This is a genomic window from Armatimonadota bacterium, assembly GCA_031459855.1.
GTDB lineage: Bacteria > Sysuimicrobiota > Sysuimicrobiia > Sysuimicrobiales > Humicultoraceae > Fervidifonticultor > Fervidifonticultor primus.
Genome location: JAVKHP010000001.1, coordinates 287,730 through 403,072 on the forward strand (window position 1 = coordinate 287,730; position 115,343 = coordinate 403,072).

The following is a 115,343-nucleotide window of genomic DNA, read 5'->3' on the forward strand; positions in this document are numbered from 1 at the left end:
GCGCATGCGGCTGGTCCCCGGGTCCGGCGATCCGCGGTGGGATGGCGTCCGGCACGTCCTCGGCGGCGGCCCGCGGCTGCTGGCCGCCGGGCAGTATGCGGGCGGCGAGGGCTTCCGCGCGTCGTTCACCGATCGCCGCCACCCGCGCACCGCCCTGGGCCGGCTCGAGGACGGCCGCGTGCTCCTGGTGGTGGTGGGCGGGCGGCAGCCCTACCACAGCCTGGGCATGACGCTCCCCGAACTGGCGGCCATGCTCCGCCTGCTGGGCGTCACCGACGCCCTCAACCTGGACGGCGGAGGGTCGTCCACCCTGGTCGTGCGCGGCGTGGTCGTCAACCTGCCGGCGGACGGGACGGGAGAGCGGCCGGTCGGTGACGTGCTCCTGGTGATGCCCCCGACACCCCAGGAGCAGCCGTAGCGGGAACAGTCCACAAACAGCTGCCACTTGCCTCTTGCACGCGTCGCTCTTCTATGCTATTATCATAAACAATCATGATAAAAGGCAAATCGAGCCCCACGCGCATTCCCCTGGCGGTGGACAACCGCTTGCCGGAGCCGATCCACGCCCAGCTGGCAGAGCAACTCCGGTGGCTGGTGGCCCTGGGGGAGTTGCGGCCCGGCGACCGGTTGCCCACCGTGCAGGAACTCGCCGATCACCTGCGGGTCCACCGGAACACGGTGGCCGCGGTGTACGCGGCCCTCCAGGAGGAAGGCTACCTGACCTCGCGACGGGGCGCGGGCACCTTCGTGGCGGACAGCGAGACCACGCGGGCGGCGGTGCAACGTGTGGCCCTGCGGGACGTGGTGGAGCAGGCGCTGGCGAGGGCCGTGGAGATGGGTTTCACGCCGGCGGAGTTCGCGGAGGCCGCGGCGGCCCGAGCACGCATGCACGAGGCCCAGCGGTCCTGGCGGCGAGTGCTGTTCGTCGAGTGCAACGTCCCCGAGATCGAGCAGCATGGCCGCACGCTGACCCGGGAGCTCGGCGTGACCGTGGAGGGCGTGCACCTCAACGACGTCCGGGCGGATCCCGCAGGGTTCCGCCAGCGCGCGGCCGCGGTGGGGACCGTGGCGACCACGTTCTTCCACTTCGAAGAGGTGCAGCACGTTGTGGGCCGTGCCGCGCAGGTGGTGGGGATCGGGGCCGGGCTGGAGATCCGGTTCTTGCGGGCCCTGGGCCAGATGCCTGCGGGTACGCGGGTGGCCATCTGCTGCCTGGACCGCGAGCGCGCTGCCAGAGTGCGCACGCTGGTGGTGCACGCGGGGGTCCGGCACGTGAGCATGGCCGCCGTGGGCGTGGACGACCCCGAGCGGTTCCGTCGGGCACTGAACGAGGCAGACGAGGTGTACGTGTCGACCGCGGCCTACCCGGTGGCCCGGCGGTTGGTGGGCGAGCATGTGCGGCTCCGCACGTACCAGATGGAGCTGGACCGCGCGAGCCTTGAGATGGTGCGGGCGCGGTTGATGGACCCATCCGTGCAGCCACGGACGGGGCAACGGGGCGCGTGAGCGACGAGCCTGATGGGAGGTGGAGCGCACATGAGTGGCGAGATGGACGGGAAGTCGGTGGAGACGTCGGGCGGAGCGAGCGTCGGGCCTGTCGGGCCGTGGGTCGCAGCGGCACCGGTGGTGCTGCCGACCACGTCCGTGGCCATGGCGTTGCGGCTCATGCGGGACGCGGGCCTTCCCGCGCTGCCCGTCATGCAGGATGGACAGTTCGCGGGCCTTGTGCACGAGCGGGACCTCCTCCGCCTGACACCGTCGGAAGCGTCCACGCTCGACCGCCACGAGCTCCACGCGGTCCTGGCCGGGTTGACGGTGGCGCGGGCAGTCCGGCCCGGTGCCGCGGTCTCGCCGGAGTGCCCGGTCGAGGAGGCGGCGCGGCGCATGACCAGGGCGGGCGCGCCGGTGGTCCCCGTGGTGTCCGGCGGCATGCCCGTGGGCGTGCTGCTGTGGACCGCCGTGCTGGAGGTGCTGTTGACGCGTGCTGCGAGGCTCGCCGGCGCGGAGGAATCGAGACAGGCCGTACAGACCACAGGTGGAGGAGGGGGTCATGCTGCACAGCTCGTGGTTGCTGGGTGAGCTCGCCAAGCAGCGTCTGTCCCAGGACCTCCAGGACGCGGACGTCAGGCGACGCGTGCGCCGTGCTGAGCAGGCGCAGGGCTCGCTGCCATCGGACGGTGGACGTGCAAGACGAACCCTCGTGGGGGTCTGGGGCGTAGCGCGCGCCACCGCCTCCGTCCTCGCGCGGGCGGTCCGGTGAAGGCCCGGGAGTCTGGCGACAGGCGAGCCAGCTCCCCGCTCCATGCACGTCCGCGGGCACGGCACGCGCGGGTGCGACGACGGGAGGCGCGAATGCGAATGGGCGACGGCCTGCAGGTGGAGGTGCGCCCCGTCACGCAGGGCACGTGGAGAGCGCTCGAGGCGCTGTTCCGAGCCGAGCGAGGCCTGCCGCGAGGGTGCTGGTGCATGTGGTGGCGGACGAGCCGGGACGAGTTCCAGCGTCTGGGCCCTCGAGGACGGCGGCTGGCGTTGCGGCGTCTGGTGGTGTCCGGAACCCCCATCGGCGTCGTGGCGTTCGTAGGTGGCACGCCGGTCGGTTGGTGCTCGGTCGCCCCCCGCGAGCGCTATCCGGCGCTCGAACGCTCGCCGACGCTTCGGCGGGTCGACGACGAGCCGGTGTGGTCGGTGGTGTGTCTCTACGTGGCCAAGACCTGGCGCGGCCTCGGGGTGGTCGAGCAGCTCCTGCAGGGCGCCATCGCGTACGTGCGGGCGCAGGGTGGGACCGCGCTGGAAGCGTACCCCCACGTGCGTGCTCCGGCCGGTGGGCCAGGCGCCGCGTACATGGGGCTCCTGTCGACCTTCCTCCGCACGGGCTTCGTGGAGGTCGCGCGGCCGACCCCACAGCGGCGCATCGTCCGGTACAGCTGGGGATCGCGTGCCGCGCTCGGGGGGCCTGCTACACCACGTGGGGAGAGTCGTGCCACGTCCCACTCAAGGCTCCGCACCGGTGGCGGGTAGGTCCTCGGGCACGTCGACGTCGACTGCCGCCTCCTCCGGCAGCGGCAGGGCCACCCCCTGCTGAGGGTACCGCTCGATGACGCTGCGCGCGCCGCGATCGCCCTCCAGGGTGAGGAGTTCGAGGAAGAGGGCCCGGTCGAAGTACGCGGGCGGACCGACGACGCCACGGTACGCCGAAGCCACGATGCGGTGGCCGCCCGCAACCGCGGTCTCGACCAGCTGGTCGATGATGGCGGCCGTGACCAGGGGCTGGTCGGCGAGCAGGATCACCACCCCGGTGGCCTCGGGAGAGATCGCCGCCACGCCGACACGGATCGACGAGCCCATGCCCTCGCCAGGATCGGGGTTCTCGACCACGCGCACCGGGAGCCCGTCCAGCAGCGGCCGGTAGGCCGCCGCGTGGGCGCCGCCCAGCACGACCACCACCTCGCCGCAGCGCGAGGCTGCCGCGGCCTCGGCGACACGCCGCAGCATCGGCACGCCGCCCACGGGCAGGGCGAGCTTCGGGCGCCCCATGCGCGTGCTGGCCCCCGCGGCCAGCACCACGGCGGCCGGCCCGGGCTGGCGGTCGGTCATCCGGCCGGGACGGACGCGTGAATGGGCGCCCGCCGGTCGCGCAGGAACCCGGCCCGGCGTCGGCGGGCCACGGCCAGGATCTCGCCGATGGCGGCGATGGCGATCTCGTCGGGTGTCTCGCTGCCGATGTCCAGGCCGACCGGCCCGTAGATGCGCGCGCGCTGCGCGTCGTCGAGCGTCACGCCCTCCCGCGCCAGGTCGGCCAGGATCTTCTCGGTGCGGGCACGGGGGCCGAGCATCCCCAGGTAGGCCACGGGCGTGGGCAGGAACGCGCGCAGCAGGTCGCGGTCGTGCATGTAGTTGTGGGTCATGATCAGCACGTAGGTGTGCGGGTCCGTGGGCACCGCCTGGCCGGCCTCCGGAAACTCGGTCTTCACGAACCCCGCAGCGCCGGGGAACCGCTCGGGGGTGAGGAACACCTCGCGACGGTCGACGACCAGGACCCGCCACCCCAGCTGCGCCGCAAACCGCACCACCGGGATCGCGTCGTGCCCCGCGCCACAGACCACCAGGCGCAGCGGCGGGTGCAGCACCTCGACGAAGAGCCGCACCGGCGCGCCGCCGGCCTGCGCCTGCCGGACCTCGGTGCGCAGCTCGGCCCGCGCCGCCTCGGCCCACCGCGTGGCCTCGGCCTCCAGCGCGGGATCGCCCAGCCCGCCTCCGGTGCGGCCATCGGCCCAGACCACCAGGCGCCGACCCGCGGGGAGGGCCGGCGTCCCCTCCACCACCGTCACGACCACGACCGGCTCGTCGGCGGCCAGCGCCGCGCGCACCGCCTCCCACAGGACGTCGTCTGGGGCCGTCGGCTCCACGAAGACGTCGATGGCGCCGTTGCAGCCCAGCCCCAGCCCCCAGACCATGTCGTCGTCGGCGGTCAGGTCGTAGGTCACCAGGCGCGGCACGCCGCTCGCCAGGACCTCCTCGGCGACCACGGCCACGTCGCCTTCCAGGCACCCGCCGCTGATGTTGCCCACCTGCCGGCCGGTGGCCGTGGTCAGCAGGCGCGCGCCCGCACGCCGGTAGGTGGACCCGCGCACGCCGACGATGGTGGCCAGCGCGGTCGCCTCGCCCCGCGCCCGGGCGTCGTCCACTGCCGCAAGGATCTCCTGTAGCTCCTTCATCGCCTCGTCCCCAGGTACCGCTCCAGCCGGCGCAGGCTCTCCAGGTTGTGCGCCGGCGCGAACACGTCCACGTAGGGCAGCGCCACCCGCATCCCCTGGCAGATCGGCTCGTACCCCGGGCTCGCCAGCAGCGGGTTGAGCCAGATCACCTTGGCGGCCCGGCGGTGGAGCTCGTCCATGGCGGCCTCGAGCACGTCCACGTCGCCCGTGTCCCACCCGTCGCTGATGATGATGACCACCGTGCGCCGGTCGAGCAGGGCGCCGTAGTGGTCCAGGAAGTCCCGCAGGCTCCGGCCGATCTTCGTGCCCCCGGACCAGTCCGGCACCTGACGCGCCACCGCGTCGAGGGCGGCCCGCAGGTCCTCGTGGGCCAGCTGGCCGGTGATGCGGCTGAGGCTCGTGCTGAACACGAAGGTCTCGACGCGGCCGGTGGCGTGCTGCAGGGCGTAGACGAACTGGATCAGGAAGCGGCTGTAGAGGTCCATCGAGCCGCTCACGTCGCACAGCAGCACGATACGGCTCTTCTGCACCTTGCGTTCGCGCCGCAGGATCTCCAGGATCTCGCCGCCGCGGCGCAGGCTGTGCCGCATGGTGCGGCGCAGGTCGACCAGGTGTCCCCGGGCGCTGCGGCGCGTGCGCCGTGACAACCGCGTGGCCACCCGCCGGGCGATGGCCGCCACGATCCGCGCCATCTCGTTGAGCTCGTCGGGGGTGAACGTGCTGAAGTCCTTGCGCGTGAGGGCCTCGACGGGGCTGTAGGCGGGCAGGCGCTCGCCCTCGCCGTCGTCCTCGGCCTCTGTGGCGTCCTGCCACTCGAGCAGGACGCGGTCGAGGGCCTGCCGAGCGTCCAGCACCAGGGTACCCTCCTGCGCGGGGGCCGGCAGCAGGTCGGGCTCCGGGCGCGGGCCCCAGTACTGCCAGAACGCCTCGTCGAAGATCTGCTGGGCGTCCTGCCCCGAGGCGAGCACCGCCCGCAGCGCCAGGTAGACCTCGCGCCGGTCGCCGACGTCCACGCTGACCAGCGCCCGGAGGGCGTCGGCCGCTTCCTGCGGGCCCACCGCCAGCCCACGGGCCCGCAGCAGCCGGCAGAAGCCCACCACGTTGGCGGCCAGGTTCGCCCAGCGGGCGTGGGCTACCGCCGGGCCTCCAGCCGCTGCGCGACCTGCGCGATACGCTCCTGGGTCCACGGGCGTCCGTCCCTCTCCAGCGTGGCGACCCCGTCCAGCAGACGGTCCAGCCACTGGGTGCGGATCAACGCGGCGTCGTCCTGGTGCTTGAACAGCACCCCCAGGGTCTCCTCCACGGTGTCGCGGTCGAGGTGCTCGCGGTGCAGCGCGAGCAGGGCCGCGGTCCAGTCCAGCGTCTCGGCCACCCCGGGCGTCTTCTCGAGCTTGACGCGCCGCACCAGCTGCATGAACGCCGCGATCTGCTCGGCCAGCCGGGTGTCGACGTCGGGCACCTTGCGCCGGACGATCTCCAGCTCCTTCTCGAAGCTGGGGTAGTCGATCCACAGGTACAGGCAGCGACGGCGCAGGGCGTCGCCGAGTTCCCGGGTGCGGTTGCTGGTCAGCACCACGTAGGGCGTGGCGCTGGCGCGAATGGTGCCGATCTCGGGGATCGTCACCTGGAAGTCGGACAGCACCTCCAGCAGGAACGCCTCGAACTCGATGTCCGCCCGGTCGATCTCGTCGACCAGCAGCACGGGCGCCACGTCACGGGTGATGGCGTCCAGCAACGGGCGCTTCAGCAGGAACGGTTCGCTGAAGATCTCGGCCTCGCGTTCCTCGATGGTGCGGTCGCTGTTCTCCGACAACCGGATGTGGAGGAGCTGGCGCTGGTAGTTCCACTCGTAGAGGGCGGTGGTGGCGTCCAGCCCCTCGTAGCACTGGAGCCGGATCAGGTCGGTGCCCAGCGACCGGGCCATGACCTTGGCGACCTCGGTCTTGCCCACGCCCGCCGCGCCCTCGATGAGCAGCGGCTTGCGCAGGGCGATGGAGAGGTAGACGCTGGTGGCGATGGCGCGGTCGGCGACGTAGCCCTGGCCGGCCAGCAGCTCCTGGATGCGCTTGATCTCGGAATGCATCGATCACTCCGTCTTTGCCGATGATGGCGGTCCCACACAAACAAACGAAGAGGGATGGCCGCGCCATCCCACTGCGTATCATAGCGGCTCGTCACCGAGACGTCCACCCCGCGGCGCCCGCGGTGGTGGTCGGCGGCCTTCCCCCAAGACGCCTACGTCGTCACCGCCGCGTAGCGCGCAGGCTCGCGGAGGAACGCCTGCCGGCAGTGCGCGCAGCAAAAGTAGTACTGGTGACCGCCGTACTCCGCCACAAGGGCGGCTGCGCGCGCCACGGTCATGCCGCACACCGGATCGACCGCCTCGCCGCCGGCAGGGACGTGCGCACCAGCGTCCAGCGCGCCGGCTGCCAGGGCGCCGCTCGCCACGTCGGGCGCGCGCGCAGCCTCAGGCCGCGCGTGCGGTGCAGGCGCGTGTGGCCCCTCGGCCTCGGCGCGCACACCCGGCGTTGCTGGCGTACCGACGGCCGGGGCGACCATCTCCGGCGCCGCCGCCGGCGTCGCCGCCGCCCGTCGGACCTGGACGAGCTCGGCGACGATGCTGACGGCGATCTCCTCGGGGGTCCGCGCGCCGATGTCGAGGCCGGCGGGCGCCTTGACAGCGCGCAACCGTACGTCGTCGACGCCCCGCCGTGCCAGCTCGGCCCGCACCGCCGCCGCCCGCGTCCGGCTGGCCACCAGCCCCACGTAGGCCGGGGCGGCCTGCAGCACGTGCGCGAGCGCGTCCTCGTCGTACTGGCCCATGGTGGCCACGACCACGTACGCGCCGGCCATCTGCGGGGCGGCCAGGGCCGCACGCGGCCCCTCCGGCCCGGCCTCCGCTGCGCCCGCGCGCACCACGGCGAATCCGGCCAGCGCCCCCAGGTGCGCCAGCGCATCGGCCAGCGGGGCATCGCCCACCACGACGAGGCGCGGCGCCGGCAGCACCGGCTCGAGATAGATCTCCAGCGCACCGCCGCTGTGACAGGGCATCGGCTGCTCGACCACCCCCTCGTCCTCCGCGGGCACCGCGGTGGGGAGCAGGCGCAGCAAGCGCGGCTGCCCGGCGCGCAGCGCTCGCAACCCTTCCCGCACCACCGCGCCGTGGGCACAGCTGCCGCCGACCCAGCCGTCCAGTGTCCCATCGGCGGTGAGGATCGCCTTCATGCCGGCCCGCGCCGATGCGGGACGCGCGACCCGCACCACCGTGGCCAGCACGAACGGCACCCCCTGCGCCCGGAGCGCCTGCGCGCGGTCGAGGACGTCATCCATGGCTCCCGCCACCCCGATCGCCGGCGGCGCGGAGGCCGGCCCGCGGCCGCAGCCGCGCCCGCACCTACTCGGTCACCCCCCGCTCGCGCAGCACCTTCCACACCTTCCACGGCGTGATGGGGATGTCGATGTGCCGCACGCCCAGGTGCCACAGCGCGTCGATCACCGCGTTGGCGATGGCCGCCGGCGCGCCCACCGTCGCCGACTCGCCCACGCCCTTGGCACCCAGCGGGTGGTGGGGCGAGGGCGTCACCGTCTTGTCGGTCTCCCACCGCGGCGTCTCCACCGCGGTGGGCAGCAGGTAGTCCATGAAGCTGCCCCCGAGCATGTTGCCGTGCTCGTCGTAGGTGATCTCCTCGTACAGCGCCGGCGCCAGGCCCATGGTGAGCCCGCCGTGGATCTGCCCTTCGACGATCATGGGGTTGATGATGTTGCCGCAGTCGTCGACGGCCACGAACCGGCGGATCTTGACCTCGCCCGTGCCCTTGTCGATGTCGACGACGCAGATGTAGCTGCCGAAGGGGAACGTGAGGTTCGGCGGATCGTAGTAGGCCACGGCCTCCAGCCCCGCTTCCAGCCCCGGCGGGTGGTTGGTGTACGCCGCGAAGGCGATCTCCTGGATGGTCTTGGCGCGCTCGGGCGAGCCCTTCACGTGGAACCGGCCCCGCTCCCACACCAGGTCGTCCTCGCGCGCCTCCAACAGGTAGGCGGCGATCTTCCGCGCCTTGTCCAGGATCTTGCGGGCCGCCACGGCCCCTGCCGCCCCCGCGGTCGGTGTGCTCCGGCTGGCGTAGGTGCCGAGCCCGTAGGGCGCGGTGTCGGTGTCGCCCTCCTCGACGACGATGTCGTCTTCGGGGATCCCCAGCTCGTGGGCGATGATCTGCGCGTAGGTGGTCTCGTGCCCCTGCCCCTGGGACTTGGTGCCAAAGCGCGCCACGACCTTGCCCGTGGGGTGGATGCGGATCTCGGCGCTGTCGAACATCTTCAGGCCCAGGATGTCGAAGGTATGGGAGGGGCCGGCCCCGACGATCTCGGTGAAGCTGGAGATGCCGATCCCCATGAGCTCGCCGCGGCGCCGCCGCTCGGCCTGCTCGCGGCGCAGGTCCCAGTACCCGATGCGCTCCATGGCCTTCCGCAGCGCCGCCTCGTAGTTGCCGCTGTCGTAGGTCCAGCCCAGCGCCGACCGGTACGGGAACTGGTCGAGCCGGATGAAGTTCCGCAGGCGGAACTCGGCGGGGTCGATGCCCAGCTCGTGGGCCAGGATGTCCACCATGCGCTCGATGGTGTAGGAGGCCTCGGTGACGCGGAACGAGCAGCGGTAGGCGATCCCGCCCGGCGGCTTGTTGGTGTAGACGCCGTCGACCTCGGCGAAGGCCGTGCGGAAATCGTAGGACCCGGTGCAGATGGAGAACAGCCCGGCGGGGAACTTGGACGGGTTGGCTGCCGCGTCGAAGGCGCCGTGGTCGGCGATGGTCTTCACCCGCAGCGCCTGCAGCCGGCCGTCCTTGGTGGCCGCCAGCTCGGCGGTGATGTGGTAGTCGCGGGCGAAGGAGTCGGCCTGCAGGTTCTCCATGCGGTCCTCGATCCACTTCACGGGCCGGCCGGTCAGCACCGAGGCCGCCACCGCCAGCACGTAGCCAGGGTAGACCGGGACCTTGCCGCCAAAACCGCCGCCGATGTCGGGAGCGATCACGCGGATCTTGTGCTCGGCCAGCCCCAGGTGCCCGGCCACCAGCGCCACCACGGTCCGGATGGCGTGCGGGGCCTGCGTGGTCATCCACAGCGTCAGCTTGCCCTCCACGGGGTCCCACCGGGCGATGCAGCCGCAGGTCTCGATGGACGACACGTGGATGCGCGGGATGTACAGGTCCTGGGCCACCGTGACCTCGGCCTCGCGGAACGCCCGGTCGGTGGCCTCCCGGTCGCCCACCTCCCAGTGCCAGATGTGGTTGGTCTTCTGGGCGCGGTCCTGGCGCAGGACCGGCGCATCGGGCCGCAGCGCCGCCCGCGGGTCGACGACGGCCGGCAGCGGCTCGTAGTCGACCTCGACCGCCGCGACGCCGTCGGCCGCGGTGTACCGGTCGGTGGCCACGACGGCGGCCACCTCCTGGGCCTGGTAGAGGACCGTGTCGATGGGCAGGACCATCTGCCGGTCGCTCATCAGGGTTGGCATCCAGGCCAGGCCGTACCGGTCGAGATCCCGGCCCATGATGACCGCCAGCACGCCCGGAATGGCCAGGGCCTTCTCGGTGTGGATGGCGGTGATGCGGGCGTGGGCGTACGGGCTGCGGACGATGTCCAGGTAGAGCATGCCCGGCAGCGTGATGTCGTCGATGTACGTGCCCTTGCCGCGCAGGAAACGGGCGTCCTCCTTGCGCTTGACCGCATGCCCCATGCCGTGCGCCTGGGTGGCCATGGTCCTAGCTCCCCCTTCCCGTGGTGACCGGCGCGCCGCGCAGCTTCTCGGCCGCGTACCTGATCGCCTCGACGATGTTCACGTAGCCCGTGCACCGGCAGAGGTTGCCCGCGATGGCCCAGCGAATCTCCTCCTCGGTGGGCGCCGGGGTGCGCTGGAGCAGGGCATAGGCCGTCATCATCATCCCGGGCGTGCAGAACCCGCACTGCAGGCCGTGCCGCTCGTGGAAGCCCTCCTGGATCGGGTGCAGCTCGCCGTCGCGGGCCAGGCCTTCCACCGTCATGAGGTCCCGGCCGTCGGCCTGCACCGCGAACACGGTGCACGACTTGACCGGTCGCCCGTCCAGCAGGACGGTGCACGCGCCGCAGTTCGTGGTGTCGCACCCGATGTGGGTCCCCGTGAGGCCCAGCACCTCCCGGATGAAGTGCACCAGGAGCAGCCGCGCCTCCACCTCGGCCTCGCGCGGGGTGCCGTTGACCGTCACGTGCACGCGGTAACCCATGTTCACTCCCTCCCCGACGCCCGTGCCAGGGCCCGTCTGAGCGCCCGGGCCGCCAGCACCCGGACGACGTCGCGCTTGTACTCGGCCGGACCGCGCAGGTCGCTGGACGGATCGGCCTCGCGCGCGGCGGCCTCGGCTGCCCGCGCGATGGTGGCCTCGTCGGGCACGCGGCCCAGCAGCGCCTCCTCGGCGTCCCGGGCCCGCAGCGAGCGCGGGCCCGCGTTGCACAGCCCGATGCCCACGGCCGTGCAGACCCCGCGCGCATCCAGGGTCACCTGCGCGCCCACCGCGGCGATGGCGAAGTCCCCCACCTTGCGCTCGAGCTTCAGGTAGGCACCCCCGGTGCGCGGCGCCGGCTGCGGCACGCGGATCTCGGTGAGCACGTCGTCGGGCTCCAGCGCCGTGGCGAACGTGTCGAGGAAGAACTCGTCGATGGCCACGACCCGCTCGCCCCGGGGCCCGGTGGCCACCACGGTGGCGCGGGCGGCGAGCATTGCGGCGCCCCAGTCGCCCGCGGGGTCTGCGTGGGCCAGCGCGCCGCCGACCGTGCCCATGTTGCGCACCAGGGGATCGGCGATCACCCGGGCGGCGTCCGCGAGCAGCGGGTAGCGGCGCCGCACCACGTCGGCGTGCTCCATGTCGGCGTGACGGGTCATGGCGCCGATGCGCAGGACGCCGTCGGCCTCCTCGACGTAGGCGAGCCCCGGCACGCGGTTCAGGTCGATCACGTACCGCGGCATCGCGAGCCGGAGCTTCATGAGGGGGATCAGGCTGTGGCCGCCGGCCAGGAGCCTGGCGTCGCCGCCGTGCGCGCGGAGGAGCTCCACGGCCTCGGCGACGCTGGTCGGCGCGAGGTACTCGAACCGCTCCGGGATCATGGCTCCCCACCCCCTGTGTCGTCGCTTGCGCGGCGCGATGGATCGGCCGCCCGAGATGGTGTGCAGGCTGCGGTCGATCGGCCGGCCGACCGCGAAGAGCGCCGGCCCCAGCTGGTAGCGGCGCGAGCGCGGCAGGAACTCCACCAGTCTCAACGCCGCGAGGGTCTTGAGCAGGTTGTGGCAGGTGCTCTTGTTGAGGTCGAGGACGCGGTGGATCTGCGCGAGGGTCGCACCCCGGCTGCCCCGGCGCTCGAGGTACCTGATGATCCTGACGGCGCGGACGACAGCAGGTACCACCGGCCCCCCCTGCCGGAGCACGCGGACTCCGCGGATCGTTTCTAAAGTCGTTCTCTAGAGAGAACGACGCCTCCTGGGACTGTCGTGCCAATAATCAGCGTGAAAAGGCGCCCTGTCAACGCCTAAACGCGGCGAGAAAAGCAGGCGTTACAGGCAAATTACCGCGCGAGCGCCCCTCTTTGGCAGTTCTGCGCAGGCTTGCGAAAGGGCGAACGGCGTCAGGCGCGGTCTGCGCGCCGGGCCACCTCGCGCTCGAGGGCCTTGAAGAACTCGCCTGCCAGCTGCTTGGCCACGCCGCCGAACAGCCGATGGCCCACGCTCATGAGCACGCCGGTGACCTGGGCGTCGCCCACGTACGTGACCAGGGTCTGATCGCCCTGCGCCTGCAGGGTCAGGTTGCCGGTGGCCTTGATCGTGCCGGCGCGGCCGCCGCCCTCGACCACCAGCGTCATCTTCTCGGGCGCGACCTGGTCGGTGATGCGCACCCTGCCGTCGTAGGAGCCCTTGACGGGCCCCACAGCCAGCTCGATGGTGGCCGCGTACTCGTTGGGCCCCGCGGGCCGCAGGGCCTTGAGCCCCGGCGTGGCCCTGGTGAGCACCTCGGGGTCGTTCAGGGCCTCCCACACCCGCTCGCGACGGGCAGGCAGCACGTACTGCCCTTCGATCTTCATCAACACACCCTCCGGGACGGTCAGCCGGCGTGCAGGCCCACTATAGCCATGGCGCATTCCGCGTGTCAAACCTGCGGCGGCCACGGCGCCGGCGTCGTGGAACAGACGCGCGACACCCGCGGTCTGTCCACGGAGAGCGCGTCGCGCGTGGGGTCGGGACGATCCCACGCGCGACGCCGCCACGCCCCGGGCGATCTACCGGCCCAGGCTCAGCGGCCAGGGCTGCGGGATGGCCAGCAGCGCCAGGGCCGCGCCCAGCAGCGCCATGTTCTTGGCGAACTGGACCATCTCCATCGTCTTCTGCATCGGGTCCTGCACGGCCCAGAAGTTGTGCATCCAGAACGTCACCGGGACGAAGAACACCACCAGGGCCAGGACGCCGACCGTGGGGTAGACGCCGAAGAGGATGCTCAACCCGCCGATCAGGAGCAAGACCCCGGTGACCAGCACCATGGCCTTGGGCGCCGGCACACCCTTGCTCCCCGCGTACCCGGCCATCATGTCGGCCTTCGTGAAGTGGTTGAGGGCGTTGAACAGGTAGAACCCGCCCAGCAGGATCCGACCGATGATGAAGAGCGTTTCCATCGTGCGTCCCTCCTTCCGTATGCCCCGTAGTACCCACACCGTACTACGAAAAACGATGCTTCCAGAATTCCAAAATAATCGAATTGTCTTGCACACCGCAAGAGACCAGCGCAGGACCTGCTCAGGACTTTCGCGCGGTCCAGGCGTGCAGGACGCGCTCCACCAGGTGCCGGTCCACCCGGAAGAAGTGGTAGGCGCCCTCCTTGCGCATCTGCATCAGGCCGCACTCCTGGAGCACCCGGAAGTGGTGCGACAGCGCCGGTGCGCTCAGCGGGAACAGCCTGGCGAGGTCCCGGCAGGCCACCTCGCCCCGATCCATCAGGACGCGGACGATCCGGTAGCGCGTGGGATCGCCCAGCGCCTTGAAGATGCGCACCATGCGCTGCTCCTGCACCCTCGCTGCCTTTGGCATTTCCAAAATCCTCGAATTCCACTATGCCCGCCCCCGCGCGGGCCGTCAAGGGCGCCGCCGGACGATCGGCCGCGCCGGCAGCGGGTGCACGGCACCGGGGCCGGATCGGCCTGGTCAGCGCCGACCCCACGGGCTACGATAGCCCGTGAGCGCGTCGACGCCGGTGCCGACGGCAGCGCTGGGCGACGCGCCAACGTGCGGGCGCGATCTGTCGGCCTGTCGGGCAATGCGCATGCACCCAGCTGTCCGACGATGCGCGTACACCATCTGCCCGGCGCACGGGCCGGGCGCCCGTGGAGGGAAGATGATGCGACTGCCCGTGCCCATGGCGATCCTCCTCGTGACCGTGCTCGCGGCCTCCGCCGTGCGCGCGCAACCGGAGGGCCCGGGCGGCGAGGGCTCCCGCCCCGAGGTGTCGCGCCCCGGCAGCCAGGTCGTCGGCGACGGGCTGATCGTCCCGGGCGAGCGCGTGGGGCCCGCGCGGCTCACCATGACCATCGAGCAGATCGTCGCGGCCGTCGGCACCAAGCCCCGGCGCGACGAGTTCCCCCGGGAAGGGATCGTGCTGTACGAGTGGCGCGCCGAGGGGCTGTGGGTCTCGCTGGCGATGGCCACGGGGCGGATCCGCCTGATCAGCGCGTTTGGCACCAACGACCGGTACCGCACCGACCGCGGCGTGTCGCTCATGATGCGGCGCGGCAGGATCGAGGAGGTCTACGGCAAGACCTACAAGGAATACCGCTACCCCGAGGACCGCGTGGCGCGGCTCCACTACGACGACCTGGGCCTGCAGTTCGGGCTCGTCCACCAGCCCGGCAACCCCGCACTGCACGACCGGATCTTCCAGATCGGGGTGTACCGGCCCGGCCACCTGGCCCCGGTGAAGCAGCCGGCGCGATAGTCCGGCGGCTCGGGGGGGTGCCGCTTGCGCGGCGCCGCGGGCGGCTCCTCTCCCCCGGCGGCGCCCTTCCCGCTAGTCGCTCGGGTAGGGCCGCCCCAGCGCCTCGGGCTTCGCCAGGCCCCAGCGGGCCCGGAACCATGGGGTCGAGATGACCGCCAGGATCACGATGGTCGTGACGAAGGGCACCGTGCGCCAGATGTAGCGCGAGAGCACGCCCGGCAGCAGGAGCTCCGGACTGAGCGAGAGCTGCCACATCAGGCCAAAGAGGAGCGCGCCGCCGAGCAAGATCACGGGATGCCACAACGAGAAGAAGACCAGGGCCAGGCTGACGAACCCCCACCCCATCAGGAAGTTGTAGTTCCACACGGGGTTGTAGGACAGGGTGTAGACTGCGCCGGACAGGCCCGCCAGCATGCCCCCGCCGATCACGCACAGGTACCGGACCGCGGCCACGTCGATGCCCGACGCTTCGGCCGCCGCCGGATTCTCGCCCACGGCGCGGATCGCGAGCCCCGGGCCGGTCCGGGCCAGCAGCCCCCATACCGCGAGCACCAGCACGACGCCCAGCAGCACGAACGGCGAGAGGCCCCACAGCGTCGGGAGACGGCCCAGCCCCAGCGGACCGGTGTGCGGGTTGCCGATGTAGGTCGTGAGCCCGAAGCTGAGGATCCACAGCCCCATGCCGCTCACGACCTGGTCACCGCGCAAGGTGATGGCGAAGAAGCCGTGGGCGCCGCCCAGCACGGCGCCGATGGCCAGCGCTGCCGCGAATCCCAGGGCATGGCTGGCGGCGGCCTGCGCTGCCAGGAACCCCAGCGTCCCGCCAAAGAGCATGACGCCCTCGAGCCCCACGTTGAGGACCCCGCCGCGCTGGTTCACGAGCTCGCCCAGGGCCGCGAAGAGGAAGACGGTGGAGGCCTCCAGGCTGCGCACGAGGAGTTCCGTCACGCGCCGCCCTCCGCTACCGCCGTCCACCTCCCGACGGCCCCACCGTGTCGTCGACGGGGCCACGGTCTGCCCGTCCGGGCACGGTCCGCCCAGGGCCGCTCCGCGCGCGGTGGTGGCCAGCGCCGCATCCGCCTGACCCGCATGGCCGTCCCCCCGCGGTCAGGGCCACCTGGGCGAGGGCGCCGGCGTGACCGCCAGCGCCACCGGCCGCCAGGCGATGCGGTAGTGGTACAGCACGTGCGAGCCGACGAACGTCATCATGAGCAGGCCCAGCATGGCGTAGTCGACGCCGAACGGCAGGCGCAGCGCGCCCTGCGCGAAGCGGGCGCCCAGCGAGAGCCCGGCGAACAGCACCGCGATGGGCACGGCGCCCAGCGAGCTGCCGCGGGCGATCAGGGCGCAGATGATCCCGTAGAACGCCAGGTCGCCGTAGAAGCCGTAGTTCCCCGGAATCTTGTAGAGCCCCGGGACGGCCCCGAAGTAGTGGTAGCCGGCCAGCCCCGCCAGCGCGCCGCCGACCACGAAGACGAGCACCGTGAGCCGCACCGGGGAGACACCGGCGTACCGTGCGGCCGCGGGGTTCTCGCCCAACGCCCGCACGCGGTAGCCGGCCGCGGTGCGGGCGAAGAAGAGATCGAGCAGCACGGCGGCGCCGAGCGCCACCGCGGCCGTGAGCGGGACGTCGAGCACCAGCGGCGCCCGCAGCGCCACCGGGAGGGTGAAGCTCTCGCCCTCGGCTGTGGCGCTCATGAACGGGCCGCCCTCCTTGATGAAGTTCGCGACGAGCCAGAACAGGATCGAGTTCAGCATCATGGTCACCAGGATCTCGTTCACCTGGAATCGGGCCCGCAGGAGGCCCACCGCCCCGGCGACTGCCGCGCCTGCGACGGCGGCGGCCGCCGCCATCAGCGCGACGAGCAGCACCGGGGGCAGCGGCAGGGCCTGCGGGTCGGCGCCCAGCGCAAACGGCACGGCGAACGCTGCCAGCGCGCCCGCGTAGACCTGGCCGGGCAACCCGATGTTCCACAGGCCCGCGCGCAGCGGGACCACGAACGCCACGGTGCACAGCAGCAGGTAGATGGCCCGGTGCACGGTGGCGACGAAACCCCGGGGGTTGAGGAACGCGTACGAGAAGATGGCCCGGTAGGCGGCGAGCACACCGGCCTCGCTGGAGAGGAACAGCACGCTGGACCCTGCCAGGGCCAGGGCGATGGCCAGGACCGCGGTCAGGACCGCGTGGGCGGCGGGACGCGTCGGCCGCCGCTCGAGCACCAGCGCGTAGCGCCCGAGCCTCACGCCAGGCCCGCCTCCTCCGGCCGCAGCCCCGCCATCATGGCGCCCACGGTCTCGGCGGAGGCAGCCTCGCGCGGCAGGATCGCCACGAACCGGCCCTCGTACATGGCCGCCACGCGGTCGGCGAGCGCCAGGATCTCGTCCAGGTCCTCGGAGATGAGCAGGACGGCCGCCCCGCCAGCCCGCGCCTCCAGGAGCTTGCCGCGCACGAACGCAGCCGCCTCGACGTCCAGCCCCTGCGTGGGCAGGTGGGCGATGAGCACGCGCGGCGCGCGGGCGAGGACCCGGCCCAGGATGAGCTTTTGGAGGTTGCCACCCGAGAGGTGCTGCGCCGGGACCCGCGGGCCGGGCGCCTGGACCCGATAGCTTGCGAGGATGCGCGCCGTCAGGGCCTCGAGCCCCGCGTAGTCGAACAGACCGCGCCGGGTGTACGCCGGGTCGAAGTGGAAGTTCATCGCGGTGTTCTCGACCAGCGAGAACGTCGCGATGGAGGCCACCGTGGTGCGCTCTGCGGGGATGTACCCGATGCCCAGCCGCCACCGCTCCAGGGGCGAGGCCGCGGTGATGTCGCGGCCGTCCAGACGCACGGTCCCGCTGGCCGCGGGCCGCAACCCCGCCAGGACCTGGGCGAGTTCCTCCTGGCCATTGCCCGTGACGCCGGCCACGCCCAGGATCTCGCCCGCGTGGAGCGCAAACGAGAGGCCGCGCAGTGCCAACAGGTTCTTGTCGTTGTAGGCCGCCAGGTGGTCCGCCTCCAGCACGGGCCGCCCGGCCGTCGTCGGGGCGTCGACCGTCGGGGCGGCGACCTCCTGGCCGATCATGTGCTGCACCAGCGTCGCTTCCGTTGCCGCAGCGGTCGGCAGGCGCGCGACGACCCGCCCCGCCCGGAGCACCGTCACGCGGTGGCTGATCGCCATCACGATCGGCAGCTTGTGGGTGACGAGCAGCACCGTGAGCCCCTGCTCTGCCACCATGGCCCGGAGCACGTCCAGCAGGGTCTTCACCTCGGGCGGCGTCAGGGCGGAGGTGGGCTCGTCGAGGATCAGAATCCTGGCGCCGCCGTAGAGCGCTTTGAGAATCTCGACCCACTGCTTCTCGCCCTCGGAGAGCTGCCAGACCTTCGCCCCCAGGTCGATGGCGAGGCCATAGCGGGCGCAGTAGGCTTCGAGGTCCCGGCGGGCCCGGCGCAGATCGAGCACGCCGCGGGCCCGCGGATGGCCCAGGATGACGTTCTCGACCACCGTGTGGGCCGCTACGAGCCTGCGGGTCTGGTGCACCATGCCGATCCCCGCGGCAAGCGCGTCGTGGGGGGACCGGAACGCCACCGGCCGGCCACGCAGGACGAGCTGGCCCTCGTCCGGGTGCACCAGGCCGAAGAGGACGTTCATCAGGGTGGTCTTGCCGGCGCCGTTCTGGCCGAGGATCGCCTGCACCTCGCCGGCACGCACGTCGAGGTCGACGCGGTCCAGCGCCAGCACCCCGGGGAACCGCTTGGTGATGCCCCGGGCCTCCAGGATGACCTCGCCGGCCGGTGTGTCGTGGTGCACTAGTGCCGACCCCGGGACGCGCACGGTGCGAGGCGGGCGCGGCAGCACGGCGTGTCGCCTGTCGGGCCGATGGCCGGGCGCCACTGACCATCACCGTGCGGGCCACGGGGAGCGCGCGAGGGACGCGACCGGTCGCTTGTCGGCCCGGTAGGCCCAGGACGCCTCCTCCCGGCGCTGGCAGCCCCGGGAGGAGACGTCCACGTCACGACCCTGCGCGCCGCGGCCACGTCACCGGCGCGGGAGCGGCCCCCGCCGTCTACGCCCCGCGCAGCCCCGGCGCCCGCGTGGGGCCTCACCGAAGGATGGTCATGCCCTCCAGCGCGAAGTTGAACTTCGACAGCAGCCACTCGTCCGAGGGCATCTCCCCGGCTTTCTTGACGACGGTCCCCCGGGCCGGAATCGGCAGGTCCTTGAGCGCCAGGCCGGTGCCGTTGCTCACCAGGGCGTGGGCCTGGAAGGGATCCCACTCGCCCTTCATCATCTGCTCGCGGCGCTGCGCGACGAGCCGCACGATCGTCTCGGGCAGCGCCCGGCGTGCCTTGGGGCTGATGGCCTCCACACCGATCTTCTTGTTGTTCATGATGTCCACCGCGCTGACCACGGTCCCGTCGGCCAGGGTCATGGTGTCCCGCATGCCCAGGTACAGCAACGTGCGCGGCGACAGGCTGCCGGCCAGCTTGGCTCGCACCATGCGGTCGTAGAGAACCTCCCAGCGCGTATCGAACGAGATGGCCACGGTGTCGGTGTTCGACCACCCGTAGAAGCCCACGATGTCCATGTCCTTGCCCACGAACCAGATGCCCCGCTCCTGCGCCACGTCCAGCGGCGAGCCCGAGTCGGTCTGCTGGGTGAGCACGTCGACCCGGTGCTGGCTCACCAGGGTCCGGGCCACCTCGCGTTCCTCGGTGGGCTTGTACCAGTCGCCCACGTACTTGATGTAGACGTTCACGCGCTTGCCCAGCGCCCGGGCTGCGTCCTGCACGCCCAGGTGGAAGCCCGCCGTACGGCGCAGCACCTGGATGTTGGGGAACGCCGAGACGACCCCGATGTTGCCGGTCTTGGTCAGGGCGCCGGCGACGAGCCCTTCCAGGTAGAGCGCCTGGTACTGGCGCGGGAAGAACCGGATGAAGTTGGGCTTCTGGGAGATGTCGCTGGCGACTACCGAGCCGAAGTAGACGTTGGGGTAGCGGTCGGCGATCTCCCGCAGCGGCAACCCCATGAACTCCGCGTTGCCCACCACGATGCTCGCGCCCTGGCGGATCAGCTCCTCGGCGAACGGCACCGTGGCGTCGGGGCCCACTTCCTCGCGGTAGACGTACTTCACGTTGGGGTACTTGGCCGCGATGCGCTGCCCGGCGCGGTGGTGCGCGCCGGACCACGTGGTGCCCTTGATCACGCTGAAGTGCAGGATAGCCAGGGTCACCGTGGGCCCGGCCGCCGCCGACGTCGGCGCGGGCTGCCACGCCGCGGCGCCCGCCAGCAACGCGACCAGCACCGCCGCGACGGCGACCAGGCGGCCTGCCGCGATCCCCCTGCGCACACGAGCCTCTCCAGCCATAGGCGCTCCTCCCTCAAGGGTGTTGTGCTTCTCATTCCGCAGCCGCCGCCCGGCCCCCTGCCCGCCGCGCATCCGAGGGGCTGCCCCTGCATCCCCGCCGCCACGACGTGAGGCTTGTGCGGGAGATCCCCAGGCGGCCGCTCACGCCGCCTGCAACGCGGACCCGGTGGTCGCGGCATTCACGCTTGATCATCAGCCTGGTTGCCGTGGCCGGCATTCAGGTCTGGTCTGCAACGCGGACCCGGTGGCGGCGCATTCACGCACGAGACTGCCCGCAGGCGCCCCGCGGCGGCGCGCCGCCCGGCACGCACGGACGACCACGTGCGCCACCATCGGCGGCCGCGCCTTCCGGCGGCTCAGAAGAACGTCGCCGTGCGCTTGGCGCCGGTGTAGTCGAGGTAGACGACCTTGAGCTCGCTGTAGAAGTCGATGGCCACGCTCCCCTGCTCCCGCGGGCCCACGCCGGTGGCCTTGGTGCCGCCGAAGGGCAGGTGCGCTTCGCCGCCCACCGTGGGGTTGTTGATGTGGACGATCCCCACTTCGCTGCGGTCGACGAACCGCATCGCCTTCGCCAGGTCCTGCGTGTAGATGGATGAGGCGAGCCCGTAGGGCACCGCGTTGGCGGCCTCGACCGCCGCGTCGAAGTCGGGCACGCGACAGACCGCCAGCACGGGGCCGAAGATCTCTTCCTGGAAGATGCGCATCCGGGGCGTGACGTGGTCGAAGATGGTGGGCTCGACGAAGTACCCCCGGCCGTAGGCGCCCTCGGTCAGGCGCCGGCCACCGGTGACCAGCCGGGCGCCCTCCTCCTGCCCGATGGCGATGTAGCGCAGCACCGTCTTCATCTGGGACTCGTCCACCGAGGGCCCCATCTGGGTGCGGGGGTCGAGCCCGTCGCCGACCACCAGGGCCCGCGCCCGCGCCGCCAGTTCCTCCACGAACCGGTCGGCGATGCGCTCGACGACGATGACCCGGCTGGTGGCGGTGCAGCGCTGGCCCGTCGACCCATAGGCACCCTGGATCGTGCCCGCCAGCGCCAGCTCCAGGTCGGCGTCCTCCAGGACGACGACCGGGTTCTTGCCGCCCATCTCGGCCTGCACGCGTCGACCGCCGGCGGCCGCCCGTTCGTAGAGCTTGATCCCCACCTCGTTGGAGCCGGTGAAGGACACGGCGCGCACCGCAGGGTGCGTGATCAGCTCGTCGCCGACGGTGCTGCCCGGCCCGATGACCATGTTCAGCACCCCGTCGGGCAGGCCGGCCTCCTGGAAGAGCTCCACGAGCGCCGAGGCGGTCCACGGCGTCAGCGTGGCGGGTTTGAAGACCACGGTGTTGCCGCAGACCAGCGCGGGCGCCAGCTTCCAGATGGGGATGGCCGCCGGGAAGTTCCACGGGGTGATCACCGCCACGACGCCCAGCGGCTCGCGCACGGTGTAGGTGAAGGTGTTGGGCAGCTCGCTGGGCAGCGTCTCCCCCCGCAGGCGCCGCCCCTCGCCGGCGATGTACTCGAGGATGTTGCGGCTGCGCACGAGCTCGCCCGTGGACTCGGCGAGGGTCTTGCCCTCCTCGCGGGTGAGGATCTCCGCCAGCTGCGGCATCTTCCGCTCGAAGAGCTCCAGCACCTTGAACAGGATGCGGCCGCGCACGGGGCCCGGCGTGGCGCGCCACCGGGGGAACGCGTCGACCGCGGCCTGGATCGCGGCGCGCGCCTCCTCGCGCGTCGACAGTGGCACCTGGCCCAGCACCTCGCCCGTGGCGGGGTTGCGGTTGGCGACCAGGCGGTCGGAGGACGAGGCGACCCAGCGGCCGCCGATGAAGTTCTTGTAGGTCTGCTCGCTCGCCGCGATGGCCATGGTCCACCCTCCCCGGCACAGTGTCGGCGGGGAATGCCTTCTGCGGCGCCGCACAGCAGTCCTGGCGCCGGCCCGGCACCGTTCCCACGCCGGCCTCACCGCACGAGCGCCAGCACCCCGAGCCCCAGGTACGTGAGCACGCCGGCGGTCGAGATGCTCACCAGCCAGCCCGCCGGCGCGAGCCAGAAGATGCGCCGGTTCACCGCCACGATGCCCTTGGTGAGCCCGACCCCTACCACCGCGCCCACCATGGCCTGGGACGTGGAGACCGGCACGCCGACCTGGGTGAAGAGGTGGGTGGTCAGCGCGGTGGCCGCGGCGGCCACCAGCGCGGAGGCGGGGTCGAGCGCGGTGATCTGGTTGCCCACCAGCAGGATCACACGGCGGCTGAAGGTCAGGACGCCCGCGGCGATCGCCGCACCGCCCAGCGCCGCACCGGCCGCCGGGGTCAGCACGCCCGCGGCGACGGCTGGCGCCATGGCGTTGCCCACGTTGTTGGACCCCAGGGCGTAGGCGGCGTAGCAGCCCACCAGCACGGCCGCGACGCGGACGAGCCGGTCGAAGCGCCGCGCGTCCAGCCCGCGTATCCCCTGCAGGACGGCCAGCAGACGGTAGAGCAGGTAGGCGATGCCGCCGGCACCCACAGGCGCCGTCACCATCGACGCCAGCATCTTGGCCAGGATCCCCCGGTGGATCCCGGTGGGCTCCGTCGTCCCCACCGCCACCAGCGCCCCGACGATCGCGTGCGACGTCGAGATGGGCATCCCCAGCGCAGTCATCAGGTGGACGCTCATCCCGGCCCCCAGCGTGGCCACGGCGGCGGTGTGCGGGCGCAGGCGCGTCAGGCCCCCCACGGTGCCGAACACCTTCTGGCCTTCGACCACGGCGCCCAGGAAGGCGAACACCGCGGCGAGGACCACCGCGCGGCGGAACGCGATCACACCGGCCCCGATCTGCGGGCCAAACGTGTTGGCGGCGTCGTTGGCGCCGACGCCCCACCCGAGGTAGAGGGCCGGCAGGAGCGCCAGCATCTACAGCTTGAGGCCGATCAGCAGGATCTCCAGCCGGTCGCCGGCGTCTTCCACGTCGTCGGAGATCTCGGTGAGCGCCTCCAGGAACGCCTTGACGTGCATGCGCGCGGCCAGCGGCAGGGTCGAGGTGAAGATCTGGCGCGTGAGCTTCCACTCGTGGTCGTCGATGGTGGACTCGGTGATCCCCACCTGCTTGAGCCGCTCGCGGATGGCACCCTGGTCACCGCCGGTCAGGTACAGCGTGACCGCCTCGTGCAGCGCCGCAAACGTCTCGCGGGTGAGGCGGACGATCTCGCGCAGGCTCTCGGCGTACTCGGCGGGGATCTCGGGGCGCTGGCCGAGCAGGAAGTCGCAGGTGACCTCGGCCGCGTCGGCGATCATGTCCACCCGTTCGGCGAAGTCGTGGATGTCGGGCCGGGCCACGGGCAGGAACGCCCCACGGTAGAGCAGGTCGATCACCGCCCGCCGCAGGTGGTCGGCTTCGGTCTCCAGGTGGTCGACCTCGATGGCGCCGGCCTTGGCTTCGTCGAGGCGTCCGGCCAGGTAGTCGTCGAGCACTTCGCCTGCCCGCGCCACGCACTCGCCGACCTTGTCGAGGTGCCGGCGCATCAACGCCCGGACCTCGGCTTCGCGGCCCTGCCCGAAGAGGAACTCGACGACCCTGCTCACCCTCGCACCTCCAGCGCCGTGCGGCGCTGCGCCCGCCGATCCCGGCGCGGAGCCGCCGGCCATCCGCACGCCGTGCCCGCGCCTGTGCCCTGGGCCCGCGCGAACGACCGCCGGCGATGACGCCCTCCGTGCCGGCCGGCGTCGTCGGGCGCTGGCCCGTGCTCCGTGACTTCGGTGTCGGACGCAGGGCGCCCTCCGCTGCGCCCGCCGTGCGGCGCACGGCGCACCAGGCGCCGCGCAGGGGGCCACGCGTGCGGTCTGCGCCGGCACGGCTGCAGGCTCCCGGCCGCATCGGCTCTGGCCCATCTGCGGGCGCACCCGCGGGCAGCGTGCGTGCGGGACGCGTACGCCCGGCGGTCGTGGGACGGGCTGCCATGCGGCGGCGGGGCTGCGGGCGCACCGACGGACAGCGTGCGCGCGACACCGCGCGGCATCCGCCGGACGGCCGCGCGGAGCTCCGCGCTCGGGAGGAGCCGGTTGGCACGGTCCCGAAACAACACTTCTCTTCCGCCCGGCGAGACCGGCCGGGTGGCGCCCTGGAGGGTCCGGATGGCGACCCGCTGGTTCGGCGCGCGGATCCCGCGCAACGAGGACCCGCGCCTGCTGACAGGACACGGCACGTACATCGACGACCTCCAGCTCCCGGGCCTGCTGCACGCGGCCTTCTACCGGAGCCCCCACGCCCACGCGCGCGTGGTGCGTCTGGACGTCAGCCGGGCGCGGGCGCATCCGGGCGTGGTGGCGGTCTTCACCGCCGCGGACCTCCCGCCGGGGATCCGCGGGCCGCTGCCCAAACTCATCCCCCACCCGGCCCTGGTCCACCACAAGACCCAGGTGGCGCTGGCCGGCGACGTGGTCCGTCACGTCGGCGAGCCCGTGGCGATGGTGGTGGCGACCAGCCGGTACGTGGCCGAGGACGCCGCGGACCTGATCGCAGTGGAGTTCGACCCGCTGCCCGCCGTGGTGGACCTGGAGGCGGCGGTCCGACCGGGCAGCCCGCGCGTGCACGACGACGTGCCCGACAACGTCGCCGCCCACTACACCCAGCGCGTGGGCGACGTGGAGGCGGCGTTCGCGCGGGCCGCCCATGTGTTCCGCGAGCGGTTCGTGATCGACCGGGGTGCCTCGTCGCCCATCGAGACCCGCGGGGTCGTGGCCCAGTGGGAGGCCAGGACCCGGCAACTCGTGGTGTGGGACACGACGCAGGCGCCCATCCGAATCCGGAACTTCCTCGCCCAGCTCTTCGGGCTGTCGCTGAACGACGTGCGGGTGGTGGCCCCCGACATCGGCGGCGGATTCGGTCCCAAGATCATGATGTGCTACCCGGAGGAGATCCTGGTCCCCCACGCCGCCATGGTCCTGGGGCGCCCCGTGAAGTGGATCGAGGACCGGCGCGAGCACTTCGTGGCCACCAACCACGAGCGCGTGCAAATCTACGACGCGGCCATCGCCGTCGACCGGGACGGGCGCATCGAGGGCGTGCGGGTCGAGTTCCTGCACGACACCGGCGCCTACATCGCCTACGGCCTGATCGTGCCCATCGTGGCCAGCACCACGCTGCCAGGGCCGTACCGCATCCCCAACTACCATGCGGAGTTCAAGGCGGTGTTCACCAACAAGACCCAGGTGAGCCCCTACCGGGGGGCCGGCCGCCCGCACGGCGTCTTCGTCATGGAACGGCTGCTGGACCGCGTGGCGCGAGAGCTGGGGCTGGACCGCGCCGAGGTGCGGCGGCGCAACCTGGTGCAGCCCGACGACTTCCCCTACGACGTCGGGCTGATCTACCAGGACAACGCGCCCCTGATCTACGACAGTGGCAACTACCCTGCGGTGCTCGAGACCGCGCTGGAGGCCATCGGCTACCGCGACTGGCCGACGGCGAAGGCCCGGGCCGCGCGCGAGGGCCGCCGGGTGGGGCTGGGGCTGGCGATGTACGTGGAAGGGACAGGGATCGGCCCGTACGAGGGCTGCCGCATCACGGTGGAGCCCTCGGGCAAGGTGTTCGCGGCCACCAGCGTGGGCACCCAGGGCCAGGGCCACTACACGGCCTTCGCGCAGATCATCGCCGACGCCCTGGGCGTGGACGTGCGGGACGTCACCGTCACCACCGGCGACACCGCCGCCTTCCAGTGGGGCACGGGCACCTTCGCCAGCCGCGCCGCCGTGGTGGCCGGCAACGCCGTGGCGCTGGCCGCGCAGGCCGTCCGCGAGAAGACGTTGACCGTGGCCGCCACCCTGCTGGAAGCCCGTCGGGAGGACCTGGAGCTCTCGGGGGGCAAAGTCTTCGTACGGGGCGCGCCGGGACGCGCCGTGACGCTGGGCGAGGTGGCCGCTGCGGCCAACCCGCTGCGCGGCGTCATCCCCCGCGAGTGGGAAGGGCCCGGGCTGGAGGCCACGCGCTACTTCGCGCCCCCGCGCGGGACGTTCGCGGCGGGGTGTCACGCGGCGGTGCTGGAGGTCGATCCCGACACCGGCCTGGTGCGCATCCTGCGCTACGTCGTGGTGCACGACTGCGGTCCGGTCATCAACCCGTTGATCCTCGAGGGGCAGATCCGGGGCGGCGTCGCGCAGGGCATTGGTGGCGCGTTCTACGAGCGCCTGGTGTACGACGACACGGGGCAGCTGCTGACCCAGACGTTCATGGACTACCTGCTGCCCACGATCGCGGAGGTGGCCCCCATCGAGATCCGACACCTCGAGACGCCCTCGCCCCTGAACCCGCTGGGGCTCAAGGGCGCCGGCGAAGCCGGCGTGATCCCCGTGCCGGCGGTGTTCGCGTCGGCGCTGGACGACGCCCTGGGAACCTGGATCACCGAGATGCCGCTGTCGCCCGCGCGCGTGCGTGAGCTCGCCGCGCAGGCGGCGCTGCCCGCAGGAGGCCGGCGGTGAAACCCGCACCGTTCCAGTACCTGGCACCCCGCACGCGCGACGAGGCCCTGGAGGCGCTGCGCCAGTTCGGCCCCGACGCCAAGGTGCTGGCGGGCGGGCAGAGCCTGGTGCCGCTGCTGGCGATGCGCCTGGCGCGGCCCGCGGTGCTCGTCGACATCAACCGCGTGCCCGACCTGGCGTTCGTCCGGGCCGCCCGCGGGGCGATCGTGATCGGGGCCATGACGCGTCAGCGCACGGTCGAGACCCACCCACTGGTGGCCACGCAGTTGCCCCTGCTGCGCGAGGCCCTGCGGTGGGTCGGGCACCCGCAGATCCGTACCCGCGGTACCATCGGCGGCAGCCTGGCCCACGCCGATCCCGCAGCCGAGCTGCCGGCGGTCGCCTCGGTGCTGGGGGCGACGTTCAAGGTGGTCAGCCGGCGCCGCCAGCGGACGCTTGGCTGTGAGGAGTTCTTCACCGGCTACCTGACCACAGCGCTGGAGCCCGACGAGCTGCTCACCGAGATCCGCTTCCCGGTGCCGCCGCCCAGGACGGGCTGGGCGTTCCAGGAAGTGGCGCGGCGCCACGGCGACTTCGCCCTGGTGGGTGTGGCCGCGCTGGTGCGGCTCGACGGTGACCGGCGGTGCATCGAGGCGCGGCTGGCGTTCACCGGTGTCGGACCCGGACCGGTGCGGGTGGCCGACGCCGAGGCGCTGCTCGTCGGACGCGCGCTCACGCGCGAGGCGGCCGACGAGGCCGGACGCGCGGTGACGGCCGCGCTCGAGCCCGAGGGCGACATCCACGCCAGCGCCGAGTACCGCAAGCACGTGGCCGGCGTGCTGGCGGCGCGGGCGCTCCTGCAGGCGGCAGAGAGGGTGCAGACATGAGGCGATCGGGGAAGCGGATGCTGCAGCCGGTCACCCACGCCGAGGTGCGCATGCGCATCAACGGCGCGGAGGTCGTGCGCACCGTAGAGGTGCGCCGGACCCTGGCCGACTTCATCCGCGAGGACGCAGGGCTCACGGGCACCCACCTGGGGTGCGAGCACGGAGTCTGCGGCGCGTGCACGGTGCTGCTGGACGGCGAGCCGGTGCGCTCGTGCCTGCTGTTCGCGGTGCAGGCCGACGGGCACGAGATCACGACGGTCGAGGCCCTGGGCACGCCCGAGCACCTGTCGCCGCTGCAGCAGGCGTTCCGCGACTACCACGCGCTGCAGTGCGGCTTCTGCACACCGGGCTTCCTGATGAGCGCCCATGCCCTGTTGCGGGACAACCCGCAGGCCTCCGACGAGGAGATCCTGGAGGTGCTCGCCGGCCACCTGTGTCGGTGCACCGGCTACACGTCGATCTTCGACGCCGTGCGGGCGGCGGCCGGGCGGCCGCCCGGGCCGCCGCCCGCAGAGCCCTGGCCCACGCCGACCGGTGCCGGCGCGTCGTCGGCAGCGCCGGACGCCGCCGGGGGGACCGCGCCGACTACGCCCGAGCCGCATGCAGGGTGAGGCGGCGGCCGATGTGCCGTTCGCCCTGCCCGTAGCGGTCGTGCATCGCAGCCAAGCCCTCTGGACGACGACGCGCGCGGCGCCGCGCCTGCGGCTACCGGCAGTCCGGGTGGCCACCCCGCTGGCGGCGCTCGCGCACACCCGGGGCACCGCGCGGGTGCTGGCGACCTTCCAGCGGAGCGCCTACCTCGAGCTGGTCGACATCGAGCACGAGCTCGCGGCCATCGAGAACGCTGCTCCCGTAGAGGCTCTCGAGGCGGGGGCTGGCGCCAACCGGGCTTCCCCTGGGAGCCCTACCCGGGGCGCCGGTGCTCGGGTCACCCTCCAGGAAGCCGGATTGCCTGATACACGCAGCGCCGCACCCGGGGCCGATGGAGCCCACGAGGACCGTTCGGGGCGGACGCGCGCGCACGCCGGGGACGTCCCGCGCCTGGTCGCGCTCACCTCGCCGCACCTGGAACCAGGCCCGTTCGACGCCGCAGTCGCCGGCTTCGAGCACCTGCGCGCTGCGCTGTACGCCACTGCAGGACCGGTGCGGCTGGACCGGGGTGTGCTGACGGTCGGTGACGTCGAGGTGAACCTCCGCGCGGGCGCGCGCTGGGACCCCGAGGTGCCCCGGCCCTGGGGCGACGGGGATGCCCCTCATACGTCTGCCGCACGCCGGGCGGTCGAGCAGGTGCTGCGCGAGGCTGCGCCTCCCGAGAGCCTGGCCGGGCTGCTGTGGAGAGGCGGGCTCCCCGCGGACCACACGCTCGCGCATCGTGGGCATCCCGAGCGTCTGGGGGGGCTGCCCTCGACAGGCGCAGACCTCCCCGACCGTCTCGCGCCCTTCGCCCGGGCCCTGGAGATCCTTGCGTCGCTCTTCTACCAGCCCGCGCGCGCGGGACTTCCTGCCGCGCGCGGATCGGGTGAGGCGCTGCTCGACCGCACCCTGCCCAATGTGCGGCAGCCTGACGATGCGTGCGCGCAGGCCGCCGCGCTCGTTGCCGGGCTGGGGCCCGGGCTGACGCCCTCGGGTGACGACCTGCTGTGTGGCGTCATGCTGGCCACGTGGGTCTGGCCCACGCTCGCGGGCGCAGAGCATGCGGCCGAGGTGCGCGCGCGGATCGCAACGGCGGCCCGCCCGCGCACGACGCGGGTGGGCGCCGCGTACCTGCTGGCGGCACAGCGCGGGTGGGCGCCCAGGCCCTGGCACCGGCTGGCCCGGGCGCTGGACAACGCCCCGGCCGCGCGCGCAGCCGCCCTGCAGGTGGTGGCCATCGGCGAGACCTCGGGCGCTGACGGGCTCACCGGCTTCTGCTGGGCCTGGCGGGTGGTGTCGGGCCCGCAGGAGTCGTGAGGGCGGCGTGCCGGTCGTTCCATCCCGCGCGGCGACGCGGTCGGCCAGCCCACGCTGGACACGCGACGGCTGGCTGCTGACGGTCTGTGCCTCCCGCGCCGCCACCCAGCTCGTCTTCCTCATCTACCCGGCGGCGGTGACCGTGCTGCGGCCGGCCTGGCAGATGTCGGCCGCGGCGGCCGGCTCGATCTCCACCGGCTTCCAGCTGGGGTTCGCTGTCTCGCTGTTTGGCTGCTCGTGGCTGGCCGATCGGATCGGCGCGCGACGCGTCTACCTCGCATCGCTGGTCGCCGCAGCCGTGGCCGCCACGGCGTTCGCCCTGTTCGCGCGCTCGTACCGCTCGGGCTTGGTCCTCTACACGCTGGTGGCGCTGACCCTGGGCGGCACCTACACGACCCTGATCATGCTCATCGCCGACCGCTACGAGCCCGCGCGCCGGGGCGGCGCCATGGGCTGGCTCATCGCTGCGTCGTCGCTGGGTTCGGCGGTCTCGCTGGCCTCCGCCGGGGTGACGCTGCCGCGGGGTGGCTACCCGCTGGCCTTCGCCGTGGCGTCCGGCGGCGTGGTCACGGGCGCGGTGCTCGGCTGGCTCGCCATGCGCGGCGTCCCCAACGTGGTGCACCGACGCGGCACGCACCTGCGCTTCCGCCAGGACGTCGGGCGCAACCCGGCCGCGGTGCGGCTGATTGCGGGCTACGTCTTCCACAGCTGGGAGCTGCTGGCGATGTGGGCCTGGACGCCGGCGTTCCTCGCGGCGAGCCTAGCAGCCACCGGCGCGTCGGCCGGCCGCGCGCTGGCGGGCGCGTCGTACGTCGCGGCCGGCTTTCATCTCATCGGCCTGCTGGCGTCTGCCACCATGGGCCGGCTGTCCGACCGCCTGGGCCGCCGCACCGTCCTGGTGTGGCTGGCCGGGGCCAGCGCGGCGTGCTCGCTGGTCATCGGCTGGCTGGTCGCCGCGCCGCCGGCGGTCGTGGTGGGCGTCGGCGCCCTCTACGCCTTCACCGCCCTGGGCGACTCCCCGGTGCTCTCGGTGGCGCTGACCGAAGCGGTCCCACCGGCGTTCCTGGGCACGACGCTGGCGCTGCGCTCGCTGCTGGGGTTTGGGGCTGGCGCCGTGGCGCCGCTGGTGTTCGGTGTGGTGCTGGACGCGACCAATCCGCCGGGCATCCCGGTGGTCTGGGGCTGGGCGTACACGGCGCTGGGCGCCGGGGGCGTGCTGGCGACGGCGTGCGCGCTCTCCCTGAAGCGCGAGCACGCATGATCAGGTCAATTTCACAGGCGCACATGCCCGCCGATGGCAGGTCGGCCGGGCACACACGGCGCTGCACGTGGCGCCAGTGTCACCGTCGCGCAGCCACCGTCGTCCCGGCGGCGCGGCCGGCCGCGCGCGTGTTCGCCTGCGCGGAGGCCTTGGAGCGTGTGGGGTCGCCCTCAGCCGCTGACCGCAGAGCCCGCCCCGGCAGGCACGCTGGCGTCGGCAGCCCCCGCCCGCCGCACCCGCAGCCGCGCCGCGGCCCGCTCGGTCATGCGGCAGAACGCGCAGACCTCGGTGGTGGTGGGCTGGCCGCAGTGCTGGCATGCGCGCAGCGCCACGGGCGCGGGCGCAGCGGCGAGGTGAGGACGGAGCTTCTCGAGGAAGTTCCAGTAGAGGCTCTGCTTGGTGCCCGGGGCCTCGCGCTCCAGCAGGTTCAGCGCCTCCTTGAGCAGCAGCGACCGGGCACCGACGCTGTTGGGACACTCCTCCACGATGTAGTCGATGCCGCGCAGCACCGCGTAGGCGGCGGTCTCGCGCTCGGCCAGCCGGTACAGCGGCTTCACCTTGCGCACCAGCCCGGCGGGCGAGCCCTCGAGCACGGGCGCCTGGCGGGCCAGGGCCTCGACCTGGCCGCTGATCAGGTTGCCCAGCAGCACCGCGGCCTCGTCGTCCAGGTTGTGGGCGGTGGCGACGACGTCGAAGCCGTGGTCGCGCGCGATCTTGTTGAACAGGTAGCGCTTCGAGAGCCCGCACGCCGAGCACGACACCCGGCCCGAGGCTGCCGCCAGCTCGTCGACGCCCATGCCGTACTCGGCGGGGAGGTCGGCGATCAGCAGCTCGGCGTCGCGCGCCTGCGCGAAGGCCACGCACTTCTCCTGCGAGACGCGGGAGTAGTCGCCGATGCCCAGGTGGACGTACAGGCCGGCAGCGCGGTAGCCCAGACGCAGCAGGACGTCCCACAGCGCCAGGCTGTCCTTGCCGCCCGAGACGCAGACCAGCACCCGGTCGGTGCGGGTGAACATCCGGTCGCGCTCGATCGCCCGCTGCACCTGCGCTTCGAACCACTCGAGGAAGTGCGGGGCGCAGAACGCCGCTCGGTGCCGTCGAATCTCGACCGCGGCCCTCTCCGGGCACTTGGCACACCGCATGCTGCTAACCCGCCCCGGTGGTCGCCACGCGATGCGTGAGGATCCCGATCGCGCGCGCGCCGACGTGCTCCCGGACAGGCCTCCGACGCACCGCGCGGACCGCTGCGGCACTCCCGGTGGCCCGCAGGCCCCTCGAGACGAGCGGTCCGCCCGGCACCGCGGCACGCCCGCCGCCCGAGATCACCGGTCGCAGCTCGATCCGGTCGCCGTCGTGCAGCTCGGCGTCGTGCGTGAGCAGGTCGCTGCCCCGGATGACGAGGTAGGCTTCGGGGTTGAGCTGCAGGCGCTGGAACACGTCGCGCACGCGGCGCACGCCGTCGAGCTCCAGGTCCTTGCGCTGGTGACGCACCGTGATGGACACGCAGTTCCCCTCGCGACGAACTCCGGCGAGCGCCCCACCACACACCGGCGACGGCCAGGCGCTGTGGGCCGCTCGCGACGGATCTCCTTCGATCTTACCCCAGCGGGCCGCACGCCTGCCACCGTGCGGCGGCGGCAAGCGCCTGTCAGGACGGGGCCTGGCTGCCGATGGTGCCGCCGGCGGTGACCTGGCCGCGCCGCTGCCAGCGCTGCTCGACCGACTCGAACAGCTCCTGCACCTCGCGGATCACGTCGCGCCAGGGGCCGCCCACCTCGCCGATGCGGCGGTACTTGCGGTAGCGCTGCTCCACCAGGCGCGCGGGCGCAAGGCGCAACAGCGGCGCCAGCGCCGCCACCACGTAGCGACGCAGGGTGGCGGCGGCGGCGGCCGGGTCGCGGTGGGCCCCGCCGGGCGGTTCGGGCACGATGCCGTCGATCACACCCAGGCGCAGCAGGTCCAACGCCGTCAGCTTCAGGGCGGCAGCCACCTCGGGCGCCCGGCGTGCATCACGGTAGAGGATCGCCGCCGCAGCCTCCGGCGAGATCACCGAGAAGAAGGCGTGCTCCTGCATCAACAGCCGGTCGCCCACCGCCAGCGCCAGCGCGCCGCCGCTGCCGCCCTCGCCGATGACCACCGCGACCACGGGTGTGGGCAGCAGCGCCATGGTCATCAGGCTCTGCGCCAGCGCCTGCGCGATGCCCCGTCGCTCCGCATCGTACCCGGGCCAGGCACCCGGCGTGTCCACCAGCGTCACCACCGGCAGGCGGAACTTCGCGGCCAGCTGCATCAGGCGCATGGCTTCGCGGTACCCCTCGGGCAGGGCCATGCCCTGATGCCAGCCCTTCCCGTCGCCGGCGTCGCGCCCCCGCTCGATGCCGATGGCGACCACCGGCAGCCCGTCGAGCTCGCCAAGGCCGCCGATGATCGACGGGTCGTCGCCGTACTGCCGGTCGCCGTGCAGCTCGACGAACGACCCGACCAGGTGGCGCAGGTAGTCGGACGCCCGTGGGCGCTCAGGGTGCCGCGCGATCTGCACGACGTCCCACGCCGACGGCGCGGCGGGGCGGTCGGCGGGTAGTTGGGGGAGCCGCTCGGCCACCAGGCGGGGTGGCGGCGCGTGCCGCAGGTGGCGCACCAGGTACTGCAGCGTCTCGCGCAGGCGCCGGCGGTCGAGCAGCAGGTCGACCATGCCGCCCGCGTACAGCCGCTCGGCGCGGTGCGAGTCGGGCGGCAGCTGCTCGCCCACGGTGGCCTCGATCACGCGCGGCCCCACGAAACCGATCTGCGCGCCCGGCTCGGCGATCAGCACGTCGCCCAGCGACGCGAACGACGCCGCGACCCCGCCGAAGGTGGGATGCGCGAGCACCGAAACGTAGGCGAGCCCGGCAGCGTGGTGCCGCGCCCGTGCCGCGGCCGTCTTGGCCATCTGCATCAGCGAGAGCATGCCCTCCTGCATGCGGGCCCCGCCGGTCGCGGTGACGGTGATCACGGGCAGCCGGCGGCGGGTGGCCACCTCGAAGGCGTCGGCGATCTTCTCACCGACCACCGAGCCCATGGTGCCGCCCATGAACTCGAAGTCGAAGACGGCGAGCACCACGGGCACCCCGCCCACGCGCGCCTGGCCCACCACCACGGCTTCGCGCAGCCCGGTGCGGCGGCGGGCCTCGATGAGGCGGGCGCGGTAGGCCCGCTGGTCGGCGAACCGCAACGGATCCACCGAGACCAGCCGACGGTCGAACTCCCGGAACGACCCGGCGTCGGCGATGGCCTCGATGCGGTCGCGGGCGGGCATCGCCAGGTGCCAGCCGCATGTCGGACAGATCCACAAGGCGGCCCGCAGCACCGCGCGGGGGGTCTCGGTGCCGCACGCCGGACAGCGCACGCGCGCCTCCTGCGGCGGCGCCGCCGGCCGCCGGGGGCGCCGCAGGGCGCGCCAGGGGGGCGCGGGGTGCTCCCCGCTGCCTGCGGGCGGCTGGTCGGTCGGCCCGCTAGATGGCGCCATCGCGCCGAAGATCGGCAATCTGCGCATCGTCGTATCCCAGCTCCCGCAGGATCGTCTCCGTGTGCTCGCCCAGCACCGGCGGCGGCGCCGCCACGCGGCCGGGCGTGGCCGACAGCTTCACCGGCACGCCCGTCTGCTTGATGCGGCCCGCGCGCGGGTGGTCGATCTCCAGCAGCATCTCGCGGTGTAGCACTTGAGGGTCGGCGAACAGGTCGGACATGAGGTAGATGGGCCCCGCGGGCACCCCGTGGCGATCCAGCACCTCGACCCACGCCCGCGTGGGACGCTGCGCGAAGATCGGTTCCAGGAGCGCGAGCAGCGCCTGCCGGTGACGGACCCGGTCGGCGTTGGTGCGAAACCGCGGGTCGTGGGCCAGGTGCGGCGCGCCGATGGCCTCCACGAACCGCTGCCAGATCGCCTCGCTGCCCACGGCGACGTTCACGTAGCCGTCAGCGGTGCGGAACGCCTGGTAGGGCACCAGCGAAGGGTGGGCGCTGCCCAGGCGCCGGGGGTTCTCGCCGGTGGCGAAGTAGTAGCCCGCCTGGTAGGTCATCCAGGCCACCTGGCAGTCCAGCATCGAGACGTCCACGTACTGCCCGACCCCCGTGCGCTCGCGCACCCGCAGCGCGGCCAGGATGCCAAACGCCGCGAACATGCCCGCGGCGATGTCGGTGATGGCCACGCCCACCTTGATCGGCGGTCCCCCTTCCTCGCCGGTGGTGCCCATCAATCCTCCCATACCCTGGACGATCAGGTCATAGGCGGTCCGGTCGCGATACGGCCCGTCCTGCCCGAACCCCGAGATCGACGCGAACACCAGCCGCGGGTTCAGGGCGTGCACGACCGGCCAGCCGAAGCCCAGCCGCTCCATGGTGCCGGCGCGGAAGTTCTCGACCAGGACATCGGCGCGCCGCAGCAGCTGGCGCAGGATCTCCTGACCGGCGGGGTGCTTGAGGTTGAGGGTCAGGCTCTGCTTGTTCCGGTTGATGCCGAGGAAGTACGAGCTCTCGCCGTTGATGAACGGCGGCCCCCAGCCCCGCGTGTCGTCGCCGCCCTCGGGCGACTCGATCTTGATGACGCGGGCGCCGTAGTCCCCGAGCATCAGCGTGCAGTAGGGGCCGGCCAGAGCGCGGGTCAGGTCGATGACGAGCAGGTCGTCGAGCGGACGCAGAACACACCTCCTGGGAACGTCTCGGGTATCCCCAATCGGCAACACCATCTATCGTAGCAGACCATCAGCCGTCCAGCGCCCTGTCCCGAAGATGTTCGAGGCCGGCGCGGCGCAGCAACGCGGTTGCGCGGCGCTGGGCATCCTCGACCACGGCCGCCTCGTCGACGCCCCGGATCCGGCCACGGTGCAGGCGCGTCTGCCCATCCACCACGACGGCCTCCAGATCTGCGGGCGTGCAGGTGAAGACCAGGGTGTGGGCCACGCGATGCACCGGCGCGGCGCGCGCAGAGGCCAGCGAGACGACCGTCAAATGAGCGGCACGGCCGGGCACCAGGGCGCCGCTATCCAGGCCGAGCACCCGCGCGCCCTCTGCGGTGGCCATCGCGAGGACCTCGTCCGGCGCGACTGGCTCGTCGCTGAGCCCCGCGATCAGGGCCGCGGCCTTCATGGTGCCGAACATGTCCTGCGAGTCGTTGCTGGCTGGGCCGTCGGTGCCCAGGGCGACAGGTATGCCGTGGCGCCGCATCCGACCCACGCGTGCAATCCCGCTGCGCAAGTAGAGGTTGGAGACAGGGCAGTGCACGACGCTCACGCCACGGTCGGCCAGCAGGGCGATCTCGTCGTCGGTGAGGGCCACCGCGTGGGCGACCACCAATTCCGGGCGCAGGAGGCCCAGGCGATCTAGGTAGGGCACTTCGCGCATCCCCAGCACGCGGGCCGCGGCGGCGGCCTCGGCCTCGCTCTCTGCGAGATGCAGGTGCAGCCGCGCGCCGGCGTCCACCGCCAGCGCCATCAGGTCACGCAGCCAGTCACCGGGCGCGTGAATGGCGGTGGGTACACCGGCCCAAAACCGGACGAGCCCGCCCGCTGCCGGGCGCCGCAGCAGCGCCTCGGCGTCGGCCAGGGCGCGGCGGGGTTCGGTCAGCATGGCCGGCGGCGCGTTGGTGAGGTAGGCTGACTTGACGTGCACTCCCCGCAGGCCTGCCTGGGCTATGGCGTCTGCAGCTGCCAGCGAGGCCTCAACATCGTTGGGGAAGGCGTGGAAGTTGAGCACGGCCACAGCGCCCCCATGCAGCGCGTCCAACGCACCGAGCAACGTGAACGCGCGCACGTCGTCGGGGCGAAGCGCCAGATAGAGCGGCTGGATCACCTCGCCGTGCCATGCCGCGACGGGACGTCCCGGCGCCAGCCCGCGGGCCATGGTCTGGAACAGGTGGGTGTGCGCGTTGACCAGGCCGGGCAGTACCGCGCGCAGCGCCGGCGCACCGGCGGCCTCCTCCCGAATCTCGGCGATGCGCCCGGCAGCCAGCGCAATTGCTCCGCGGCACGGTGGCGCCGTTGGGGAGACCAGCAGGGCCCGCTCGAGCAGCTCCACCTCTCAGCCGGCCTGCGTGTAGCGAAATAGCAGCCGGCCGATGAGCAGGCGAAACGCCAGGTCGCTCGCAAACCCCAGGAGGCTGATCATCGCTAGCGCCACGAAGATGCGGTCGGTCTGCACGAGCAGTCCGGCCTGCTGCAGCAGAAACCCCAGCCCGGACTCTGCTGCCAGCATCTCGGCCGGAATGATGGCCATGAAAGCCGACGCCAGGGCGACGCGCATGCCCGAGAGCACGTGCGGGACGGCCGAGGGCAGGATGACGAACAGGAAGATCTGCACCGGTCGCGCACCCATGGCCTGCGCCGCACGGATCCGCACGGTCGGCGTGGCCGCCACGCCCGCGATGGTGTTGATCACCACGATGAAGAACGTGGCGTACAGGATGAGGAAGTACTTCGACAGCTCGCCGATGCCGAACCAGATAATGGCCAGGGGGATCATCGCGGTCGGCGACAGGAACCGGAAGAACTGGAGCTGAGGATCCGTCAGGTCCGCGACCATCGCGACGCGACCGGCTACTAGGCCGAATGCCACGCCTGCCAGACTCCCCATGCTAAACCCCACCGCGATTCGAGCCAGGCTGGCCGTGACGTGGGCCTTCAACTCGCCGGTGCTGAGCATCGGCCCGACGGCCCGCGCCACCCTCACGGGCGGCGGTAGCAGATGCGGGTTGATGACGTAGGACGAGAGAGCCTGCCAGACGGCAAGCGTCAGCAGCACCGAGACGGCGTACCGGACCAGCCGGACCGCGGGCGCCGCACGGCCGCCCGCTCCGGGGCGAAGCAGGACTCGCCGGCCCGCAAGCTGGACGGAGAACGAGCGGTCAGTGGCCATCCGAGCCCTGGTGCGCGAACAGTTCTCGCACCTCCCGGTAGGCCTGCGCGAACCCTTCGACAGCCGGATCCCGGGGACGCGGTAGCGTCACTGTCACGACTCGCCGGATTGTCGCGGCTGGCCCCGGGGACATCACAACGATCCGATCCGCGAGCGTCACCGCCTCAGCAATGTCGTGCGTCACGAACAGGATCGTCGTCCCCGTGGCCTCCCAGATGCGCAGCAGCTCCACGTGCATCCTGCTACGCGTGTGGGCATCCAGCGCGCCGAACGGCTCATCCATCAGCAGCAGCCGGGGCTCGAGCGCCAGTGCCCGGGCGATCTGAAGGCGCTGTTGCATCCCGCCCGATAGCTGCCGGGGGAACTTCCGGCGATGCGCGTCCAACCCGACCAGGTGGAGCAACTGGTCGACCGTGGCCCGCCGCTGCGCTGCCGGCACGCCCTGCAGCCGCAGGCCAAACTCGACGTTTTCCTCCGCCGTCAGCCACGGAAAGAGCGCCGCGGCTGAGTCCTGGAACACGATGCCGCGCTCGCGCCCGGGCGCGCGCACCGGCTCGCCGTCGAACCGAATTTCCCCCGCCGTGGGCCTCTCGAACCCCGCGGTCAGGTAGAGCAGTGTACTCTTCCCGCACCCGCTGGGCCCGAGCAAGCAACACAGCTCGCCGGGACGCACAGAAAACGTGACGTCCCGCAAGACCGGAGGGCCGATGTCAAACGCCTTGCCGACCCCGAGGAATTCCACCATCACGTGCCTCACTGCTTCGGCGGAGGCACCGCCAGCGCGCGGTCGACCCCGCGCAGCCCGTCCAGGTAGACAAACTCCGACCACACCAGCGGTTCGCTGAGCAGGCCGGTTTCACGCATCCAGTCGGCGACGCTGCCGAGATCCTGGTAGAAGCGCTCGTCGAAGCGCAGGAGCAGATCGGTCACGTCGTACATGGCGCCAGCCTGCAGGACGTCGAGCTGGAACTTTCTGTTCAGGTAGGCCAGGACCTGACTCTTGTGCCGCTGAGCATACTCGCGTCCCCGTACCGACGCCGCCAGGAACCGGTCCACAATCGCACGGTTCCGCCGAATCCACTCGCCACGCGCGCTGATCATGGTGTAGTAGCCGGAGCCCACCGCGTCGGCGTGAGCCAGGATGTGGACGCGATCGCCGGAGACTTCCAGGGCCCGCTGGGGGAACGGCGCCCAGAAGAAGAACCCGTCGATATCGCCCCGATCGAGTGCGGCGACGGCCGCCGGCGCGTCCATGTTCACGATGGTGACGTCGCGTTCGGTCATGCCGTGCTTCCGCAGGTAGGCCCAGATGAAGTGGGACCCCGAGGAGCCGACGCGAATGGCAATGCGCTTCCCGCGCAGGTCAGCGGCCGACCGGATGGCGCGCCGCACCACCAGGCCGTAGCCCCTGGCGTTGCGTTCCACCGGGGCGATCACCCGTGTGGCGCGGCCAGATTCCGCCCAGTTGCGGATGGCCGGCACGTCCCCGCTGTAGACGATGTCACCGGCACCAGCGCGGAAGGACTGCCAGGCCGTCGTCCCCGAGGCGAAGTAGCGAAAGACCACCTCAAGACCCTCTTCGGCGTAGTACCCTTGCTCCTGCGCCATCTCAAAGGGAGTCGTCTGCACCTGCTGCTGGCTGAACACCACGATACGAGGCCGCCCCTGTCCTACCGAGGGTCCCGCCGCAGTCACCAGGATCAGCACGATGACGCCAGCGATCAGTCCTGCACCACTCCACCGTCTCACCTGACACCCCTCCCTATACGCACTATACGCACTCCAGGGTACACCCCCCGGGCTCAACACACGTCGTCCAGCGTCACCCACCCGTCGCGTTCTCCGGCGAGGCACGCGGCACAGATGCACAACTCCGGGAACTGCTCCAACCGCACGAGGCCGAGCTCCTCGGGCGCTTGGGCTCGGGCGCAAAGGATGCAGGTCACCGCAGGCGCGTGCGCATCGTCGCCCATCAGTAGACCACTCCCGTCCAGAAGTCACGCGGCAGCCGGAGCAGCGGCCCCACGCCGCTGCGCGCAATGGCCGCCCGCGCTTCCTCCGCCGCCGCTGCCATCACCTCCATCTCGTCTACCAGCACCGCGCGCCCGTCGCGCACCACCACCTGACCATCTACCAGTACGGTCTCCACATCGTGTCCGCAGGCTTTCTCCACCAGGCGGTGCTCGATCAAATAGGCCGGCACCAGGTGGGGTCGCTGCAGGTTCACCAGCACCACGTCGGCGCGCTTGCCGGGTTCCAGGGACCCCAGCTCACGGTCGACGCCCATTGCCCGCGCAGCCTCGATGGTGATCATGCGCAGCGCCCGTCCGGGTGGGAGGACATAGGGGTTGGCGAAGTGGACGCGCTGGAGCGTCATGGCCATGCGCATGTCCTTGAACAGATCAAAGGTGGTGTCGGCGGTTCCATCGCTGCCGATGGCCACGGTGACCCCGCGCGCAAGCATCTCCACCACGGGGACCCTGGCTTTGAACTGATAGATCCGCCGTGACGTAGGACAGTGCGACACCTTCGTGCCGGTGGCAGCCAGGATCTCGATCTCCCGAGCGCTGACACCTGTACAGTGCGCCAGCAAGACGTCGGGGCCGAGGATGCCGGTCTGCTCGTGCACCCACTGAATTGCCCCGCCGTAGGAGTGCGTGTGGATGCCCACACGATACAGGTCAGCCAGCTCGCGCATGACCGTCGCCTGCCGGCGCGCCACGGGCAGGTCGGCCGGGTCGAACATGGGGTCGTAGGGAGACGGCGCCAAGAAGCGCGAGGCGCTCACCCAGACCGTCACGCGACCGCCGGCACCACCGTGCCATGTGCGGATCACCGCTTCCGTGGTCGCGACGCAGTCCTCAAACGACACCCGGACGTCCGTCTTCACGCCCTCGGTCCAGTGGGAGAACGTCTTGGGCCAGGGCGGCCGCGGCGGTCCCACGCCAACGGCCGCCCGACCACCTACGGCCACCGCACCGCGGCAGAACGCGTCAGCGTAGCGGGGATCGTCGGCGCGTGGAGCGGAACCCAGCATGGCCATGCCATACGTCGTGCCGAACTTCAGCCGCTCCAGCGTGGCCAACATCCCATCGGCGTGCCAAAATGCCGGCGTGGTGCCCCGGAAGTAGATGTGGTCCATCAGGCGCCGCCAGGCAGCGGGCGGAAGGTGTTCGCCGATGTGTTTGACGAGCGAGTGCCCCGCGTGTCCATGGGTATCGATCAACCCTGGAAGCACAGCGCGCCCCCGCGCGTCGAGCACGTCGCGCGGCTGGTACCGCGCCCGAAGCTCGGAGGCCGGCCCGACGGCCACGATGCGGCCTTCGGCGATGGCAACCGCGCCATCGGGGTAGACAGTCGAGGCAGTGTCCATGGTGAGGACATAGCCACCGTCGATCAGGAGGTCCACGGTTGCTCGTTCAGTCATGCGGATCCCATCGGTGCATCAGCTCGGCTCCGAACTCCCGGCGCAGACCGAGGACATCACCAGCCATCGACGGCGGGCGCATCCTGGGTTCCGAGCGCCTAGCGCCCCCTCCTCCCCGCCCGCCGCTGCCCCGGCCGCCCCTCCGGGGGCCGCCGGGCGCGGGCCGGGCGTGCCTGCGGTGCCGGCGCTGCGGCGGCCGGGACGGCGGGCGGCGCAGCCGCGGCTGCGCCGTCGGCCTCCACGAACGCCACGAACCGGCAGAGCGCCGCCTCCCCACCCTTGAACCGGAACGGGAAGCACCCCACCCATACCCGTTGGTTCAGGATCTGGTCGATCTCCCCACCGACGTTCTCGACGTGGAAGACACCCTTGGGGAACAGCAGCGTGTGCGTGGCCTGGTAGTCCTTGGGCCAGGGGAACGCCTTGTCGATGGCCATGCCGATCTTCTGCTCGACCTCGGGGATCAGGTCGCGGCGAGCGTCGCGCACCTTGGTGTTGAAGGGATGGTCGGTGGAGATGGCGTCGATGGCCATCCACCGGATGCCGCGGTCGAGCACCCACTGGCAGAACTCCGCCCGCGGTCCCGGGTGCCGCAGGAACGCCCGCGGCAGGTCGGGGCGCGCGTCGGGATGGTGGCGCCGGGTGGTCGGCGACCAGTCCTCGTTGTAGTAGGCGTGGTACCCGGTGTGGATCACCAGGATGTCACCGCGCTCGATGCGGATGTTGTACTTCTGCTCCCAGGCCTCGAAGTGCTCGGGGCCGTAGATGTCGTAGTCCCCGATCCCGAACTGTTGCAGGTCGACCACGCACGCCGGCCCCACCAGGTGCTCGATGGGAATGCCCGCGACGTCGGGCCCCGGGTCGTAGAAGTGGAGCGGCGCGTCGAGGTGCGTGGCGATGTGGTTGGTGGTGCTGAGGTGCTGGGCGTTGACGCCCTCGAAGGCGATCTTCTTGACCCAGGTGACCTTGGGGCCCTCGTAGTACGCAAAGGGCGGCGAGTCCACGCTGAAGTTCTGCGAGAGGTCGAGTACTCGTACCCGCGAGAGATCCACCGATCTCATGCTGTGTCTACCTCCCTCGTCGGCGTTCTACAGACGACCCTCCGACGGCGCCGTCACCTTTCATAGTGGCATCCGGCGCCGGTGGCTCCTGCAACGCACGATGCAGCATTCATCGGCGCGCGCGCCACGCGACAGTCCGCGGCGTAGGCCCCGAGCATGCCGGCAGCCCCACGGGCAGGCGCGTCGCGGCTACCGTGCAGGCGCTGGGAGCACAGGACTCTCGCCGGAGGATCGCGTCGCCAGTGGCACCACACGACACCGAGCGCAGCCGGGGTGGCGTCGCTTGGCAACATAGTCGACGATTTCGTCGATCTTCCCCGACCATACCGCTGTTCGGAAGATCCGGCCGACCTCCTGGCGACCTCCGGCCGTATGGTCTTCGAGCAACGGCAGCGTCATGCCTGCCCTCAGCCGCATCTCTCATAGCCCCCGCGCCCTTGAGGATGCGCCCCCCGACGTCGACGTGTAGGGCTCTCGGAAGTTCAGAAGCGGGAGCCCCGCGCGAGTATGCCGTGCCTGCATTGGCGTATGGGACCCCGCGGGGGCACCGCCTTCCTGCAGTCTCAGGAAGACGCGACAGGCACCCGCAACGAGCGCGATGACTGCGTCCGGCGCAATTTAGCGCGACGATGCGCTTCGCGCGAGTGCTGGAACTTCATTATCGTGTAGGTCTCGCGAACGCTGTTGAGAAACGCCAAGGCGACGGAGGTCAACGGCTGGTGGCGCCGGTGTACGACGTCGAGGCTGCCGCCGGGCAGGACGACATCCTCCACCGTGATGGCCACCAACTTCCGCCGTCGCAGTTCCTCGGCTATGGAAAGATAGGGCAGAACAGCCAGTCCCATTCCATACTCGGTGATGCGTATAGCCAGTTCCGTCGTTTCTACCTCCAACGCGATGTTGGGCACAACGCCTGCTCGGCGAAACAGGCGTTGCGTAAGCGTCCACTCATCGGATCCGCGGTCGACGAAAATGAATGGGCGATCGGCGATCTCCGCCCAACGCACCGGTCGCCTGGGCGTAATGGGCGCCCCGGGACGCCCCACGAGCACGAGCGGGTCATCGGCAAGGCTAATGGTTTCCAGGTCCGGATGGTGGAGCGATCGAGCGATCCCGATCTCCACGTCGCCAGCCAGCAACGTCTCCGCGACGAACTTGGTGGAACCGGGACGAACGCTTACAGCCGTCTCGGGATGCTGGCCACGGAATCGCCAGAGCGCCTGAGGTAATAGATAGGTGCACGCGGCGAACACAGCCGCGACATGAAGCGAGGCGCTGCCACTACTGGAGCACCTGACCCGAGCCGCCAAGCGCGCCAGGGCTGCCGTGTGGAGCAGGTGTTCGGCATGGGGCCGGAACTGTCTTCCGGCCTCGGTGAGGGTCACGCCCTCGCGCCGATCGCGCTCAAAAAGATGCGTCCCCAGAGAGCGCTCAAGCGCCTTGATCCTGGCACTTACCGCAGGCTGCGAGAGGTTAAGAGACTCCGCCGCTCGTCGAAAGCTTCCGAACGTGGCGACCGCTAGAAAGGCCTCTACCTGAGAAATCTCCACCCCCGCTCCCTCGCTTCTCGGCATCGGCGCTGACCTACATGCGCCGGGGAGGCTTCGCGGCAGGGCGCAAGGAATCCTGTAGCACAGGTTTTCAGGCGATAAACAGAATCTTCTTGGCGTCACGCTGCATTTGGAGGTACAGTACCAAAGGTACAGCACAGTGGCGTAGATGCATGTCGATTCACACTGCGTGAGGAGAGCCAGGACCCATGGGGCGGCGATGTCGCCAGCACGCGAGCGCGAGAGACCGGGAGGGGAGTCGGCGCGAGGAGCCACCGATCCGCATAGGGGTCATCTCGCCCCTTACCGGGGCCTGGACAGCATATGGGCGCGCCCACTTCTCAGGTTTCGAACTCGCAGTCGACGAAATCAACAGGGCGGGCGGAGTCTTGGGGCGCCGCTTGCAGATCGTTGTTGCAGATTCCCAGACCAATCCCCGTGTCGCGGCCGAGGAGGCCCATCGCCTCATCCGCCACGAGCAGGTCAGCCTGCTGGCCGGGACGTTCAGCAGCGCTGAACGTAATGCCGTAGGCCCGGTCGTGGCTGCCGCGAACTGTCTGCTCCTCTATCCGACGTTCTACGAAGGCCAGGATCCTGCGGATTACCCAGGGGTGTGCAACCAGAACATCTTCATGTTCGGCTTGGAACCAACCCAGCAAGTATGGCCTCACGTGGAGTACATGCTCCGCACACACGGGCGCCGCTTCTTCCTGATCGGTTCGGACTACGTCTGGCCCCGGGGCGCCAACCGCTTGGCCAAGCAACGGATCCGAGAAGCAGGCGGCGAGATCGTGGGCGAGACTTACCTGGCGTTGGGCACCCGTCGGTACGAGGATGCGCTGGAGCAGATTCGCGCTGCCAGGCCAGACGTCATCTTCAGCAGCGTAGCTGCTTACGATAGCGTGGAGTTTCGTCGGCAACTGCACGCAGCGGGTATGCGGCGTGATATGGTGCTCTGGAGCGTTGACGACGAGGAGATCGTCACCACCCGTGTCGGTGCCGAAGCGTCGGCAGGAGACTACGCGAGCTTCGACTACTTCATGGCATTGCACCATCCGAACAACCATGGGTTCCTCGCGAGGTTGCGGAGGAAGTTCGGTCGCGATGCAATGACGAACACGGTCGGGGTCGCCATGTACAATGCCGCGCACATGGTCGTGCAGGCGATCGCCCACGCGGGCACCCTGGAGACTGGGGCGGTGAGGGAGGCGCTCTCCCATCTGCGCTTCGACGGTGCTCCACAGGGAACGGTACGCATGCGCCCGACCGACCACCAGGCAATCCTCCCTTCTCACCTGCTGCGCGTCCGCGCGGGCTGGACCGGCGGACATGACATGTTTGAACCCGTGCAGTCGTTCGAGAGCGTTGAGCCGTCGCCAGCCCTTTCAGGAGTGGCCACGCGAGTGTAGCCCCGCCGCACTGCCAGTCGTCATGCTCCTCGCACGTCAAAAACCTTGATCACCCTATAACAAGAATCCGTTTGACGCGGTTCACGCGTCCCATCGTATTCTCAAATCTAGACCGGTCCAACGGTTATGTTATGGCGTGGCCATGGGCAGATGGCTGGGGTTTCGAACCAGTGCCACCGTTGAACACGTGACGAGAGACCCGGCATACCGACAGGTCGGGAACCGTACCGGACCGCTCGGGCGCATCGAGACGGCCCAGCGCTGGCCGCGGTTGCTGGCAGGAAGTGCCCTGTTGGCAGTGTGGGGACTAGGCCCCCTGGTACTGGGCACGTTTGCGCTCCGGATCCTCTCCCAGGCGTTTCTATTCGCGATAGCGGCACTGACGGTCGACCTGCTGTGGGGGTACACCGGCGTCCTGACGTTCGGCCAGTCGGCGTTCTTCGGGATCGGTGTGTACGGCCTCGGGCTGACGCTCGCCTACCACGCTAGCGGCCTTGCGGGCACTGTGGCAGCGATGCTTGGGGCGATGGCCGTTGCAGCGGCGGTCGGCGCGCTGATTGGGTGGCTGGCGTTCTGGGATGGGGCATCACCGATCTACCCGGGCGTGGTGACGCTGGCCCTGCCGATTGTCTTCACGCAGATCATCCTGAGCGGCGGCTCATACACCGGTTCCAGCAGCGGCCTGCCTATCCCTGTGCCTCCGCTCTCGTTCGAGCAGTGGTACTGGCTGTCCGGCGGGACCCTGCTTGTCGTAGCCATTGCCGCCTACCGGTTCGTGACAAGTGATGCGGGGCGTATCCTCGTTGCGATCAGAGAGAACGAGGAGCGGTGTCGATACCTGGGGCTGCGACCATCGCGCTGGAAGATCGGCCTCATGACCGCGTGCAGCGCCCTGGCTGCACTGGCCGGTGCTCTGTACGTGCTCTTCGCCAGCGTGGCGGCGCCCCAGTATGGTGACTTCCTGTTCGGGACAGAACTGGTGGTGTGGACGGCGCTTGGAGGACGGGGGAGCTTGGTCGGCCCGATCTTCGGTACCATCGGGATCAACTACGTGTCAGCCGTACTCGGTGGCAATTTGCCGTTCGTTTGGCTCCTCGCCATAGGCGTCGTCTTCGTGCTCGTGGTCGTCTACCTCCCGCACGGAATCGTCCCGCCCCTAATGAGAAGGCTCGGGACGGTCGGCCGCGGCGTCGAGGCACGGGTTACGCGACGTACGCAGCGCCCGGCAGCCGAGGACAGCCACGGCGCTGGCGCGATCGTCGCGTCGCCGGCACGGCGAGGTCCGGGCCCCGACGACAACGAACGGCGCGGGGACGAGCCACCTGCACTCGAGCTACGGGACGTGACAAAGTCATACGGTAGCCTTCCTGTGCTTCGCGGCATCACCCTCGCGGTGCGCAAAGGCGAAGTCGTGAGCATCGTTGGCCCCAACGGCGCCGGCAAGACTACGCTGCTACGCTGCATCAGCGACGGTCGCGAACGATCAGGAGGCGCCATCTTCATCAACGGACGGCGAACCGACGGGCTACCACCTCAAGCGTGTGTAGCGCTGGGATTGGGCCGCAAGTTCCAGACCCCCAATGTGTTCGAGGCACTCTCCGTCCTTGACTGCCTGCGCATCGCGCGGTCGTATCGGGTGGCTCCGTCGTTTTGGCGCCGCGCACCTACAGTGGAACTCCCACCGGTGGCGTTGCGCGTCGTGGAGGCCACAGGCCTGCTGTCCGTACTCGATCGGGCGGCCGGCCAGCTGCCCCACGGTATGAAACAGGCGCTAGAGCTCGCGATGGTGCTCGCACTGGAACCCAATGTGTTGCTGCTGGATGAACCCACGGCTGGGCTGACAGGGGGGGAACGCGCCGCGATCGGGTCCGTGCTCACCGAGCTGGCACACGACCACAGGCTCTCCGTGGTGTTGATCGAGCACGACGTCGACTTCGTCCGCACCATCAGCACCCGGTTAGTTGTTCTCCACATGGGCCGGATCGTGCTGGACGGTCCGCCGGCGGACGTCGCAGAGTCCGACGTTGTCCGCGAGATCTACATCGGCGGAGGTGCTCGCCGATGACGGCCACTGGCCACGAGCGCGACGCGGCAGACCGATCGGCGCACACACCCGCAGTTCGCGTCGAGTCGCTGTGTGGAGGCTACGGCGAGTCCAACGTGATCCGCGACGTGACATTCCAGGTTCACCGAGGCGAGATCTTCGCGATTCTCGGCAAGAACGGCATGGGGAAGTCCACGCTGCTGAAGGCGATGATGGGCTTCCTCCCGCGGCGGCAAGGCTATGTCGAGCTCCTGGGAACCGACGTCACGCGCTGGCCTCCCTACCTGATCGCGCGACACGGCGTGGGGTACGTGCCGCAGGAGAAAGCCATCTTCCAGGACCTGTCTGTGGAGGAGAACCTTCGACTGGCGGCGGTCGGTCTCCGTCGTGTCAAAGAGCGTCTCGACTTGGTGTCACACTGGTTTCCCGCGGTGGCTCTTCGCCGGCGGCAGCGGGCTGGTACGCTGTCTGGCGGCGAGCAGAAGATGCTGCTGGTCGCGCGTGCGCTCCTGGCGGAGCCTCGGCTGCTCCTTGTTGACGAGATCAGCGAGGGATTGCAGCCCGCACTGATCGGTCGTCTCCAGGAGGTTCTTGCGGAGGAGCGGCAACGCGGCCGCCTGACGACCATCCTGGTGGAACAGAACGTACGTTTCGCACTGGCGCTGGCCGACAGATACGCGGTCCTCAAGCTGGGAACGATTGTCGACAGCGGGCCCGCCACGGCCGAGGCGCGTGCCCGCATCGAGCACCACTTGGCGGCCTTCTGAACGCGATGGGGGGTGAGAGCGGAGGTTACGTATGCATCGCCGACGGTCAACAACATGAAGGGGTGAGATCCATATGTACAGGCGGAGAGTGGCAAGATGGTGGACAGCGTCCGCAATGGCCAGCTTTCTGGCGGCCGGGGTGCTTGCCCTCGCGCTGCCCGGTAGGGCGCAACAGAAGCCGATTCTTATCGGGATTCCCGTGGGATTGAGTGGTGTGAACAGTGTGGTGGCACCCGCGGTGGTACAGTCCGCGGAGTTGGCCGTTGACGAGATCAATGCCCGCGGAGGCGTCCTTGGGCGTAGGGTCGAGCTGGCCGTGGCCGACGACGAAAGCGGTCCGGCTGGGGCGGTCAAGGCGTTCAACAGCCTAATCTACCAGCGCAAGGTTGACGTCATCATCACCATGGAAACGAGCGCGGCCCGCAACGCGGGCTACCCGATCGCGGAGCGGGCAAAAGTGCCCTACATCTACACGTCGTTCTACGAGGGACGCGCTTGTGGCAAATACCTGTTTGTGAACGCCTGGGTACCCGAGCAGGTCGTGCCACCCCTGATTCGATTCCTGACCGACGAGAAAAAGGTGAAGCGATGGTTCGCCGTGGGAAGCGACTACGCCTTCGGGCGAGGCATGATCGAGGCGGCGAAGGCTACCATCAAGCAGATGGGAGGCACGGTCCTCGGGGAGGAGTACCTCCCGCTGCAGGCCTCTGACTGGACGCCGATCATTAGCAAGATCCGGGCGGCGAATCCCGACGGCATCATCTACTCCACGTCAGGCGGCGGTCCCAACATCGACTTCATGAAGCAGTACAAGGCCGCCGGCCTGACCATGCCAGTGGGCAGCCTGAGCATCGATGAGCTGACCGCGCAGGCAGGCGGCGGCGCGGCGGCGGGCGTCTACTACACCGGGGACTATTTCACCGGGATCGACACGCCGGAGAACAAAGCGTTTCTGGCGGCCATGAAGAAAAAGTTTGGAGCGAGCCTCAAGACGCCCAACTCCCTCTCCCAACAACAGTACGATGGCGTGCATGCGTACGCGCTGGCCGTCCAGAAGGCCGGTTCCACCAACGCCGAAGCCGTGCTGAAAGTACTTCCCACCGTGGTCTTCAAAGGCCCACGAGGTCCGATCCAGATGAACAGGCAGCACCACGCACCACTGCCGATCTATTTGGCGCAGGTGCAAGCCGATGGCACTACCAAGGTGCTCAAGAGCTTCGGGTTGATCGACCCTGGGAACCAGTGCCCGAACCTGAAGTAGCACCGCGTCGTTGACAGGAGGCCGGGCGTGGTTCTGACGCAGTTGCTGGACGTACTGAGTACCGCAGGGATTCTGTACGTTGTGGCGCTCGGCCTCCTGCTGGTCTTTGGCGTGCTCAAGATCATCAACCTCGCCCACGGGGCGTTCCTGGCAACTGGCGCGTACACTGCTGTGGTCGTCACGCGCCTGGGATGGAATCCGTGGACTGTTGTGCTCCTGGCACCAGCGGTCGGCGTGATTCTGGCCGCGTTGATCGAGTGGCGTGTACTCCGGCCAATCTACGAGCGACCGTTGGACACCATCTTGGCCACGTGGGGGCTGAATCTCATCGTCACCCAGGCGATCACCCTGTACTTCGGGCGCGAGATCCAGTTCGCCAAGAGCGCCATCGAGCAGGCGGTCACCGTGGGCGGCACGACCTATTCTCAGTACCGGCTCGTACTGCTGGGGATCTCGGTCATCATCGGTGGGCTCGTGTGGGCCTTGTTCCATCGAACCAACGTCGGCTTGGTGGCACGCGCGGTTGTCATGAACGAGGAACTGGCGCAGGGTCTGGGCATCGATACTCGTCGGACGCGATTTGCGACGTTCTGCGTTGGCGCTGCACTAGCGAGCCTTGCCGGAGCCCTCATCACCCCCTTGATCAGCGTGCACCCCTATCTCGGACTCCCCTGGCTGGTGAACTCGTTCATGTTGGTGCTCGTTGCTGGGGTCTCCCTCGGGAACTTGGCCCTGGCGGCGTTGACGCTGGGCGGTGCGCAGGTACTGGTCAGCTCGTACGGGAATCCCGTGCTCGGGAGCCTGACGATCGTTATCCTGGCCGTGATCATTCTTCGCCTGCGGAACGTCACGCTTTGAGCCTGAGGAGGACTTATGGAAGAAGTGCTTGCTACGCTTGCAGCCATGGCCGGCTATCCCTTGACGAAAGAAGACCTAAAACGGGTAGGGGCGTACCTCGCGGACTACTGGCGTGAACTCGAAGCCCTGCGGGCTGTCGTGCTCCCGGAAGACATCGAGCCCGTTGTCCAGTTTCGCCTCGAGCGGTGGAGCTGACGTGCGCGCGTGGGACTGGCCCTGGCAGTCTCTCGCTGACGCAGCACGGGCGGTGGAGACCCACCAGGTCTCGCCGGTTGAGCTGGTCCGGGCGTGTCTGGATCGCATTGAGCGCGTGGATCCTCGGATCAGGGCGTTCAGCACGGTGGATGCGGACGCTGCCCTGGATGCTGCGCGGGCGGCGGAGGCCGAGATCTCGCGCGGTCGGTACCGCGGCCCATTGCACGGCATTCCGGTCGCCCTGAAAGACAACTATGACACACGGGCCCTGCCGACGACCAATGGGTCGCAGGTATTCGCCGATAGACGTCCAGATCGGGATGCGGCAGTGTGGGACCGTCTCCGGAGCGCCGGCGCGGTACTCCTCGGGAAGCTCAGCATGCACGAGATCGCGTGGGGCGTCGACGTGCCTCCCACGCGGAACCCATGGGACCTGCGTCGCACCCCAGGTCTGTCGAGCGCTGGTGCCGGCGCGGCGGTCGCGGCCGGCCTGTGCTTCGCGGCTCTTGGCACCGATACCGGCGGTTCGATTCGGATTCCCGCGGCGTGTTGCGGCGTCGTCGGTCTCAAACCCACCTATGGACGGGTGAGCCGGTTCGGCATTCTGCCGCACTCCTGGTCCCTTGACCACGCGGGTCCCCTGACGCGTCGTGCCGAGGACGCCGCCATCGTGCTGAGCCTCATCGCAGGGAGAGATGCCAGGGACCCGAGCACGGCCGACGTCGACGTCCCAGACTACTCCGCCAGGCTTCGCGGGGGCATCGAGGGGCTTCGGCTTGGCGTCCCGACCACCCATTTCTTCGAGCGAATCGAGCCCGGTGTCGAGGCCACTGTCCGAACCGCCATGCGAGAGCTCGAGCGCTTGGGTGCGCACCTGCAGTCAGTCTCCATTCCCCATATCCGGTACGGTCTCGCCGCCATCCTGACCATCGAACTGGCGTCCGCGACGGCGTGGCACGACCGGTACCTGCGTGACCCCATCTTGCGCACGCGGTTTACACCGGAGGTCCGACTCCTCTTGGATGCCGGCAAGTTCGTCTTCGCCAGCGACTTCGTGAAGGCTCAGCAGCTTCGGGGCATGCTGCTGCAAGAGCTGCGCGCCGCGTTTCAGGAGGTCGACGCGCTGGTGACGCCGACGATGCCCCTGGTCGCGTGGCCCGTCGATCGGAACACTGTACGGCTAGGCGACCAGGAGGAGCACGTGTTGCACGCGTGCTGGCGGTACACGTACGTCTTCAACCTGACCGGGCTGCCGGCGGTCACCGTCCCGTGCGGCTTCGTAGACGGGATGCCCGTCGGCCTCCAGCTTGTGGGCCGCCCCTTCGACGAGCAAACGATCCTGCGCATTGCCCACGCATACGAGGAGGCCACGCCATGGCACCGTTCAGCGCCATCTCTGACGTAGTGCCGGGCCCAGACCCGTGCCAGGCAGCGGGCGCGCCATCGGGTAACATGCCCCCTCAGTGAGCAGGCGGCCAAAGATCCGCCGGGAGGTGCACGCCATGGGAGCCGATGAAGATCGAACGCGGGGGGCGGAAAGCCTCGTTGCCGTGGCATGCGTCCAATTCGAGCCGCAGGTAGGGTACAAGGGAGAAAATGTGGCTCGAAGCGTCGCGTTGCTGCACCAGGCGGCTGATCGCGGGGCTCGGTTCTGCGTCCTCCCGGAACTGTGCAATTCCGGCTACGTGTTCAACACGCGCGCGGAAGCCTATGCGGCCGCAGAGGAGGTACCCGGAGGCCCCACGGTGCGCGCCTGGGCCGAGGTGGCGCGTGCGCGCGATCTGTTCGTGGCGGCAGGCATCGCCGAGCGGGCGGGCGACAACCTCTACAACACCGCGGTGCTGGTGGGGCCGGAAGGCTACATCGGAAAGTACCGCAAGATGCACCTGTGGTACGAAGAGAAACTCTTTTTCGAGCCCGGAGACATGGGGTTTCCCGTATACCGGACCCCGGTCGGCATCGTCGGCATGGCCATCTGCTATGACATCTGGTTTCCCGAGACGATGAGGTTGCTGGCCGTCCAAGGGGCAGACCTCGTCTGCGTACCGACCAACTGGGTACCGATTCCCGGCCAGGCGGACAGTGAGTGGCCCATGGCGGTCTATCTCTGCATGACCGGGGCGCACTGCAACGGCATCTTTGTCGCAGCGGCTGACCGCGTGGGCGTGGAACGTGGGCAGCCGTTCCTGGGGCGCAGCATCCTCGTCAGCCCCTCGGGCTGGCCCATTGCAGGTCCCGCCAGCGCAGAGCGAGAGGAAATTCTCATCGGAAGCTGCAATCTCGTAGAAGCGCGACGGATGAAGACGTGGAGCGACCTCAACGTCATCCTCCGCGACCGTCGTACGGACTACTACGACGTGACGCTGGGCGCCGACGCACGCCCGCACCCGTTCTGATGGCCGCCGCGGAGGCCGGTCCGATCCTGCTTCGATCCACGCTGCCAGCGGTCGTCGCAGCGAACTGCTACCAGTACTTTTGCGTGCTAGGCAGTGCGACGGCACAAACACCTGTTCGTATTCGGCGCGTAACCGTGCGATCGCAGGGGCCGCACTGCTGGGTGACCAGCGTTCCGCTGGCCAACGCTGTGGATCTTCAGGTGTCTGCCGATGAGTGGTGCGTCCTGACCGCAGGCGTGCTGCGAGTGTCGGGCGCTGCGCCGCCGGGCGAGTACGTGCTGGAACTGCGGGTTGACCTGGAAGCCACCGGCGAGGATGCGGTGCGCACCGTTCAAGAGGTTCTCCGGGTGTCGGTACGCGGTCACGGCGGTTGTTGCAGCTGACGTGCACAGGCGACAGACACGGCCTCGCAAGCATTCTGAGAACCAGGAGGGAGGCGCACGGTGATGGCCCACGTGCTGGGCGACCGGCTGCGTGACACCATCGATCGCTGGGCCACGATCGGAGGCACCGAACGTGGTGGGGTGACCCGGCTGGCACTTACCGATGAAGATAAGGCGGCCAGAGATCTACTGGCCATGTGGATGCACGACCTCGGGTTGCGGGTTGCTGTAGACGACGTCGGCAACATGTACGGCTGGCGCACGGGAGAAGATGGCGCGGCACCACCTGTGGCTTTTGGCTCTCACCTTGACACAGTCATTCGGGGCGGGCGCTTCGACGGCACCCTGGGCGTTGCGGCGGCGTTAGAGGTAATGCGCGCCCTCGCCGACGCTGGGCAGCGCACTCGACGGCCGCTGGTATTGGTGAACTGGACAAACGAAGAAGGAGTCCGATTCTCTCCAGCGATGCTCGGAAGTGGGGTCGTAGCGGGCAGATTCCCTCGCGCCTACGCGGATGCGCGCCTGGCGCCAGATGGCCGAACCTTTGGCGCGGAGCTTGAGCGTATCGGGTATCGGGGGGACGAGGCCGCGCGGTTACGTCAGATAGCGGCGTACGTGGAACTACACATCGAGCAAGGGCCGGTATTGGAGGAGCTCGGGGCTGACATCGGCGTGGTCGAAGGCATCCAGGGGATCTCCTGGTCTACCTGTCGGATCACCGGACAGGCGGGCCATGCGGGGACAACGCCCATGGCCCGGCGGCGAGACGCGCTCGTCGCCGCGGCCGAGGCGGTGCTGGCAGCGAACCAGCTCCCCGTTCAGATCAGGAACGACCTGGTCGCCACGGTCGGCAGCCTGCGTGTATCGCCCAACGCGATCAACGTCATCCCGGAAAGCGTGGAATTTACCCTGGACCTCCGGGCGCCACGGGAGCAGACGCTGACAGACGCCAAAGCCCGTTTTGCACAGCACCTGGCGGACCTGCGGTCGCGAGGCTATCACCCAGTATGGGAGGAGTTTTGGGCCAGCGAGCCAACCGCGTTCGCTCCTACGATCATATCGGTGATCGAGGGGACGGCCCGAGCGCGAGGCTTGCGCACGCACCGGATGCTGTCCGGCGCCGGACACGACGCCAAGTACGCGGCCACCCTGGGGCCGACTGGTATGATCTTTGTTCCCTGTCGGGACGGTCGTAGTCACGCCGAGGACGAGGACGTTCCATGGGAGTCTGCTGTCGCCGGGGCCCAGGTACTGTTGGACGTTGTGGTCGCGCTGGCGGCGCAGTGATACTGCGTGCCGCCAGTTGCCAACCGCGCGAAGGCAACGGGTACGACCCGCCCCGCACACTGCCCTGCCGCCACGGCAGGGAAACCCCGGCACCGGGCCTAATTCCTGAGCGATTCCCGCGCCGCCCCTGTGGGGTGCAGTGATCGAGGTGCCGCCGGTGGACCTGATCGTCCGGCATGCGACGACCCTCGACGGGGAGGCCGTCGACGTCGGCATCGTGGGCGACCGGATCGCCCGCATCGCCCCCGCGCTACCCGACCGCGCACCGGTCGAGCTCGACGCCGGCGGCGGCCTGGTGACGCCCGCGCTGGTGGAGATCCACATCCACCTGGACGCGGTGCTCACCGTGGGGGAGCCGCGCTACAACCAGAGCGGCTCGCTGTTCGAGGGCATCGAGATCTGGAGCGAGCGGGTCAAGACGCTGTCGGCCGAGGACGTCCGGCGGCGCGCCGACCGCGCGCTCCGCTGGCTGCTGGCCCACGGGGTGACCTACGTCCGGACCCACGTGGACGTCTGCGACCCGCGCCTGGTGGCGCTGCAGGCGCTCCTGGAGCTGCGGGAGGCGTGGCGCGACGTGGTGACGATCCAGCTGGTGGCCTTCCCCCAGCAGGGGATCTACGCGTTCCCCGACGGCGAGGCGCTGCTGGCCCGGGCGCTGGCGCTGGGCGCCGACGTCGTGGGCGGCATCCCCCACTACGAGTGGACCCGCGAGGACGGCGAGCGCGACGTGAAGACCGCCCTGCGCCTGGCCGCCGCCCACGGGCGGCGGGCCGACCTCCACTGCGACGAGACCGACGACGACCAGAGCCGGTTCCTCGAGCTGGTGGCGGCCGAGACGATCCGGCTGGGGCTGCAGGGCCGGGTGACGGCCAGCCACACCACGGCCATGCACTCCTACAACAACGCCTACGCCTACCGGTTGATGCGGTGGATGCGGGCGGCCGGCGTCCACATCGTCACCAACCCGCTGGACAACGCGGTGCTGCAGGGGCGGTTCGACGGCTACCCGGTCCGCCGGGGGTACACCCGCGTCAAGGAGCTGCTGGCCAACGGCATCAACGTCGCCCTGGGCCACGACTCCATCATGGACCCCTGGTACCCGCTGGGCGTGGGCGACCCGATCCAGGCGTGCTTCGTGATGGTGCACTACGGGCACATGTCGGGCTACCAGGAGTTCCGCACCCTGCTGGAGATGGTCACCACCCGCGCGGCCGCGTGCTTCGGCCTGACCGACTACGGCCTGGCCGAGGGAAAACGCGCCGACCTGGTGGTCTTCGCCGCGCCCACGCCCATGGACGTGATCCGCACCCTGAGCCCGCGCCTGGCGGTCATCTCCGGTGGCCGGCTGGTGGCCCGCACCACGCCGGCACAGACCGAGGTGCTGCTCGGCGGCCGGGCCGAGCCGGTGAGCCTCCTCCAATGAGCGCGCCCGCGGCGAGGGGCCACCCGTGAGCCAGGACGCCACCCCGGCCCCCACGGCCCTGGCTGGCCGCCCGGCGGGCGGGCCGGGCCGGCCGCGCGCTGCCGCCCGCCCGCGCCTGCCCCTGGGCGAGCTGCGCTCGTGGACCGTGTTCGCTATCATCGTCACCGGTGCGTGGGAGGTCGCCTCCCGCGTCTACGCGCAACCCTACCTGCTGCCCGCGCCCTCGGCGATCGCCCGCGAGCTGCGCGACAACGCCGAGCTGGTCTTCGGCTACACGTGGATCACGACGCAGGAAGTGGTAGCAGGCTTCCTCATCGGCGCGGCGGCGGCGCTGCTGGGGGCCATGGTGTTCATCTGGCTGCCCCGGGGGCTCGAGCAGTTCCTGTTCCGCATCGTGGTGACGCTGAACAGCACCCCGTTCGTGGCCCTGGCGTCGCTGGCGGTGGTCTGGTTCGGGCTGGGCCTGCGCAGCAAGGTGATCATCGCAGCCCTCTACACCTTCTTCGCGGTGCTCTACACCACCCACAAGGAGTTCGTCTCGGTCGAGGTCATCCGCGAGCAGCTCCTGGACGTCTACAACGCCACCTGGTGGCAGCGCATCGTGCTGTTGAAGATCCCCTCGGCGCTGCCCATCATCTTCGTGAGCCTCAAGGGCGGCGTCATGGCCGCGGTGAACGGCGCCATCGTCGGCGAGCTCTACGGGGCGTCCGAGGGCCTGGGGTACATGATCCTCGACTCCCGCTACGTGGCCAACACCACCCGGGTGTTCCTGGCCGCGGTCTTCTGTACCGTGATCGGGTGGCTGCTGCTCGGCGTCGTGACCGTGGCCGAGCGGCTGGCGCTGCCCTGGCACGTGAGCATGGCAGAACGCCGCTAGGGGGTGAGCAGGGCACCGACGGCCTGGCCCGCCGGGCATCGCACGACGCACGTGTCCTGTCCGCCGGCCCCAGCGGTGTCGCACAGCGTGCGGCCGCGGGGGTGGGCTCGGCGGAGACCGTGGATTTGCAACGAGGAGGAGGATGCGATGCGCACTGCACTGCGGCTCGCCGTGATGGTGGTGGCGCTCGCCGTGCTCCTGGGCCCGACGCCCGTGCTGCGGGCGCAGGGCAGGACGGCGGTGACGATCTTCGAGGCCTGGTTCATCCACAACGAGTCCATGGGGGACCCGGTCGCGGTGGAGAAGGGCTTCTACAGGCAGCTGAACCTGGACGTCAAGGTGGTGGGCGGTGGTCCGGGCCTGTCGCCCATCGAGCGCACCATGGCCGAGGCCAAGAAGGGCGTGATCGCGTTTGGCGTCGACTACCCCTACAACATCCTCGAGGCCCGGGAGAAGCAGCGGCTGCCGCTGGTCGTCGTGGCCCACGACTTCCAGAAGTCGGCGGTGCGCCTGCTGTCGTGGAAGGAGCTGAAGGGCCCGCAGGACATCTCGGGCGTCGTCGCCACGTGGATCGGCTACGACAAGCAGATCAAGGCCGCCATCGGCCCCGACTGGGAGAAGAAGATCCGGATCGTCAACCAGCAGGGCGACCCGGCCACCATCGGCTCGTGGCTGAAGAAGGAGTACACCTTCGCCCACGCCATGGCCTACAACGAGGTCCTGGTGGCCAAGCGGATGGCCAAGGAGAAGTACTGGGTCTACGACTTCCCCAGCTTCGGCATCGACTGGCCCGAGAACGTGGTCTTCACCACCGAGGAGATCGTGCAGAAGTACCCCCAGGTGGTCCAGGCGTTCGTCACCGGGCGCTACCAGGGCTACAAGTACGCGCTGGCCAACCGTCAGGAGGCCGTGCAGATCCTGCTGAAGTACAACAGCAACCTCAAGGGGAACGAGGCCCACGAGCTGGAGGGGATGGACGCCATCGCGGCCATCATGATCACCGACGGCTCGAAGAAGAACGGCCTGGGCTGGGTCGACCCGGCCGCGTGGGACCGCGTGGCGCGGGACATGGTGCGCGCCAAGCTGCTGCCGGCCTCGGCCAACCACAAGGCCGCGTTCACGACCAGGTTCCCCAGCAAGGTGCTGCCGTAGCGCGCACGGTGCTGGGCCAGCGCCGCACCGGACAGGAGGCGCACCACCGCGGCGGTAGAGGACCGCGCCACAGCCGGTGCGCCACCTGTCACCCGTGCCACACCGCAGCAAGGCCGGAGGGGAGGCGGACGTGCGCCTCCCCTCCGGCACGCCACCCCTGAGCATGGGCGCTGCACCCGGCGACGTGATCATCCGCCTGGAGCACCTCTCCAAGGCGTACGCGTTGGGCCGGACGGCCCGTGACGCGGCGACCCTCGACGTGGTGCGGGACGTCTCCCTCGAGATCCGGCGCCGCGAGTTCGTCTCGATCATCGGCCCCTCCGGCTGCGGGAAGACCACGGTGCTGTTCATGCTGGCCGGGCTGCGCGAGCCCACCGCCGGACGGATCGAGGTCGCCGGCCGGCCCCCACGGGAGGCCGTGCGCGCGGGGCTGTCCACGGTGATCTTCCAGCAGCCGGTGCTGTTCGAGTGGCTGACCGCCGAGGAGAACGTGCTGCTGCCGCTGCGCATGCGCGACCCCCGGTGGTGGGCCTGGCCCCTGCGCCGGCGCCACCACCTGGCGGCCGCACGGCGGGCCCTGGAGCTGGTGGACCTGGTGCCGTTCGCCGGCTACTACCCGGACAAGCTCTCGGGCGGCATGCAGCAGCGGGTGGCGCTGGCGCGGGCCCTCACCCTCGATCCCCAGGTGCTGCTGATGGACGAGCCGTTTGGGGCCCTGGACGAGATCACCCGGGACCGGATGAACCTGGAGCTGCTCCGGCTCTTCCAGGACCGCCAGCTCACCATCGTCTTCGTGACCCACTCGATCGAGGAAGCGGTGTTCCTCTCGGACCGCGTGGTCGTCATGAGCCGCGGCCCCTCGCCACGCACGGGGTCGAGCGTCGTGCGCGTCATCGATGTCGACCTCCCCCACCCCCGCCACCTGGCCCTCAAAGAGGAGGCCGCGTTCTTCCAGAAGGTCAGGGAAGGCCGCGAGGCGCTGCGGGAGGCCCAGGCAATCGGTCAGCCGAGCGCGGCGCTGGTGGCCCCGTAGATCTGCGCCCGCCGGCCCGGCGGCCGGCGGGCGCCCAGCACCATGTAGTGCGTGGACCGCACGTGCCGGAGGCCCGCGCGCTCCAGCAGCGGCGGGGCGTCCACGTTGGCGCGCGGGACCAGCGCCACTGGCCCGCTCTCGAACCCCAGGGCCCAGGCTGCCGCCAGCAGCGCCGCCGCGTCGGCAGGGGAGGCGGCCGCCCACGGCCCCAGGCGCCGGGGCTGGGCCACCAGGTAGCTCCTGACGGCGCCGTCGGACGCGCAGATCACCAGCGCGCGACCGGGGTGCGCGGTCACCAGCTCGCGGAGCACCGCGCGCCGGTCGCCGCCGAAGATGCGGGCGTCGGCGGCCGCGAGCGCCTCGACCTCGTCGGCGTGCAGCGCGCGGACGGAGCCAGCGGGCGTCCCCTCCTCGGCCCCGGCACCGAAGCGCACGCTGGCGCCGGCGTCGGCCCCACCGGTCGCCTGGCCTCCGCCGTCCCCGCCATACTCCCAGATGTCCGTGGCGTCCACCGCGACGAAGCCCACACGCCGGCACAGCACGGCGCCCGCGTCGCTGGCGTCGACGACCACGAGGGGGATGCCGCGGGAGGCGATCCAGCCCAGCCAGTGCTGGAGCAGCGCTGCGCCGATCCCGCGCCCCTGGGCCTCGGGGGCCACCGCGAACAGACCGCCGTAGACGAACCGGCCGTAGTCCAGGCCGCCGATCACGCCCACGGGCGTCCCGTCCTCGAGCGCCAGGAACCACCCGTCGGCCTGCAGGCGGAGCAACTGCTGCAGCGAGCCCAGCCGGCTCTCCTCGATCAAAAAGGCCGCCCGCACGATCCGATCTGCGGCCGCCAGATCGTCCTGGGCCAGCGGCCGGATGACCGGGGCGGCCCGCGCCACTACTCCACCTCGAGGACCATCTCGATCTCGACGGCGATGTTGCGGGGTAACGCGCCCATCCCCACCGCCGAGCGGGCGTGCCGGCCGGCGTCGCCGTACAGCGCCACCAGCAGGTCGGAGCACCCGTTGATGACCTCGGGCTGCCGGTCGAACTCCGGGGTGCAGTTGACCATGCCCAGCACCTTGACGACCCGCTTCACGCGGTCCAGGTCGCCCAGCGCCTCCTTCACCGAGGCCAGGCAGTTGAGCGCCACCAGCCGGGCGGCCTCGTAGCCCTGCTCGACCGTCAGGTCCCGGCCCACCTTGCCGGTGTACACGAGCGTCCCGTCGCGGTGCGGCCCGTGGCCGGAGACGAACAGCAGGTTGCCCGTGCGCACGGTGCGCACGTAGTTGGCCACCGGCGCTGGCGGCGGTGGCAGCTGCAGCCCCATCTCGGCGAGCTTGGCTTCGACCTTCATGCATCTCCTCCTCGAGGACCGTGATGTGATCGGCCGCTGGAGGATATACGACGCACGTGGGGATCGTCCCGCCGGCAGCACGGCACCGGGGCCGCAGCGACACCTGCGAGCCGGTGGTGCGGAACGAGGGCGAACGCGTCAGGCAGCTCGCGCTCTACGCCGGGAAGGTGCGCGGGTCGAGCCGGCGGACATCGGGGACCGCATCGAAGTCGGCATCGGCAGTGAGGATCTCCTCGATGCCGTGCCGCAGCATGATCGCCAGGTGGATGAGGTCGCGCGGACTCAGCCGGTCGTGGCGCTCCGCCAGGGCGCGGGCCTGGCGCACGTCCTGTTCGTCGACGGCAAAGACGCGTCCGGCCATCAGGCGGGTGAAGGCGTCGAAGACGTGAAATCCAGCCGCGCGCTGCCCGATGTGCCAGTAACGGTAGAGGATCTCCTGAAGGACCTCGGAATCGGTGACGCCGTCGACTCGTCCGTCCACCAGCGCCTCGATGACCCGCCGCGCAGGCTCGACCAGGGGATGCGCGGCGCCCGCGGCGTACATCGGGATGTTCGTATCGATGAAGACGCGGGACACGGCTAGCCGTGGCGGGCCCGCGCTTCGGCGATCTCGTGCTCCATCTGCGGCCAGTCCGCTACCGGCGCGCCGACCGCGAACAGCGCTCGGGCCGCCTGCAGCCGCGTCTCGCGATCGTACTGGAGACGGAACTCGATGGCCTCACGCACCAGCTGGGCCACCGACACCCCACGGCGGTGTGCCTCGTCCCGCAATAGCTGAAGTGTGTGGGCTGGGAGTCTGATCTCTAATCGATCCGTAAGTTGCGGCATATCGCACCTCTCCATCGTGATCGTACGAGTATTGCATGCTTCGCCGGTGCCATTTACCGTAATCCGGCTACGGTATGCCTTAACGTAATTATTCGCTACCCAGGACACAGTTGTCAACGGTGGACAGGAGATCGGCTGTCTACCTCACCGGTACCATGCCGCCTCAGACCGCACGCACAGCGTGGGGATAGGGCGCGACACGCCACGCTCCGGCGCAGGCCCGGAGCCCCTTCGGCGCCTGCCCCCAGGCGGCCCCTGCGCGACGGCGTGTCGGCTCGGCGAGCACCCCGTGGGATTGACGCCGTCGGCCTGACCGCACACACTACGCGTACCGATGCATAGGGCTCGCCCGTGCGACGGCACGTAAGGCGGCCGTTCGGGTGCGAGCCGGCAGCTCGGAGGCTGCCGATGGATCTCCAGGTCGTGACCTTCGACGTCTACTCCGCCCTGTACGACATCACCGCGGGCCTGGCGGCGGCGGTCGGTGAGCTCTTCAGGCGCCGGGGGCTGGCGCAGGATCCCGTGCCGATCGCACGGACCTGGCGGCAGAAGCACATGGAGTACCTGCTGGTGGCCACCGCGCTGGCGCGCGAGCCCGCCTCCAACCGCCGCGCCATCGAGCTCACGGCCCGCTGGACGCTACGGACGCTGGACCCGCCGCTCTCAGACGCGGAGCTGGCCGACCTCGTGGCGTCCTGGACGCGCCTGCCCCCCTGGCCCGAGGCGCTCGAGGTGCTGGCGGCGGTGCGGCGCCGGCCGCTGCGGCTGGCCACGCTCTCCAACGGCGACGAGGCGATGCAGCGCGCCCTGCTGGCGGCCACGCTGCCCGTACCGTTCGACGACGTCATCTCCACCGAGGGCGGGCAGTTCAAACCACACCCCTCGGTCTACGCCCGAGCGCTACAGCGGCTCGGCGTCGAGGCCAGCGCCGTGCTGCACGTGGCGGGCTCGCCCACCGACGCCATGGGCGCCACCGCTGCCGGCATCCGGACCGTGTGGGTGAACCGCACCGGTGACGCCGTGCTCGACCCGCGGTTTGCGCCGGCGGTGGAGGTGGCCGATCTCCGGGGACTCCTGCCCCTGCTCGACCGACCGGCGTAATATCCGTCGGCCCGCCGGCTCACGTGCGCAGCCGCGGGTCGAAGTGGTCGCGCAGCGCGTCGCCGAACACGTTGAACGCCAGGACGGCCAGGCTGATGACGAGCCCGGGGAAGACGGCCATCCACGGCGCCTTGGTGGCGAAGTCGACGGCCGCTCCCCGCAGCATCAGGCCCCAGGCCGGCGTCGGCTCCGAGACGCCCAGCCCCAGGAACGACAGCGACGCCTCCAGGAGGATGGCCTGTCCCAGGAAGGCGGTGAGCATCACCAGGTAGGGCGCCATGACGTTGGGCGCCATGTGCCGGCGGATGATGTGGCCATGGGAGCCGCCTACCGCCCGCGCCGCCTCGATGTACACCATCTGGCGCACGGCCAGGGCGCTGCTGCGCACCACCCGCGCGGCCCGCGGCAGGAACGAGAGCGCGATGGCCACGATCAGCTTGTCGGTGCCGGCACCGATCAAGGCCACGACGGCCATGGCCAGGATGATGATGGGGAAGGCGAGCAGCACCTCCACCAGCCGCTGCACCAGCAGGTCGGTCAGGCCGCCGAAGTAGGCGCTGGCCACTCCGATGGCCGCACCGGCGGTCGCGCCCAGCACCGACGCGCCGAACCCCACCAGCGTGGCGGTACGTGCCCCGTAGAGGATGCGGCTGAAGACGTCGCGGCCGAACGCGTCGCTGCCAAACCAGTGGGCGCGCCCGGGCGGGGCGAACATCGCGGCGAAGTCCGTGGCCAGCGGGTCGTAGGGCGCCAGCCGGGGCGCCAGCAGCCCGGCCAGCAGCATGGCGGCGATCACCGCGGCGCCGGCCGCGCCCACCGGGTAGCGGCGGACGAAGCGCCAGGCCGGGTGGCGCCGCGGGCGCAACGGCGGCGCGAGCCGCACACCGGCGAGGACGTCGGCGTCGGCCTGTGGCGCCATCACGCTCCGGCGCACCTGCGCACGCCTGCGCCCTGGCGCCGCACCTCCGCTGCGCGCCCGCGGGTCCACCCTCAGCTGCCGCCTATTGGTAAGCCACCCGCGGGTCGATCCACGCATAGAGCAGGTCGGTGAGGAAGTTGACCAGCACGTAGGCCGTGGCCACCAGCAGCAGCAGGCCCTGGATCAGCGTGTAGTCGCGCTGGGCAATGGCGTCCACGATCAGCTTGCCGATGCCGTTGAGGTTGAACACCTGCTCGGTGACCACCAGGCCGCCGATCAGGAAGGCGAACTCGAGGCCGATCACCGTCACCACGGGCATCAAGGCGTTGCGCAGGGCGTGGCGGCGCAGGATCGTCCGCCGCTCCAGCCCCTTGGCCCAGGCGGTGCGGATGTAGTCCTCGCGCAGCACCTCCAGCAACGCCGAGCGCGTCATGCGGGTGGCCACCGCCGAGTACCGGTACCCCACGGCCAGGGCGGGCCAGATCAGCTGGGCCAGGTTGGCCCGCGGGTTCTCCCACAGGGAGGTGAACGTCAACGGCGGCAGGTACCGGAAGACCGAGAGCAGGAACAGGATGATGAGGATCCCCAGCCAGAAGGACGGGACCGCCAGCCCGGCGACGCTGAAGACCTGCACCAGGTGGTCGGGCCAGCGGCCGCGGTAGACGGCCGCCACCGTCCCCAGCGGGATGGCGATGGCCGTGGCGAGGAGCGTGGCCATCACCGCCAGCTGCAACGACAGCTCCAGGCGCAGGGCGATCTCCTTAGCCACCGGCTCGCCCGACCACATCGACAGCCCGAGGTCGCCGCGGACGATGCCGGTCATCCAGGCCGCAAACTGCGCCCACAGCGGCCGGTCCAGGCCCAGGCGCGCGCGCTCGGCGGCCAGGACCTGCGGCGTCACGTACGAGCCGCCCAGTACCATGCGCAGCTCCACGATGTCGCCCGGGACCACGCGCACCAACACGAAGATCAGCACCGCCACCGACAGCAGCGTCGGCACCATCAGGAGCAGACGGGTCAGGACGTAACGTTGCACAGCATCACCCCGGACGCCGGCCGCTGCCCGGGGACGAGGGTCGCGCGTCGTGCGGGGGGCGGCGCCGCAGGCGCCGCCCCCTCGCGGGAGTCTACTGACTGCCCTCGGCCAGCCAGTACTCGGCCAGGTCGGGCTCGACGTAGTGGTTGGTCGTGGTCTTGTAGCCCTGCAGCGTCCGCCAGTGCGGGATGATGCGCTGCCACCACAGCACGTACATGACGTAGGCCTGCTCGTCCAGCAGGCGCCGCTCGAAGCGGCGGACGATCTCGAGGCGCTTGGCCCGGTCGGCGGTCCGGCTCTGCTGCACGAACAGCAGGTCCAGCTGCCGGTCGATGTAGCCGCCGTAGTTGAGCGGGTTCACGTCGGAGGAGACGAACTTGGCCAGCTGCACGTCGGGGTCGTCGATGAAGTCGCACGCGAAGTCCACCGAGGCCTCGTAGTCGCCCGCCCGCATGTCCGCCAGGTACTTGGCGGTCTCCTGCTGCACGTGCTGCACGTTGAGGCCGATCTGCCGCCACTGGTCCACCAGGAAGATCCCCACGGGCTCGTAGGGCATCTGCACGTCGCGGTTCTTCAGGGTGAAGCCGAAGCCCTCGGGCACGCCGGCCTCCCGCAGCAGCGCCCGGGCCTGCGCGCGCGCCTGGGCGATGTCGCGGCCGTAGCCGGCCAGCCGGACGAGCTCGGCCTCGGGCATGGCGAACTCCGAGCCGGGGCGCATCACGGCACCCACCGGGCCGACGAAGGCGATCTGCGAGAGGGCCCGCGAGCCACTCCACCGGTCCACAGCCAGGGTGAGGGCCCGGCGCACCCGGGCGTCGTCGAAGGGCTTCCGCCTGGTGTTGAAGGCGACGATCAGGTTGCACAGCCAGGGCTGCTCCTGCACGTTGACGCGGGGCCCCAGCGTGCGCACGATGTCGTCGCGCTCGGCGGGCGAGACCCCGCGGAACTCGATGAGCACCTGCCCGCTCTTGAGGGCCGCGATCAACGCCGAGCGGCTGCTGATGAACAGCGCCGTGTAGCCGTCGAGGTAGGGCTTGCCGCGCTCGAAGTAGTCCTCGTTGCGCCGCCCGACCCAGCGCGCACCGCGCACGTACTCGACGAACCGAAACGGCCCGGTGCCCATGACGTTCCGCTCGTACCAGCGCGGGTCGCGGGCCAGGATGTCGGCCTTGTAGATCCAGTTGAAGGGCGATGCGAGCTTCTCCAGGAAACTGGGGACCGGCCACTTCAGCCGGAACACCACGGTCTGGGGATCGGGCGCCTCGACGGCCCGGACGCCCTGGTAGATGGCCTGCCGGGCGCTGACCACCCCCTCGGGCGGGAAGATGATCTTGTCGAAGCTGGCCTTGACGTCGCGCGAGGTCAGCACCGCGCCGTCGTGGAACTTGACCCCCTGCCGCAGCTTGAAGGTCCACGTCAGGCCGTCGCGCGAGCTGGTCCACGACTCCGCCAGGTCGGGGACGATCTTCGGGTAGTTCTGCGGGTCGAACTTCACCAGCAGGTTGTAGTGCGGGCGGATGGGGTGGATCATGGCGAACGTGGTCTCGCGGTGGGCGTCGAACGACGGCGGCAGCGCGCTCACGGCGTAGGACAGCGTGCCACCCCGGCGGGGCTGCTGGGCATCGACGGGCACCGGCGCGGCCAGCAGGGCCGCCACCACCACGAGCCCTGCGGCCGCTGTGCCCCAACGCACTCTGGGCATCCTCTGCGTCCGCATCACCGCACCTCCTCGTCCAGGCTCCGGACCGCCGCCTCGGAAATTCGGGAGGCCCCCCGGCCCCTCCTCGGCGACCGGCCGCCGGCGCGGTTCCACCTTGGTGGTTGGTGGCGCACCGCGCGTCCGGCCCCCGGCCCGCTTGCGCCGCCACGCCCCTCGTCGGCGACCGCCCTCCCACCGTCGGCCACCGCCGTAACGCCGCCGACACTGATCGTCAGTGCCGGGTACCCCCGCTCCGACGATTACCGTCCCACCGCCGGCGGCCGCGACGCCGCGGGCGCTGCATCGTGGGTGCCGGGCCCGGGTACCACCGACTCCGACGACTACCGCCCGAGCGCCGTCGCCAGCGCCTCCAGCGCCCGCTCGAAGCAGGCCATGGGTGGCCGGACCAGCCCCGCGCCGATCTGCCCGATGCCGGGCCGGCGGTGCGCGATACCGGTGTTGATGCGGGGCGTGATGCCCGTACGCACCACCTTGCGCACGTCGATGCCGGTGGGGGTGCCGCGGAAGTCGAGCGGGGGCAGGCCGAACGCCGGGTTCTCGCCCACGGTGATCTCGTACATCTCCAGCGTCGCGTCCATAGCCTCCCTGGGCGTGCCGCCCACGAACTTCACGATGGCCGGCGCGGCGGCCATGGCGAAAGCGCCGATCCCGACGGTCTCGGTGATGGTCGAGTCGCCGATGTCGGGGTTGGCGTCGTCGGCCGCAAACCCCGGGAAGTAGAGGCCCACCGGTACCTCGGCCGGTGCGGTGAACCATCGGTCGCCCAGGCCCGAGACGCGGATGCCGAAGTCGGTGCCGTTGCGGGCCATACAGGTCACCACGGTGCTGCCGGGGATACCGTGCGCCGCGTCGGCGGTGGCCTTGCAGGCGGCCATGACCGGGTTGAGGACGGCCAGGTCGTTGTCGGCGAAGTAGCGGAGCACCTGCTCCAGCGCATCGGGCGGCAGCCCTACCCGGGCCAGGTGCGGCGCCAGGAGCCGACCGAACAGGGCCGAGCCCGCCACGTTGCGGTTGTGGCCCTCGTCGCCCATGGTGAGCTGGCGGGCGATGAGCGCCTTCATGTCGAGGCCGCCCATGCGCTCCAGCGCGGCGCCCACCGCCGGCCCCAGCACGTCGTTCATCCAGCGCAGGCGCGCCAGCACCTCCTCGCTGTAGGCGCCGTAGCGCAGGACCTTCCCGTAGCCTTCGTTGAGGTTGCAGTAGGCGCGGGTGCCGGTCGCGCGGTTCTCCACGACGTAGACCACCATGGACGCCGTGGTGACCCCGGCCATGGGCCCCACCGCGGCGTGGTGGTGCGTGGGCTCCAGCACCACCTCGCCCTGCTCCACGAGCCGCACCGCCTCCTCCTCGGTCCTGGCCAAGCCCTCGAACAGCAGCCCGCCGATGACGGCGCCGCGCAGCGGCCCGCTGGCGCGGTCCCAGGTGATCGGCGGACCGGCGTGCAGGACGAGCCGGTCGTGCATCCCGGGGATGACGTCGCGGGCCCGCGCGGTGCCCACCAGCACGGGTTGGGCGGCCAGCAAGCGACGCAACGCTTCCTGATTGGCGGCGGCGATGTCCATGGCCCTCTCACGCATCCTGGTCAGTGGTGATGTGGGCTCCCGCGCCCCTCGGACTCCCGGTAATCCTTATCGCTGTCAGGCCTCCAGCTTGTCGAGCAGGTCGAGCAGGTGCTTCTTGCCCCCGGCTGGCGGCTGCCAGTCCACGCTGACGACCGGCACACCTTGCTCCTGCAGGCTCTCGGCGAACAGCTCCAGCCCCACGTTGATCACCGCCGGCGGTGCCTGCAGGAGGCGGCGTACGGCGCTGACGTCGGGCCAGGGTGGCGGCGCTTCCGCCGGGGCGATCGGCGTCCTGCTCCACGGCGCACCCCGGCTGCCGCGGGCCTCGGCGATGAGCCCCGCCAGGCGCACCGCCCGCGCGTTGCTGTCCTCGACGAGCACGCCGGCGTCCACCAGCGCCGCGCGCTGGGCGGCCGCGTCCTGGGGGTCGTCGTCGGTGCCGCACACCGAGGCCACCAAACACACGGAGCGCCCGGCGCCCTGTGCCCGCAGGGCGCGGACCACGGGCACCAGCGCGCCGGCCGGATCGGGGTGGGCGCCGTAGCCCAGCACCACGTCGAAGAGCACCACGGCCGTCTCGGGATCTGCCGCCTCCTGCTGGAGGCGCTGCAGCCGCAGGGTGGGGTCGAGCATGGGGTGGAGGCGCCCCTGGGTGAACTCGTCGGCGCCCATGTCCACCACCGTGTGGCCGCGGCTGCGCGTGGGAGGATCGAGCTGCTCCTCCGGTACCAGCGGCGTGTTGGACGCCACCGGCCCCACGTGGCCGCGCAGCAACACCAGCGCCTCGTAGCAGAGCGTGCCACCGGCGTACAGCCCGCGGACGTAGCGCTGCTCGGGCTGCAACCGCGCGGCCTCCTGCGCCGGCAGCGCGCGCAGCCCCAGCCCGCCGGGGTCGGCGCCGGTCGCCCGGCGCACCGCCAGCCGCGCGGCCTCTTCCAGGGTCGTGGCGTTCTGGACCCCGCCCCCGGCCTCCACCGGCGCGCCAACGAAGCAGACCACCACGGGCTTGCCGCAGGCGCGGGCGGCCGCGAGCAGCGTCGCGGCCACCTCCGGGGCCGGCGGTTTGCCGACCAGCACGATGACCTCCGTGGCCGGATCGAGGACCAGCGCCCGCAAACCCTGGAGCATCGTGACACCGCCCACGGCCACCGAGAGGTCGCGGCCGCCGGTCCCGATCGCGTGGGTGATGCCGCCGCCGAACCGATGGATCAGTGAGGTGACCTCCTGCAACCCGGTGCCTGCCGCGCCCACCAGGCCGATCGTCCCCCGCCGCACGCGGTTGGCGAAGCCCAGCGCGGCCCCGCCGACGATGGCGGTGCCACAGTCGGGGCCCATGCACAGCAGGCCGCGCGCGGCCGCGCGCGCCTTCAGCGCGATCTCGTCGGCCAGCGGCACGTTGTCCGAGAACAGCAGCACGTGCAGGCCGGCGTCCAGCGCCTCCTGCGCGGGGCCTCTGGCGAACCGGCCAGGCACGGAGATCAGCGCCAGGGTCGCCTCCGGCAGCTGGCGCACCGCCGACGCCACCGTCCGGGGACGGTACCCGGGCGCAGCCGCCTGCCGACGGCGGGCCAGCGCCTCTTCGGCCAGCGCGATGGCAGCGCGCGCGGCGTCCTCGGTGGCCGCCCGCGCCACCAGCACCAGGTCGTCGGGTCCTGCCGTGGCGAGGTCGGGAAAGTCGAGCCCCGCCGCGCGCAGCAGGGCCTTGTTGGCCTCGGTGGCCATCACGCACCCGGCCTCCTCGACGCCGGGCGCGGCGCGGGCCTCGCGCTGCACCAGCATCAGCGCCACGGAGTCCACATAGGCACCGCGACGGATCAGGCCGACGACGGGCATGACTACGACTCCCGCGCGGCGCGCGCGTGGACGCGCCCGCGGCGGGGGCTTCCCAAACTTGGCACGGGCATGATCACGATGATTCCCACGGGCCGGCCGTGACTCCTGGCACGACGCGCGCGTCGCGTGGACGCAAGCGGCCCAGGCTGCCTGCGCAGGCCGCCCCGCTAGAGGCCCACCGCCACGGCGGGCTCCTCGAGGGCGGGCGCCCGGCGCGACTGGGGCACCGCGAAGCGCGAGGGCTCGCTCGCGGCCTGCTGCACCAGGGCCACGGCCCGGTGCAGCTGCACGTCGTCGGCGCTCCCGATGGGCGCGCCGCTGCCGGCCAGCTCGACGTCGGGGAGCAGGCCCTGCCCTTCGATGTCGCGGCCCGCCGGGGTCAGGTAGCGCGAGATCGTCAGGCGCAGCCCGCTGCCGTCGCGAAACCGGTAGACCGCCTGGACCGTGGCCTTCCCGTAGGTCCGCGTGCCCACCAGCTTCACCCCCGCGTCCTGCAGGGCGCCCGCGACGACTTCCGACGCGCTGGCGCTGCCGCGGTCGACGAGCACCACCAGGGGGCCGCCGTACTTGGGCTCGCGGGGCCGCACCAGGTAGGGCGTCTGCTGGCCGCGGCCGCTGTCCAGGGTCACGACGACGCCGCGGTCGAGGAAGTGGCTGGCGACGTTCACTGAGACGTCGAGCAGGCCGCCCGGGTTGCCGCGCAGGTCGAGGACGATGCCGCGGACGCCCTCCTGGAGCAGGGCCCGCAGCGCGGCGGCGACCTGGTCGCTGGCGGTCTGGGTGAACTGCGTGAGCCGCAGGTACCCCACACCCGAGGGCAGCAGACGGTAGCTCACGATGCGCTGTTGGATGCGACGGCGTGTGACGGTGAACGCCAGCGCCGGCTCCTCAGCGCTGCGGCGGATGGTCAGGACGACCTGCGTGCCCTCCGCCCCGCGGATCAGCTGGCTCACCTGCTCCAGCGACAGGCCTGTCACGGAGACCCCGTCCACGGCGACGATGACGTCGCCCGCCCGCAGGCCGGCCTCGCTGGCCGGCGAGTGCTCGAGCACCTCGGTGATCACGGTCTGGCCGCCGCGGTCCTCGATGACGATGCCCACGCCCACGAACTCCTCGCCCCGCGTGCGGCGCACGAACTGCGCAAACGCTTCGGGCGCGTAGAACGCGCTGTTGGGATCCCGCAGCGCCGCCACCATGGCCGCCAGCGCCGCGTGCACCACCGCCAGCGGCCGCAGCCGCAGCAGCCCTTGGGCCTGCTCGAGCCGGTGCACGAACGCCTCGACGTCGGCGCGCTCGTCGCCCGTGAGGTGGAGCCCCGGCAGGGCGGTGGGTCCCAGGCCCTCCTCGCGCAACAGCCGCTGCAGCCCCGCCTCGGCGCCCATGAGCAGGACCTCGGCAGACGGCGCATAGAGGCTCTCGTCGCGGACGACCCGGTAGGTTTCCAGGAAGAGCGTCAGCCCGTAGTCGGCGGGCTGGGCAGTGGCAGGCGGCGCCAACACGCCCACCGCGAGCAACGCGGCGACGAGCAGCGGAAGGCAGCGCCTGCGCATGACGGTCACCCCGAATGGACGGACGTCCCGCCGATACGACACCCTCGTATAGACAATCGGTTCATCGGCCCCGGCCGTTTCCCTGCCAGCCGACGGGCGCCCCCTCAGTTGGCCTCGGTGGTCCCGCTGGTGCCGTCGAACATCGGCCCGGCCTGGGGCGGGGTGCCGTGGGCCAGGAGCCAGTCGAGCAACATGCGGACGCTGCTGCGCGCCAGGGCGACGCAGGTGTCGGCGCCGCCGTAGTAGAGGTTCAGCCCGTCACCGTCGGGATCGAGGGTGTACCCGCACGGGAAGACGACGTTGCCGACGTCGCCGAACCGCTCGTAGGGCGCCTCGGGTCCGAACACCCACTGCGGGCTGCGCAGCAGGCACCGCTCGGGCTGCGCCAGGTCGAACAGCGCCAGCCCGAGCCGGTAGATGGCCCCCGAGGCGGTCTGGCGCACGCCGTGGTAGAGCATCAGCCAGCCCTGGGGCGTCTCGATGGGCGGGCAGGCCAGGCCGATCTTGTTGGCGTCCCACCACCCGCCGCGGCGCGCCTCCAGGATGAGCCGGTGGCGCCCCCAGTGGCGCAGGTCAGGCGAGTACGAGATCCAGATGTGCGAGCCCAGGGCGGTCATCGGGCGGTGGATCAGCGCCCAGTGCCCGTCGATCCGCCGCGGCAGCAGCGCCGCGTTCTTGTCCTCGGGCGGCATGATCACCCCGCAGCGCTCGAAGGTGCAGAAGTCGGCGGTGAGCGCCAGCGAGACGCCGGGGCCGCCACGGGAGTACGACGTGTAGGCGACCGCGTACTTGCCGAGCTCGGGCACGAACGTGATCCGGGGGTCCTCGATGCCCCACAGCTCTTCCGGATACCGCTCGGGGTCGGGCAGCAGGGTCGGGGTCGGGTCGATCTCCCACCCGTCCACGCCGTTGCGCGACCGCGCGGCGCACAGGTGCGACCGGCCGCTGTGGTCCTCGACCCGACACAGCAGCAGCGTGGTCCCGTCCGGCAGGCGCGTGGCACCCGCGTTGAACACGGCGTGGGCCGGGTACGGCCACTGCGCCGCCGTGAGGATCGGGTTGGCCGGATGGCGGCGGAAGAGATCGTGGGGTCGAAGGCGCGTCTGAACGGCCATCGTCGCCCTCACGCCACCGCCGGCGCCGCTGCCACGCCCTCGGCGTGGTCCACCACGTGCTCGGCCAGCTGCAGCTCCAGCCGCGCCAGCAGGAAGGCCAGGGTCGACTCGGCGCCCTGGTTCTGGTTGGCGCGATCCGGATGCAGGCCGTCACGGCACCCGCCCGTGGCGGGGTCGTACACCGGCAGGCCGAGATCGTTGCGCCCCAGGAACCACTCGAAGATGCGCTGGGCGTGGCGCTGCCACCGGGCATCGCCCGTGGCCCGGAACGCCGCCAGGCAGGCAGCCACCGCGGTCTGGGCCTCGACCGGCTGCTGGTCGAACCGGGCCCGCTCGCCGCCCCGCCGGTAGAACCCGTGCGATCCGATCGGCACGAAGTGGCCGTCGGGCGCCCGCTGGATCTCGAGCAGCCAGTCCAGCGCCTCCAGCCCGACGGCGGTGACCTCCGGCCGGCCCAGCACGCTCCCCGCCGTGACCAGCGCGTGGGGCAGCGTGGCGTTCCCGTAGGCGACCACGTCCTCGAACCAGCGCCAGTCGTCGGCCCGATGGGTGCGATACGCCTCCAGGAGACGTGCGGTCATCTCCTCCACGATGGTGCGGGCCAGCCGGTCGCCGCTAAAGCGCCGCAGGTACTCCACCGCGCCCAGCGCGACCATGGCCCAGGCCCGTGGGCTCGTGCACGCCGTGGCCGCGGGCAGCGCGTGCTCGAAGAGCCGGCCCGCTGCGCCCCGCAGCCCCGCGTCGACCGAACGGCTCAATACCAGCCCCAGCGCCCACAGCGCCCTGCCGTAGCAGTCTTCCGACCCCACCTCGTCGTGCCAGCGCCGGTCGTAGCCCAGGACGTTGCGGAAGCGTCCGGTGCCCGGGTCGAAGGCGTGCCAGAGGAAGGCCAGGTAGCGGGGCGCCAGGCGCGCGGCGACGGCGGCGGGCTGGCCGCCCAGCGACTCCAGGAAGACGGCCGCCGCCAGCGCCCGCGCGTTGTCGTCGGTGGTGTAGCCCTCGTGCCGGTTGGGCACCGTGAAGACGGCGTGCTGGAGGATCCCGACGTCGTCGGTCATGCGCTCCAGGTGGTCCAGGCGCAGCGGCGGCAGCTCCGCGGGCCGCGCGTCGGCAGTCTTGACGACGAACGCCCGCGGCGCCCGCATGCGCTCGGCCCGGACCTGCTCGAACAGCCCGAGGTAGCGGCGGGCCACCACCGGCCAGATCATCTCGCGCCCGAACAGGTAGGCCCGCTTGCGCATGGCGTGCCGTTTCGCCGCATTGTCCAGCAGCGTGATCACGGCCCGGGCGATGGCGTCCGGGTCGCCAAACGGCACCAGGACTCCCCGGCCGTCGGCCAGGAGCTCCTCGGCGTGCCAGTAGGGCGTGGACACCACGGCCTTCCCGGCGCCTACGGCGTAGGCCAGCGTGCCCGAGGTGATCTGCTCGACGGTCCGGTAGGGCGTGAGGTAGACGTCGGCGGCGCCGATCCACTCCAGGAGCTCCTGCTCGGTCACGAACCGGTTGTGGAACAGCACGTGACCGTCGACGCCGAGCGCCTGCGCCCGCCGCACCAGCTCCAGCCGGTACGACTCGCCATCACGGCGCAGCACGTGGGGGTGGGTCGCGCCCAGCACCACGTACACCACGTCCGGATGGCGCGCGAGGATGGCCGGCAACGCTTCGATGGCGTACTCGATGCCCTTGTTGGGCGAGAGCAGCCCGAACGTCAGCAACACCCGTCGCCCTTCGACCCCGAACTGGTCCTTGTAGAAGTTGGGGTCGACGAACGGCACGTCGGGGATCCCGTGGGGGATGATCTCGATGCGCTCCGCGGGCACGCCGTAGCGCTCCCGCAGGAACCGCGCGCCGCGTCGGGTCATGACCACCAGCCGATCGGCGCGGGCGGCCAGTTCCTCCAGGACGCGCCGCTGGGCGGCATCGGGGTCGCGCAGCACGGTGTGGAGCGTGACGACCACCGGCATGCGCAATTCGCGCAGCAGGGCCAGCACGTGGCTGCCGGCCACCCCGCCGAAGATGCCGTACTCGTGCTGGAGGCAGACGAGGTCGACGGTGGTGCTGTTGAGGAAGTCGGCTGCGCGCCGGTAGTCGGCGATGTCGCCCTCGGCGATCTCGAACCGCACCTCGGGCGGGTAGACGTAGCCGTTGGGGGTGTCGGTGACCGGGACGACGACCCACTGCACCCCCGGCGCGGCCTGCGCCAGGGCGTCGCACAGGTTGGCCGAGAACGTCGCGATGCCGCACTGGCGCGGCAGGTACGTCCCCAGCAGGGCCACACGCCGCATCGTCGAGGCCAGTCGGCTGGTCACAGGTGCCCACCTCCTCAGCGATTCGGAGTGCACTCGCAAGCGCGCAAGTTGAACCTGAGGATGCCCGGCTGCCGGCCGGGCGATGATCGCGTGCGTTCGCCGCTATTATACCATCGGGTCAACCGATGCCGGCCAGGCGGCGGGCGTAGGCCTTGTAGGGTGCGAGGTCCGCGTCCATCAGCACCGTGAGCTTCTGGGCCTCCAGCGAGCCCTCGGCGTGGATCGCGAGCACCTCGAGGTAGCCGCCGAAGTCCGAGGCGGTCACGTCGCGGACGAGGTTCAGCGCCCGCAGGCGCTGCTCGGCCGTGGCACGCAGGCTCCCGGCCAGGTAGGCCTCCAGGTCCCGGCGCGTCTGGGGGTGGTGCCAGTCGGCCTCCGCGGGCCCGGTCACCACCAGCCCGCCCGCGATGTCCTGCACGAGCTTCACCATCGCGTGGTAGTGGGCGGCGAAGTAGTACTTGGCGGCGTTGGTGGCAACCACGTCGGGCACCGCGATGCCCCCCCGCAGGCGGCAGTCCAGGGCGGCGGCCTTGGTGAGGCCGCGCACGGTCTCCAGGTACATCACCAGGGCGGCCAGCTTGTCGCGCACGTGCGCGGCGCGCTCGATGCCGTTGTACTCGGCCAGCAGCGCCGCGGCGCCCACCAGCAGCTCCAGCAGCGGCGGCTTGTACGCCACGGCCGTGAAGCGATGGAACTCGACGAAGGTCTTGGCCAGGGCGCCCGCGGCCCGGTACTCGCCGTTGAGGAAGACCCGATCGGCCGGCACGAAGACGTCGTCGAAGACCGTCAGCGACTCGACCATCGCGGTCTGCGCGCTGATGGGGTTGTCGAACGCGCTGGTGGCGCCGTAGCCCCGCGGGCTTGCGATGAACCGCAGGCCGGGGGTCGCGGCGGGCACGGCGAACGCCACCGCCCAGGCCCGGTCCTCGGGGCCCAGGGCGCGCGTGGGCAGCACGATGATCTCGTCGGCCAGGACCGCGTTGGTCGTGTGGGCCTTGGCCCCGCGCACGACGATGCCATCGGGCCGCTGGTCCACCACGCGCACGTAGGTGTCGGGGTTGGGCTGCTGGTGCGGGCGCAGGCTGCGGTCACCCTTGACGTCGGTCTGGGCCACGGCCATGGTGAGGTCGCCGTCGCGGCAGCGTTCGTAGAACGCCCGGATGCGAGCGGCGTAGGGTGCCGCCTCCTCCCACTCGGCGGCGACCACCATGAGGGCGAACAGCGCATCGGTGCCGATCTCCTTCACCAGCGGCACCACGGTCCGGGCCTCGCGGGTGACGGTCTCGATCAGCTGGCGGCGCGCCAGCAGGTCGGCCGACGTGCGCGGGATCAGGAAGTAGCGGCTGATCGGCTGTCCGGTGTCGGGGTCGCGCGCAAGGGCCAGGTCGCGGTGTGCGGGGTCCGTGGCCAGGCGGAAGTCGACCGCCACGTGCCGCGCCCCGCGGCCCAGCACCGGGTGCGCGGTGACGTCGAGGACCCGCTCGCCCCGGTAGTAGACCTCGCGCCCGTCCCGCAGTCCTGCCAGGTATGCCTCGGGTGTGCGCAGCGCCATGCAGCCCCTCCTCGCCCTCGGGATCGTCCCTCCCGGGCGGCCGCACCGAGGGCGCGCCCGTCGGCGCGGCACCGCGCCTGGCGCCGAACGCGCCCTGTCGGCCCGGCAAGCCCCACGCTTGTGCCGCCACGCCGGCACGCACGCGTAGGGTGTGGCCAGCGCCCAGGCGTCCGCTGCTCGGTAGCAGGCCCGTGCGCCGGCACCCGCGCACAGGGGCGCCCGCTCCCACCCCGGGCCCCGGTGCCCGTCGTCCCGCCGCTACGCGTCGCGCCGCCGCAGGTCGACCACCCGGCGCGCCTTGAACACCGTCCGCTCCAGGGCGCCGGGGGCGACGACGCGGACGTCGGGCGTGACGCCCAGCGCCTCCCGCAGCGCCCGTCGCAGCCGCGCCTGCACGTCGGTATCGTCGGTTGGCCGGGCTTCCACCACCACCGTCACCCGGCCGGTCCCCTCGCGGTCGTCGGTACTGAGTTCCACGCGGAACTCGTCGCCCAGTTCCGGAAATGCCCGCACGACTCCCTCGACCTGGATCGGGTAGAACTTGGCGCCCTTGTAGATGATCAGGTCGTCGGCACGCCCCAGGATGCCTCCGGGCAGGCGCGCGTGGGTCCTGCCACACCGGCAGGGCTCGGGATCCAGGCGTGCGTAGTCGTTGGTCCAGTAGCGGAGCATCGGCGTGGCCTCGCGCGTGAGGTGGGTGAGGACCAGGATCCCCACCTCCCCCGGCGGCAGCGGCTCGTGCGTCTGTGGGTCGACGATCTCGGCCAGGTAGTGATCCTCGGCGAGGTGGAGCCCAGCCTTCTCGGTGCACTCGCAGGCGAACGTCGGCGCGATCTCCCCCAGGCCGTAGTAGTCGAAGCAGTCGATGCCGAGCGCCTGCTCGATCCGCGCGCGGGTCGCCGGCACCGAGGCGCCCGGTTCGCCGCCGAAGCAGCCCAGGCGCAGGGGGATCGTGTCGGGGGCGATGCCCCGCTCGCGCAGGTGCTCGGCGATGTGGATCGCAAACGACGGCGTGGCCAGCAGCACCGTCGCCCCCGGGTTCACCAGGTAGTCGACCTGACGGGCCGTGGCACCGGCGCCGATGGGGATCGTGAAGCACCCGATGCGCGCTGCCGCGTAGTGCACCGCGAGCCCGGCGACCCACAGGCCGTAGGCGAAGGCGTTCTGCACGATGTCGCCGGGCCGGACGCCGAAGCTCCACATGGTGCGGGCCGTGTGGTCGGTGATGACCTCGACGTCCTGCGCCGACCAGATGGTGCTCACCGGCACCCCCGTGGTGCCGGTCGAGGGATGCAGTTCACGCCAGGTCGCGCGGGGCGCCACCGTGTACCGGCCGAAGGGGGGGTGCGCGGCCTGTTCGTCGCGCAGCTCCTGCTTGGTCACGAAGGGCAGGTGGCGCACGTCCTCGAGGGTGGCGACCTGCCCCGGCCGCAGGCCTACCCGTTCGAACCGCTCCCGGTAGAACGGCGCGTCGCGATAGCAGCGCTCGACCTGCCAGCGCAGGCGCTCGCGCTGCAGGACCGCCAGCTCGCGGCGGGGCCGCGTCTCGACGGCCCGGTCCCAGAATCGCTGCCCGGCATCCGGCATGGCCCGCTGGACCGAGAGGAAGGGGCCACCGGCACGGGCGAATCCCTTCCTGTCGGCACCTGGTAGTTTCGCGCGGCGCGCACCACATCCTTGCCGGCGCCTGCGCTGCCCGGCGCGGCCCGGCGGCGGAGAGGGAAGGAGAGGCGGATGAGCACCGTGCTGCGGGTCGCCTTGTCCGGTGTCGTGCTCGTGCTGGTGGGGACCCTGGTCGCGCTGGTCCCCACGGTGTCCTCCGGCGCCCCAGCCTGCCAGCTGGGGATTCCATCGCTCAAACTCGGGGTCCAGGGTGTCGCCTCGGGCCCGCACGCCGACTACGGCCGGCAGATCGAGATGGGGGCGACGCTGGCCATCGAGGAGATCAACGCCGCCGGCGGCATCCTGGGGTGCCGCCTGGAGATGCGCTTCATGGACGACGAGAACCGGCCCGCCACGGGCGTGCGCAACGCCCGGTTCCTCGTCACCGAGTACGGCGCGCACTTCCTGTACGGCACCGACAGCAGCGGCGTCGCCATGGCTCTGGGCCCGGTGCTGCAGGAGCTGGACCGGATCCAGTTCTTCACCCACGCCGCCACCCACCGGCTGACCGAGGAGCTGGTGGCACAGCGGGGCATCAAGCAGATCGTCCGCGTCAGCGTGCCGGTCTACCAGGACGCCGTCGCGGCCCACCTGTTCAAGGACCGCCGGGACATCCGGCGGTGGGCCACCATCGGCGCGGACTACGAGTACGGCTACGCCACCTGGGCCCTGTTCCGCGACCAGATGCGGCGCTTCCGCCCTGACGTCGAGTTCGTGGGCGCGGCCTGGGCGCCGTTCCTGACGCTGGACTTCTCGGCGCACATCGCCGCGGTGATGGCGCGCAACCCCGACGCCATCATCGCCACCCCGTGGGCCGGGGAAGCCGTCACCCTGCTGCGCCAGGCCCTGCTGCAGGGCGTCTTCGACCGCATCCAGGTCTGGTTCCAGGCGATGGGCGGCTCGGTGGACGTGCTCGAGGGCATTCGTGAAGAGGTCAAGGAGAACCGGTTCCGCGGCAAGCTCTACGCCACGGCCCGCTACCTCCACAACTGGCCCAACACCGAGATGAACCGGGCGTTCGTGAGCCGCTTCGCGCGGCGCTTCAACCGGATGCCCAACTACTCCGCCGAGGTCACGTACTCCGCGATCTACATCACCAAGGCCGCGGTGGAGAAAGCCCGGAGCATCCAGACCGACAAGGTGCTCGAGGGCCTCAAGGGGATGCAGATCGAGACGCCGGCGGGCGTGCGCACCTACCGCGCCGAGGACCACCAGTTCGTGTACGCGGTCCCCGCGGGGCGCGTCCTGGCCGACCCGCGCTACCCGATCCCGATCGTGGGCGAGCTGAAGGTCTTCGACCCGAAGGACTACTACCGCTGGCCGCCGTTCGCGGGGCTGGACCTGTCGAAGTGAGGACGCGATCGGCTGCCGTCTGCAGGACCGCACGGTCGACCACCGGCGCCGGTCACGGGCGAGGACAGCGGGTGGTGGCGGCAGGGTAGCATGGAGGACCTGGCGTACCAGGGGCTGATCGGGCTCTCCCAGGCGATGTACCTCTGGCTGATCTCCGCCGGCCTGACGATCATCTTCGGGGTCCTGGGCGTGCTGAACTTCGCCCATGGCAGCCTCTTCATGCTGGGCGCCTACGTTGCCTACACGGCGTACGGGCTGTGGGGACTGCCGTTCGCGGCGGCCGTGGGATTGAGCCTGGCCGTGGTGGCCACGCTGGGGCTGGTGATGGAACGGGGCTTCCTGCGCCACCTGTATGCGCTGGACCACGCCTACCAGCTCCTCCTCACGTTCGGCTTCGTGCTGGTCCTCGACGACGCGGTCAAGCTCGTCTGGGGTGGCGTCTTCAAGATCCCACCCATCCCCCGGTTCCTGGACGCGACCCTGCCAGCGTTCGGCCGGCCGTTTCCCGTCTACAACCTCTTCATCATGGCCGTCGGCGTGCTGGTGGCCGTCGGCCTGTGGGTGGTGTTCGAACGCACCTGGTGGGGCCGCATGGTGCGCGCCACCGCCGCCGATCGCGAGATGGCGGCGGCGCTTGGCATCGAAACCCCGCGCATCTACGCCGGCGTCTTCATGCTGGGGGCGGCGCTGGCGGCACTGGGCGGCGCGCTCGGGGTCCCCGTGCGTCCGGCGTCGCCGGGGATCGGGGTGGCCATGATCGTGCAGGCGTTCGTCATCACCGTGATCGGCGGTCTGGGGAACCTGCCGGGCGCCTTCGTGGGCTCCCTGCTGATCGGTGTGCTGTCCGCCTACGGGACGCTGCTGTTCCCCGTGTTCGAGCTGTTCTTCGTCTTCGTGATCATGGCGGCGGTGCTGCTCGTGCGGCCCCAGGGGCTGTTCGCCCGAGCATGATGCCCGCCCCGGTGCCGCCGGCCGCCGTGCGCCCCGCCGACGCCGCCAGCGTGCGGGCCCGCGGGCGAGCGCTGGGCACAAGCGCCGCGGTGGCCCTGCTGCTGGTCCTGGCGGCGCTGCCGCTGGTGGCGCGCGCCTACGTGCTGTACCTGGTGATGCAGATCGCCATCCTGGCCCTCTTCGCGCTGGGGTTCAACCTCCTGTTTGGCTACACCGGGCTGCTCTCGTTCGGCCAGGCGGGCTTCTTCGCCGTCGGGGCCTACGCCTGCGCGAAGATCCTGCTCCGCGTGCCCTCACTGCCCCTGGGCATCCTCGGCGGCGCGGCGGCGGCCGGGGTGGCCGCCGCCGCGCTGGGGCTGCTGTCGGTGCGCCACACGCGGATCTACTTCTCGATGCTGACCCTGGCCTTTGGCATGATGATCTTCTCCATCGCGTGGAAGTGGCGCGCCGTCACCGGCGGGGACGATGGCCTGGTGGGCGTGCCGCGGGCGCCGGTGGGGCTGCCCGGGCTGGTTCTCCTCGACGTGTCCACCCTCGACCGGTACTACTACGTGGTCCTGGTGGTGGCCGCTGTGGCCACCTACGGCCTGTGGCGGCTGGTGCAGTCGCCCCTGGGCCTGGCGCTGCGCGCCATCCGCGACAGCGAGTCGCGGGCGGCCTTCGCGGGCATCTCGGTGCCCGCCTACCGGCTGGTGGCCTTCGTGGTGGCGGGGCTGTACGCGGGCCTGGCGGGCGCGCTGCTCCCGCCCCTGGAGAACACCGTAACCCCGCCGGTGGCCCACTGGAGCACCTCGGCCGAGCCGATCCTGGCGACGTTGCTGGGCGGCATCTACACCTTCGCCGGCCCGATCGTCGGCGCCGCGCTGCTGGTGCTCCTCAAGGACGTCATCGTGCGCGTCACGGTGCACTGGTCGATCGTGCTGGGCGCCGCCGTCATCGTGCTCGTGATGGGTTTCCGCGGCGGCGTGGCCAGCATCGTCGCCGGGCGCGTGCGGGCGCGGCCGCGATGACCGCGCTGCTACACGCTCAGGCGCTGCGCAAGACGTTCGGTGCGCTGGCGGCCGTCGACGGCGTGGACCTCACGCTGCAGGACGGCGTCCTGGCCGCCATCATCGGCCCCAACGGCGCAGGCAAGACCACCCTGATCAACCTGCTGAGCGGCGCGCTGCTCCCCGATGCGGGACGCGTGCTGTTCCGCGGGCAGGAGATCACGCGGCTCCCAGCGCACGTCCGGGTCCGGCTGGGGCTTGCGCGGTCGTTCCAGGTGATGAACATCTTCCCGCGCCTGAGCGTGCGCGAGAACGTGCTGCTCCCGGTGCTGGCGCGCCGCCGGCCCGCGCTGGCGCCGTTCGCCCGCCTCGATGCCGACGGCGCCGCGCTGGCCGAGGCCGACGGGGTGCTGGCGGCGGTGGGCCTGCTGGCCGAGGCGGAACGCGAGGCGGCGACGCTGGCCCACGGCGACCAGCGCCGGCTCGAGCTGGCCATCGCCGTGGCCTCGCGCCCCGTCCTCTGCTTCCTCGACGAGCCGTCGTCGGGCATGACCCCGCCCGAGCGCGCCGTGGTGCTGGACCTGGTGCGGCGGCTGGCCCAGGAGCGCCACACGACGTTCGTCATCGTCGAGCACGACATGGACGTGGTCTTCGCACTGGCCGCGCGCATCATCGTCATGAACCGCGGCCGGATCCTGGCCGATGGCCCGCCCGAGGCGATCCGCGCCGACCCGCAGGTGCGCGCCGTCTACCTGGGCGAGGAGGACGCGTCGTGATCCTGGAGGTCGACGGGCTGGTGGCCGGCTACGGCCAGAGTGTCGTCGTCACGGGCGTGTCGTTCCACGTGAGCGAGGGCGAGATCACCAGCCTGGTGGGCCGCAACGGCGCGGGCAAGACCACGACGATCCGCGCGCTCGTGGGCCTCGTCCGGCCGCGGGCCGGCCACGTCCTCCTGCGCGGCCGGGCCATCGCCGGCCTCGCGCCCTACGCGATCGCGCGGTCGGGCGTGGGCTACGTGCCCGACGACCGGCGCATCTTCCCCGACCTGACGGTGGAGGAGCAGCTGCGCCTGGCCGCCCGGGTCGCGGCACGCGCGGGCCCCTGGTCGCTGGAGCGGGTCTACGGCCTCTTCCCCACGCTGCGCGAGCTGCGGGCGAGCCGGGGCAGCCACCTGAGCGGCGGCGAGCAGAAGATGCTGGCGATCGGCCGCGCGCTCATCGGCAACCCCCACCTGATCCTGCTGGACGATCCCTCGGAGGGGCTGGCGCCCATGGTGGTGCAGCGCCTGGCAGAGATCCTGCGGGAGATCCGCGCGACGGGGGTCTCGGTGCTCCTGGCCGACCAGAACCTCCGGTTCTGCCGCCGGGTAGCGGATCGCGCCTACGTGATGGAGAAGGGCAGCATCGTCGCCCACGGCCCGATGCAGGCGATCTGGGAGAACCAGGAGCTGATCGCCCGACACCTCGCGGTCTGAGCCGGCGGCGGTCTGGGCCAGCGGCAAGTCTCCGGGCCGGTAGCAGGTTTGGCCGACGGCAGGTCTGGGCCGGTAGCAGCGCGATTTGGGGTCTTCGCCTGCGTCCCTGCGACGCCCTGGCGCGTGCCCTGCGCCGCGGTCGTGGTGGCCTAGATCGCCCCGGAGACCACCGACCGCCCGAGGGCGTGGCGCAGGCTCAGCGCCGCGGCCAGCTCGTCGAACTCGGCGTTGGCCAGCGCCTGCTCGGCCGTGACCAGCGCCGTCTGCGCATCGGTGACCTCGAGCAGGGTGCCGGCGCCGGCCGCGTACCGTCCCTGTGCCAGCCGCAGCGACTCCTGGGCGAAAGCGAGGCCCGCCCGTGCGCTCTCGATGCGCGCCCGCGCGCTCAACAGGTTCAGGTACGCCTGCAGGCTCTGCTGCTGGGCCGCGAGCCGGGCGGTCTCGATGCGTGCCCGTGCGGCCGCCAGCGTGGCCTGCGCCTCGGCGACGGCCGCGGCCGTGCGACCGGCGTCGGCGAGCGGCACGCTCACGGCGCCGCTGACCGACCAGGTGGTCGCCGTCGACGGCGTCAGGGTCTGCGCGGCGCGGGCGTCCAGCGTCACGCGCCAGCCGCCGCTGGCCTGCGCCAGCGCCAGCCCGGCCTCCGCCGCCTCGAGCTCGGCCATGGCCCGACGGACCTCGGGGCGCTCGTCGGCCAGGGCCGGCAACGCCGCCTGCGCCAGCGTAAGCCGCGGGGTCGGCGGCGGTGGCGCCACGACCAGCGGCGTGACGGCGGGCTGGCCGATGGCCGCGTTCAGCGCGGCCTTCGCCTGGTCGACCGCGTTGCGCGCCGCGAGCAGCTCGCCTTCGGCCGCTGCCAGGTTGGCCTGGGCGCGCACGACGTCGGCGCGGGCGACGACGCCGGCGCGGAACTGCCCCTCGGCCAGCCGGAGCAGCTCGCGCGTCTGGACCACCACCTGCTCGCGCACCCGTACCGCGCGCTCGGCGCGCAGGACGTTGACGTAGGCCTGCGCCACGCTCAGGGCCACGTCCTGGCGGGTCGCCTCCAGCGCCAGCTGCGCCGCCTTGAGGTTGGCCTCGGCCTGCCGCACGGCATGGGCGATCTGCCCGCTGTCGTAGAGCACGTACGTGGCGCCCACGCCGGCCGACGCGCTGAAGCCCTGGGGTGTCAGGCCGCTGCCGCTGGAGACCGTGGGCGTGGTGGACGCGGTGACGGTGGGCCCGCGGCCCGCGCGCGCCAGGGCCACACGCGCCTGGGCTGCGGTCACGGCCTGGCGGGCCGCGGCGATGGCCGGGTTGCGCTGGTCGGCCAGCGCCACCAGCTCGGCCAGCCCCAGCGCCGCCGGCGCCTGCCCGGCGGCCGGTGGACTCCACAGCGACAGCGCGGTCAGCACGACAACCAGCAGGGCACCAGTACGCATCGATCCCTCCTCGACCTGGACTCCGGCACTACCGACTGCGCCGCTCCAGGTGCTGAATCATGCGCTCGAAGGCCCGCGCGCGGAACGCTGCGCGCTCCTCGTCCGACAGGGGGCCGATCCCGGGGCGCCCGGGCAACGGCCCGCTCTCGGTCCCGCCGGTAGGGCGCTGCCCGCGCCGACGGGCCTCGAGGCGGCGCCGGGCCTCGTCCAGGGCGGCGCGCTGCGCGGGCGTGAGGATGTCACGGATCGCGCGCGCGATGACCCGGGCGGCCTCCACGTCGTGGGCGGGCGTGTCCTTGAGCGCTCGCAGCAGCGGCAGGATGCGGACGATCTGCTCGCGGCTCAACTGGGTCTGCGGCTCCCGCTCCAGCACCCGCAGCGCCACCACCACGGCCAGGCCGGGGTCGCGCTCGCGCGGTGGCGCCGCGACCGTCTGCCGCCGTGCCACCACGACGGCCACGGCCGCCACTACCGCCAGGGCTGCAACGCCTCCGACCCATATGCGACGCGACATCGATACTCCCTCCCAGACGTTGCGGGCGACCGTCGGTCCATCACGCGACCCCCGGGCGCCCCGCCGATGCCCTCACTCGTACCGCAGCGCGGCGATCGGATCCATGGCGGCGGCCCGCTGCGCCGGGTAGAGGCCGAACCCGATCCCCACCGCCACGGCGAACGAGAACGCCAGCAGCATCGCCGGCGCCGACAGCAGTGTGGGCCAGCCGGCCACGCGCCCGATGAGCGCCGAGCCCAGCGCGCCGACGGCCAGCCCGATGAGGCCGCCGCCCACCGACAGCGCCACCGCTTCCACCAGGAACTGGAGCAGGACGTCCCGCCGCCGCGCGCCCACCGCCTTCCGGATGCCGATCTCGCGCGTGCGCTCGCTCACCGAGACCAGCATGATGTTCATGATCCCGATCCCCCCGACCACCAGGGAGACGGCGGCGATCCCGCCCAGCAACATCGTCATGGTCTGCGAGACGCCACCCAGCGTCTGCAAGAGGTCGGCCTGGCTGCGGATGGTGAAGTCGTCCTCGTCGCCGGGGCCCAGGCGGTGGCGCGCGCGCAACAGCGCGGCCAGCGCCTCGCGGCCGGCGTCCATCGCCGCCTGGTCGACCATCTGCACCTGGATCGTGCGCACGTGCGTGACGCCGAAGAGCCGGCGCTGCGCGGTGGAGAGCGGCACGAACACCACGTCGTCGCGGTCCACGAAGGCGGTGGCGCCCTTGGGCTCCATGACCCCGACCACCGTGAACGTCACCCCGCGGATCCGGATCCGCCGGCCCAGCGGGTCGTCGTCGCCAAACAGCGCCGTCGCCACCGTCTGGCCCAGCACCGCGACCCGGGCACGGGTGCGCACGTCGTCGTCGGTGATGAACGATCCGCGCGCCACCCGGAAGTTGCGCACGGTCTCGAACGCCGGCAGGACGCCGCTGACGCTGGTGGTGGTGTTGGCGGCGCCCGCGGTGACCTGCGCCCGCGCCGTGTACTCGGGGCTCACGCCGACTGCGCCCGGCACCTCGCGCAGGATCGCCTCGGCGTCCTCCACCGTCAGCGTCTGGACGGGCGCGTCGCGCGCGACCCCGCCCAGCCGCTGGGTCCCGGCGAACACGGTCAGGAGGTTGCTGCCCAGCGCCTGCACCTGCTGCTCCACGTTCCGCCGCGCGCCCTGTCCGATGGCCACCATGGCCACCACTGCGCCCACACCGATGATCACGCCCAGCGCCGTCAGCAGCGACCGCAGCGGCGTCGCCGCCAGCGCCCGCAACGCCACCCGCGCGGCATCCCGCACCGTCATGGCGATGTCCCCGGCGCCCCCGGCACTCCGCCCGCCGGCAGCAGCGCTCGCACCGGCCCGTCGCGCACGATGCGCCCGTCGCGGAACTGCACGAGGCGCCGTGCCCAGGCCGCCACCTCGGCTTCATGGGTGACCAGTACCACCGTGAGCCCCTCCTCCACCAGGCGTCGCAGCTGTGCCATGATCTCGCGGGCGGTGGCCGAGTCGAGGTTGCCGGTGGGCTCGTCCGCCAGGACGATCGACGGCCGCATCACCAGGGCCCGTGCGATCGCCACCCGCTGCTGTTCGCCGCCCGAGAGCTGCGCGGGCAGGTGTCCCGCCCGCGCCCCCAGGCCGACCGCCTCCAGTGCCGCCAGGGCCCGCGCGCGCCGGTCCTCGACCCCGGCGTACAGCAGCGGCAGCTCGACGTTCTCCACCGCGGACAGCCGCGGCAGCAGGTTGAACGCCTGGAAGACGAACCCGATGCGGCGGTTGCGGATGCGCGCCAGGGCCGCGTCGTCCAGCGCCGTGACGTCGACGCCGTCCAGCAGGTAGGTGCCGGACGTGGGGCGATCCAGACAGCCCAGGATGTTCATGCACGTCGACTTCCCCGAGCCGCTGGGCCCCATGATCGCCACGAACTCCCCCGCCTCGACGGTCAACGAGATCCCACGCAGGGCCGGGATCTCCACGCCGTCCATGCGGTAGGTCTTCACCACGTCGCGCAGCTCGATCAGCGCCATGGGAGACTACAGGGGGGCGCGCACCTCCGCAGGTCGGCCGGAGCGCGCCCCGACAGCCCCCTCGAGGACCACCGCCGACACTCGTGGGGCGTCAAGCCGCGGGCCTCCCCGGAGGCGGACGCCAGCCGCGTCGCTGACGCGCGTGGGGCGTGCACCTCGCAGGACGCCATCGGGCGCCTCATCACACCTACCGCCCTGGCGAGCGGCGGAACTGGGGCAGGAACGGATTGACCGGCTGGGCAGGGGCGCCGGCCGCGGGCGCGCGCGCGGGACCCAGGTAGACGACCTGGCCGGCCTCCAGGCCCCGGACGATCTCGACCTGACGGCCGTCGGTGGCCCCCACCTCGACGGGCACCGGCCGCAGGTGCTCGCCCTCCACCACGATCACAACCCGGGCGTCCTTGCCCCGCACCGCCTCGGCCGGCACCACCAGCACGCCCTCGCGGGTGAGCACCTGGATCTCGGCATCGACGGTCATGCCCAGGCGCAGGCCCGGGCCAGGGTCGGTCAGGGTGACGACCACCTCGTACTGCGTCACGTTCTGCACCACCACGGCCTGGGGCGCGATGCGCGCCACGCGACCGTGCAGGCGTCGTCCCGGGAGCGCGTCGGCGGTGACCACCACCGGCATCCCGACCCGGACCTGCGCGATGTCCGCCTCGTCGACGTTGACCGTGGCCTGGAGGTGACGGAGGTCGGCGATCGTCATCACCAGCGTGCCCCCGCCGGTGAGCCCGCCGATGACGGTCTGGCCCACCTGCACCGAGCGGCGCGCCACGATACCGGCGATGGGTGCCGTGATGCGCGTCTCGGCCAGGCGGTCCCGCGCCTGGGCCAGTTGCGCGGCCGCCGTGCGCACGCCGGCCGCAGCGGCAGCCACCTCGGCTTCGAGCACGCGCTCCTGCAGCGCGGCGGCCCGGGCTTGCTGCAGGGCCGCCCTGGCCTGGAGCACCTGGGTGCGCGCCAGGTCCACCTCCTCGGGGCGGCTGCCGGCCTCCAGTTCCTGTAGCCGGGCCTGGGCCTGCCGCAACGCGGCCACCGTCACGTCGTGCTGGCTCTGCGCCTGGTCCAGCTGCGCACGCGGCACCAGCCCGTCCTGGTGGAGGGCGCGGGTGCGCTCGAGGGTCTGGCGCGCGGCCTCGGCCTGCACCTCGGCCTGCCGCACGGCCTCGCGCGCCTGCGCCAGCGCCTCCGGGCGCTGGCCGGCCTCCACCTGGGCCAACCGCGCCCGCGCTCCGGCCAGCGCGGCCTCGGCCTCGGCAATGCGCGCGACGTTCTGCGCTCGCGCCAGCGCCAGCTGTCGGCGCGCCTGCTCCCACCGGGCCTGTGCGCTCGCCAGCTGGGCCTGCGCCGTGGCCACCTGCGCGCGGGCGTCGCGGTCGTCGATGACCACCAGCAGCTGGCCGGCGGCCACCCGGTCGCCCTCCTGCACGCGCACGTCCACCACGGTGCCGGTGGCGCGCGACCGCACCTCGACCTGGGAGTAGGGCTGGACTGTCCCGGTGCCCGTCACGCGTACCGCCAGCGTGCCGCGCGTGACCACGGCCGTACGGAAGCGCTCCGCCGGCGCGGGCCGGGCCGTGCGCCCGCGCACGCCCCACAGCCCGCCCGCCAGCAGGAGGACGGCAGCGACCGCGATCACCAGACGCCTGCGCATGTGACTCCCGGGAAGCGTCGCGGCCCGCGCGGGCCACGCGGCAAACGACTCAACATCTCCACCTCATCAGACCGCCAGGCGCACCCCTCCGTTTAGCCCATCGCGCCTGCCGGCCGCACCAACCGCAGGAGGACGCGCCGTCGGTCCAGGGACGTACGGCCACCGCGACCGCAGCTGCGCCGCGACCTGCGCGAGGCCACAGCAGGAAGCTGCGAGAGGCCACACCACGCGTCGATCGGCACGGGACCCGTCAGCCACTGCAGCCGCGACCGGGACATCCGCGCCGTCCTGATGGCCTACGGCACCGGATCCACCAGCAACGTCGCCTCGCCGTCGATCACGGTCTCCCCACGATGGTTGGTGCAGGTGGTGCGCACAGTGAGCAGGCGCCGGTCCGGCCGCCAGGCCAGCACCTCGGCGGTCGCGGTGACGGTGTCACCCAGCCGTACCGGCCGCAGGAAGCGCAGCGTCTGGCTGACGTAGATCCCGCCAGGCCCGGGCAGGCGCATCCCCAGGACGGCGGAGATCAGGCCTGCGGTGAGCATCCCGTGGGCGATGCGCTCGCCGAAGCGGCTGCGGCTGGCGAAGGCGGCGTCGACGTGCAGCGGGTTGTGGTCGCCCGTGAGGGCGGCGAAGGCCGCGACGTCGGCCTCGGTGATCGTCCTGGTCCACGACGCCCGCTGGCCCGGGGCGAACGCCATCGCGGCCGCGCGCCTACCGGGCCGTCCAGCCCGCGTCCAGCGGCAGCGCGGCCCCGGTGATCATGGCCGCCGCGTCGGTGCACAGGAACACCGTCAGAGCGGCCACCTCCTCGGGCTCGATCAGGCGCTTGCGGGCGTGCGCCGGCAGCATCACCTTCTCGACGACCTCGGCCGGGGCGATGCCGTGCACGCGCGCCTGGTCGGCGATCTGCCCTTCCACCAGCGGTGTGCGCACGTAGCCCGGGCAGATGGCGTTCACGGTGATCTGGTGCTCGCCGACCTCCCACGCCGCCACTTTGGTGAACCCCACCACCCCGTGCTTGGCCGCGACGTACGCCGCTTTGAACGGCGACGCCACCAGGCCGTGGGCCGAGGCGATGTTGACCACGCGCCCCCAGCGCTGGCGGATCATGTGGGGCAGGGCGTGCTTGGTGCACAGGAACGTGCCGGTGAGCATCACGCCCACCAGCCGGTCCCAGCGTTCCTCGGGGTACTCGACGATGGGCGCCACGTACTGCACGCCCGCGTTGTTCACGAGGATGTCCAGGCGACCGAACCCCTCGACGGTCTGCGCCACCATGGCCCGCACCGCCCCGACGTCGGCCACGTCGCAGGCGATGGCCTGTGCCTGTCCGCCGGCTGCCGCGATCTCGGCCGCCGTGGCCTGGGCGCGGCCGGCATCCACGTCGGCGACCACCACGGCCACACCCTCGCGGGCCAGGGCCTGCGCGATGGCCCGGCCGATACCCGACCCCGCGCCGGTGACGATCGCGGCGCGGCCCGCCAGGTGCCCCTCACCCATCGCTGCCTCCTGACCGCCGGCACGACGACGCGAGGGGTGCCCTGGCATCCACGCCCCGGGCACCCCTGCGCCGGACCGGTCGGTGCGCTACGACGTCTGCGCCGCTGCCAGCAGCGCGCGCTTCCCGTACACCCGCGCCAGGTGGGCGCGGTACTCGGCGTCGGCGAACAGGTCGTCCAGCACGTCGACGCCGTCGGTGGCCTGCTGCACCGCCTCGACCACCGTGGCCTCGTCGATGCGCTTGCCGCGCAGCGCCGCCTCCACGGCCTTGGCGCGGTAGGCGTGGGGGCCGACGCCCGTGAACGCCAGGCGCACCCGTTGCTCATACCCGTCAGGCCCCAGGCGCACCACCGCCGCCGCGCCCACCACCGCGAAGCCGCTGGCGGGATGCTTCATCTTGCGGTAGGCCGAGCCCGTCACGCGCGGCGGGATCGGCACCTCCACCTCGGTGATGATCTCGCCGGGCTGCAGGGCGGTCTGGTACAGCCCCGTGAAGAAGCCGTCGGCCGGAACGGCCCGGGCGCCGGCCGGGCCCCGCACGTGGATCACGGCCTCCAGCGCCAGCACGGCCGCAGGGTAGTCGGCCGCAGGATCGGCGTGGGCCAGGCTGCCGCCGATGGTGCCGCGGTTGCGCACCTGGAGGTCGCCGATCGCCTCGGCCGCCTGCGTCAGGGCGGCGAAGTGTCGGGCGACGATCGGCGAGCGCTCGATCTCGGCGTGGGTGGTGAGCGCGCCGATGCGCACCGCCTGGGCGTCCTCGCGGATGTAGCTCAGGCCCGGAATGCGCCCCAGGTCGATCAGCAGGGGCGGCGAGGCCAGGCGGAGCTTCATCAACGGCAGCAGGCTGTGCCCGCCGGCCAGGAGTTTGGCCTCGGGGTTCTGCTGCAGCATGGCGAGCGCCTCGTCCAGCGTCGCCGGCCGCACGTAGTCGAACGCTGCCGGGATCATCGCGTCCCTCCTTTCTTTTCCTGGATCACCTTCCAGAGCCGCCGCGGGGTGAAGGGCATGTCCAGGTGGACGACCCCCAGCGGGGCCAGGGCGTCGATCACGGCGTTGGCCACGGCCGCGGTGGCGGCGATGGTCCCCGTCTCGCCCACGCCTTTGATCCCCAGCGGCTGGTGCGGGGAGGGCGTGACGGTCCGGTCCGTCTCGAACCGCGGCACCTGGAACGCCTTGGGCACCGCGTAGTCGACCAGCGACGCCGTCAGCAACTGGCCGGTGGCGTCGTAGGCCGCCGCCTCGTACAGCGCCTGGGCGATGCCCTGGGTGATGCCGCCGTGGACCTGTCCGTCCACGATCAGGGGGTTGATGACGTTGCCGCAGTCGTCGACCGCCACGTAGCGCAGCAGTCGGACCTCGCCGGTGTCGGGGTCAACCTCGACGGTGCACACGTGCGCCCCAAAGGGGTAGGTGAAGTTCGGCGGGTCGTAGAACGCCGAGGCCTCCATGCCGGGCTCGACGCCCGCCGGCAGGTTCCACGCCAGGGTCGCGGCCAGGGCGACGTCCTGGATGGTCTTGACGCGGTCGGGCGCACCCCGCACGAAGAACCGCCCGTCCTGGAAGACGATGTCGTCTTCGGCGGCCTCCAGCAGGTGCGCCGCGATCTTCCGCCCCTTCTCGATGATCCGGTCGCACGCCCGCACGATGGCACCGGTCCCCACCGCGGTGGTCCGGCTGCCGTAGGTGCCCCAGCCCATGGGCGTCAGCGCCGTATCGCCGTGAATCACCTCCACGTCGTCGAGGGGCACGCCCAGGCGGTCGGCGGTCACCTGCGCAAACGTGGTCTCCTCGCCCTGGCCATGGGGTGACTCGCCGATGAAGACCATGACCTTCCCCGTGGGCGCGACGCGCACGACCGCGCTGCCGTAGAGCCCGCCCTGGAAGCCCACGGCACCGGCGACGGCCGAGGGGCCCAGCCCGCAGATCTCCACGTAGGTGGACAGGCCCACGCCCAGGTACCGCCCCTGCCGGCGTGCCTCGACCTGCTGGCGGCGGAAGCCTTCGTAGTCCACCAGTTGCAGCGCCCTGTCCAGGGTGGCGTGGTAGTCGCCGCTGTCGTAGGTGATGCCGGTGACCACCGTGTAGGGGAACCGCTCTTTGGGAATGAAGTTGCGCCGCCGCACCTCCGCGGGGTCGAGCCCGACCGCGCGGGCGACCAGGTCCACGGCCCGTTCCACCAGGTAGGTGGCCTCCGGTCGGCCCGCGCCGCGGTAGGCGTCCACCGGGGTGGTGTTGGTGAGCACCCCGTGCACGGTGTAGTCGAGGGCGCCGAGGGTGTAGCACCCGGACAGCATCAGCCCGTGCAGGATGGTGGGAATGCCGGGCGCGCCCGTCGAGAGGTAGGCACCCATGTTCGCCCAGGTGGTCCCCCGCAGGGCCAGGAGCGTGCCGTCCTTCTTCGCCGCGATCTCCAGCTCGGTGATGTGGTCGCGGCCGTGGATGGTGGCCACGTAGTTCTCGCGCCGGTCCTCCGTCCACTTGACCGGCCGCCCCAGCACCCTGGCCAGGTAGGGGATCAGCGCGTCTTCGGGGTACACGTGGATCTTGGACCCGAAGCCGCCGCCCACCTCGGGCGCGATCACCCGCACCTTGTGCTCGGGCCACCCCAGGATGCCGGAGATCACGAGCCGGTGGATGTGCGGGTTCTGCGAGGTGACCCACACGGTGACCTCGCCGGTGGCTGGGTTGGCGTGGGCAGCCACCGCGCGCGTCTCCACGGCGTTGGGGATGAGCCGGTGGTTGACCATGCGCTGCCGCACGACCACCTCGGCCTGCCGAAAGGCCGCCTCGACGTCGCCACCGGCCACCTTCCACGTGAACGCCACGTTGCGGGGGATGTCGTCGTGCAGTTGCACCGCGCCGGGACGGGCCGCCTGCTCCTGGTCCACGACCGCCGGGAGTGGCTCGTAGGTCACGTCCACCAGGGCCGCGGCGTCGCGGGCGGCGTAGCGGTCCTCGGCCACGACCACGGCGACACCCTCGCCGACGTAGCGCACGCGGTCGATCGCCAGCACCGGCCGTGTGGGCACCTTGAGGTCGGCGTTGGGAATCAGCCAGGCGCAGGGCACGGCGCCGAGCTTGCCCGCCAGGTCCGCGCCGGTGTAGACGGCCAGCACGCCGGGATGGGCGCGGGCGCGAGCGGTGTCCACGCGCACGATGCGCGCGTGCGCATGGGGACTGCGGACGATGACGGCATGCGCCGCGCCCACGAGCCTGACGTCATCGGTGTAGGTGGCACGGCCGGTGACGAGCTGGGGGTCGTCGCGGCGCTTCACGCTGGCGCCGAAGAGCTTGGTGACGGCCACGCCCCCTCACCTCCCCCCACCGGCAGCCGCGCGGGCGGGCTGCCCCGCCATCTTGCGCGCCGCGCTCATGATGGCGTTGACGATGTGCTGGTAGCCGGTGCACCGACACAGGTTGCCCTCGAGGCCGTGGCGGATCTGGTCCTCGGTCGGGTCGGGGTAGCGCTCGAGGAGCTGGAGCGCGGTCATGAGCATGCCGGGGGTGCAGAACCCGCACTGCAGCCCGTGCTCTTCCCAGAAGGCCTCCTGGAGTGGGTGGAGCTGCCCGTCTCTGGCGAGGCCTTCCACGGTCTGAATCGTCCCGCCATCGGCCTGGACGGCCAGGACCGTGCACGACTTGACCGCCTGCCCGTTGAGGAGGATGGTGCACGCGCCGCAGCTGGTGGTGTCGCACCCGATGTGCGTGCCGGTCAGGCCCAGCACGTCACGGATGTAGTGCACCAGCAGCAGCCGGGGCTCGACGTCGTGGGTGGCGGTGACCCCGTTGGTCGTGATGGTCACCTTCACGCGCTCTCACCTCCTGGCGGCTATGGGCTGGATTCCGGGTGTGCGAAAGCCCTTCGGCGCATGGGCGCTGCTTCCCTGCGGGCGCCGCCGGGGGGAGTCGCCGTGCCACGTCCCCGCAGGCGCGACCACCGGCCACCGTACGATTTGCGGGCGGCGAACTCTACGCCACGCCCATGCAGGCGCGACCACCGCCTGCGTCGAACTCGCCCGGCGAGCAGGTGGTCCAGCCATGTCGACCCAGTCCGCGGCCCGCATCGTCTGGACGCCGGACCCTGCCCGGGCCCGGGCCAGCCGCCTGGCGCGCCTGATCGCCCGCGCGGGCGCCCCTGACTACGACGCCCTCTACCGCCGATCGGTCGAGGACCCGGCGTGGTTCTGGCAGCTCGTGGTGGAGGACCTGGGCCTGGAGTGGTTCCGCCCCTACACGCAGGTGCTCGACACCAGCCAGGGCGTTCCGTGGGCCCGCTGGTTCGTCGGCGGCCAGGCCAACCTGACCTGGAACTGTCTGGACCGGCACGTGCGCGCCGGGCGCGGCGACCGCCCCGCGCTCGTCTACGAAGGCGACGACGGCACCGTGCGGACGCTGACCTACGAAGAGCTGCTCGAGGAGGTCTGCCGGCTGGCGTTCGCCCTGCGCGGGCTGGGCATCGGCCGGGGCGACGTGGCGGGCGTCTTCCTCCCCATGATCCCCGAGGCGGTCATCGCCACGCTGGCGCTGTCGCGCATCGGCGCCATCTACATCCCGTGCTTCTCGGGGTTTGCGGCCCCCGCAGTGGCCACGCGCCTGGCCGACGGCGGCGCCACGCTGCTGGTCACCGCCGACGGCTTTGTGCGGCGCGGGCAGGTCGTGCCGATGAAGGAAACGGCAGACGCGGCCGCGGCCGAACTGCCCGGGCTACGCCACGTGGTGGTCGTGCGGCACCTGGGCCGCGACGTGCCCTGGACCGCAGGGCGCGACCGCTGGTGGCACGAGCTGACCCGCACCTACCCGCGCGCGTGCCCGCCCGAGCCCGTGGACAGCGAAGCGCCGTTCATGATCATCTACACCTCGGGCACCACGGGACGGCCCAAGGGATGCGTGCACGTCCACATGGGCTTCCCCCTCAAGGGCGCCATGGACATGGCCTACTGCTTCGACGTGGGCCAGGACGACCGGGTCTTCTGGTACACCGACCTGGGATGGATGATGGGGCCCTGGCTGATCCTGGGCACGCTGCTGCTGGGAGGCACCATGGTGCTCTTCGACGGCACGCCCGACCACCCCACGCCGGCTCGGCTCTGGCAGCTCGTCGAGCGCCACCGCGTCACCGTGCTGGGGATCTCCCCCACGGCGATCCGGGCGCTCATGCGGCACGGCCCACAGCCCCCGCATCAGCACGACCTCTCCAGCCTGCGCATCCTGGGGAGCACGGGCGAACCGTGGAACCCCGAACCCTGGCTGTGGTACTTCGAGCACGTGGGGCGCAGCCGGCTGCCGATCATGAACTACTCGGGGGGTACCGAGATCTCGGGCGGGATCCTCTGCTGCGACCTGCTGCATCCGCAGGCACCCACGGCGTTCACCGGGCCGATCCCCGGCATGGCCGCCGACGTCTACGACGAGCAGGGTCGGCCGGTGCGCGGAGCAGTAGGCGAGCTGGTGCTGACGCAACCCTGGCCCGGGATGACCCGGGGGTTCTGGCGCGACCCACAGCGCTACCTCGACACCTACTGGTCGCGGTGGCCCGGGGTCTGGGTGCACGGCGACTGGGTACGCGTCGACGACGACGGCTTCTGGTACATCCTGGGGCGCAGCGACGACACCCTGAACGTGGCGGGCAAGCGCATCGGCCCCGCCGAGGTCGAGTCGGCGCTCACGGCCCATCCGGCCGTGGCCGAAGCGGCGGCCATCGGCATCCCCCACCCGATCAAGGGCGAGGCGATCGCCTGCTTCGTGGTGCTGCGCCCCGGCCACGCGCCGGACGACGCACTGCGCGATGCGCTGCGCCAGACCGCGGCCGCCCAGCTGGGCAAGGCGCTCGCGCCCGAGGAGATCCACTTCGTGCGCGACCTGCCCAAGACGCGCAACGCCAAGGTGATGCGGCGCGTGATCCGGGCCCGGTACCTCGGCCGCGATCCAGGCGACCTGTCGTCGCTGGAGAACCCGCAGGCCGTGGAGGAGATCCCGCAGGGCGGGCGACCGGCAGACGTCGCGGGCGGCCCGCCAGCCCGATGAGGCCCGACAGTGGACCCGGGGCCACGGGCAACGCGCGGTGCTGGCGGCAGGCCGCAGGGGTCCCTGCGGCCGTGGATCCCTGCGCCGCCCCCGGCACGGCATCGCGCTCGCGCGCCAACCGCCGACGGACCAGACGACGATCGTGAAGGTCTGGCGCGGCGCGCCGACGCCGCTGGGGGCGACCTGGGACGGCCTGGGCGTCAACTTCGCGGTCTACAGCGAGCGCGCCGAGGCGGTCACACTGGTGCTGTTCGAGGGTCCCGACGACCCGGCAGGCCGCGAGGTACCACTGTCTGAGCGCACCGGTCCCATCTGGCACGGCTACGTCCCCGGCCTCGGGCCCGGCCAGCTCTACGGCTACCGGGTGCACGGACCCTACCGGCCGCACGAGGGCCTCCGGTTCAACGCCCGCAAGGTCCTGCTCGACCCCTACGCCAGGGCCGTGGGACGTCCCCTGCGCTGGCACGACAGCCTGTACGGCTACGTCGTCGGTCACCCGGACGCCGATCTGTCGCTCAACGACGCCGACAGCGCGCCGTATGCGCCGCTGGGCGCCGTGGTGGACGACGCGTTCGCGTGGGGGGACGATCGGCCGCCCCGGGTGCCCTGGGAGGACACCATCATCTACGAGACCCACGTGAAGGGCCTGACCGCCCTGCATCCCGAGGTGCCGCCCCACCTGCGCGGCACGTACCTGGGGGTGGCCGCCGAGCCCATCGTCGACCACCTCACCAGCCTGGGGATCACCACCGTCGAGCTGCTGCCGGTGCAGGCGTTCGTCCAGGACCGCCGCCTGGTCGAGCACGGACTGCGCAACTACTGGGGCTACACCCCGCTGGCCTACTTCGCGCCGGAGCCCACCTATGCGGCGGGCGGTGGCCTGGCGGCGGTGCGGGAGTTCAAGACCATGGTGCGCGCCCTGCACGCCGCCGGACTGGAGGTGATCCTCGACGTCGTCTACAACCACACCGGTGAGGGCGACCACCTCGGTCCCACGCTGGCGTTCCGTGGCCTCGACAACGCCGCCTACTACAAGCTGGCCGACGACCGCCGCTTCTACGTGGACTACACCGGGACCGGGAACACCCTGGATGCCGGCAACCCCTACGTGGTCCAGCTCATCGTCGACAGCCTGCGCTACTGGGTCCAGGAGATGCACGTCGACGGGTTCCGCTTCGACCTGGCGCCGGTCCTGGCGCGGGAGGCCCGCGACGTCGACATGCGGGCGGCCGTCCTGCAGGCCCTCCAGCACGACCCGGTGCTCTCCCGCGTCAAGCTCATCGCCGAGCCCTGGGACCTCGGGCCCGGGGGCTACCAGGTGGGCCACTTCCCGTGGCCGTGGGCCGAGTGGAACGGGCGCTACCGCGACGCCGTGCGCCGGTTCTGGCGCGGGGACGAGGGGACCGCCGGCGAGTTCGCCACGCGCGTGACCGGCTCGGCCGACCTGTACGCCCGGGCGCACCGCCGCCCGTGCGCCTCGGTCAACTACGTCACCGCCCACGACGGCTTCACCCTGGAAGACCTGGTCAGCTACGAGCGCAAGCACAACGAGGCGAACCTGGAGGACAACCGCGACGGCACCGACGCCAACTACAGCGTCAACTGCGGGCACGAAGGCCCCACCGACGCCCCGGCGGTGCTGGCCTGCCGCGAGACGCTCAAGCGCAGCCTGGTGGTCACGCTGTGCTGCTCGCTGGGCGTGCCCATGCTGCTGGGCGGCGACGAGCTCTCCCGCACGCAACGGGGCAACAACAACGCCTACTGCCAGGACAACCCGGTGAGCTGGTACCACTGGACGCTGGACCACCGGCAGCGCGCGTTCCTGGAGTTCGTGCGCGCCGCGGTCGCCTTCCGCAAGGGGCACCCGACCTTCCGGCGGCGCACGTTCCTCACCGGCGCCCCCACGCCCGGCGGGTACCCCGACGTCCTCTGGGTCCATCCCGACGGGCGGACGATGACCCCCGACGACTGGGCCGCGCCGGGGCTGCGGGCGCTGGGAATGCTGCTGCCCGGGGGCGGCATCGCCGACACGGATGCCCGGGGCCGGCGCGTCACCGACGCGACCGTGCTGGTGCTGTTCAACGCCGGCCGGGCGCGGCGCTTCGTCCTACCCGAGCCCCCGGACGCCTGGGGATGGGAACTCGTGCTCTCGTCGCGGCCCGGGCACGCCCGGCGTCGGGTGGCCCTGCCGCCAGGGCACCGCGTCATCCTCGGACCCCGGCAGGCGGCCGTCCTGCAAGCGATCCCGCCGCGCTGAGGCGGCTACCGGCCGGTGCCTGGCGCGAGGAACAGCACGGCCAGCGGGGGGAGCGTCAGGACCACCGAGTAGGGCTGGCCGTGCCAGGGTACCGGGCTGGCCTCGACGCCACCCAGGTTGCCCCACCCGGTCCCGCCGTACTCGACGGCGTCGCTGTTGAGCAGCTCGCGCCACCAGCCAGCCAGCGGCACGCCCACCCGGTACTGGTGGCGAGGTACCGGCGTGAAGTTGCACACGATCACCACCACGGCGTCCGGCGACCGCCCGCGGCGCATGAAGCTCAGCACGCTCTGCTCGGCGTCGTGCGGGTCGATCCACGCGAACCCCTCCGGCGCGCAGTCGAGCTCGTGCAGGGCCGGCTGCGTCCGGTAGGCGTGGTTGAGGTCGGCGACCCAGCGCTGCACGCCCGCGTGGCGCGGATCGGCCAGCAGGTGCCAGTCGAGGCTGGACTCGTGGTCCCACTCCCGCCACTGCCCGAACTCGCCGCCCATGAACAGCAGCTTCTTCCCCGGCTGGGCGTACTGGTAGCCGAAGAGCAGGCGCAGGTGCGCCAGCCGCTGCGCCGTGTCCCCGGGCATCGCGCCCGCCAGCGAGCCCTTGCCGTGGACCACCTCGTCGTGCGACAGCGGCAGCACGAAGTTCTCGCTGAAGGCGTACAGGCCGCGAAAGGTCAGCCGCTGGTGATGGTACTTCCGGTAGATCGGATCCAGGCGCAGGTAGGCCAGGGTGTCGTGCATCCACCCCATGTCCCACTTGAGCCCGAACCCGAGCCCGCCCACGTACGTGGGCCGCGAGACCCCAGGCCACGCCGTCGACTCCTCGGCGATGGTCTGCACGTCGGGGAACGCCCGGTAGACTTCCTCGTTGAGCCGGCGCAGGAAGGCGATCGCCTCGAGGTTCTCGCGCCCGCCGTAGACGTTGGGGACCCACTGGCCCGGGGCGCGCGAGTAGTCCAGGTAGAGCATCGACGCCACGGCGTCGACCCGCAGACCGTCGACGTGGTAGCGCTCCAGCCAGAAGCGCGCGCTGCTCAGCAGGAAGCTGCGGACCTCGTGCCGCCCGTAGTTGAAGACGTAGCTGTGCCAGTCGGGGTGCAGGCCCTGGCGGGGGTCGGCGTGCTCGTAGAGGTGCGTCCCGTCGAAGCGGCCCAGGCCGTGCTCGTCGGTGGCGAAGTGCGAGGGGACCCAGTCGAGGATGACGCCGATGCCGTGCTGGTGGAGGACGTCCACCAGGGCCATGAAGTCCTGCGGGGTCCCGTAGCGCGCCGTGGGCGCGAAGTACCCGGTGACCTGGTACCCCCACGAGCCATAGAACGGATGCTCCATCACCGGCAGGAACTCCACGTGGGTGAACCCCATCTCGCGTACGTAGGCGGCCAGCTGCGGCGCCAGCTCGCGGTAGGTGAGGGGGCGGTTGCCCTGCTCGGGGACGCGGCGCCACGAGCCCAGGTGCACCTCGTAGATGGCCATGGGCGCGTCCAGGCGCTGGCGACGGCCCCGCTCGGCCATCCACGCCCCATCACCCCACGCGTAGCTGAGGTCGGTGATCACCGACGCGGTCCCCGGCGGCGGCACCGTCTGGAAGGCGAGAGGGTCGCTCTTGTCCACGCGGTACGCACCGCCGCGGGCGGTGATGTGGAACAGGTAGCGGTGGCCGGGGCGTGCCTCGGGCACCACACCCTCCCAGATGCCCGAGACCCCGCGCGGTGCCAGCGGATGGCGCAACCGATCCCAGGCGTTGAAGTCGCCGAAGACCGTGACCCTTTCCGCATTGGGCGCCCAGACGGCGAACACGACACCGCCGCCGGGCAGCGGGTGCGCGCCCAGGTGGTCGAACAGCCGCAGGTGCGAGCCTTCGTTGAACAGGTAGAGGTCGTCCTCGCTCAACAGCGTCATCCGCCGTCACCTGCCACGAGCTGCACGAGGCCTTCCAGGGCGACGCGCAGCTCCTCCGGCCGCTGCCCGAGTGCGTTCCCCAGGTCGGCGATGGCCTGTTCCACCAGGAACACCTCCAGCAACAGCGCGCTCTCGGCGCGGGTGCGGGGCAGGAAGCGCGCCCGCGCGGCTCCCGCCAGGTAGGCTCGCAGGAAGGCCGCCTGCGCCCATCGCTCCCAGACCCGGACCCACGGGACCAGGGCCACGGTCTCCTCAGGACGCACACGGCCCCACTCCCCGGCGGTCGCCAGCGCAGCGCAGGCGGCGCGGTGGAACGACCACAGCATCCCGGCCACGTCGCGAAGCGGCGACCGCTTCAACCGCCGCTCTCCCAGCGGCCGACTGGGGACACCCTCGAAGTCGATGAGCACGACGTCCTTCCCCGTCGACAGCACCTGCCCCAGGTGGTAGTCGCCGTGGCAGCGGATCCGCTGGGCCAGCAGCCGCCGTTCCAGCAGCCCGCGCAGGCGCCGCTGGATCTCGGGCTCCGTCTCCAGCGCGCGCCGGGCCAGCGCCCGCAGGTCTTCTGGCAGCGTGCCGAGCCGTGCCCGCATCACCTGCAAGACGCTCCGGGTCAGGGCGCGCATCGACTGGTAGAGGGACCGCTGGTCCAGCGGGGTGAACGTCTCGGGCGCGAAGCGCGGGTCGTCGGGCGCGGACGCCAGCACCACGTGCAGGTCCGCGGTGCGCTGTCCCAGCAGCCGCGCCGTCTCCAGGTAGGGCGCCATGAGCTCCAGCACCAGGGCCGGCGGCTCCTGGTCGACCAGGTCCAGGAGGCCCCCCGCCGGTCGCGGCGCCTCGACGCCCTGGGCGCGCTTGGCCAGCGCGCGTTCCAGGTAGTCGTCCAGCGCGTGCAGCGCCTGGCTCCACCCGTCGTCCTGGTGGGGCACGAACGCCTGGAGCACGGCCAGCGTCGTCGGCTCGCCGTTGCGCGCGCGGTACTCGATGGCACCGACCACCGCTGGGGCGTGGGGGAACCGCCGCTGGGTGAGCAGCCGGCCCAGCTCCAGGTCGGGATTGGTCCCTGGTTCCACCCTGCGGAACACCTTGAGGACGAGCCGGCCGCCAAAGGACACCAGCGTGTTGTGCCGCTCGATGGGGGCTCCCGGGACAGCGGCCAGCACGCCGTCTGCCAGCGCCTGGAACTCGCGGCCGCGCCAGCACACCACGGTGCCCGCCGCGCCCCGCAGCCGCCGGCGCCGGGCGATCGCCTCCAGCAGCGCGCGGCAGGTGGTCGGATCGTACAACGCGTCGGCGAGGACGCCGTCGGTCCGGGCGCCGCTGGCCACCTGCGCGACGACGGCGTCCGGCGCCGCGCGCGCCAGTCGGGTGGCCTCCTCCCCGGCGGCCGCGCGCACCGGCACGTGGTAGACGTCCGGTTCGCCGTCGGTGTACTCCACCCGCGCCAGCAGCAGCGCGGTCCCCAGGGGGCGGCGGTCCAGCGAGACCGCATCGGCGATCCGCAGCGCCTTGACAGAGCGCCCAGCACTGCCACACCACCGACGGCCCGGGAGGAAGGCCGCGAGGGCGGTCTCCACTGCCGCCCGTGCCGGCCCCGCCAGGGCGTCCGGCCAGGTGCGCATCGCCACGGCGGGCACCGCCGCCGGCTCGCGCGCGGGCACCGCCGTCGCGCCGGGCGGGCGCAGGAGGAACCAGTAGAACGCGTGCGGCCCGAGCGTGAGCGGGTAGGGGGCGGGGCCGATCGGGGGGAAGGCGGTGCGGCCGAACAGCTCCACGGGCACCCAGCCGGCGAACGCGGCCAGCGGGAGCGCGGTGTGCTCGACGAAGCGCGAGAGGTTGGCCACCACCAGGAGGCATTCGTCGCCACCGCGGCGCACGAACGCCAGGATCTTCTTGCTGTCGGGCAAGACCAGCTCCAGGGAGCCGCGCCCGAACGCGCGGTGTTGCCGCCGCAGGGCGAGCAGGCGGCGGACCCACCAGAGGCGCGAGTGGGGGTTCTGCTCCTGCGCCTCGACGTTCACCGCCTCGTAGTGGTACTCGGGGTCCACGATGACCGGCAGGTAGAGCTGCTGGGGGTTGCACCGCGAGAACCCAGCGTTGCGGTCGGGGCTCCACTGCATCGGCGTGCGGACGCCGAGGCGGTCGCCCAGGTGGACGTTGTCGCCCATGCCGATCTCGTCGCCGTAGTAGAGCACCGGTGTGCCGGGCAACGAGCACAGCAGGCCGTACATGAGCTCGATGCGGCGGTGGCTGTTGCCCAGCAGCGGCGCCAGCCGCCGCCGGATGCCCAGGTGGAGCCGCGCCTGCGGGTCGCTGGCGTAGACGCGGTACATGTAGTCCCGCTCTTCGTCGGTCACCATCTCCAGCGTCAGCTCGTCGTGGTTGCGCAGGAACAGCGCCCACTGGCAGCCCTCGGGAATCGGCGGCGTCTGGTCCAGGATGTCCACGATGGGGAACCGATCCTCCATGCGCATGGCCATGAACAGCCGCGGCATCAGCGGGAAGTGGAAGGCCATGTGGCACTCGTCACCCTGGCCGAAGTAGGCCGCCGCGTCCTCGGGCCACTGGTTGGCCTCGGCCAGCAGCATGCGGTGGGGATAGCGGGCATCCACGTACCGCCGCAGCTCCTTGAGGAACGCGTGGGTCTCGGGCAGGTTCTCGCAGGTGGTGCCGTCGCGCTCGTAGAGGTAGGGCACGGCGTCCAGGCGCAGCCCGTCCACCCCCAGCGCGCACCAGAAGTCCACGACGCGCAGCATCGCCCGCCGCACGGCCGGGTTGTCGTAGTTGAGGTCGGGCTGGTGGCTGTAGAAGCGATGCCAGTAGTAGGCACGGGCCATCGGATCCCAGGCCCAGTTGGCGGCCTCGTAGTCCTTGAAGATGACGCGGGCCTCGGCGTAGCGGTCTGGCGTCTCGCTCCACACGTAGAAGTCGCGCCACCGGCTGCCCGCGGGTGCGCGCCGGGCCCGCTGGAACCACGGGTGCTGGTCCGAGGTGTGGTTGAGCACGAGCTCGGTGATGACGCGCAGCCCCCGGCGGTGGGCCTCGTGCAGGAACGCCTCGAAGTCGCGCAGCGTGCCGTACTGGGGGTGGACCGCCGTGTAGTCGGCGATGTCGTAGCCGTCGTCCCGCAGGGGCGAGGGGTAGAACGGCAGCAGCCAGATGGCCGTCACCCCCAGGGCCTCGAGGTACGGGAGCTTCTCGGTGAGGCCACGGAAGTCGCCGACGCCGTCGCCGTCGCTGTCGGCGAACGACCGCACGTGCAGCTCGTAGATGATCGCGTCCCGGTACCAGGTGGGATCGGCCTCGAGGCCGGCGACCGCCCGCCGCGTCCGCGTCGTCATCTCTCGCCGCTCACCCGTCCCCGCGCGGCGAGGCCCACACGGCCTGCGCCCGCCGCCTGGCCGGCGTCGCGCCCCGTCGCCGCGCGGCGACGCCCGGCTCCGCTAGCGCTCGGCCCCGCGGGCTGGAACTACCCGGCCCCGCGCGGTCCGGCCCCACGTCCCCGGTCTCGCCGGGGCGCGCGCGCCCCTGCGCGCAACCTTCGTGCGCGCCGCGCGTCATCCTGCCTGCGGCGCACCGGTGGTGCGCTCAGGGCTGGGTGAACGGCTGCTCCAGATGCACGTCGTGCTGGACCGCGCCGCTGTTGGCCGCGCGTGGCACGGTCACGACCAGCCGGTCGGGGCCCGAGCGCATGACGACCTGCACCACCACGATCGTGTCCACCGGCGCGACGACCGCCGTCACGGGGATCGGCACCAGGTAGAACAGGCGGCCCTTCACCTTGGCGCCGGCCGGTGTCCCCAGCCGCACCAGCTGGCCCGGCGGGATCATCGGCGGCCCCGGCGGACCGAAGCCCAGGAACGCGCCGGCGGCGGTGCGGACCACGTAGAACGTGTAGCACCGGCCGCCCGCCACCACGACGCCGCCGAGGCGTACCGCGCCCGCAAGGCACCAGCCGTCGCGCCCCTGTGTGACCTTGACAACCTTGACCCCGTGCCCCTCGGCCCGCGGCAGCTTACCCGGCGGTCCGGCCAGGGCACCGACGGTGCCCAGCGCCACCAGCGCGATCGCACACCCAAGCACCCAACGCCAGCGTCTCATGGCATCGCCTCCTGCGCACGCATGCCTGATCCTCCCGCCTGCTCGGCCCCCGGGGTCGCCGGCTGCCACGTCGAGCACGCCGTCGGTTCACTCACGGGGACGACGGTCCCGCCCTGCTCGTCCTCACTGACGGCCACACGCCGTCGGTTCACTTACGGGTACGACACCGGCAGCTCCACGGTGCGCTCGGGCGCACCGCCGATGCGCACCTGGAGCCGCCCGTCGGGCAGGAACCGTACGTCGACCGCCTGCACCGTCCCCGGGGGCGCGAACCGCGCGGCCGCCGGCAGCGGCACCCGGTACTGCAGGGCCGCCAGCACCTCGACCGCGGCGGGCGCCGACATCGCGACGACCTGCCCCGGGCGCAGCCGCCGCAGCTCGGGCGGACCGAACCCCAACAATGCGCCCTCGGCCGGGCGGACGAGGTAGTGCGTGTAACACCGGTCGCCGGGAATCACGACGAACCCGATCTGGATCGCATGCGGCAGGCATCCCGCGCCGACCCCGCCCCGGGGCTCCGGTTCGGCGCGAACCACCCGGCCGGCACTCCCACCCAGGGCCAGCAGGACCGCAATGCACACCAGCGCCCGCACGCCCTCTCCCGCGACCCGTCCACCGAGACTATGCCCTCTCCCCGGCATACGCAGTCGCCGCCGCCGCGGTTCCGCGCCCGACTCCTCGCCGCGCGCAGCCGACCGATCGGCCGCCACGCGGTGCCGCGCACGCCCGCGGCTCACCGGCCCCCGGCGGCCAGCAGACGCTGCAGATCCCGCGGGTTGACCAGCACGACGGCGACCACGGCCCCCGCGGCGGCGAGACCGATCAGGAAGACCGACAGCGCCGCCACCACGGGGTCCTGCTGGCGCTGCAGGTAGTAGAACATGGCCACCGGCAGGGTCATGTTGTCGGTCTTGACCAGGAACAGCGACGTCTCGACCTGGTCCCACGAGATGATGAACGCGAAGAAGGCGCTCACCGCCAGCCCGGTGCGGATCTGCGGGAGCGTGACCTTCCAGAACGTCACCAGGGGCGTCGCGCCCAGGTCCATGGCCGCTTCCTCCAGCGTGCGGTCGACGCCGACCAGCGCGGCCGACAGCACCGAGATGGCAAAGGGCAGGGTCACCATCAGGTGGGCCAGGATCAGGCTGTCCAGGCCGCCGAAGCGGCGCAGGACGATGGCGTAGATCAGCATGGCCACGCCGAACGCGATCCGCGGCACGATCAACGGGGCCAGGAAGACGGCCCGCAGGATCTCGCGGCCCCAGAACCGGTAGCGCACCAGGGCCAGCGCGGCCAGCGTGCCCGCCATCAGGCTGCCGGCCGTGGCCGCCAGCGCCACCAGCAGCGAGTTCACCGCGGCCTGGAACAGGGCAGCCTGCTGGAACAGCTTGACGAACCACCGCAGCGACAGCCCGGGCGGTGGAAAGACAGCGTACGACACGCTGCTGAACGCATAGACGAGCACGAACCCGATCGGCGCCAGCATGAACAGCCAGATGCCGGCCAGGTGGACAGCCAGCGCCAGGCGGACCGGATCGCGCCGGCGGCGCCCTGCCCGCGGGCGGCCATCGCTCATACCGTCACCTCGGCGCGACGGTAGGTCCCCCGCACCAGCAGGTTGCTGGCCACGAGGATGGCCACCGCCAGCCCGAGCAGCACCAGCGCCACCACCGACGCGAACGCCAGGTTCACGGCCTCCATGTCCCGGTAGATCAGGCCCGAGAGGATCTGCACCTTGCCGCCCCCCATGAGGAACGGGGTCACGAAGGCGCTGATGGTCAGCGTGAAGACGATCTGGGCGGCCGCGACCACGCCGGGGAGGGTCAGGGGCAGCGTGACGCGCCGGAAGGTCTGCCACCGGGTGGCGCCCAGGTCCATGGCCGCTTCTTTGAGCTCGCCTCCCAGCTGCCCGATCACGCTCAAGATGGGGAAGACCGCAAAGGGCAGCAGGATGTGGACCATGGCGATCACGATGCCGGTGGTGTTGAAGATGAGGGGGATCGGCTCCCGGACCAGCCCGAGCGTGCGCAGCACCCAGTTCACGGCGCCCGTCGGCGACAGGAGGAGCAGCCAGCCGTAGGTGCGGACCACGACGCTGACGAGGATGGGTGCGAAGAGCACGACGTAGCACGCCAGCGCCCAGCCGGGTCGGCGGATCGTGTGGATCGCGTAGGCCGCAGGATACCCAAGGAGCAGGCACGCGCCGGTGACCACCGCTGCCAGTCGCAGGGTCGTGCCGACCACGCTCCAGTAGTAGGCGTCCCCCAGGAACCGCCGCCAGGCCTCGGCCGTCAGCCGCGGCGTCCCGGCCGCCAGGAACGGGTAGACGCTCATGACGACCAGGACCCCCATGCAGACCCAGAAGACCAGCACGAAGGCCCCGGTCGCCGGTGCCAGCAGCGGCAGGAACGCGAGCCGTCGGGCCCGACGCCGGGCTGCCCGGGCGGGGCGCGCACGCAGGGGGACGGTGGCGGTCGTCACTCGCCCACCACCACCGCGTGGGTCGGCGCCCATCCCACCGCCACCACCGTGCCGGGGCGGAGGTCGGCCGCGGCGTCGTTGTGCACCTCCGCCAGGAGCACGCGGTCATCCCCCACCTGCACCCGCACGCGCACCACCGGTCCCATGAACGTGCAGTCGACGATGCGCCCCTCCCATCGATTGTGCACGGGGGCTGCCGGCCCCAGCTTGACGTGTTCGGGGCGCAGCGACACGGTGACCGGCTGGCCCGCGGCCACGGGGCGGGTCGGGGTGGCGGCGAACCGCAGCGGTCCCACCTCCACCACCGCCGCGGCGCCGTCGGGCCCGACCACGCGGCCCTCGAGGAAGTTGGCCTCGCCGATGAACGCGGCCACGAAGCGCGTGCGCGGCCGCGCGTAGATCTCCTGGCTGGTGCCCACCTGTTCGACGCGGCCCTGGTGCATCACCGCGATGCGGTCCGACATCGTCAGGGCCTCGCCCTGATCGTGGGTCACGTAGACGAAGGTGGTACCCACCCGGTGCTGCAGGGCCTTGAGCTCCGCCTGCATTTGGAGCCGCAGCTTGAGGTCGAGGGCCCCCAGCGGCTCGTCCAGCAGCAGCACCGCGGGTTCGTTGACCAGGGCCCGGGCGATGGCCACCCGCTGCTTCTGCCCGCCCGACAGCTGGTGGATCTCACGGTCAGCGTAGTCCGGCAGGTCCACCAGCTCCAGGACCTCCCGCACCTTGCGCGCGATGCGGTGGGGAGCCACGCGCCGCAGGCGCAGGCCGAAGGCGATGTTCTCGAAGACGTTGAGGTGGGGGAACAGCGCCAGCTGCTGGAACACCATGTTGGTGGCCCGCCGGTAGGGCGGCACGTCGGTGACGTCCTGCCCGCGCAGCCACACCTCACCCTCGTCGGGGTCCTCCAGCCCGCCGATGATGCGCAGGGTGGTGGTCTTGCCGCATCCCGACGGCCCCAGCAGCGAGAAGAACTCGCCGCGGGCGATGGTCAGCGAGACGCGGTCCACGGCACGCACCGCGCCGAACGTCTTGCTGACCTCCCGCAGCTCCACGTCGGGGGGCTCGCCGGCTCTCCCAACGCCTGGCGTTCCCTCTGCGCCCATCTGCAAGCCCACGGGGGCGCCGCGCATCATGCGGCGGCGCGCGGCGCGCCAGACGACGCTGCAGCCCTCACGTCAGGCTCCACGCACGGCCACCTGGCCCACCTGCGCCCTCCTGCCCAGCGGAGTGCGCGCCACCCTAGCGCCCCATCCGCGCCACCACTTCCTTGTCCCACCGCTCGCGCCAGACGCGCTCGTTCTGAGCGATGGTCAGCCAGTCGAACTGGATCGCCCGGGCGATCTCGGCCGGGCTGTACATGGGCAGGTTCCGCAGGCTGGGCGGCGCCACCGACCGCTTGGTGGTCGGCACGAAGTAGGTCAGGGTGGCCCAGCGGGCGAGCCAGCGCTCGGACAGGATGAGGTTGATGACCTCTTCCGCGATGCGCTTTTGCTGCGGCGTCACGCCCTTGACCACCACCAGGTACAGCGGGAAGGCGATGGCGCCCTCGCGCGGGATCACGAACTCCAGCGGCGCCCCCTCCTGCTTCCAGGCCAGCACGTTGCCACCGAACATGGCCGCCAGCCACGCGTCACCGCGCACCACCAGGTCGCGGGTCTCCACGTTGCTGTTGGCGAACGCCAGGAACTGCCCGGCGCGCTCGCTCCAGAGCCGGAAGCCCGGCTCGATGTTCCGCTCGCTGCCGCCGTTGAGCTTGGCGGCGATCACCAGGCCGTTGGCGTACCACGCGTACTTGATGGACGTGACGCGCCCTCGGAAGCGCGGGTGCCACATGTCGGTCCACGACGTGGGCGGCTCGACCCCGGCGCGGCGCAGCACCTCGGGGTTGTACATCAGGCCCACCGGCGCGATGGAGAAGCCGATGCCCCGCTCCCCGGGCCGTCGGTAGGCGTCGGCGATGTTATCGGCGTTGGGGATGTTGCGCAGGTCCAGCGCCTCCCACATGTCGTCCACGTCGCCCTGGTAGGTGAACTGGGCGTTGCTGTAGCCGAAGTGCACCAGCGGCCGGTCGGGGGTCAGCTTGCGGGCGCTGACCATCTTGGGGTAGACTTCAAAGTTCTGTCCCTCCAGCACGTCGATCTGCACGCCGGGGTGGTTGCGCATGTAGAAGCGGGCCACCTCGTGGGCCACCACCGGCAGGTTGAGGCCCGACCACACGAACAGCGTCAGCCGCTCGGTGCCGCCGGCAGCGGCCTGGCGCGCCAGGCCCAGCGTCGCGCCCCCAAGCTGCGCCAGCGCCACCACCTCGAGGCCGGCCCGCGCGCCGCGCGCCAGCAGTGCCCTGCGTGTCAGCCGTGGTCCCATGACCGGTCCCTCCCCTCGCAGGCTCTCATCCGTTTCCGTGTGTCACGATCCGCGCGTCGTCCAGGTCGCCGAGCATGTACGCGTAGTCCCCCGGGTTCACCGCCGTCACGCCCTGCCGCAGCAGCACCACGACGTTTCGGGCGAACGGGGCCCGCAGCTCCTCCAGCACCTCGAAGGTGTACGGCGAGCGCACCCGCCCCAACAGCGTGCCGCCGGCGATCTCGCGGTGCATGGCCGCGACGTCCAGCGCCGACTCGAGCAGCCCGCCGTGCGCCGGCCGCAGGGTGGCCATGCGGGTCACGACGACTTGCCTGGGCGGGCGCTCGATGGCCCCGTCCAGCATCCCCAGGTGGCGCATCACGTTCAGGACGCCGCGTACCCCCAGCGCCACGTAGTGGTCGTCGCGCACGTACCCGCCGCCCAGTTCGGCGACGATCGCGGTCTTGCCACCGGCGGCGGCGAGCGCACCCAGGGTGCCCGCGTAGCCCGACACCTGGCGAACCACCCCCTGGCCGAACGCCAGCGCGGCATCCAGATCGTACAGGCTGATGGTGTAGTCGACGATGGGGAACGTACCGCCGGCGTGGAGGTCGACCAGGTGCGTCACCTCGTCCAGGAACTGCGTCTGCAGGGCGTGCGCCAGACGTGCGGGCAGGTCCAGCGTCGGATCGGCCGGGAAGACGCGGTTGAGGTTGCCGATCTCCACCGCGAGCGGCGTCCCCCGGCTGAGCGCCTGGAAGGCCAGGGGGTTCGCCACCGGCACGAGCCGCAGCCGTCCGCGCAGCCGGCGCGGGTCCACGGCGTCGCGCACCGCCCGGACGATCTGCGGGCCCGTGATCTCGTCGCCGTGCACCAGCGCCGACACGCCAAGCGTCGGGCCGTCGGCGGCCCCGTCGATCTCGTGCACGGGCACCCGCAGCGCCGCGCCGCTGGCCAGCATGCTCACCTCGATCCACCGGATCCGTGTGCTCATCGTCCGGCGCATTTCGCGGTCCCGGAGCGTACTCCCTGCGGCTGGCCGGACGTCTGACCACAATGCACTTCCTAAGAATACTCAATGTTCAATGAGTTTTAAAGCGCAACCTGGCGGCCGCCGGGGAGCAATCGACAGGGCAGGCAGACCCTGGTGGGATCACCAAGCCCAGGCAAGATCTTCAGGTCCCGGCAGGGTCATCTGTCCCGGCAGGGCCACCAGGCACCGACGGCGTCGGCCGGCCTGGCGGGGTGCACAAGCCCCCGGCAGGGGCGACAGGCCCCGAATGCACGGTGCGAACCGTCATGAGGGCCCGGACCCATCGTCGCCCCTGGCCGCCTGTGCGGCCCGGCCCACGACGCGATCCACCAGCCCCGGAGCCAGGACGTTGAGCGCGATCATCGCCCGGTAGACGCCCGGCAGCACGTGCCGCGGCCGCGGCCGGTCGGCCAGGGCCACGATGGCGGCAGCGACACGGTCGGCGTCGGTGCGCAGCCAGCGCAGCTCCCGCCACCGTCCCCGTACGGCGCGCAGGCCCCGTCCGACAGCCCCATGCGCCCCGAACTCCGTCCCCTCCACCGGCCCCGGCGCGATCACGCAGACGTGCACACCCTGCGGCCCCACCTCGCGCCGCAGCGCCTCGCTGAACCCGTCGAGGCCGAACTTCGCGGCGTTGTAGATCGACATGGTGGGCGTGGCGATGCGGCCCGCCACGGACCCGACGTTGACGATCACGCCGCGCCGCTGCGCCAGCATCGCCGGGAGGACTGCGCGGACCAGCAGGATCGGTGCCAGCAGGTTCACCTGGAGCTGGGCCTCGATCTCGGCGACGGACAGGCGCTCCAGCCAGTCGTAGCGGCCCAGGCCGGCGTTGTTCACCAGCACGTCGATGCGACCGTACCGCTCGAGCGTGGCACGGGCCACGCGCTCGACGTCGTCGGGGCGCGTGAGGTCTGCAGGAACCACCAGCGCGTCGGGAAGGGCAGCGGCCAGCTGCCGGAGCCGCTCGACACGCCGCGCCACCAGCACCACGCGGTCTCCGGCGCGGCCGAACGCTCGGGCCGTGGCCTCCCCGATGCCACTGGACGCGCCCGTCACGATCACCACCCGCCCGCTCATGGCTGGCTCCTCTCCACACTGCTCCTGTGCCGCACCCGCTCGGCCTCACCACTTGGGCGCGCCCGGCGCAGATGCGGCTGCTGCCCCCGGGCCGCACCCGCTCGACGTCACCTGCGGCGTATGGCGCCGGGCGGCGGCGAGGGCGGCGCACCTCCACGCGGCCCCTGTGCTGCCCGGCGTCGCGGACGCCGGGATCCACCGCGCCGGGTGGCACGCGCCCTGGACACTGCCTGCTCGCAGGCGCCGGGACCCGTCGCGCGCGAGGGCACGCGCCCCTGGACACCGCCTGTTCGCGGGTGCCAGGGCCCACCCCTGGGCAACTGGCGGATGTTGTAGCCCAAGGCACGAGGTCAGCTTAGCGCAAGCGTCGCTGCTCCACCGCGGCACACGGCCCGGGTGATGCGTCGCCGGTAGCCATGGCGAGTAATCCCCCGGGGGCGCGCGGGCACGGGCAGGACCCCGCAGGCGGCTGCAGAACACCAGCCCGCGATTCGATCGCTGTCGGCGATCGCGCGCCACCTTGCCCGAGGAGGGCGGCGCGCAAATCCGGGAGCGCCCGGCCTGCGGCAGGGCGCTGACCCCATCGGGCAGCCACTGTGAGGGGAGGTCCCATGGCAGACGTCGTGCACCTGTCCAGGATCCGCGTCTACCAGGAGCAGCGGCCCAAGCGCCGCGCCTACATCGCCGACTTCCCCACGCCGATCTACTTCGGCGTGCACGCCGGCGTCGCGGCCTTCTACAAGATGACGCCCGAGGAGCCGCTGCCGTCCACGCTCGACTACCTGGTGGCGGCAGCCGCCGGCTGACTCACGGGGACTCTGGCCGGCGCGCTGGAGGCGCGCGGGATCCCCAGCTACCCCGACCGCCTGTGGGCCGAGGCCGAGGGCACCGTGGCGGCGCCCGAGGGCGTCATGAAGGTCACGCACATCAAGGTGACCTACCACCTGACGATCCCTGCGGGCAAGCGGCCGGAGGCCGAGCGCGCGCTGGCGGTCTTCGAGACGCGCTGCCCGGTGGCCCAGACGTTGAAGGGCTGCGTGACGCTCGAGCACCATGCCGTCATCGACGAGGAGCCGGCGTAGCCCCGGGCGCCGCGGGGCACACGCGCCGCGGCGGGTGTGCCACCGGGCCCCCTGCGGTGTACGGCCCGCACCGGGCGTCCCCGAGCCCGCCTGCGGCGCGCGTCCTGGTGTGGCCGGGCCTGCGCCGCGAGTGGGGCCGCGATGCGACCATCCGACCCTGACGCCCAGCGCCCCGAAGCCGGCCGGGGGCAGCAGGCCATGAGCGCAGCGGCCGCCATCGCCTTCCGCGCGGTCAGCAAGCGCTTCACCACGCCGGACGGCCACAGCTACCAGGCCATCGAGGACGTCAGCGTGGCGATCCCCCGTGGCGAGTTCGTCTCGATCGTGGGCCCCACGGGCTGCGGGAAGAGCACGCTCCTCAACCTGGCCGCAGGGTTGCTGGCCCCCGACCGCGGCGCGGTGGAGGTGTTCGGCGCACCGCTGGCCGGCCTGAACCGCTACGCCACCTACCTGTTCCAGCACGACGTGCTGCTGCCGTGGAAGACCGCCGAGGAGAACGTGATGCTGGGCCTGCTGTTCCGCCGGATGCCGGCGGCCCAGGCGCGGGCGCAGGCGCGGCAGTGGCTGGCGCGCGTCGGTCTGGCGGGGTTCGAGCGCCACTACCCCCACCAGCTCTCGGGCGGCATGCGCAAGCGCGTGGCGCTGGCCCAGCACCTCATCGTGGACCCCGCGATCCTCCTGATGGACGAGCCGTTCGCGGCGCTGGACGTCCAGACCCGGCAGCTGATGGAGAACGACCTGCTACGCATCTGGGCGGAGTTCCGCAAGACCGTGCTCTTCGTCACCCATGACCTGGAGGAGGCGATCGCGCTGGCCGACCGGGTGGTGGTGCTCTCGGCGGGCCCGGCAGCCCGCGTGATCGGCGACTACGCCGTGGCGCTGCCGCGCCCGCGGGACGTGGCCGAGGTCCGGCTGGACCGGGCGTTCGGGGACCTCTACCGCGCCATCTGGGAGCATCTCTCCGGCGAGGTCCGCAAGGCCTATGCGCGTGCGCATCCCGCCTAGGATCGCAGTCTGGCAGGCCGCCGTGTTCGTCGGCGGCCTCCTGCTGTGGGAGGGGCTGGTCGCGCGCGGCTGGCTCGACCCCTTCTTCTTCAGCCGCCCGACCCACGTGGCCGCCCGCATCGCCCAGTGGGTCGCCAGCGGCAGCATCTACCGCCACGCCTGGGTCACGACCCAGGAGACGGTGCTGGCGTTCGTCATCGGCACGGTGCTGGGGGTCGCCGCCGGCTTCGCGTTCGCCCGCGCGCCGGGGCTGTCGCGGGTGTTCGAACCCTACGTGAAGGTCGCCAACGCCATGCCCCGCATCGTGCTGGCCCCGATCTTCACCCTCTGGTTCGGCCTGGGCATCCTCTCCAAGGTGGCGTTTGGCGTGACGCTGGTGTTCTTCATCGTCTTCTTCAACACGTACCAGGGCGTGCGGGACGTGGACCGCAACATCCTGAACAACGCCCGCATGCTGGGCGCCTCCGAACGCGACCTCGTCCGGCACGTGCTACTGCCCTCGGCCATGACGTGGATCCTGGCGAGCCTGCACACCAGCGTGGGGCTGGCGCTGGTCGGCGCCGTGGTCGGCGAGTACCTGGGCTCGGCGCGGGGCCTGGGCTACCTGATCGCCCAGGCGGAAGGGCTGCTGGACACCACCGGCGTCATCGCCGGCATCGTGGTGCTGTCGGGGTTCGTGCTGGTCGTCGATCTCCTGGTCACGCTGGTGGAGCGGCGGCTCCTGGTCTGGAAACCGGGCGCGCCGGGAGAAGCCCGCTAACCGTGACGCCCCGCCGGGGAGACCGGGAGGATCGATGACCTGGGGCCCAGTGGACATGCGTTCTGCCTGGGAGTACGAGCCCACCTCCTGGTGCGGCCACCCACGTCGTTGGCGCCCTGGCGTTCCACGCCGGATCCGGGTCTCCGGGAGGTCTGCAGATGATCACCGGCATTGATCATGTGGTCATTCTGGTGGATGACCTCGCCACCGCGATGGCCGCCTACCAGCGCGCCGGCTTCGACGTCGTCCGGGGTGGTGCACACCCGCGGTGGGGCACGGAGAATGCGTTGATCGCGCTGGCCGACGGCACCTATCTCGAGTTGCTGGCTGCGCGCGACCGGCGCCAGGCGGCCGGCCACCGGCTCTGGATGCGGCCCACGGGCCAGATGCGCGCGCCGGGGGAGTACGGCGGGTTCATGGTGGGCACCAGCGACCTCGCCGGCGACGTACGCAGGCTGCGTGCCAGGGGGGTCGCCGTGGGGGACCCCGCTCCCGGCGCGCGGGTGCGACCGGACGGCCAGCAGGTCCGCTGGCGGCTGGCGTTCCCAGAACGATGGGACATGCCTGCGCTCATCGAAGACGCGACGCCCCGGGACCTGCGCGTCCCCGCGCCCGTGGGGGTGAACCGGCACGTGCGTCTGGCCGAAGTCGTCGTGGCGGTCCCGGACCTGGAGGACGCAGTCCACGCCTATACGGCCCTGGAGGGCGTCACCGTGGACACGGTGCACGATGGGACCCCTTCGATGCGCCGCGCCAGGATCCGGTTTGCGCACCCAGCGGCCTGCCCGGTGGTGTTGATGCAGCCCGCCCCGGGCGATGACCTCCACCACCACATGGAGCGCTTCGGGCCCGGGGTTGGGTGGATCACCCTGGAGATCGAGGGAGGGATGCATCGCCTCCGGGCGCTGGCCGACGCGCCGCAGGGTCAGGCCGCAGTCCGACAGCTCGAGCCTGCCTGGACCGGCGGCGTCAGGATCTTCGTCGCCGAGCGCCTGGGGGCTGGCTGACCCTCCCCGCCCCCGCAGGTGGGCCGGTGGATCAGGCCCATGCCGCGGCCGCAGGCGGTGCCTTCACGCCCGTGCTCGGTGGGCCGGTGCCGCCCACCGGCCAGCCGCACGGGGACGTCGGGTAGGCCTCGGCCCCGCCGGCAGCGAACTCTTCTGCGCGGAACACCACGGGGGCATCGATAATCGGTCTGACGGAACCGGGAAGGAGGACGGAGATGGCCAGTAGGGGCGCTGTAGTGCTCGTCATCGGGCTGGTCCTGGCCGCGCTGACGGCGCCCGCAGTCGGCCAGCCGGCCAGGCCCGAGAAGCCGCGGTTCGTGCTGGCGATCGGCGGCAAGGAAGCGCTGGTCTACCTGCCCGTGACCGTGGCCGAACGCCTCGGCTACTTCAAGGAGGCGGGCCTGGATCCCGACATGCAGAACTTCGCCGGCGGCGGTCAGGCGCTGCGGGCCCTCATCGGCGGCAGCGCCGACGCGGTCAGCGGGTTCTACGACCACACGATCCAGATGCAGGCCCAGGGCCGCAAGATCAAAGCCGTGGTCATGCAGCAGCGCTACCCCGGGCTGGTGCTGGCCGTCGCCAGGCACGCGGCCGACGCTGGCGTCCGCGACCTGACGGCGCTGCGGGGCAAGAAGATCGGCGTCACCGCCCCGGGGTCGTCGACCCACTTCTTCGTGAACTACCTGATGGCCAAGGTGGGCGTGGGCCTGGACGAGTTCAGCATCATCGGCGTGGGGCCCGGCGCCACGGCCGTGGCCGCGGTGCGCGCGCGGCAGATCGACGCCATCAGCAACGTCGACCCGACGATCACCACGCTGTCGGCCAGCGGCGACCTGCCCGTGATCCTGGCCGACACCCGCACCACCACCGGCACGCTGCGGGTCTTCGGCGGCCCGTATCCGGCGGCGTGCATCTACGTGCGCGAGGAGTTCCTCCAGCAGTACCCCAACACGGTACAGGCCATCGCCACCGCCATGATCCGCGCCCTGCGGTGGATCAAAGCCCACCGGGTCGAGGAGGTCGTGGCCCTCATGCCGCCGGAGTACTACCAGGGGAACAAGGAGCTCTACACGCAGGCGGTGCGCGCGATGCTCGAGTCGTACTCGCTGGACGGGCGCATCTCGCCCGCCGGCGCGGCCAACGTCGCGGGCGTGCTGGCCACGTTCGACGCGGCGGTGCGGCGCGCCACGATCAGCGTGGCCGAGACCTACGACATGCGCTTCGTGGAAGCCTACTGGAAGGCACCGAAGTAGCGCTGTGGCGACACGGTCGGCCGGCGCCACCGACCGTGGGAG

101 protein-coding genes (1 of these 101 only partly in view) are annotated in these 115,343 nt (G+C 71.6%); 38 read left to right on the forward strand and 63 right to left on the reverse strand.

Translation table 11 applies throughout. From position 1 onward, the window contains the following. The 4 genes from QN157_01285 to QN157_01300 all read left to right on the forward strand — a co-directional run. On the forward strand, positions 1-418 hold the 3' portion of the coding sequence (locus tag QN157_01285; protein ID MDR7554217.1) for a phosphodiester glycosidase family protein. The gene continues 1,478 nt to the left of window position 1, outside the view; only the last 418 of its 1,896 coding nucleotides appear in the window; its start codon lies off the left edge, out of view; its stop codon occupies positions 416-418. 74 nt (positions 419-492) lie between these two features. Further along, positions 493-1,506 carry a GntR family transcriptional regulator gene (locus tag QN157_01290; GenBank protein MDR7554218.1) on the forward strand — a complete coding sequence of 338 codons (1,014 nt, stop codon included), beginning with the start codon at positions 493-495 and terminating at the stop codon, positions 1,504-1,506. Between the two features lie 30 nt (positions 1,507-1,536). Next, positions 1,537-2,079, forward strand: coding sequence for a CBS domain-containing protein (locus QN157_01295; GenBank protein ID MDR7554219.1), 543 nt, complete (start codon positions 1,537-1,539; stop codon positions 2,077-2,079). Positions 2,080-2,352: 273 nt separating this feature from the next. Continuing rightward, positions 2,353-3,018 (forward strand): GNAT family N-acetyltransferase, encoded by a 666-nt coding sequence (locus QN157_01300; GenBank protein MDR7554220.1) that lies wholly within the window; start codon positions 2,353-2,355, stop codon positions 3,016-3,018. Here QN157_01300 and QN157_01305 read toward each other — a convergent pair. The 11 genes from QN157_01305 to QN157_01355 form a co-directional block, all read right to left on the reverse strand. Continuing rightward, positions 2,992-3,594, reverse strand: a complete 603-nt coding sequence (locus QN157_01305; GenBank protein ID MDR7554221.1) for a nucleotidyltransferase family protein — start codon at positions 3,592-3,594, stop codon at positions 2,992-2,994. The genes QN157_01300 and QN157_01305 overlap by 27 nt on opposite strands. After that, positions 3,591-4,715, reverse strand: a complete 1,125-nt coding sequence (locus QN157_01310) for an XdhC family protein (protein ID MDR7554222.1) — start codon at positions 4,713-4,715, stop codon at positions 3,591-3,593. Before QN157_01310 ends, QN157_01305 begins: the two co-directional genes overlap by 4 nt. Further along, positions 4,712-5,902, reverse strand: coding sequence for a VWA domain-containing protein (locus tag QN157_01315; protein ID MDR7554223.1), 1,191 nt, complete (start codon positions 5,900-5,902; stop codon positions 4,712-4,714). The genes QN157_01310 and QN157_01315 overlap by 4 nt, the downstream gene beginning before the upstream one ends. Continuing rightward, entirely contained in the window at positions 5,848-6,798 is a 951-nt protein-coding gene (locus QN157_01320) for a MoxR family ATPase (GenBank protein ID MDR7554224.1), read from the reverse strand. Before QN157_01320 ends, QN157_01315 begins: the two co-directional genes overlap by 55 nt. 152 nt (positions 6,799-6,950) lie before the next feature. After that, on the reverse strand, positions 6,951-8,045 hold the full coding sequence (locus tag QN157_01325) for an XdhC family protein (GenBank protein MDR7554225.1): 1,095 nt from the start codon (positions 8,043-8,045) through the stop codon (positions 6,951-6,953). Positions 8,046-8,109: 64 nt separating this feature from the next. After that, complete coding sequence (locus QN157_01330; GenBank protein ID MDR7554226.1) at positions 8,110-10,461, reverse strand: aerobic carbon-monoxide dehydrogenase large subunit; 2,352 nt, start codon at positions 10,459-10,461, stop codon at positions 8,110-8,112. A gap of 4 nt (positions 10,462-10,465) precedes the next feature. Further along, positions 10,466-10,963: a (2Fe-2S)-binding protein gene (locus tag QN157_01335; GenBank protein ID MDR7554227.1), complete on the reverse strand. Its 498-nt coding sequence runs from the start codon at positions 10,961-10,963 to the stop codon at positions 10,466-10,468. A 2-nt stretch (positions 10,964-10,965) separates the two neighbouring features. Beyond that, entirely contained in the window at positions 10,966-12,138 is a 1,173-nt protein-coding gene (locus QN157_01340; GenBank protein ID MDR7554228.1) for an FAD binding domain-containing protein, read from the reverse strand. 218 nt (positions 12,139-12,356) lie between these two features. Continuing rightward, the gene (locus QN157_01345) at positions 12,357-12,809 is read right to left on the reverse strand and encodes a carbon monoxide dehydrogenase subunit G (GenBank protein MDR7554229.1); all 453 of its coding nucleotides are present in this window, start codon (positions 12,807-12,809) and stop codon (positions 12,357-12,359) included. Positions 12,810-13,004: 195 nt separating this feature from the next. Next, positions 13,005-13,394, reverse strand: coding sequence for a DoxX family membrane protein (locus QN157_01350; GenBank protein ID MDR7554230.1), 390 nt, complete (start codon positions 13,392-13,394; stop codon positions 13,005-13,007). A 121-nt stretch (positions 13,395-13,515) separates the two neighbouring features. Continuing rightward, entirely contained in the window at positions 13,516-13,806 is a 291-nt protein-coding gene (locus QN157_01355; protein MDR7554231.1) for a metalloregulator ArsR/SmtB family transcription factor, read from the reverse strand. A gap of 304 nt (positions 13,807-14,110) precedes the next feature. Between QN157_01355 and QN157_01360 the strand changes: the two genes are divergently transcribed. Continuing rightward, entirely contained in the window at positions 14,111-14,707 is a 597-nt protein-coding gene (locus QN157_01360; protein MDR7554232.1) for a hypothetical protein, read from the forward strand. A gap of 72 nt (positions 14,708-14,779) precedes the next feature. Here QN157_01360 and QN157_01365 read toward each other — a convergent pair whose 3' ends face one another. From QN157_01365 to QN157_01395, 7 genes are all read right to left on the reverse strand, one after another. Then, positions 14,780-15,655, reverse strand: a complete 876-nt coding sequence (locus QN157_01365; GenBank protein MDR7554233.1) for an ABC transporter permease — start codon at positions 15,653-15,655, stop codon at positions 14,780-14,782. 159 nt (positions 15,656-15,814) lie between these two features. Further along, positions 15,815-16,951: an ABC transporter permease gene (locus QN157_01370; protein ID MDR7554234.1), complete on the reverse strand. Its 1,137-nt coding sequence runs from the start codon at positions 16,949-16,951 to the stop codon at positions 15,815-15,817. Next, on the reverse strand, positions 16,948-18,495 hold the full coding sequence (locus QN157_01375; GenBank protein MDR7554235.1) for an ABC transporter ATP-binding protein: 1,548 nt from the start codon (positions 18,493-18,495) through the stop codon (positions 16,948-16,950). Before QN157_01375 ends, QN157_01370 begins: the two co-directional genes overlap by 4 nt. Before the next feature lie 292 nt (positions 18,496-18,787). Next, positions 18,788-20,035, reverse strand: coding sequence for a BMP family ABC transporter substrate-binding protein (locus QN157_01380; GenBank protein ID MDR7554236.1), 1,248 nt, complete (start codon positions 20,033-20,035; stop codon positions 18,788-18,790). A 374-nt stretch (positions 20,036-20,409) separates the two neighbouring features. Further along, on the reverse strand, positions 20,410-21,903 hold the full coding sequence (locus QN157_01385; GenBank protein MDR7554237.1) for an aldehyde dehydrogenase family protein: 1,494 nt from the start codon (positions 21,901-21,903) through the stop codon (positions 20,410-20,412). Between the two features lie 95 nt (positions 21,904-21,998). Continuing rightward, positions 21,999-22,934, reverse strand: coding sequence for an anion permease (locus QN157_01390; GenBank protein MDR7554238.1), 936 nt, complete (start codon positions 22,932-22,934; stop codon positions 21,999-22,001). Then, a complete protein-coding gene (locus QN157_01395) occupies positions 22,935-23,603 on the reverse strand; it encodes a DUF47 family protein (protein MDR7554239.1) in 669 nt (222 codons plus the stop codon). A gap of 549 nt (positions 23,604-24,152) precedes the next feature. Between QN157_01395 and QN157_01400 the strand changes: the two genes are divergently transcribed. From QN157_01400 to QN157_01420, 5 genes are read left to right on the forward strand one after another with little or no spacing between them, the layout of a single operon-like run. After that, positions 24,153-26,492: a xanthine dehydrogenase family protein molybdopterin-binding subunit gene (locus QN157_01400; GenBank protein ID MDR7554240.1), complete on the forward strand. Its 2,340-nt coding sequence runs from the start codon at positions 24,153-24,155 to the stop codon at positions 26,490-26,492. After that, a complete protein-coding gene (locus QN157_01405; GenBank protein MDR7554241.1) occupies positions 26,489-27,358 on the forward strand; it encodes a xanthine dehydrogenase family protein subunit M in 870 nt (289 codons plus the stop codon). The genes QN157_01400 and QN157_01405 overlap by 4 nt, the downstream gene beginning before the upstream one ends. A gap of 50 nt (positions 27,359-27,408) precedes the next feature. Beyond that, positions 27,409-27,969, forward strand: coding sequence for a (2Fe-2S)-binding protein (locus QN157_01410; GenBank protein ID MDR7554242.1), 561 nt, complete (start codon positions 27,409-27,411; stop codon positions 27,967-27,969). Further along, entirely contained in the window at positions 27,959-29,308 is a 1,350-nt protein-coding gene (locus QN157_01415; protein ID MDR7554243.1) for a DUF2877 domain-containing protein, read from the forward strand. Before QN157_01410 ends, QN157_01415 begins: the two co-directional genes overlap by 11 nt. Before the next feature lie 7 nt (positions 29,309-29,315). Next, positions 29,316-30,569 carry an MFS transporter gene (locus tag QN157_01420; GenBank protein ID MDR7554244.1) on the forward strand — a complete coding sequence of 418 codons (1,254 nt, stop codon included), beginning with the start codon at positions 29,316-29,318 and terminating at the stop codon, positions 30,567-30,569. A gap of 170 nt (positions 30,570-30,739) precedes the next feature. Here the strand turns inward: QN157_01420 and QN157_01425 are convergent, their stop codons facing one another. The 11 genes from QN157_01425 to QN157_01475 form a co-directional block, all read right to left on the reverse strand. Next, positions 30,740-31,711 (reverse strand): ATP-binding protein, encoded by a 972-nt coding sequence (locus QN157_01425; GenBank protein ID MDR7554245.1) that lies wholly within the window; start codon positions 31,709-31,711, stop codon positions 30,740-30,742. 4 nt (positions 31,712-31,715) lie between these two features. Next, entirely contained in the window at positions 31,716-32,072 is a 357-nt protein-coding gene (locus tag QN157_01430; GenBank protein MDR7554246.1) for a hypothetical protein, read from the reverse strand. Positions 32,073-32,217: 145 nt separating this feature from the next. Beyond that, positions 32,218-34,101: an acetyl-CoA carboxylase carboxyl transferase subunit alpha gene (accA, locus tag QN157_01435; GenBank protein ID MDR7554247.1), complete on the reverse strand. Its 1,884-nt coding sequence runs from the start codon at positions 34,099-34,101 to the stop codon at positions 32,218-32,220. Then, entirely contained in the window at positions 34,061-35,287 is a 1,227-nt protein-coding gene (locus tag QN157_01440) for a CoA transferase (GenBank protein ID MDR7554248.1), read from the reverse strand. The genes accA and QN157_01440 overlap by 41 nt, the downstream gene beginning before the upstream one ends. Positions 35,288-35,309: 22 nt before the next feature. Then, positions 35,310-36,620, reverse strand: a complete 1,311-nt coding sequence (locus QN157_01445) for an amidohydrolase family protein (protein MDR7554249.1) — start codon at positions 36,618-36,620, stop codon at positions 35,310-35,312. Between the two features lie 3 nt (positions 36,621-36,623). After that, the gene (locus QN157_01450; GenBank protein MDR7554250.1) at positions 36,624-37,457 is read right to left on the reverse strand and encodes an ABC transporter permease; all 834 of its coding nucleotides are present in this window, start codon (positions 37,455-37,457) and stop codon (positions 36,624-36,626) included. Beyond that, the gene (locus QN157_01455; protein ID MDR7554251.1) at positions 37,447-38,202 is read right to left on the reverse strand and encodes an ABC transporter ATP-binding protein; all 756 of its coding nucleotides are present in this window, start codon (positions 38,200-38,202) and stop codon (positions 37,447-37,449) included. Before QN157_01455 ends, QN157_01450 begins: the two co-directional genes overlap by 11 nt. 8 nt (positions 38,203-38,210) lie before the next feature. Continuing rightward, the gene (locus QN157_01460) at positions 38,211-39,206 is read right to left on the reverse strand and encodes an ABC transporter substrate-binding protein (GenBank protein ID MDR7554252.1); all 996 of its coding nucleotides are present in this window, start codon (positions 39,204-39,206) and stop codon (positions 38,211-38,213) included. Positions 39,207-39,429: 223 nt separating this feature from the next. Beyond that, positions 39,430-40,884 carry an amidohydrolase family protein gene (locus QN157_01465; GenBank protein ID MDR7554253.1) on the reverse strand — a complete coding sequence of 485 codons (1,455 nt, stop codon included), beginning with the start codon at positions 40,882-40,884 and terminating at the stop codon, positions 39,430-39,432. 98 nt (positions 40,885-40,982) lie between these two features. Continuing rightward, a complete protein-coding gene (locus QN157_01470) occupies positions 40,983-41,945 on the reverse strand; it encodes a cyclase family protein (protein ID MDR7554254.1) in 963 nt (320 codons plus the stop codon). A 563-nt stretch (positions 41,946-42,508) separates the two neighbouring features. Beyond that, positions 42,509-43,495, reverse strand: coding sequence for a LysR family transcriptional regulator (locus QN157_01475; protein MDR7554255.1), 987 nt, complete (start codon positions 43,493-43,495; stop codon positions 42,509-42,511). 209 nt (positions 43,496-43,704) lie between these two features. Between QN157_01475 and QN157_01480 the strand changes: the two genes are divergently transcribed. The 14 genes from QN157_01480 (at position 43,705) to QN157_01545 (ending at position 58,580) form a co-directional block, all read left to right on the forward strand. Beyond that, a complete protein-coding gene (locus tag QN157_01480) occupies positions 43,705-44,904 on the forward strand; it encodes a substrate-binding protein (protein MDR7554256.1) in 1,200 nt (399 codons plus the stop codon). A gap of 298 nt (positions 44,905-45,202) precedes the next feature. Continuing rightward, complete coding sequence (locus QN157_01485; protein ID MDR7554257.1) at positions 45,203-46,969, forward strand: ATP-binding cassette domain-containing protein; 1,767 nt, start codon at positions 45,203-45,205, stop codon at positions 46,967-46,969. After that, positions 46,966-47,715, forward strand: coding sequence for an ABC transporter ATP-binding protein (locus QN157_01490; GenBank protein MDR7554258.1), 750 nt, complete (start codon positions 46,966-46,968; stop codon positions 47,713-47,715). The genes QN157_01485 and QN157_01490 overlap by 4 nt, the downstream gene beginning before the upstream one ends. 115 nt (positions 47,716-47,830) lie before the next feature. Further along, positions 47,831-48,976, forward strand: coding sequence for a substrate-binding protein (locus QN157_01495; protein MDR7554259.1), 1,146 nt, complete (start codon positions 47,831-47,833; stop codon positions 48,974-48,976). A gap of 27 nt (positions 48,977-49,003) precedes the next feature. After that, on the forward strand, positions 49,004-49,834 hold the full coding sequence (locus tag QN157_01500; protein MDR7554260.1) for a branched-chain amino acid ABC transporter permease: 831 nt from the start codon (positions 49,004-49,006) through the stop codon (positions 49,832-49,834). A 15-nt stretch (positions 49,835-49,849) separates the two neighbouring features. Next, entirely contained in the window at positions 49,850-50,029 is a 180-nt protein-coding gene (locus QN157_01505) for a hypothetical protein (GenBank protein MDR7554261.1), read from the forward strand. A 52-nt stretch (positions 50,030-50,081) separates the two neighbouring features. Continuing rightward, entirely contained in the window at positions 50,082-51,434 is a 1,353-nt protein-coding gene (locus QN157_01510; protein MDR7554262.1) for an amidase, read from the forward strand. A 97-nt stretch (positions 51,435-51,531) separates the two neighbouring features. Next, positions 51,532-52,425 (forward strand): nitrilase family protein, encoded by an 894-nt coding sequence (locus QN157_01515; GenBank protein ID MDR7554263.1) that lies wholly within the window; start codon positions 51,532-51,534, stop codon positions 52,423-52,425. Further along, complete coding sequence (locus QN157_01520) at positions 52,425-52,808, forward strand: hypothetical protein (GenBank protein ID MDR7554264.1); 384 nt, start codon at positions 52,425-52,427, stop codon at positions 52,806-52,808. Before QN157_01515 ends, QN157_01520 begins: the two co-directional genes overlap by 1 nt. A gap of 63 nt (positions 52,809-52,871) precedes the next feature. After that, positions 52,872-54,095, forward strand: coding sequence for a Zn-dependent hydrolase (locus QN157_01525; protein ID MDR7554265.1), 1,224 nt, complete (start codon positions 52,872-52,874; stop codon positions 54,093-54,095). Between the two features lie 139 nt (positions 54,096-54,234). Beyond that, the gene (locus QN157_01530; protein ID MDR7554266.1) at positions 54,235-55,518 is read left to right on the forward strand and encodes a cytosine deaminase; all 1,284 of its coding nucleotides are present in this window, start codon (positions 54,235-54,237) and stop codon (positions 55,516-55,518) included. A 25-nt stretch (positions 55,519-55,543) separates the two neighbouring features. Further along, positions 55,544-56,395 (forward strand): ABC transporter permease, encoded by an 852-nt coding sequence (locus tag QN157_01535; protein MDR7554267.1) that lies wholly within the window; start codon positions 55,544-55,546, stop codon positions 56,393-56,395. A gap of 147 nt (positions 56,396-56,542) precedes the next feature. Then, positions 56,543-57,547: an ABC transporter substrate-binding protein gene (locus tag QN157_01540; protein ID MDR7554268.1), complete on the forward strand. Its 1,005-nt coding sequence runs from the start codon at positions 56,543-56,545 to the stop codon at positions 57,545-57,547. A 130-nt stretch (positions 57,548-57,677) separates the two neighbouring features. After that, entirely contained in the window at positions 57,678-58,580 is a 903-nt protein-coding gene (locus QN157_01545) for an ABC transporter ATP-binding protein (GenBank protein MDR7554269.1), read from the forward strand. Here the strand turns inward: QN157_01545 and QN157_01550 are convergent. The 4 genes from QN157_01550 to QN157_01565 form a co-directional block, all read right to left on the reverse strand. Further along, positions 58,550-59,467, reverse strand: coding sequence for a GNAT family N-acetyltransferase (locus tag QN157_01550; GenBank protein MDR7554270.1), 918 nt, complete (start codon positions 59,465-59,467; stop codon positions 58,550-58,552). The two genes, QN157_01545 and QN157_01550, sit on opposite strands and share 31 nt — an antisense overlap. Then, positions 59,467-59,925, reverse strand: a complete 459-nt coding sequence (locus tag QN157_01555; protein ID MDR7554271.1) for a RidA family protein — start codon at positions 59,923-59,925, stop codon at positions 59,467-59,469. Before QN157_01555 ends, QN157_01550 begins: the two co-directional genes overlap by 1 nt. Positions 59,926-60,079: 154 nt before the next feature. Further along, positions 60,080-60,502 carry a type II toxin-antitoxin system VapC family toxin gene (locus tag QN157_01560; protein MDR7554272.1) on the reverse strand — a complete coding sequence of 141 codons (423 nt, stop codon included), beginning with the start codon at positions 60,500-60,502 and terminating at the stop codon, positions 60,080-60,082. Between the two features lie 2 nt (positions 60,503-60,504). Beyond that, the gene (locus tag QN157_01565) at positions 60,505-60,768 is read right to left on the reverse strand and encodes a CopG family transcriptional regulator (GenBank protein MDR7554273.1); all 264 of its coding nucleotides are present in this window, start codon (positions 60,766-60,768) and stop codon (positions 60,505-60,507) included. 393 nt (positions 60,769-61,161) lie between these two features. On the opposite strand from QN157_01565, the gene QN157_01570 reads away from it, so the two are divergent. Then, positions 61,162-61,854, forward strand: a complete 693-nt coding sequence (locus tag QN157_01570; protein MDR7554274.1) for a haloacid dehalogenase type II — start codon at positions 61,162-61,164, stop codon at positions 61,852-61,854. A gap of 19 nt (positions 61,855-61,873) precedes the next feature. On the opposite strand, the gene QN157_01575 is transcribed toward QN157_01570, so the two are convergent. The 10 genes from QN157_01575 to QN157_01620 all read right to left on the reverse strand — a co-directional run bounded on the left by QN157_01575 (position 61,874) and on the right by QN157_01620 (position 77,037). Then, positions 61,874-62,773, reverse strand: coding sequence for an ABC transporter permease (locus QN157_01575; protein MDR7554275.1), 900 nt, complete (start codon positions 62,771-62,773; stop codon positions 61,874-61,876). Positions 62,774-62,855: 82 nt separating this feature from the next. Continuing rightward, complete coding sequence (locus tag QN157_01580) at positions 62,856-63,809, reverse strand: ABC transporter permease (protein MDR7554276.1); 954 nt, start codon at positions 63,807-63,809, stop codon at positions 62,856-62,858. A 91-nt stretch (positions 63,810-63,900) separates the two neighbouring features. Next, positions 63,901-65,511 carry an ABC transporter substrate-binding protein gene (locus QN157_01585; protein ID MDR7554277.1) on the reverse strand — a complete coding sequence of 537 codons (1,611 nt, stop codon included), beginning with the start codon at positions 65,509-65,511 and terminating at the stop codon, positions 63,901-63,903. Between the two features lie 338 nt (positions 65,512-65,849). Continuing rightward, a complete protein-coding gene (locus QN157_01590; GenBank protein MDR7554278.1) occupies positions 65,850-67,091 on the reverse strand; it encodes a DUF1116 domain-containing protein in 1,242 nt (413 codons plus the stop codon). 75 nt (positions 67,092-67,166) lie between these two features. After that, positions 67,167-68,924: an acyl-CoA synthetase FdrA gene (gene fdrA, locus QN157_01595; GenBank protein MDR7554279.1), complete on the reverse strand. Its 1,758-nt coding sequence runs from the start codon at positions 68,922-68,924 to the stop codon at positions 67,167-67,169. A gap of 167 nt (positions 68,925-69,091) precedes the next feature. Beyond that, complete coding sequence (locus tag QN157_01600; protein MDR7554280.1) at positions 69,092-70,474, reverse strand: S41 family peptidase; 1,383 nt, start codon at positions 70,472-70,474, stop codon at positions 69,092-69,094. A 104-nt stretch (positions 70,475-70,578) separates the two neighbouring features. Next, on the reverse strand, positions 70,579-71,589 hold the full coding sequence (locus QN157_01605) for a glycosidase (GenBank protein ID MDR7554281.1): 1,011 nt from the start codon (positions 71,587-71,589) through the stop codon (positions 70,579-70,581). 8 nt (positions 71,590-71,597) lie between these two features. Continuing rightward, entirely contained in the window at positions 71,598-73,874 is a 2,277-nt protein-coding gene (locus QN157_01610) for a glycosyltransferase family 4 protein (GenBank protein ID MDR7554282.1), read from the reverse strand. Between the two features lie 142 nt (positions 73,875-74,016). Continuing rightward, positions 74,017-75,450: a 4-hydroxyphenylacetate 3-hydroxylase N-terminal domain-containing protein gene (locus QN157_01615; protein MDR7554283.1), complete on the reverse strand. Its 1,434-nt coding sequence runs from the start codon at positions 75,448-75,450 to the stop codon at positions 74,017-74,019. Between the two features lie 258 nt (positions 75,451-75,708). Further along, a complete protein-coding gene (locus tag QN157_01620) occupies positions 75,709-77,037 on the reverse strand; it encodes a phenylacetate--CoA ligase (GenBank protein ID MDR7554284.1) in 1,329 nt (442 codons plus the stop codon). A 147-nt stretch (positions 77,038-77,184) separates the two neighbouring features. Between QN157_01620 and QN157_01625 the strand changes: the two genes are divergently transcribed. The 5 genes from QN157_01625 to QN157_01645 all read left to right on the forward strand — a co-directional run bounded on the left by QN157_01625 (position 77,185) and on the right by QN157_01645 (position 81,879). Continuing rightward, entirely contained in the window at positions 77,185-78,465 is a 1,281-nt protein-coding gene (locus tag QN157_01625) for an ABC transporter substrate-binding protein (GenBank protein ID MDR7554285.1), read from the forward strand. Positions 78,466-78,555: 90 nt separating this feature from the next. Continuing rightward, complete coding sequence (locus QN157_01630) at positions 78,556-79,416, forward strand: branched-chain amino acid ABC transporter permease (protein MDR7554286.1); 861 nt, start codon at positions 78,556-78,558, stop codon at positions 79,414-79,416. After that, a complete protein-coding gene (locus tag QN157_01635) occupies positions 79,413-80,426 on the forward strand; it encodes a branched-chain amino acid ABC transporter permease (GenBank protein MDR7554287.1) in 1,014 nt (337 codons plus the stop codon). The genes QN157_01630 and QN157_01635 overlap by 4 nt, the downstream gene beginning before the upstream one ends. Continuing rightward, on the forward strand, positions 80,423-81,181 hold the full coding sequence (locus tag QN157_01640; protein MDR7554288.1) for an ABC transporter ATP-binding protein: 759 nt from the start codon (positions 80,423-80,425) through the stop codon (positions 81,179-81,181). The genes QN157_01635 and QN157_01640 overlap by 4 nt, the downstream gene beginning before the upstream one ends. Next, a complete protein-coding gene (locus QN157_01645) occupies positions 81,178-81,879 on the forward strand; it encodes an ABC transporter ATP-binding protein (protein ID MDR7554289.1) in 702 nt (233 codons plus the stop codon). Before QN157_01640 ends, QN157_01645 begins: the two co-directional genes overlap by 4 nt. A gap of 149 nt (positions 81,880-82,028) precedes the next feature. Here the strand turns inward: QN157_01645 and QN157_01650 are convergent, their stop codons facing one another. The 10 genes from QN157_01650 to QN157_01695 form a co-directional block, all read right to left on the reverse strand. Then, complete coding sequence (locus QN157_01650; protein ID MDR7554290.1) at positions 82,029-83,300, reverse strand: TolC family protein; 1,272 nt, start codon at positions 83,298-83,300, stop codon at positions 82,029-82,031. Positions 83,301-83,328: 28 nt separating this feature from the next. Beyond that, positions 83,329-83,814, reverse strand: coding sequence for a hypothetical protein (locus QN157_01655; protein MDR7554291.1), 486 nt, complete (start codon positions 83,812-83,814; stop codon positions 83,329-83,331). 72 nt (positions 83,815-83,886) lie between these two features. Further along, entirely contained in the window at positions 83,887-85,098 is a 1,212-nt protein-coding gene (locus QN157_01660) for an ABC transporter permease (GenBank protein MDR7554292.1), read from the reverse strand. Further along, positions 85,095-85,820, reverse strand: coding sequence for an ABC transporter ATP-binding protein (locus tag QN157_01665; GenBank protein MDR7554293.1), 726 nt, complete (start codon positions 85,818-85,820; stop codon positions 85,095-85,097). Before QN157_01665 ends, QN157_01660 begins: the two co-directional genes overlap by 4 nt. A gap of 187 nt (positions 85,821-86,007) precedes the next feature. After that, the gene (locus tag QN157_01670) at positions 86,008-87,477 is read right to left on the reverse strand and encodes an efflux RND transporter periplasmic adaptor subunit (protein MDR7554294.1); all 1,470 of its coding nucleotides are present in this window, start codon (positions 87,475-87,477) and stop codon (positions 86,008-86,010) included. A 296-nt stretch (positions 87,478-87,773) separates the two neighbouring features. After that, entirely contained in the window at positions 87,774-88,178 is a 405-nt protein-coding gene (locus tag QN157_01675; protein MDR7554295.1) for a MaoC family dehydratase, read from the reverse strand. Positions 88,179-88,191: 13 nt separating this feature from the next. Beyond that, a complete protein-coding gene (locus tag QN157_01680) occupies positions 88,192-88,980 on the reverse strand; it encodes a 3-hydroxybutyrate dehydrogenase (protein ID MDR7554296.1) in 789 nt (262 codons plus the stop codon). A gap of 87 nt (positions 88,981-89,067) precedes the next feature. Next, the gene (locus QN157_01685) at positions 89,068-89,928 is read right to left on the reverse strand and encodes a xanthine dehydrogenase family protein subunit M (protein ID MDR7554297.1); all 861 of its coding nucleotides are present in this window, start codon (positions 89,926-89,928) and stop codon (positions 89,068-89,070) included. Further along, positions 89,925-92,285 carry a molybdopterin-dependent oxidoreductase gene (locus tag QN157_01690; protein ID MDR7554298.1) on the reverse strand — a complete coding sequence of 787 codons (2,361 nt, stop codon included), beginning with the start codon at positions 92,283-92,285 and terminating at the stop codon, positions 89,925-89,927. Before QN157_01690 ends, QN157_01685 begins: the two co-directional genes overlap by 4 nt. Before the next feature lie 6 nt (positions 92,286-92,291). Next, positions 92,292-92,789, reverse strand: coding sequence for a (2Fe-2S)-binding protein (locus tag QN157_01695; protein MDR7554299.1), 498 nt, complete (start codon positions 92,787-92,789; stop codon positions 92,292-92,294). A 229-nt stretch (positions 92,790-93,018) separates the two neighbouring features. On the opposite strand from QN157_01695, the gene QN157_01700 reads away from it, so the two are divergent. Together QN157_01700 and glgX are read left to right on the forward strand one after the other, a co-directional pair. After that, positions 93,019-95,004 carry an acetate--CoA ligase gene (locus tag QN157_01700; GenBank protein ID MDR7554300.1) on the forward strand — a complete coding sequence of 662 codons (1,986 nt, stop codon included), beginning with the start codon at positions 93,019-93,021 and terminating at the stop codon, positions 95,002-95,004. 142 nt (positions 95,005-95,146) lie between these two features. After that, on the forward strand, positions 95,147-97,261 hold the full coding sequence (gene glgX / locus QN157_01705; GenBank protein ID MDR7554301.1) for a glycogen debranching protein GlgX: 2,115 nt from the start codon (positions 95,147-95,149) through the stop codon (positions 97,259-97,261). 5 nt (positions 97,262-97,266) lie between these two features. Here glgX and glgB read toward each other — a convergent pair whose 3' ends face one another. The 10 genes from glgB to QN157_01755 form a co-directional block, all read right to left on the reverse strand. Continuing rightward, complete coding sequence (gene glgB, locus QN157_01710; GenBank protein ID MDR7554302.1) at positions 97,267-99,156, reverse strand: 1,4-alpha-glucan branching protein GlgB; 1,890 nt, start codon at positions 99,154-99,156, stop codon at positions 97,267-97,269. Continuing rightward, positions 99,153-102,497 (reverse strand): maltose alpha-D-glucosyltransferase, encoded by a 3,345-nt coding sequence (gene treS, locus QN157_01715; protein ID MDR7554303.1) that lies wholly within the window; start codon positions 102,495-102,497, stop codon positions 99,153-99,155. The genes glgB and treS overlap by 4 nt, the downstream gene beginning before the upstream one ends. 247 nt (positions 102,498-102,744) lie before the next feature. Further along, positions 102,745-103,257: a hypothetical protein gene (locus QN157_01720; protein MDR7554304.1), complete on the reverse strand. Its 513-nt coding sequence runs from the start codon at positions 103,255-103,257 to the stop codon at positions 102,745-102,747. Positions 103,258-103,409: 152 nt separating this feature from the next. Further along, entirely contained in the window at positions 103,410-103,850 is a 441-nt protein-coding gene (locus tag QN157_01725) for a hypothetical protein (protein MDR7554305.1), read from the reverse strand. 140 nt (positions 103,851-103,990) lie between these two features. Next, positions 103,991-104,833 carry an ABC transporter permease gene (locus QN157_01730; GenBank protein MDR7554306.1) on the reverse strand — a complete coding sequence of 281 codons (843 nt, stop codon included), beginning with the start codon at positions 104,831-104,833 and terminating at the stop codon, positions 103,991-103,993. Then, a complete protein-coding gene (locus QN157_01735) occupies positions 104,830-105,738 on the reverse strand; it encodes an ABC transporter permease (protein MDR7554307.1) in 909 nt (302 codons plus the stop codon). The genes QN157_01730 and QN157_01735 overlap by 4 nt, the downstream gene beginning before the upstream one ends. After that, positions 105,735-106,841 (reverse strand): ABC transporter ATP-binding protein, encoded by a 1,107-nt coding sequence (locus QN157_01740; protein MDR7554308.1) that lies wholly within the window; start codon positions 106,839-106,841, stop codon positions 105,735-105,737. Before QN157_01740 ends, QN157_01735 begins: the two co-directional genes overlap by 4 nt. 136 nt (positions 106,842-106,977) lie before the next feature. After that, positions 106,978-108,102, reverse strand: a complete 1,125-nt coding sequence (locus QN157_01745) for an extracellular solute-binding protein (protein ID MDR7554309.1) — start codon at positions 108,100-108,102, stop codon at positions 106,978-106,980. A 25-nt stretch (positions 108,103-108,127) separates the two neighbouring features. After that, positions 108,128-109,075, reverse strand: coding sequence for a succinylglutamate desuccinylase/aspartoacylase family protein (locus QN157_01750; GenBank protein ID MDR7554310.1), 948 nt, complete (start codon positions 109,073-109,075; stop codon positions 108,128-108,130). 303 nt (positions 109,076-109,378) lie between these two features. Next, positions 109,379-110,194 carry an SDR family oxidoreductase gene (locus tag QN157_01755; protein ID MDR7554311.1) on the reverse strand — a complete coding sequence of 272 codons (816 nt, stop codon included), beginning with the start codon at positions 110,192-110,194 and terminating at the stop codon, positions 109,379-109,381. 611 nt (positions 110,195-110,805) lie between these two features. Between QN157_01755 and QN157_01760 the strand changes: the two genes are divergently transcribed. The 6 genes from QN157_01760 to QN157_01785 all read left to right on the forward strand — a co-directional run bounded on the left by QN157_01760 (position 110,806) and on the right by QN157_01785 (position 115,301). After that, positions 110,806-111,000: a hypothetical protein gene (locus QN157_01760; GenBank protein MDR7554312.1), complete on the forward strand. Its 195-nt coding sequence runs from the start codon at positions 110,806-110,808 to the stop codon at positions 110,998-111,000. A 12-nt stretch (positions 111,001-111,012) separates the two neighbouring features. Further along, positions 111,013-111,276: an OsmC family protein gene (locus QN157_01765; GenBank protein MDR7554313.1), complete on the forward strand. Its 264-nt coding sequence runs from the start codon at positions 111,013-111,015 to the stop codon at positions 111,274-111,276. Between the two features lie 198 nt (positions 111,277-111,474). Beyond that, on the forward strand, positions 111,475-112,281 hold the full coding sequence (locus QN157_01770; GenBank protein ID MDR7554314.1) for an ABC transporter ATP-binding protein: 807 nt from the start codon (positions 111,475-111,477) through the stop codon (positions 112,279-112,281). Beyond that, the gene (locus tag QN157_01775; GenBank protein MDR7554315.1) at positions 112,259-113,041 is read left to right on the forward strand and encodes an ABC transporter permease; all 783 of its coding nucleotides are present in this window, start codon (positions 112,259-112,261) and stop codon (positions 113,039-113,041) included. The genes QN157_01770 and QN157_01775 overlap by 23 nt, the downstream gene beginning before the upstream one ends. A 158-nt stretch (positions 113,042-113,199) precedes the next feature. Beyond that, positions 113,200-114,048, forward strand: coding sequence for a VOC family protein (locus tag QN157_01780; GenBank protein MDR7554316.1), 849 nt, complete (start codon positions 113,200-113,202; stop codon positions 114,046-114,048). A gap of 215 nt (positions 114,049-114,263) precedes the next feature. Next, positions 114,264-115,301, forward strand: coding sequence for an ABC transporter substrate-binding protein (locus QN157_01785; protein ID MDR7554317.1), 1,038 nt, complete (start codon positions 114,264-114,266; stop codon positions 115,299-115,301). The last annotated feature ends 42 nt before the right edge of the window (positions 115,302-115,343 follow it).

What these genes read in the sequence shown, in the direction of transcription:
- QN157_01575 (MDR7554275.1), bottom strand. Translation starts at nt 62,773, where the DNA reads ATGGCGCCACAGGCCGACGCCGACGTCCTCGCCGGTGTGCGGCTCGCG.
- QN157_01570 (MDR7554274.1), top strand. Translation starts at nt 61,162, where the DNA reads ATGGATCTCCAGGTCGTGACCTTCGACGTCTACTCCGCCCTGTACGAC.
- QN157_01625 (MDR7554285.1), top strand. Translation starts at nt 77,185, where the DNA reads ATGAGCACCGTGCTGCGGGTCGCCTTGTCCGGTGTCGTGCTCGTGCTG.
- QN157_01640 (MDR7554288.1), top strand. Translation starts at nt 80,423, where the DNA reads ATGACCGCGCTGCTACACGCTCAGGCGCTGCGCAAGACGTTCGGTGCG.
- QN157_01390 (MDR7554238.1), bottom strand. Translation starts at nt 22,934, where the DNA reads ATGCTGGCGCTCCTGCCGGCCCTCTACCTCGGGTGGGGCGTCGGCGCC.
- QN157_01700 (MDR7554300.1), top strand. Translation starts at nt 93,019, where the DNA reads ATGTCGACCCAGTCCGCGGCCCGCATCGTCTGGACGCCGGACCCTGCC.
- QN157_01655 (MDR7554291.1), bottom strand. Translation starts at nt 83,814, where the DNA reads ATGTCGCGTCGCATATGGGTCGGAGGCGTTGCAGCCCTGGCGGTAGTG.
- QN157_01455 (MDR7554251.1), bottom strand. Translation starts at nt 38,202, where the DNA reads ATGGTGGAATTCCTCGGGGTCGGCAAGGCGTTTGACATCGGCCCTCCG.
- QN157_01310 (MDR7554222.1), bottom strand. Translation starts at nt 4,715, where the DNA reads ATGAAGGAGCTACAGGAGATCCTTGCGGCAGTGGACGACGCCCGGGCG.
- QN157_01635 (MDR7554287.1), top strand. Translation starts at nt 79,413, where the DNA reads ATGATGCCCGCCCCGGTGCCGCCGGCCGCCGTGCGCCCCGCCGACGCC.
- QN157_01740 (MDR7554308.1), bottom strand. Translation starts at nt 106,841, where the DNA reads ATGGGCGCAGAGGGAACGCCAGGCGTTGGGAGAGCCGGCGAGCCCCCC.
- QN157_01425 (MDR7554245.1), bottom strand. Translation starts at nt 31,711, where the DNA reads ATGCGGTGTGCCAAGTGCCCGGAGAGGGCCGCGGTCGAGATTCGACGG.
- QN157_01590 (MDR7554278.1), bottom strand. Translation starts at nt 67,091, where the DNA reads ATGGACATCGCCGCCGCCAATCAGGAAGCGTTGCGTCGCTTGCTGGCC.
- QN157_01300 (MDR7554220.1), top strand. Translation starts at nt 2,353, where the DNA reads ATGCGAATGGGCGACGGCCTGCAGGTGGAGGTGCGCCCCGTCACGCAG.
- QN157_01450 (MDR7554250.1), bottom strand. Translation starts at nt 37,457, where the DNA reads ATGGCCACTGACCGCTCGTTCTCCGTCCAGCTTGCGGGCCGGCGAGTC.
- QN157_01555 (MDR7554271.1), bottom strand. Translation starts at nt 59,925, where the DNA reads ATGAAGGTCGAAGCCAAGCTCGCCGAGATGGGGCTGCAGCTGCCACCG.
- QN157_01480 (MDR7554256.1), top strand. Translation starts at nt 43,705, where the DNA reads ATGGGGCGGCGATGTCGCCAGCACGCGAGCGCGAGAGACCGGGAGGGG.
- QN157_01660 (MDR7554292.1), bottom strand. Translation starts at nt 85,098, where the DNA reads ATGACGGTGCGGGATGCCGCGCGGGTGGCGTTGCGGGCGCTGGCGGCG.
- QN157_01540 (MDR7554268.1), top strand. Translation starts at nt 56,543, where the DNA reads ATGCGCACTGCACTGCGGCTCGCCGTGATGGTGGTGGCGCTCGCCGTG.
- QN157_01335 (MDR7554227.1), bottom strand. Translation starts at nt 10,963, where the DNA reads ATGGGTTACCGCGTGCACGTGACGGTCAACGGCACCCCGCGCGAGGCC.
- QN157_01305 (MDR7554221.1), bottom strand. Translation starts at nt 3,594, where the DNA reads ATGACCGACCGCCAGCCCGGGCCGGCCGCCGTGGTGCTGGCCGCGGGG.
- QN157_01515 (MDR7554263.1), top strand. Translation starts at nt 51,532, where the DNA reads ATGGGAGCCGATGAAGATCGAACGCGGGGGGCGGAAAGCCTCGTTGCC.
- QN157_01350 (MDR7554230.1), bottom strand. Translation starts at nt 13,394, where the DNA reads ATGGAAACGCTCTTCATCATCGGTCGGATCCTGCTGGGCGGGTTCTAC.
- QN157_01750 (MDR7554310.1), bottom strand. Translation starts at nt 109,075, where the DNA reads ATGAGCACACGGATCCGGTGGATCGAGGTGAGCATGCTGGCCAGCGGC.
- QN157_01355 (MDR7554231.1), bottom strand. Translation starts at nt 13,806, where the DNA reads ATGCCAAAGGCAGCGAGGGTGCAGGAGCAGCGCATGGTGCGCATCTTC.
- QN157_01720 (MDR7554304.1), bottom strand. Translation starts at nt 103,257, where the DNA reads ATGAGACGCTGGCGTTGGGTGCTTGGGTGTGCGATCGCGCTGGTGGCG.
- QN157_01415 (MDR7554243.1), top strand. Translation starts at nt 27,959, where the DNA reads ATGCAGGGTGAGGCGGCGGCCGATGTGCCGTTCGCCCTGCCCGTAGCG.
- QN157_01785 (MDR7554317.1), top strand. Translation starts at nt 114,264, where the DNA reads ATGGCCAGTAGGGGCGCTGTAGTGCTCGTCATCGGGCTGGTCCTGGCC.
- QN157_01600 (MDR7554280.1), bottom strand. Translation starts at nt 70,474, where the DNA reads ATGCGCAGGCGCTGCCTTCCGCTGCTCGTCGCCGCGTTGCTCGCGGTG.
- QN157_01360 (MDR7554232.1), top strand. Translation starts at nt 14,111, where the DNA reads ATGATGCGACTGCCCGTGCCCATGGCGATCCTCCTCGTGACCGTGCTC.
- QN157_01615 (MDR7554283.1), bottom strand. Translation starts at nt 75,450, where the DNA reads ATGGCGCTGCGCACACCCGAGGCATACCTGGCAGGACTGCGGGACGGG.
- glgB (MDR7554302.1), bottom strand. Translation starts at nt 99,156, where the DNA reads ATGACGCTGTTGAGCGAGGACGACCTCTACCTGTTCAACGAAGGCTCG.
- treS (MDR7554303.1), bottom strand. Translation starts at nt 102,497, where the DNA reads ATGACGACGCGGACGCGGCGGGCGGTCGCCGGCCTCGAGGCCGATCCC.
- QN157_01345 (MDR7554229.1), bottom strand. Translation starts at nt 12,809, where the DNA reads ATGAAGATCGAAGGGCAGTACGTGCTGCCTGCCCGTCGCGAGCGGGTG.
- QN157_01610 (MDR7554282.1), bottom strand. Translation starts at nt 73,874, where the DNA reads ATGCGGCGTGTGGCCCTGCTGGGGACGTACCTGCCGCGCCAGTGCGGC.
- QN157_01775 (MDR7554315.1), top strand. Translation starts at nt 112,259, where the DNA reads ATGCGCGTGCGCATCCCGCCTAGGATCGCAGTCTGGCAGGCCGCCGTG.
- accA (MDR7554247.1), bottom strand. Translation starts at nt 34,101, where the DNA reads ATGCGCAGATTGCCGATCTTCGGCGCGATGGCGCCATCTAGCGGGCCG.
- QN157_01585 (MDR7554277.1), bottom strand. Translation starts at nt 65,511, where the DNA reads ATGCCCAGAGTGCGTTGGGGCACAGCGGCCGCAGGGCTCGTGGTGGTG.
- QN157_01620 (MDR7554284.1), bottom strand. Translation starts at nt 77,037, where the DNA reads ATGCCGGATGCCGGGCAGCGATTCTGGGACCGGGCCGTCGAGACGCGG.
- QN157_01565 (MDR7554273.1), bottom strand. Translation starts at nt 60,768, where the DNA reads ATGGAGAGGTGCGATATGCCGCAACTTACGGATCGATTAGAGATCAGA.
- QN157_01685 (MDR7554297.1), bottom strand. Translation starts at nt 89,928, where the DNA reads ATGATCCCGGCAGCGTTCGACTACGTGCGGCCGGCGACGCTGGACGAG.
- QN157_01755 (MDR7554311.1), bottom strand. Translation starts at nt 110,194, where the DNA reads ATGAGCGGGCGGGTGGTGATCGTGACGGGCGCGTCCAGTGGCATCGGG.
- QN157_01385 (MDR7554237.1), bottom strand. Translation starts at nt 21,903, where the DNA reads ATGGCCATCGCGGCGAGCGAGCAGACCTACAAGAACTTCATCGGCGGC.
- QN157_01745 (MDR7554309.1), bottom strand. Translation starts at nt 108,102, where the DNA reads ATGGGACCACGGCTGACACGCAGGGCACTGCTGGCGCGCGGCGCGCGG.
- QN157_01505 (MDR7554261.1), top strand. Translation starts at nt 49,850, where the DNA reads ATGGAAGAAGTGCTTGCTACGCTTGCAGCCATGGCCGGCTATCCCTTG.
- QN157_01465 (MDR7554253.1), bottom strand. Translation starts at nt 40,884, where the DNA reads ATGACTGAACGAGCAACCGTGGACCTCCTGATCGACGGTGGCTATGTC.
- QN157_01760 (MDR7554312.1), top strand. Translation starts at nt 110,806, where the DNA reads ATGGCAGACGTCGTGCACCTGTCCAGGATCCGCGTCTACCAGGAGCAG.
- QN157_01675 (MDR7554295.1), bottom strand. Translation starts at nt 88,178, where the DNA reads ATGGCGTTCGCCCCGGGCCAGCGGGCGTCGTGGACCAGGACGATCACC.
- QN157_01495 (MDR7554259.1), top strand. Translation starts at nt 47,831, where the DNA reads ATGGCCAGCTTTCTGGCGGCCGGGGTGCTTGCCCTCGCGCTGCCCGGT.
- QN157_01330 (MDR7554226.1), bottom strand. Translation starts at nt 10,461, where the DNA reads ATGGCCACCCAGGCGCACGGCATGGGGCATGCGGTCAAGCGCAAGGAG.
- QN157_01525 (MDR7554265.1), top strand. Translation starts at nt 52,872, where the DNA reads ATGGCCCACGTGCTGGGCGACCGGCTGCGTGACACCATCGATCGCTGG.
- QN157_01320 (MDR7554224.1), bottom strand. Translation starts at nt 6,798, where the DNA reads ATGCATTCCGAGATCAAGCGCATCCAGGAGCTGCTGGCCGGCCAGGGC.
- QN157_01650 (MDR7554290.1), bottom strand. Translation starts at nt 83,300, where the DNA reads ATGCGTACTGGTGCCCTGCTGGTTGTCGTGCTGACCGCGCTGTCGCTG.
- QN157_01290 (MDR7554218.1), top strand. Translation starts at nt 493, where the DNA reads ATGATAAAAGGCAAATCGAGCCCCACGCGCATTCCCCTGGCGGTGGAC.
- QN157_01520 (MDR7554264.1), top strand. Translation starts at nt 52,425, where the DNA reads ATGGCCGCCGCGGAGGCCGGTCCGATCCTGCTTCGATCCACGCTGCCA.
- QN157_01680 (MDR7554296.1), bottom strand. Translation starts at nt 88,980, where the DNA reads ATGGGTGAGGGGCACCTGGCGGGCCGCGCCGCGATCGTCACCGGCGCG.
- QN157_01665 (MDR7554293.1), bottom strand. Translation starts at nt 85,820, where the DNA reads ATGGCGCTGATCGAGCTGCGCGACGTGGTGAAGACCTACCGCATGGAC.
- QN157_01490 (MDR7554258.1), top strand. Translation starts at nt 46,966, where the DNA reads ATGACGGCCACTGGCCACGAGCGCGACGCGGCAGACCGATCGGCGCAC.
- QN157_01780 (MDR7554316.1), top strand. Translation starts at nt 113,200, where the DNA reads ATGATCACCGGCATTGATCATGTGGTCATTCTGGTGGATGACCTCGCC.
- QN157_01605 (MDR7554281.1), bottom strand. Translation starts at nt 71,589, where the DNA reads ATGGCCGTTCAGACGCGCCTTCGACCCCACGATCTCTTCCGCCGCCAT.
- QN157_01630 (MDR7554286.1), top strand. Translation starts at nt 78,556, where the DNA reads ATGGAGGACCTGGCGTACCAGGGGCTGATCGGGCTCTCCCAGGCGATG.
- QN157_01400 (MDR7554240.1), top strand. Translation starts at nt 24,153, where the DNA reads ATGGCGACCCGCTGGTTCGGCGCGCGGATCCCGCGCAACGAGGACCCG.
- fdrA (MDR7554279.1), bottom strand. Translation starts at nt 68,924, where the DNA reads ATGCCCGTCGTCGGCCTGATCCGTCGCGGTGCCTATGTGGACTCCGTG.
- QN157_01410 (MDR7554242.1), top strand. Translation starts at nt 27,409, where the DNA reads ATGCGCATCAACGGCGCGGAGGTCGTGCGCACCGTAGAGGTGCGCCGG.
- QN157_01670 (MDR7554294.1), bottom strand. Translation starts at nt 87,477, where the DNA reads ATGCGCAGGCGTCTGGTGATCGCGGTCGCTGCCGTCCTCCTGCTGGCG.
- QN157_01470 (MDR7554254.1), bottom strand. Translation starts at nt 41,945, where the DNA reads ATGAGATCGGTGGATCTCTCGCGGGTACGAGTACTCGACCTCTCGCAG.
- QN157_01295 (MDR7554219.1), top strand. Translation starts at nt 1,537, where the DNA reads ATGAGTGGCGAGATGGACGGGAAGTCGGTGGAGACGTCGGGCGGAGCG.
- QN157_01730 (MDR7554306.1), bottom strand. Translation starts at nt 104,833, where the DNA reads ATGAGCGATGGCCGCCCGCGGGCAGGGCGCCGCCGGCGCGATCCGGTC.
- QN157_01325 (MDR7554225.1), bottom strand. Translation starts at nt 8,045, where the DNA reads ATGGATGACGTCCTCGACCGCGCGCAGGCGCTCCGGGCGCAGGGGGTG.
- QN157_01770 (MDR7554314.1), top strand. Translation starts at nt 111,475, where the DNA reads ATGAGCGCAGCGGCCGCCATCGCCTTCCGCGCGGTCAGCAAGCGCTTC.